Genomic DNA, 88,649 nt, shown 5'->3' on the forward strand with positions numbered 1-88,649 from the left:
ATTTTTTCAAAATTTGGTGAATCATGTGAGGACAATTGGCACCAAGTTATGAATGAAATGGCAAATAGCCGATCAGGTTTTGATGCTTGGGTATCAAAACGGGAAATACCAGTCGATCAAAAATAATGAAAAAACTTCTGTTTTTATCGTTTGAAAAAGAACAAATTTTATCCATACATTTGGCAACTATCGTTTGGTCATAGAGTGAATGGATAAAAAGATACATTACTAGATACTTTATACGTGTACGCAATGGAACAATAAAATTCACATTTCCGAAAGGGGAATTATAATGATAAAACTTGTACTTATTCGTCACGGACAAAGTTTATGGAATCTTGAAAATCGCTTTACTGGATGGACAGATGTTGATTTATCAGAGAACGGATTAAGTGAAGCGAGAGAAGCAGGAGCAATATTAAAGAAAAACGGATATACTTTTGATGTGGCTTATACATCTGTATTAAAACGCGCAATTCGGACGTTATGGATTGTACTTCATGAGATGGATCTTACTTGGGTCCCAATACATAAATCTTGGAAGCTAAATGAAAGGCATTATGGTGCATTGCAAGGGTTGAATAAAGATGAAACTGCTCAAAAATATGGTGAGGAGCAAGTTCATCTTTGGAGAAGAAGTGTTGATGTAAGACCACCGGCTCTTACTGAAGACGATTCTCGATATGAAGCGACCGATCCAAGATATAAAACACTCAAAAAAGGTGAATTTCCGTTAACTGAATGTTTAGAGGATACGGAGAAGAGAGTACTTGCTTATTGGCATTCAGAAATTGCGCCGACATTAAAAAGTGGTAATAAAGTAATTATTTCATCACACGGTAACACAATTCGCTCGCTAGTAAAATACTTAGATAACCTTTCAAGTGATGGTGTAGTTTCATTAAATATTCCAACTAGCATTCCGCTTGTTTATGAATTAGATGAAGATTTACGTCCGATTCGTCATTATTATTTAAGTATGGATGGAGAAGTACCTGAAGGGGAAATTCCGAAACATATTTCTTTTTAATACGAAAATTTGAAATGGATGCTTGTCTACATATACAATGTAGACTCATGGTAAAGTAAAACTTTAATCAGTGGGGGTCTTATTGCCCACAAATAGCAGGATAAAAGACGTGGTACCTTCTAATATATATGCGATGTAGCTAATTTTAGAAGCTTGTCCACGTCTTTTGTCATAAAGAGAGCGACTTGCGCATGTAATGATATCGTGAGTAGTTTTTGAATGGAGGGTGATGTGATTAATGATCTCTAACATTCGAATTGGCTTATTTGTTTTAGCGATTGTCTTTGTAGTCCTTGTTTTCTTTTTTTGGAAAAATGAGGAGTTGTACGAGGAGAAAAAGCAACGTATTAGAAAGACTTGGTATGGTTTGTTTATCATATCTGTCACTGTGTATTTCATGATAAAAGGAATCGATTTAACCCTCTGGAAAAATCTTTTGATGTTTACTGCGATGGTTATTTTTGTTGATATTGCGTTCATTTTAACACCTAATATTTCAGAAATATGGGGTGCGAAATTTAGTGATATTGGCAAGACAGTTCAATCAATAAAACGATCATTAATTGCATCTAAAGCGAGAGGAGAAATATACACGACAATTATTCAAAATGTTAATCCATCAGTATTCGGTACGATGGAATGGCATACGGAAGAGGAATATACAAAGAGCTTAAATGCATTTTTAGATTCATATGGGGAAAAGATTGGTGCGAAAATTGTTGTTTTTGAAGCCGCGAAGGAATTAAATACAAACTTTCGTGGTATTCGCTCGCAATTTAGTATTATCGTTCCGTTAGAACATATCGAGCAATTGAATGAGCAGAAAGCGGTGCAAGTAGAAAATGTCGGGATTATACCAGCAAAAATAGTAAGTGACGTTTTCATTGTTATTGATGGAAAGAAAAATAACCTGCAAGATCGGGATTTTGAAAATGTATATAATTTAACAATACATCATAGTTATTTTAGTAAATAAGGACAGAATCTTTTTCTGTCCTTTTCTTCTATACATAAATTAAAAACAAAATCCGACAAAGTTGAATAAAATTGGACAATCATTCCTACACTAGCATGTAGAGGTGATTGTAGTGGTAAAAGATTATGACAATGATTTTTTTAAAGAAGATAACGAAGATACAACAGATTTCTCTTTAATAAAAGGGGATACGTTGCAGCAAGTAGAAGAATTAGAAGAAGAATTAAAAAGAAAATCATAAGTGTACACTCTTTCTATATTTGTTATATAATATAAATAAAAGGTTGTATCTTTTTGAAAAGGGGGAGAAGAGATGGCTGAAGTCAATGTACAAAAGTCTTCGTTTTTTAAAGAAAAAAAAGAAGAATCCAATACAGATTTCTCTCTTGTGAAAGGTGCATTAACGGAGAATATAAATCGGTTAGAGAAACTGATGAATAATAGTAGTTCAAAATATATACAGGTGAAAAGAACAAAAGAAAATGCATAGAGCATTTTCTTTTGTTTTTTTATTTAATAGTAAACTTATCTTTTACTTTTTTAGGTAAATCTGTTTTCTGAATCTCTTCATAGGACTTTACTTCAATTGATGATATTTCATTTTTGCTATTATCATCTTGATCTACATAAAGGCGTAAAAACGCGTCTTCATTTAATTTATGATTGTTTTCTTTTTTTGTACTTCTAAATGTAATTTGTTTTTTGACGCCATCTTCATCATATGCGGGCAGCGTATAGTTTCGTAAGTTTCTACCATCTACTTTTTCGATAGTTCCTTCGCATTTTATCTGCATGTAATATACATCTTTACCAATTCTATTTAGTGACGCTCTCTCACAGCCAATAGTAAAACTCGAAAGTAATAAACATAGTGTAATAATTGCTAAAAACTTTTTCATTTTCTTTATCTCCTTTAATGTGCTTCTTTAAAAAGTATACGGCTATTATTAAATGAGAAAAATCGATATAGATTACAACGCCCTTACAATGGTGTAAGAGTGTTGTACATAAAATGAACAATAAAAGTAAAAAGAAAGGTAAAATAATGAATCATGGTATAATGATATGAGACTTACATATTATTTTGTTATTTGGAGAGGAGCTTGAAAAATGTATTCTACTTTAGAACAATTAACAGAGCACCCTGTATTTTATCATTTTGCAGAAATTTCAAAGATTCCTAGAGGATCAGGTAATGAAAAGGAAATTAGTGATTATTTAGTGGGCTTTGCAAAAGAGCGTAACTTAGAAGTCATTCAAGATGAAGCATTAAATGTCATTATTAAAAAAGAAGCAACAGCTGGTTATGAAAATGTACCAGCTATTATTATTCAAGGTCATATGGATATGGTTTGCGAAAAAAATCAAGCAACAGTACATGATTTTGAAAAAGATCCAATTGAATTACGAATCATTGGGGACATGTTATATGCAAATCAAACAACTTTAGGTGCTGATAATGGTATTGCAGTTGCGTATGCATTAGCTTTATTAGATTCGAAAGAAATTCCGCATCCAGCACTTGAAGTCGTTATCACTACTGAAGAAGAAACGACAATGGGTGGGGCTTTTGCTATTGATCCAAATCATTTTGAAGGAAAGATATTTATAAATATTGATTCTGAAGAAGATCATAAATTACTTGTAAGTAGTGCAGGTGGTGCGAAAGCTGTTGAAACAATTCCCGTAATTTGGGATGAAGCGCCAGCGAATATGGATGCATACCGTCTATATGTTGGTGGTCTAAAAGGCGGACATTCTGGTATGGAAATTGATAAACAACGTGGTAATGCGAACAAAGTATTAGGACGAGTATTACGTGATTTATCAGCACATACGGAGCTTTACATAAGTGAAGTTCATGGCGGATTAAAAACGAATGCAATTCCGCGTGAAAGTGTAGCTACAATTTTAATTCGTATAGAAGATGTAGGACAAGTAGAAGAAAAACTAGAATCATGGACACGTGTATTACAAGAAGAAATGCGTGCTGTTGATCCAGATGTTCATGTTACACTGACAAAATTGGATGAAACAGTTGAAAAAGTATTTGCTAAAGAGACACAAAAGCAGCTTATTTCATCATTATTCTTAATTCCGAATGGCATTCAAAGTATGAGCATGGATATTAAAGGTCTTGTAGAAAGCTCAACAAATTTAGGCGTTATTGAAACGTTACAAGATGAAATTAAATTACGTAACGAAGTGCGAAGTTCTGTAAGTAGTTTAAAACAACATGTTGCAGAAGAAATCAAATATATTGCTGAATTAGTTGGTGCTACATTTGAAATAGAGTCAGAGTATCCAGAATGGCCATACAATCCAAACTCACAAATTCGTAATTTATTTGAAAAAGTGCATGAAGAAAAATACAATAAAGAAATTGAAATCTTCGCTGTGCATGCGGGGATTGAGTGTAGCGCATTTGTTCAAAAAATGCCTGAATTAGATGCAATTTCATTCGGACCAGACATTTTTAACGTCCACACTCCAGATGAACATATCAGTATCTCTTCTGTAGTGAATAACTGGGGATTCTTCATTGATGTAATGAAGGGTACAAAAGAATTAGCTAAGTAATAACGACGAAATAAAAAGGAGCCTATAAAAATTTATAGGCTCCTTTTTTGTATTGGAATTTATCCCGCTATTTGCAGAGCAGCCCGATTGGTTTAACTAACAATCAGTGGGGGATGAATAAAACCACTACTGATCAAAGTTTCACTTTATGAGAAGTCATTTTTCGTTAGTATGTAATATTAAGCTTGAACAATTAATAAGGATGAATTGTTGATGTTTTTTAGTACTGATGAAGGGGTGGAGAAATGAAGGGAAGAAAGCATTTTATTGTTTGTATGTTTTTATTGTTCTTCACATTTAGTTTTATTGGTGTTCAGAAAATAATAGCAGAAGAAGTTGAATTTACAGGAACAACAGCTCCATTGAATGTAAATGTTAGAGAGGCAAAAAGTTTGAATGCAAATATTGTAGATGTGATTCCCGGAAATACAACAGTATCTTTTAAAGGATGGGAGTATGGTGAAGCGGTTAAAGATTACTGGACAGGAAATTTAGATAATCGTTGGTTTTATTATTTTAAAGATGGAAAAAAAGTATATGTAACGTCAGCGTATATTAATGGAAATCCTCCAAATACATCAATAGATCGTAAATTATCTGTACCTAACATATTACAAGAAAGATCAAATTGGTGTTGGGCAGGCACTTCGGTTTCAGTTTTAAATTATTTTGGGAAAACTCCTTCACAAGATCAGTACGTTAGGTATGTTAAGGGTGGATCATATAATAATCCTGCAACTTCACGTGAAATACAATATGGATTATCGGGATATGGGGTTAGCTCAGCTATAAGTTCGGGAGCAAAATCGTATGATTGGTTCAAAAGTCAAATTAATAGTAATCAGCCGATGATTGCACTCATTATGTGGCAAAATGGAGCTAACATCGGACACTTTCTAGTACTTGATGGGTTTTATAAAGGGACAAATGGAACAGATTATATAACATACATGGACCCTTGGTATGGTGATCATTATAATCATAATTTCAGTACGTTCCATAACAATAATAATTTTTGGTGGAGTGAAACTGTCTATAATATCCATGTAAACTAATAATATTAAAAGCGGAGGTTCGTAAATGGGAAAACTACTTAAGCTTGTGATACCGTGCATGTGTTTAATGACCGTTATTATTTTCGCTAGTAAAATTAGTTATGCATCAAAAAATAAAAGTGAATCAGTACAATCGATCGCATTAAAAGATTATCAATATAGTAAGGGAAGTTCTTCTGAAAATTTAAGTTTTGAAAAAATAACAACATCTCCATTTTCGTTACCAATCTATGAAACAATTCCAGCACAGCAAATTTTAAATAGCTCTGAATTTAAGAATTTACTATTACCAACAAATGAAAAGCTGTGGTTTATTATGAAGGGTGAGCAGCCAGAAGGACTAATTGTTGCGAATGATACTGAACCGATTCGAACGGGCGGAGAAAATAGAAGTAAAGATTTATATGGATTATATAAAGCAATAAAAAATAATACAAATGAAACAAAAGATATTAGTTATTTCGAATTTGAAGGGCAAGGAATATTGGTAGTAAATCAAAATAATAATCAAGAAATATACCTTAGTAAAGGTGCCGCTGCCATATTAAAACTTCCTGCTGGTCAAAAAGTATTGAGCAGTGAAGTATTACAGAAAATGAAAGAGAGAATTGTAATTGCTTTTAAATAGTTAAATATAAACTGAATAAATATATATATGTATTTAATATGAAATTTCATGTACTGTATTATTTTCGAAAATAATACAGTACATGGTATAAAAAGGATAACAAAAAAAGAGTGTAAGATATTATGAAAAAATGATGATTATAGTAGGAATAGTTGATTCTTACTTGTTTTGTATAGGGTTCGATTCAAATTGCACTTCACATTTAAAATATTTAAATAATTCAAACGGAAAAGCTTGACCTTCACACTATGTAAAGGTTTACAGTAAGACAGAAAAGGAGGTTAAGAAATGAAAAAAATAACGAATTTGTGTATGAGTGCTATACTAACCACATCTATTTTCAGTGGTTATGCTCTAGGGAAAGGGATTGAGAAAGTTCAGGCGATGGAAATTGAAAAAACGCAAAGAAAAGATATGAAGAAAGTAGAGGTACGAAAACAAGTAGGAAAGTATACAATGCCAGATGAAAAAAGCAAACATGAAGGAACATGGCTACAATGGTCTCATGAATTTACATATGGGCAAAAATATCAGCAAGAAGTAGAGCCAATTTGGATTCAAATGACAAATGCTTTAAGCAAAGGCGAAAAAGTTCATATTGTTGCATATGATCAAGAAGAAAAAGAAAGAATTACTGAAGTTTTAATAGATCACGGGGTAAATATGGGGAAAATTGATTTCTTTATCGCACCTACTGACGATGTATGGACAAGAGATACTGGACCAATTTTTGTTTATAATAATGACAAAAATCTAAAGATATTAGACCCAGGATTTAACGGATGGGGAAAGAAAACACCATATAAGAAAGATGCTCGTCTTCGTGAGAATCTTAGTAAACAGTTAGGAATTGAAAGAATTGATTGGAATAAATTTGTTCTTGAAGGTGGCGCATTTGAATTAGATGGTAATGGAACTGCTTTACTAACTAGAAGTGCTGTGACGAATAAAAATAGAAATGCAAAATTGTCAGAAAAAGATATTGAGAAATATATTAGTGACCTTGGGGTAACAAATTTTATTTGGTTAGATGGAGTACCTAACTTAGATATTACTGATTTTCATATTGATGGATTTGCAAAATTCTACGATAAATCTACTATTATAACGTTAAACAAAAAAGATTTAGCTGAATGGGGAACGTCTGATAAAGATATTAACAAGTTGTTGCAAGCAAAAGATGCTGAGGGTAATAAGTACAAGTATGTATATCTGCCGTTAAGCAAGAATAATGTTACATTAGAAAACGGAAAGCAACTTGATTATAAAGGTTCATATATTAATTATTATATAGCGAATCAAGTTATCTTAGTTCCTAACTATAATGACCCTAATGATAAAATAGCAAATGAGACGATTCAAAAACTTTATCCTGATCGTAAAGTGGTGGGGGTTGATGTAAGAGAGCTTTATAAAAATGGTGGTATGATCCATTGTATTACTCAACAACAACCAATTAATTTAAAATAATATATTTATAGTGTTTAGGGAAGTTTTCTATTTCTTATGAGAACCTGTTTATCCATAGGATAGGTAAAGATGCGATGGCATGTTTACCTATTTTATTGTATTTTTTATCCTGCATTAACGGGCAGCTCGAATGATTAAAGTTTCACTTTATAAGTTAAGTATACCTTTCCTATAAACTGAAGAAACCCACCCTTTTTCAAAAAAGCTTAATCAAAATGGATGGATTTTCTACATTAAAAGCTATACTTGCTGTTTCTGGTACAATCATTCTTACTAAAATATCTAAATACAATCTATATTTTTTCTTTTAGCAATCCATACATGCCCATCACCTTCAGAATTACCTTAAATAATAAAAGTTCAGCGACTTTTCTGTTTTTATTTGTAAATGAACACATTATACTTGGCCAATTATTGTGCAACCTTTTCGAATAAATGATTTTCTTTATTTGAAAATAAGGGTGCATCTATAAAACCATAATGATAAACTAAAATACCTAATTCCACTCTAGAATTAATATGCCATTTTTCTTTAATATGATTAATTATCGTTGAAATTCTTCGAGGGGTAACATATATTTTTTTTGAAATTTCTACATCTGTAAATCCTTTTGCTACATAAATAGCCACTTCTAACTCTCTTTCGGTCAACATTCTTTTCATAAAATACGCTCCTTCGAAATTATTTATATAAAAATCAAAAGAAACTATTAAAAGAAATAAAGGTGAAAAATCATATTTATTTTAATCTGGCTATTTGCGGGTAGTAAGACTCCCACCTCAAAATTTAGATGTGGCAAAGAAGTCGGACTCCCTGAAAAAGCCTGCCTGGAGTGGACTAATAATCAGTGGGGATGAATAAAACTCCCATTGATTATTAGTGAACCATATTTTAATAATTTCTCGTATTGTGATACAAGTTTGTAAAAGAAACTATAAATCCATATAATTAGTAATTGTAACTATGTTAATTTTACATTACATTAAAAGTTGGAAAATATTCTTATACTCATAAAGTGTTACATTTGAGGGAGGAAAGATGGAATTCTACAATCTAGGTATTATTATTAAAGAACTTAGAAAGAAAAAAACATGTCACAATCTGAATTATGTCATGGAATATGTTCACAAAGTCAAATTAGTAAGATAGAAAAAGGTTTTATTTATCCATCTAGCATATTGTTGTATCAATTATCTGAAAGACTTGGTATTGATCCAAATTATATATTTGCACTAACCAAAAACAAAAAAATAAAATATATTGAAAACGTAAAATATGTAATGAGAGATTGTGTGAAACAAAAACAATATAATGAGCTTTACGAAATAGTGAAAAAAGAGAAAAACGAAAATAATTTCCAATCAAAAGAAGATAAACAATTTCTATTATGGCATGAAGCGATTGCTATATATTATGTAAATGGAGCAACAATTAATGCTTTTGACATTTTAAATAGAGCACTAAAACAAACCTTAAGTAGTAGTAACTTTTTATCAGAAAAAGAAATAAGCATAATGAATTCAATTGCTATAATACATGCAGAAAATAAAGAGTATGAGAAAAGTATAAATATATTAAAACAAAGTTTAATTAATTTTAATAAGATAGAATTTCCTAGAGAAAAAGAAATCAAATTAAGACTCATTCATACGTTAACAAAATGTTTACACCTTGCAAATCAATATGAAGAAGCAATAAAGTATAGTGAAATAGGTATAAAATTAGCCATTAATATGAATACTTTATACTTATTAGGTGAATTATTCTTTGAAAAAGGTGCAATTTTATTAAAATTTCAGCACTCTAATGAAGTTGGTTTAACATACATAAAAAAGGCATTATTTATATTTGAATTAACAGAAAGAAAACAATATATAAAAATGATCAAGGATAAATATATTAAAAATCAAGAATAAACAAGAAATAATTCTAACATAAGTTATCCCTAATTGGTATTTATTCCTAAAAAAAGTGCTGTAATACGAACTATTCCTAATTGTTGTTTATTGCTAAAATAAGTACCGTAATATTAGATAAAAATAAAGGGTGGCATTTTATGAAAACAAGAGGGATTACTCGTAAAGCAGATAGCATGGGGCGTATTGTTATTCCAATGGAAATAAGAAGGAGTTTAGGAATTGTAGAAAAAGATTCTCTTGAAATGTTTATAGAAGAGGATCAGATTATTTTACGAAAATATCAATCTCCAAGAGCTTGTGCACTTACAGGTGATATTTCAGACAGCAATATCTCGTTAGCGAGTGGGAAGATTGTTGTAAGTCCAAATGGGATGGAACTGTTAATAAAGAAGTTACAGCAATATCTTTTAAAATAAAAGGTAAGTAAGAACTTTAAAATAGAATATACTTGAAAAAAAGTCCTCTATCACCATTTAGGGGACCTTTTTATTGTTATCAATAAAATTGAGAGGCCGTAGTTGGCTCAATGAAATACGAATTACCTTATAAATAGTCTGACTATTTTTTATAAAAAAACTATTGATTTACATTTTTTGGTTTCGTGTTATATTTTTAGTGTCAACATATTAATATTGAAAATTCTGATTTTAAACTCAGAAAAACTTTAGAAAATGAAATACTCTTACTTGAATAGAAAATCATATAAACATAGTTTGAAAGTAAAGTATGAAAATGAATCAGATTTTTAAATTAAATTTGCCAATTCAACGGAGATTCGTGGGGAAAATGTGACTAAGAAGAAATCTCTTATACTCCACGTTTTTTATCTGTAAATTGGTAGTTCTAATAGCTTTGAAGAAAAGCAAAGGAGCAAAAAAGAAGTAGGTAGTTCATTTAATAGAAGATATGGTGTGAAAAAATAAAACAACGGAGGTTTTATAATGAATAAAGGAATACTGCAGATTACAGAAATTGAAGAAATTAGCATTCCTAATGTATTGAAGGATAAAATGAAGAATCTGATAGAAGATGAATTGAAAACTCATAATCCTTATACTTGTGATCAAGAAATAGCAGCATATTTTTCAAAAGAGTGGCTTAATTGTTTGATTGACTATTCAAAGAAAAATCCGAATTCAGATATGAAAAACCTACTACATATGATAAAAATAGCGAATTGTGGCGGGAACGTACCACCTACTCTTATTAAAAATACTCCATGTGATCCTATGGAAACACTATTACCTGGGGAAAATCGCAGAGGTTTTAATTATGGCGAAGACGAACGCGATAGAATGAAAAAATATTTTTATGCAGAATGGGTCACATGGCTTTTTGCCACACTTTTTAATTATGATGCTTTAATTCACCCATCCGAACATGCAGGGAAAAATAGATTTCACCTCATTTCACCTTTAAACAACGATGAAGTTTTGCGAAATGTCGGTGCAAGCACCGGTGGGGGAAACTTTTATCAACATAACGATGCCACAGTGTATACAGATATGAAAGACCAATCAGATATTGAAGCAAGATTGAAAACATTCAATACGAATTTAGAAATTGTATCAAATAGACTTAATAAATCCGTAGAACGAATAGTGTCTGAAATTACTTGTGGAAAATTTACTAGAGTTGATGCTCTTTTATTAAAAGGAGTGTTAAATTTAAAAACTCAAACTCATATTGGAACGCCAAAATTACTTCAAAAGCATCTTGAAGAAAATCACTTCAGTAAAGATGACATATTGGCGATAAGTAAAATGCCTATTGCTCATATCGCTGGAATGGCGGATGGTGAAATATCTGGATTTGTAGGGGAAATAAACCAAATCATATTTTTGGATGATAATGGCGATATTATTGCAACTTGTTTGAATGGAGCAGAAAATAGATTGATTTATGTGGGAGAAAGTGAAGAAGAAAAATTGAAATTTGACATGTTTTTAGAACTCTTACGAACAACGCCTACTTATAAGGTTCCACTTACATCTGAAGATTTATTAATTATCCCAAATTCATACTATGGTAAACAAACAAATGTAACTCATGGTAGGGAAAGGTTATCTGAGGAAGAATATAAAATCCCGATTGGAGATAATAAGTACGGAAGAAGAATTGTTTGCAGGCAGTACGTTTCCAGCCGATTACGTGATCAGAAAGAAAGTTACTTTACAGATATCATTAACTAGTTTAAAGAGAGGAGGGGCGATGGGGAGGTTTGAGTTATAATAGCTCAAGCCTGCCCCTATTCTTTGTATGGATTTTACTATTGAATTACTTATACTACTATTTTTAGTAGCTGTATTAGCAGGATGGATAGATACAATTGCTGGGGGCGGTGGTATGATAACTATCCCGATAATGTTATTAGTAGGTATGTCTCCTTCTGTAGCGATAGCAACTAATAAACTACAAGGGAGTAGCGGAACCCTCATGGCAACAATGATTTTTATTAAGAAGAAAGAAATTAATCTCAAAGATATGCGTTTGTCCATCTTAATGACCTTTTTTGGATCAGTTTTGGGTGGATGGCTTGTTTTACAGATACGGGCAGAATATCTAATAATGATATTACCTTTTTTACTTATTATTATTGGTCTTTATTTTCTATTATCTCCAAATATAGCAAACGAAGATCGACCGAGAAAAATAAGTATGTTGTTGTTTGCGTTAACAGTGGCTCCATTCCTTGGATTTTATGATGGTTTCTTCGGTCCAGGAACAGGTAGTTTAATTGCTTTAGCATTCATTCTCTTATGTGGATATAGTGCTACACGGGCAACTGCAAATGCTAAGATTTTGAATTTTACAAGTAATTTCGCTGCTTTGTTGTATTTTATTATTTTTGGCCAAATCGATTGGACAATTGGATTGATTATGATGCTTGGTCAAATTATAGGATCATATATTGGGGCGAAGATGGTGCTTACAAAAGGGACGGCATTAATACGACCAATAGTGGTTATTGTTTGCTTTGTCATGGCAATTAAAATTTTTTTGCAAAATATAAACTAAATGTAATCAATATATTATTTGTATCAAATTTAGAGTGTTTTCATGTTCTTATTGCAGTATTACGCTGTTTAAGATGTGTTCAAAATTACACAATTTGACTAGTGTAATGTATTGCGTTATGCTTTTTTTAGTATAAAAGAAAGGCTTGAAGATAATGATTCGTCGTTTGAGAAAGCTAAAAAATGTTGCTGTCGTAGTAAGCTTCTAAGTAAATAGCAAAATATATAATACTTAGAAGCGAGGAATAAAGTTATGAAGTATCCATTATTTAATCATTGGTCAGAAACAAAGTATATAAAAGATATAGTAACAAATCCACTCATTGAAGTGGGAGAGTACTCCTATTATTCAGGCTATTATAGTCATCAAAATTTTGAAGATGGCTGTGTAAGGTATTTGTGGGGGGATGCTAAGTCTCAAGCACTTTTCAATCCAATTGAACAGATGGGATGGCATCTTGATAAACTCATTATTGGGAATTATGTTTGCATTGCAAGTGGAGTAGTCATTTTAATGGGTGGTAACCATAATCATCACTCAGAATGGATTACAGTATATCCATTCGCTGAGCAAATTGAACAATCATATGAACCTAAGGGTGATACAGTCATAAAAAGTGATGCTTGGATTGGAATGAATGCTATAATAATGCCTGGTGTTACTATTGGTGAAGGGGCAATTGTTGCTGCAGGATCTGTCGTAAGTAAAGATGTTCCGCCGTATACAATAGTTGGTGGAAATCCTGCTAAGGAAATAAAGAAACGATTCACTGATACAGAAATAAACATGTTAATGGAAATGCGTTGGTTTGATTGGGATAGGAAATTGATTGAGAAGGCAATTCCGCTGTTATCTAGTCCATCCATCGAACCATTATTTGCTTTTTATAAAAATGAAGTGAAAAATAAATAAATCAGTTAGAAAAACTACATCCAGTATAGGGTGTAGTTTTTTTATTACAAAAAACTAATAGTTTAGACTAAAGAAAATTCATCTCTAATATAAGTCTAGCAAATAGCTGAATTGAGTAATTAAAATCCTTGATAGCTAATAAAGCATTAACGGGCAGTAAGACCCCAACTGATTAAAGTTTCACTTTATTTTTTGTAAATGTGGAACAAATGTATTATTTAGATTGTCTATTAATTGTAATCCTAAAAAATATGAAAGTGCGAATCATTTTGAAAAATATAAGGGGATTAAAAATAGTGATATGTGTGGGAATACAAAGTAGTAGGGCACCTAAAAGTGTCGGATGAGATGGTCTATATGAAAGCGATTCTAATGTCTTATATGTATATACAATTTGAGAACACTGTCTGTTTTTTTGAGATTATGTTAGAATAACGCTTTTTTTGAGTATAAAAATATTGGAGGTAACAGAAGTGAAAGGTATGTTTTGCAAGAGATTTATTGCAATAGTAACAGTGCTTACACTATTTTGTAGCATGTTCGTTACATTTGGAAGAGCAGCAGCGGAAACAGTTTCTGCTATAGAGGTTGAAGCAGGATCAGCAATTTTAATAGAAGCAAATTCCGGGAAAATTTTATATGAAAAAAATGCAGATGAATCATTGGCAATTGCTAGTATGACAAAAATGATGAGCGAATACTTAGTTCATGAAGCGGTGGATAAAGGAAAACTTAAATGGGATCAAAAAGTTAAAATCTCTGAATATGCACATAAGATTTCGCAAGATCGTTCATTATCAAACGTTCCATTAGAAAATGGTGGCTCTTATACGGTAAAAGAGTTATATGAGGCAATGGCAATTTACTCTGCAAACGGTGCAACAATTGCTTTAGTTGAAGAGATTGCTGGTAAAGAAGTCAACTTTGTAAAAATGATGAACGATAAGTCGAAAGAGTTTGGAATGAAAGATTATAAATTTGTAAACTCTACAGGCTTAACAAATCACGATTTAAAAGGATATCATCCAGAAGGGACAACTCTAGACGAGAAAAATAAAATGTCTGCAAGGGATTGTGCAATTTTAGCACAACGTCTTATTCAAGATTTCCCCCAAATATTAAATACAGCAAAAATTCCTAAAAAAACATTCCAAGAGGGTGGTAAATATCCAATTGATATGGCGAACTTTAACTGGATGTTAAAAGGTTTAATTAAGCAATATGAAGGTGTAGATGGTTTGAAAACAGGAACGACTCCAGAAGCGGGAGATTGTTTCACTGGTACAGTAGAAAGAAATGGTATGCGCCTAATTTCTGTAGTGATAAAAGCAAAATCTCATACGGCACGTTTTGATGAAACAAAGAAATTATACGATTATGGATTTGCGAATTTTGAAGTGAAGAATGTCTACAGAAAAGATTCAGTAGTAAAAGGGCATGAAACAGTGCGAGTAGCAAATGCAAAAGACAAAGATGTAGTAGTTCAAACGAAGCAAGCTGTTTCACTTCCAATGCCGAGGGGCAATAAAGACATTTATAAAAAAGAATTTAAAGTATTGAATAAAAAACAAGAAGTGCCTATTAAAAAAGGTGTAACAATTAGTAAAATGATTATCTCGCCTAAAGATAATACAGATCCTGGGTTCTTATCAGGTAAATCATTACAAATAGACCTTGTAACAAAATCTGATGTGGAACAAGCAAATTGGTTTACACGTTTTATACGTAAAACAGGATCTTTTTTTAGTGGTATGTGGGATAGTGCGATTGATATAGTAAAAAGCTAATTTTATAGGATACAACTAAATGTGTCACTTTATAAAAATTTAATAAAATCTTTTCTTTGTATTAAATATTTTGTTTTAAATTATGTATATAAAGAAATGGAGGTCAAATTAACTTTGTACTGCTTATATTAGGAATTTAAAGAAACAATATGTACAATTCTCCCACTACATTCTTATAGTGGCCTTTATGAACAGCAAAATTTACAATTTACAAGGAGAACATTTTATGAGTAAGAGAATAAAAGAATTAGATTCCATACGAGGGTTAGCGGCACTTACTGTGGTATTTGGACATTTTTGTTTAATGCTACCATCGTTGCCTAATTCTATTAAATTTTCCCCGCTTAGGTTTTTATGGGCGGGTGGGGAAGCTGTTATCGTTTTTTATGTACTAAGTGGTTTTGTGTTATCTATGGCACTTTATCATTCGAAAACAAATTATTGGGGATATTTAATTAAGAGATTTGTAAGAATCTATATTCCTTATTATTTTTGGATAATCGTTACCTTTGTTTTATTTATTTTATTTTCGTCGTATGAAGTGTTAGGACTACGGGATTGGTTCTATGATAGGTGGCAAGGGTCTATAACAAAATTAGATATTCTAAACCACTTTGTGCTTCTTAATAACTTTTTTACGGAAAATTATAATCCAGTTATTTGGTCATTGGCTCAAGAAATGCGTATATCTATTGTGTTTCCTTTGTTATTCCTCCTTTTTTATAAACTGAATTGGAAGAAAACGATACTATTAGCTCTGAGTTTTTCTTTAATTAGTGTTGTTCTTAATATGTTGCATATTGGGAAAGCTGAAGGATTTTATAATGGTTATGCTGATACATTGCATTTTATATCTATGTTTATTGTTGGAATGTTACTTTTTAAGTATCAGGAAAAACTTAGCTACTCATATAGGAATATGAAAAAATTTAAAAAAGGATTTCTTATTGCATTAGGGGTTATTCTATATTTATATTCCATTTTAATTTATGGTTTTTCCCGTAATGATACAACTTTCTTATTAAAAGATTGGGGTGTCGTAATGGGGGTTAGTATATTTATTATAATGGCTATGAGTAACCTAAAAGTAAAAGCATTTTTAAATAAGAGTGTATTTGTATATTTGGGAGAAATTTCATACAGTATCTATTTATGTCATTTTCCAATCATGATGGTACTATTTAAACTTTTGTATACAAAGATACCTATCTTTTTCCTTCTTACTTTGTGCATTGCAATGACACTACTTTTTTCTATAGTTTCATATCATTTAATCGAAAAGAAATGTATCAACTGGGCAAAACAAAGAACAACAAATTTTTTGAAAAAAGTATAATTCCTAGATAGATTTTATTTCTTTAGTAAATATATGAATATGACCGATTCCTAAGTATACTTAGGAATCGGTCAATTTTAGATTCTAAATGTAAATATAGTAAAGTGGAATATAATTGAAATCGAAAACCACTTAGAAATAACAATTACGGTGTGAGCTATTGTATAGTATAGATATGGTTAATAATAAAGGGGGAATACATATGTGGAAGCGATTTGTAGCAATTGGCGATAGTTTTACAGAGGGGATAGGGGATGAAGTTGAGGGAATTGCATTAAAAAGCTGGGTAGATCATTTTGTTCAACTGTGTGAAAACGATATAGAATATGCCAATTTTGCAAAGCGTGGGTTAGTAACTAAAGAAATTCGCTCGCAGCAATTGGAAAAGGCGTTAACTTTTAATCCAGATTTGGTTAGTCTCATTGCAGGGGCAAACGATGTTTTAAAAGGACGTTGGAATCATGATGCATATAAGAACGATATGGAATTTATGATAGATACATTAAGTAAAGCAGGGGCTGATATTATTATAGCAGACCTTCCAGATTTTACAGTTAGGCTTCCTCTTGCTTCTGAAAAAAAACAAGTAATAAAAGAACAATTATTAGAGGCAAATGAAGTTATACGTTCATTGAGCAGAGAGTATAAGTTTCATCATGTTGATTTTTGGAATCATCATTTAGTTAATGAAAATACGCTTTGGTCTAAGGATTTAATTCATCCAAACTCAAAAGGATATGTAAAAGTTGCTGAATTAATTTTTAGTAGTTTGCCTGTACAGAAGACAAAATAATAGTTTGCAATTTAACGAATATGATATTAAGTGTATGAAGCTATGTTTTTTAGTAAATGGAAAGAACTAAACATTTAGCAAACAAAGCGTATCTACGATATATTTCTACAGTAGTTCATAAATGTAGAATCACAAAGAAAGATCACTTATGGAAATAGGTGGTCTTTAAACGTTTTTATAACTAAATTAAAATATATACTGTATTACTAACAATTTCGTACTACATAAAAATTAAGTTCTCTTATAGAAAAACTGATATTATATTAAAATATAATAACATATTCAAATCATATTTTGGGTATGTATCCTAATTGTGAATAATGTGTAATTTTTTTGAAGTATAAATATCCAATAAATAAAATAGATAGTAGGTGCAGAAGTATTAATGCTATATTATTCAATTCTTGTTATGAGTGCATTAGTAATTGTTAGTATTATATTTTTATTATCAACTTTAGTTATTGGAATTAATTTGAATAGAAAATATGTAGGATAGGGAAAGGTACATATACTTTAATGTATATGTACCTTTTTATTTAGTAGGATTTATAGTCTCTATAAACTATTATGTTAATAAAATTAAAAAACTTAATTCTTGATATCCTTATGGCTAAAGCCATCTATAAAATGACAATATAACTAAATACTTGTTTGATATGATTTGTGGATTTAGTTTTTTATCCGAATTTTCTGATTCAAATATTTCAACTTTATGAATATAGTAGGTGAAATATTTGTGTGATAGTATTTGAGATAGAAAAAAGCCAACTTTAAAAAGGATGTGAATTGAATGTGTAAACGACTGTAAAGAGTTATATTAAGGCAACGTTTAGCTGTTATTAGTGCAAGGTAAAGGTCTATTTTGTAACAGTTGATATAAAAATGAAGAAACAGGTGCACTTGAATTTATCTGACTATTTTAAAAATACAAAACCTTGAGGTTAGTCTAGATTTTAACAAGGTTAAATTCTAGCTGAAATATTTATAATGATTAATTAAGTTTAATAAAGGGGTACCTTATACGCAAAAGCGTTTATATTAGTAACTTAAGGAGCTTGCTTTTATGAAAACTACCGATTCAAAAGGCCTATTAGGAAATAGGGTTTATTTACAAGTTTTCTCTGCCTATTCATTGCTTATGCTTGGTGTTTTTATTGATATGTTAGCGATTATGACTATAGTTGGGTTTGAATGGGAAGTAGATCCTACTATGATTGGATTGATCCCTGTTGCATATGCACTTCCTGGAATTATTTTTGGCTCATGGGCAGGTGTTATTGCGGATCGTTTTAGAAAAATTCCAATTATGATGTTCTGTAATCTAATGGTTGGTCTAATAACAATTGCTCTTTTATTTGTACAAGATATCCACTGGCTCTTAGTGGCATTAATGATTCGTTCCATTTTTATTGTTTTCTATTATCCTGCACAGCAAACACTAACAAGACAGATTGTATCCCCGGACTTGCTTACTAAAGCAGTAAGTATCAACGGAATAGTAGAGCAGGGTACAAAGATAGTAGGCCCACTTATAGGGGGCATGTTGCTGAGCTGGTTTCAACCAGAGTTCTGCCTCATTATAAGAGCTATAAGTTGTTTATTAGCTACCTTAGTTCTGATACCCACAATAAAATTTAAAGAAACTATATCGAAAGAATTTGTTGAAAAGCAAAAACAAAGTACTTGGACCGCTTGGGTACAAGGGTGGGGTTATGTGTTATCTAATCGGATAATATTATCAACCATGATTTTCGTTACAATAGCCATGGCAGTATTACAATTAGTAGACTCACAATTCCCAACTTTATTTAAGAGCTTATTCCCACATGATAAAAGTAAAATGGGATATATCATTTCTATTATTGGTCTTGGCGGAATACTTGGTGCATTACTAACTCAGAAATTAAAACAATTTCAATATGGCTGGGTAGTATGTGGAGGTATGGTTTTAATGGGAATTGGTTTTGGGGGGATTGGTTTGATAACGCCCGGTACGGTCTTCGTTTTAGCCTATTTAATTAGTTTTATCGCTGGTATCGGAAGTGGGCTGATGCTTGTATCTAATCAAGTCATTTTACAAATAGAATCCAATCAAGATCAAGTAGGAAGAGTATTTGGTATACAAAGCAGTTTAACAAACGCAGTTCTAATTATTTCTCCTGCTATGAGTGGTCCATTAGTGCATTTGTTTGGAGTAACTCAACTCTATGTTTATGGAGGGATTGGGCTTGTTATTATTGGAGTAATTGGAGTTTCACTGCAGAAATATTTATGGGCTAAACATAAACACGAACCTATAAGAGCAAATAATTTTTGAAGGGAAGATTTTTATGACCAATGAGGAATGCTATCCACTAAGCCATCCGCAGCGAAGAATATGGTATACAGAAGTCGTTCATTCTGATAAAGGAATATGTAATTTAAGATTTTTATTTAAACTTCATCGAAAAATGAATTATTCAAAATTAAACCAAGTTGTGAATCGCGTTATCAGTGAAAATGACGGTCTGTGCATTAGGTTAAAAGAAAATGGGCATCAGGAACCGAAACAATATTTTACTAAACATGAAGAACAAGAATTTGAGTTTTTTGATTTCAGTAATGTGGAGAATACAAATTTGCTTGAGGAATGGATTGAGCAGAAAACAAAAGAAACGTTTACATTATTTAATTCAAATTTATACAATTTCGCTTTAATAAAATTAAACGATAATGAATGTGCAGTCTTTGGAAATGTTCATCATATTATTATGGATGGTTTATCAATTCAAATATTTACTGAGCAGATTGCAAAATATTATTATGACATGCATAACGAGAATGAGGAAGGCGAAATTAAAAATTCATATGTTCAATTTCTGACCAACGAACAAACATACTTGAATAGTAGTCGCTTTCAAAAAGATCAAAAATTTTGGTTAGAGGAATTTAAAACACTGCCATCTGTGACTGGATTGAAGCCTTATAATACGTACCAAGTTAGTACCAAAGCATCACGTGAGACGTTTATATTAACGGAACATTTGAAGAGAAAGATAGAGAAATTTTCTGAAGATTACAAAATTAGTTTATATACTCTTTTTGTTGCTGCTTTCTCGTTGTCCATGTATCGGTGGACCTCATCGCTTGATATTGGTTTAGGAATGGCTTACGGCAACCGTATGACTAAAATGGAACGAAAATTGATTGGAATGATGGTGAGTACAGTTCCTTTAAGAATGGATATTGATCCAGAAGAAGAAGTACTTTCATTTATTAGTAGAGTGTCCAGAAAACAAAGTAAATCATTAAGACACCAGAAATATCCATTTGATTTGTTATTAAAGCAGATTAATAAAGAGAATAACAGTAATGTGAGACTTTTCGGAACTACGATTGATTATAGGGATCGTGATGAAAGTGGTGACTCACTATGGATTCCAAACCGTGAAGAAGTACAAGATTTTGCAGTGCATATTGAAAATCTAATTGATATAGACTCTTTACATGTACATATTGATTATCGTGAGGAGCTATTTTCTAAGGAAGAGATAAAACGCTTTTTTAACGTTATGTTAGCGATAATGGAAAACACTTTTGAAAACCCAAAGCAGAAGGTAGCTGAAATCGAAATTATTTCTGATGAAGATAAAAGAAAAAGTTTAGCTGAGTTCAACAATCCTAAGCTGGATTTCCCACCTCGGGAAACTCTTCATGAATTGTTCGAACGACAAGCAATGATTTATCCAAACGCTATTGCAGTTACGTATGAAAAAGAAAAAGTTACTTATAAGGAGCTTAATGAACGTGCAAATCAGTTAGCTCATTATCTGCAGAAAAAGGGAATAGGACCTGATACTTTAGTTGGACTGTGTGTTGAACGTTCTCTCGAAATGATTGTAGGTATTTTAGGGATTTTGAAGGCTGGTGGGGCTTATGTTCCACTTGATCCAACATATCCAGAGCAGCGACTTCAATATATTTTAGAGGATGCAAGCATTCAGTTATTCGTAACGCAAGAAAGTTTAAAAGAATTGAAATGGTTACCAGAAAATGTTGAATCGATTTGCCTGGATCGTGATCAAGAAGAGATGGGGAAAGAAAGTAAGACTTTGCCGGTTTCTAATGTGAATTCCCAAAATCTAGCTTACGTAATCTATACTTCGGGATCAACAGGGAATCCAAAGGGCGTTATGATAGAGCATCACAATGTCATTCGGTTATTTAAATCGACGGATTGTTGGTATCAATTTAATGAAAAAGATACTTGGACGCTTTTTCATTCTTATGCATTTGATTTCTCAGTATGGGAAATTTGGGGAGCATTATTATATGGTGGAAAATTAGTTGTTGTTCCGTACTGGAGTAGTCGATCGCCAAAAGACTTTTATCAATTATTGGTGGAGGAAGAAGTCACAGTTCTAAATCAGACACCTTCCGCATTTCGACAATTAATACGAGTGTGTGAACACGAAGATAAGAATAAAAACTTGCAGCTGCGTTATGTGATATTTGGCGGAGAAGCGTTAGAACCCATTAGCTTGTTACCGTGGTTTCAAAGATATGGGGATAAAGAACCACAGCTAATTAACATGTATGGAATTACAGAAACTACAGTTCATGTTACGTATTATCCAATTACTCTAGATGATGTGCATCATGCTTCGAGAAGTAATATCGGAAAACGGATTCCAGATTTAGAAGTGTATATATTAGATGCTTATCAACAACCTGTTCCTATAGGTGTAGATGGTGAGCTTTATATTGGCGGGGCAGGGCTTGCACGTGGGTATTTAAATAGACCTGAATTAACAGCAGAGCGCTTTATATCTCATCCATTTAGTAGTGATCCGAAATCAAGATTATACCGGACAGGAGACTTAGCGAGGTATTTGCCAGATGGGAATCTGGATTATCGTGGAAGAATTGATCATCAGGTTAAAATACGTGGTTTCCGAATTGAGATTGGGGAGATTGAGTCTACTTTAAATGCATATGCATCTATAAAAGAGGCAGTTGTAATTGTAAGAGAGGATCAACCGGGTGATAAACGATTAGTAGCTTATGTTGTAGGAGATGGAAATGTAGGTGCGTGGAGAGAGTATCTTAAAGCGAAACTACCGAGCTATATGGTACCTTCGGGATATGTGACGATGGAAGCTATTCCACTTACAGCTAACGGCAAAGTTGATCGTGAGGCCTTACCTATGCCAGAGGAAAAGCAGATTAATAGTGAATGTATTGGCCCTCGGAATAGTAATGAACAGATACTGGCTACTATTTGGAAGCAAGTATTAGGTATTAAAAAGGTGGGAATCTATGATAATTTCTTTGAAATTGGTGGCGACTCGATTCTCAGTATTCAAATCATATCTCAAGCAAGTCAAGTAGGGTTAAAACTTACTCCAAAGCAAATGTTTGAATGCCCAACTATTGCCGAGCTGGCACAAGTGGCTATAGAAACGCAGGGAGTACAAGCGGAGCAGGGGATTGTGACAGGAGATGTGCTCCTTACTCCAATTCAGTACTGGTTCTTCGAGCAAGAACATCCACATCCAGAGCATTGGAATCAATCAATGCTTTTAAGAGTAAAAGAGAGATTGGATGTGAAGTTACTAGAGGGAGCAATATTAAATTTAATCAAACATCATGATGCTTTACGTTTTCGGTACGAGCAGTTACCAAACGGAACATGGAGGCAGAGAAATGAAGGAACTGATGAGCTGTCAGTACTCCATGTTGTAAAACGTAATCAAGTTAATGAAAAAGAGTGGAATAAAATAATACAAGAAGAGATGAACATTAATCAAGCTAGTTTCAATTTAGTTACTGGTCCGTTAATGAGAGTAGTGTACTTTGAAGATAACTTGACTGGAAATGATCGAATATTCTGGGTGATTCATCATTTAGTAGTAGATGGAGTGTCATGGAGGATTCTATTGGAAGATTTACAGGTGGTATATAACCAGATGAAACAAGGTCAAGAAGTTCGCTTACCTGCGAAAAGTACATCTTTTAAAGAGTGGTCTGAACGACTCCAGACATACAGTGATTCGGGTATTTCAAAAGAAGTACAAAATTATTGGAATGAACAAGTAGAAAAAGAAACGATGAAAATTCCAATGGACTATCCAATACAAGAAACAACAGAAGAATCGATTGATCAAGTGACGAGGACTTTAGGAATAGAAGAAACACAAACATTGTTACACGAAGTTCTAGTCACTCATAAGACAAGGATTGATGAGGTACTATTAACGGCATTAGGACAAGCTATCGTTGATTGTATAAATCAGCAAACCGTTTCTATTCATCTAGAAGGACACGGAAGAGAAGAGATGATTGAAGGCATTGATTTATCAAGGACAGTGGGCTGGTTCACGAGTATTTATCCCGTTCATCTCAATTTTCAAGGAACTCAGACACCTATTGAAGGGTTAAAGGCTGTCAAAGAACAATTACGTCGAATTCCAAATCGCGGAGTTGACTATGGTATTTTACGTTACTTGAATAAAGGATTACTTCCGTTTTATCAGCAAAAGCCTTCAATAAGCTTTAACTATTTGGGCCAATTTGATCAGGTGTTTTCAAGGGACTCTTTGTTTATGCAAGAGACAGGATTTACATTTTTAGATCATGCTCCAGATTCCAAACCATCTCATCTAATTGAAGTTATCGGAATGGTGAAAGATGAAAAGTTACATTTTATTTGGATGTATAGTAGGGAACAGTTTTCTAAATTAAAAATTCAAGTAATAGCAGATGGTATGTTAAGGCATCTCCGTCAACTTATAAATAAACCAACAACAGAGTCTGCTTTTACGGTATCAGATTTTGCTGATGCAGAGGATCTTACGGAAGAAAGCTTAAGCAAAGTATTACTTAAATTAACAAAGAAGAGGGTGTAAAAATGGGAGACGTTATTGATATATATGGTTTATCACCTTTGCAAAAAGGAATACTGTTTCATACTTTATACGATCAAGATGATGAACATTCTTTTTCCTATATTGTACAAGTAGGTTTCTTGCTCGGGGGGCAATTGGATGTTGCTACTTTTGAAAAAGCTTGGGAATATGTTATTCAACGACATGAGGTTCTGCGCTCAGTATTTGTTTGGGAGGAAGTAGAAAAACCTCTACAAGCAGTTTACGAACGTCTTCCTTTTACTATTCATCAAGAGGATTGGAGTACCTATTCGCATGAGGAGAAGGAGAAGAAATTACAACAGTTTTTGACTGCAGATCGTAGGAAAGGATTTTTATTGGATGAAGCACCATTGATGAGAGTCACTGCGATTAAAGAAGCAAAAGAGGAAACGAGAATTATCTGGACACATCATCATATTTTGCTAGATGGATGGAGTGTGTCATTGGTCTTTAGTGAAGTGATGGAAGTTTATCTCAAGATGATAAAGGGAGAATTGTTGAATCTTCCTAAATCTCTTCCTTATAAAAAATATATTCAATGGATAAATAAACAAGATCAAAGTCAAGCAGAGGAATTTTGGAAAGAAGAATTAAAAGGGTTCTATGCACCTACTCCATTAGCAATGGAAAGAAAGGATCAAGGACAAGAGAAGGGTTATGGAGAGTGTGCTTATCAAGTATCTGAGGAACTTACTGAGAGTTTACAAAAGTGGGTACGAAATAGTCGATTAACGTTGAATACGTTAGTACAAGGTGCATGGGCTTATTTGATGAGTAGGTATAGCGGTGACAGTGACGTCGTATTTGGCGTAACTAGCGCTGGACGTCCTACTGATTTAATAGGAGCAGAGAATATGGTGGGGCTATTTATTAACACATTACCTACCAGAATTCGATTAACGGATAATACATCAGTAGTAGATTGGCTTCGTAAAATACAAATGAAAGAAATGGAACGAAGACAGTATGAGTATAATTCGTTGATAGATATTCAAGGCTGGAGTGAGGTTCCGCGAAATAGCTCCTTATTTCATACCTTGTATGTGTTTGAAAATTATCCAATTCAAGGTGAGAGAAATGATGATTTAAGATTACTAGATGTTAAAAGCACGGAACAAACAAATTATCCTTTAACACTCATTGTAATGCCCGGTAAGAAAATTACTTTAAAGTTGATGTATGATCGAAGCTATTTTAATGAAGAAACAATAAATCGGATTCAGAATCACTTATTGCAAATATTAATTCAGATGACGAAAAGCCTAGATTCAAAACTATTTGAAATTACTCATTTAACAGAAGAAGAACAAATACAGTTACTAGAGGAATGGAATCATACTCAAGTTAATTATTCGGCTGAAGGCATGATTCATACGATGTTTGAGGAGCAAGTTAAAAAAACACCGGAAGCAATCGCGGCTAGTTACGAAAACGAACAAATTACCTATAGAGAGTTGGAGAAGCGTGCAAATCAGCTAGCTCATTATTTACAAAAGCATGGTGTAGGCCCAGAGTCTCTAGTTGGGGTATATATGGAACGTTCATTACAAATGATGATAGCGTTATTAGGTATTCTAAAATCAGGAGCAGCGTATGTTCCACTTGACCCTACTTATCCAGAGAGTCGGCTTCGATATATATTAGAGGATGCTGGAATCGAAGTACTAGTGACGGAAGAGAATTCTAAAAATTTATTTGTATCTGAAAATACAGAAACAATTTGTATGAATAAAGATTACACTGCAATTGAAAAAGAAGAATCAACCCCATGTATAAGTGGTGTAACAGGAGGAAATTTAGCGTATGTTATGTATACTTCAGGATCTACAGGGAATCCAAAGGGAGTAATGATTGAGCATCATTCAGTAATTAATTATCTAGAATGGATGCAACATAAATATCCGCTTTCTGAAAAGGATGTGGTCTTGCAGAAAACGCCATTCTCATTTGATGTCTCTGTTTGGGAATTGTTTTGGGGTATTCACGTTGGTGCAAGTGTATCTTTCCTACCTCCAGGTGGAGAAAAAGATCCTTCTATTATAGCTGAAGTGATTAAACAACATCAGATTACCATAGTTCAATTTGTACCTTCGATGTTATCTGTTTTCTTAGATCACTTCAATCATATTGAATTGAACATGAATTGTTCGTCCGTGCGCCATGTATTTTCTGGTGGGGAAGAACTAAGCTCAGGGTTAGTTAGACGATTTCAGCAGAAATGGAATTATAGTGGACAAGTGAAATTAACCAACTTTTATGGCCCAACTGAAGCCACTATTTATGTCAATGCATTTGATATTCAGCCTAATCAAGAATTTGTTTCTATTGGGCAGCCAATACAGAACACGCAATTATATGTATTAGACCAAAATCAACGCTTGCAATCAATAGGAATTGAGGGTGAGTTATATATTGGTGGTGCTGGTTTAGCACGTGGATACTTAAATCGTCCGAATCTTACAGCTGAAAAATTCGTTTCGCACCCATTTCGATTGGGGGAACGACTATATCGAACAGGAGATTCAGTAAGATATCTAACTGATGGAAATATAGAATTTATAGGTAGAATGGATCATCAAGTCAAAATGCGTGGTTTTAGGATTGAATTAGGTGAAATTGAAGCCACTTTAGAAAAATGTTCGTTTATTAAAGAGGCTGTCGTATTAGTTAGAGAAGATCGTCCAGATGATCAACGATTGGTTGCATATGTAATAAGCGATGGAAATACCCAAGAGTGGAGAGAGTATTTACAAAACCAATTACCGAATCATATGATTCCAGCGCACTTTATAGAGTTAGAACATTTCCCGCTTACTCCAAATGGGAAAATTGACCGAAAGGCCTTGCCAGCACCTGATGAGCAAGCTATTGAAGATTTAAATGTGCTACCCCGGACGCCATCGGAAGAGCTTATTGCCTCGGTTTGGAGTCAAGTGTTAGGAACAGAAAATATTGGTATTCAGGATTCCTTCTTTGAACGTGGTGGGCACTCACTACTTGCTACTCAAATCGTCTCTCGATTGCAAGAACTGTTCCAAATTAAAATTCCATTACGTGAACTTTTCAAGCACGATACAGTGGAAGCATTGGCGAAACGAGTGGATCAGTTACGAAAAGAAGATAAAAAACGAGAGGTTGCTCCTCTTGTACCTATGAAACGAGAAGAAGTTATCCCACTTTCCTATGCGCAGAAACGTCTATGGTTTATTGATCAATTAATGCCAAATAGTGCTATGTACAATATTCATGCAGCGTGTCGCTTAACAGGTAAATGGTCAATTGAAGCATTGGAGGTCGGATGGAATCAATTGTTGGAGCGTCATGAATCATTAAGGACGACAATTCTAGAACAAGAGGGTGAACCTTTTCAACAGGTTCAATCTCATGTGTTCAGACATATTCCTCAAACGAATCTAACAGATCTTTCTTTGGAAGATAGGGAAAAAGAAATGAAACGGCTCATTCAAAACGAGGCGGAGGAACCATTTCATTTTGGACAAGATCCTCTGATTCGAACACGAATATTGAAAGTGGACAGGGAAGAATGGGTTCTCATTTGTACGATGCATCATATTATTTCAGATGGATGGTCAATGGGAATCTTACTTGAAGAATGGATGGCTTTTTATGAAGGAGCACTAACCGGAAAACCAGTGGAATTGAAGGAGTTATCTATCCAATATGCAGATTTTGTCATGTGGCAGAAGGAATGGCAAAAAGAGGAGAATTTGAATCAGCACCTTCAATATTGGAAGGAAGAATTATCTGGGGAACTACCGGTTTTACAATTACCGATGGATCGTCCTCGACCTGCAGTTCAAACCCATCGTGGTGCAAGTCAGTCCTTAATAGTGGCGAATTCCCTACAGGAAAAGCTCAAAGATTTAAGTCTGCAAGAAGGATGCACTTTATTTATGACATTGATGGCAGCGTATCAAAGCTTCCTTTCTCGTTATACAGGACAGGACGACATTATAGTTGGAAGCCCAATCGCTAATCGAAATGTGAAAGAGATTGAGGGATTAATTGGATTCTTTGCAAATACGTTGGTTTATCGAGCTGATTTCAGTGAAAATCCGACGTTCCAAGAACTTTTGTCGCAGGTAAGAAAAAAAGCGTTAAAAGCATACGAGTATCAGGACATCCCATTTGAGAAAGTGGTAGAATCCGTAAAACCTGAACGGAATACAAGTCATTCACCAATATTCCAAACTATGTTTACTTTACAGAATACGAAACAAGAGTTTCTTCAGCTATCTGAAAGACAAATGGAACTCATGGAAAGCCATGCTTCTGTTGCCAAATTTGATTTGAGTTTATTTGCTTCTGAGACGGAAGAAGGATTATCACTAACCTTTGAATATAATACTGATTTGTTTAATGATACAACCATTGAACGTATGGCAAGTCATTTTAAACATTGGTTAAATCAAATTGTCTCTCATCCAAAATGTGTACTATCAGAACTGAATATGTTATCGAAAGTAGAATATAAGCAACTACTAGAGGAATGGAATAAATCGCGTGTTATAGATATGGAAGAAAGTACGATTCATAAAATGTTTGAAGAACAGGTGAAAAAAACACCAGAAGCAATTGCAGTAGTGTGCGAAGATGAAGAACTAACATATCGAGAGTTGGACGAACGCTCGAATCAGTTGGCACATTATTTACAAAAAAATGGTGTAACATGCGAATCATTAGTTGGCATTTGCGTTACACGTTCATCCGAGATGATTGTCGGTCTCTTAGGAATTATAAAGGCGGGAGGAGCATATGTCCCAATTGATCCAGCGTATCCGGAAAGTCGACTGCAGTACATTTTAGAAGATGCTCAAATAAAGGTACTGGTGACACAGGAAAAGTTACAACAAAAAATGTTTATACCTAAATTCGTCAACGTGATTTGTATTGATCGTAATCGAGCAGAAATAGAACAAGAAGTAACTACGGTATGTACGAGTGAAGTGACGGGCGATAACTTAGCCTATATTATTTATACTTCAGGTTCCACTGGAAATCCAAAGGGAGTAATGATTGAGCACAGGAATACAGTAACAATGATTCATTGGGCGCATCACACGTATTCCCGAAAGGAATTAGCGGGAGTGTTAGCTTCAACTTCGCTATCTTTTGATTTATCCGTTTTTGAGGTATTTGTTCCCTTAACGATGGGTGGTAAGGTGATTGTCACTGAAAATGCTCTACATCTGGAGAAGTTGTCTTCCAAAGGTGTAACTTTGGTTAATACTGTGCCATCGGCAGCAAAGGAACTGGTTCGAGCAAAAACAATCCCTTCTTCGGTAAAGGTGATGAATTTGGCTGGAGAACCATTGCCATATTCGCTTGTTCAAGATTTATACGAGAGAAGTACGATTGAAAAGGTGTACAACCTATATGGACCGTCCGAAGATACTACGTATTCCACGTATATGGAATTAGAAAATGGTGTCATGCATAGGGTCCCACCAATTGGTAAACCAATATTCAATACAGAAGTATATGTACTAAGTGCTGAACAAAAAATGGTTCCAATTGGTGTAGTTGGTGAGCTATACATTGGTGGATCAGGATTAGCACGTGGATATTTAAAGCGACCTGACTTAACGAAAAATCGTTTTATACCGCATCCGTTTAAAGAAGGAGAGCGAGTATACCGGACGGGAGATCTAGTAAGGTATTTGCCGGATGGAAATTTGGAGTATGTTGGACGAATCGATCATCAAGTAAAAATTCGTGGGTTCCGGATTGAACTAGGAGAAATTGAAGCGACATTACAAAGGCATACATTAGTTAACGAATCTATTGTGATGGTGCGGGAAGATTATCCTGGCGATCTGCGTTTGATCGCCTATGTTGTAGGAGGCGGGGATGCTCAAAAGTGGCGTGATTATCTCAAGGATCAACTACCAAATTATATGATCCCAGCCTATTTTGTTGGATTAAATGCATTTCCACTCACTCCTAATGGGAAAATTGATAGGAAGGCCTTACCAGCACCAGAGAAACAGGAGATAGCAAGTGGTTATATTGCTCCTCGTACGTCTACGGAAAAAACAATCGTTTCGATATGGCATGAAGTTTTAGGTATGGAAAACATCGGAATTCAAGATTCGTTTTTTGAAATTGGTGGCCATTCACTACTCGCTACGCAAGCTGTTTCCAATCTTAAAGAGGCTTTTGGAATCGAGATACCATTGCATGATTTATTTATGTTTCATACGGTGCAGCAATTGGCAGAACAGATTGATCAATTGCTCGATAACAAAAATCAAGAAATGCAGAATGATAGTAAGGAGAATGTAAGTCTTCAAGACTATGTTCAAAAAGAAGCAGAAGTGAGTAATGATGAAGAATTACTGGAACTACTTAAGCAATTAGAGGAGCTATCAGAGGAAGAAGCACAAGGGATATTCGAGAGTAATTTGATTGAGGAAGGGGTAAAAAAATGAGAAGTGATTTACTTGCAAAGCTGAGTTCACTTTCTCCTGAGAAGAGAGCATGGCTTCAGAAGCAAATGCAAAAAAAGGAGAATAAAGAAGCACTCCCGTTGTCTTATGCACAACAACGTTTGTGGTTTATGGACAGATTTAACCCAAACAGTTCTTTATATAATATTCCAACAGTATGGCATCTAAAAGGAAATTGGATACCTGAAGCATTAGAAAAGGGATTCAATCGACTCATTGAACGCCATGAATCATTACGAACTGTTTTTAAAGAAGTAGGAGAACAACCTGTGCAACAAATTGTCGAATTCCTTCCTAGAGCATTACCTGTAAGAGATTACTCTCAACTTCCTCTAGAAGTAAAAGAAAAAGAGGTAGATAGTTTAATTGCGAGAGAAGCGCAAGAACCATTTGATTTAATGAATGGTCCTTTAATTCGTAATCAGCTTGTTCAATTAGAGAAGGATGAATGGTTATTACTGTGTACGATGCATCATATTATTTCTGATGCTTGGTCCATTGGTATATTCATGAATGAATTCCTTGCTTTCTATGAAGAAGAAACGGGCGGAAATCCTGCTAAATTAAGTTCACTATCCATTCAATATGCAGACTTTGCGAAGTGGCAAAAGGAGTGGTTGCAAGGTGATGTGCTAAATCGTCAGCTTACGTATTGGCAGGAAGAATTGTCTGGTGAACTTCCTATCTTACAACTGCCAGTGGATCGACCTCGACCGGTTAAGCAGACTTACTCTGGGGCTACGCATCATGTAATTTTTCCTTATAAATTGCTCAGTCAATTGAAGGATATAGGTCGACAAGAAGGATCTACTTTATTTATGACTTTAATGGCCGCATACCAGAGCTTTCTTGCTCGTTATACGGGACAAAAAGATATTCTAGTTGGTAGCCCGATTGCAAATCGGAACCATAAGGGAGTAGAAGGATTAATTGGTTTCTTTGTTAATACGTTGGTCTATCGATCAGATTTGAGTGGCACCCCTACTTTTCGAGAGGTTTTGAACCAAACAAAGAAAAAGGCGTTAAAAGCATACGAATATCAAGATATCCCATTTGAAAAAGTGGTAGAAGCTGTGCAACCTGAACGAAGTATGAGTCATTCCCCTATATTTCAGACCATGTTTACGCTACAGAATATAAAACAAGAACGACTTGATTTGCCTGATAGAAGTATTGAAATGGTAGAAAGTAATATGTCTATTGCTAAATTTGATTTGAGCTTAACTGCCTATGAAGTGGAAGAAGGTCTATTCGTCTCATTTGAATACAACACGGATTTATTTGATAGTAGTACCATTGCGCGTATGGCAGTACATTTTGAGAACTGGCTAAATGAAATCACGTATCATCCAGATGAATCATATACAAAGCTGTCAATGTTATCGGATACTGAGCAAAAACAACTCCTAGAAGAATGGAATGATACGGACGTAGTTTATGGTCATGATTGTATGATTCATGAGCTATTTGAGCAGCAAGTTGCACGTACACCTAATGCAGTGGCGGTAGTTTATGAGGGTGGAAAGCTAACGTATCAAGAACTGAATGAAAAATCGAATCAATTGGCACATTTTCTACAAAAACGAGGTATCGGACCTGAATCATTGGTTGGTATATGTATTGAACGTTCTCCTGATATGATTATTGGTCTCTTTGGGATTTTGAAGGCAGGTGGGGCTTATGTCCCACTGGACCCAAGTTATCCCGAAAACCGCCTAAGATATATTTTGGAGAATTCACAAATTCAAGTGCTGTTAACAAAAGAAACACTACAGGACTGGTTACCTAAAGATATTCAAGCAATTTGTTTAGACCGGGATCAAGTGATGATTTCTAAAGAGAGTAATTTAGCTCCGGTAAGTGGAGTAACAGCAAATAACTTAGCTTATATTATATACACTTCGGGTTCGACGGGAAATCCAAAGGGGGTAATGATTGAACATCATTCCGTTATCAATCGCCTACAGTGGATGCAGAAAAAATATCCATTGTCCGAGGAGGATACAATCCTACAAAAGACACCGTTTTCGTTCGATGTTTCTGTCTGGGAATTATTTTGGTGGTCATTTGTAGGAGCACGTGTTTGTTTACTTCCACCAGGAGGGGAGAAAGATCCTGCGGTGATTGAGGAGTATATTGAACGATACCGTGTATCCACCATGCACTTTGTTCCGTCGATGTTATCTACTTTCTTAGATTATATGGAACTATATAATTCGAAAAGGGATGTCTCGTCTTTAATTCAAGTTTTTACTAGTGGAGAAGCGTTAAACACTGAGCAGGTTCGCCGGTTTAAGGGAATCTTTTACAATGCTCAGCAAACAAAGTTAATTAACTTATATGGTCCTACTGAAGCAACTGTGGATGTGACTTATTACGATTGTGATTTAGAAAAAGAACCAATGCTTATTCCAATTGGTCGTCCGATTGATAATACAGAGTTGTATGTGTTAGATCAATATCAACAAGTGGTCCCGATTGGTGTGGCAGGGGAACTTTACCTTGGAGGAGTAGGATTAGCACGTGGCTACTTCAATCGACCGGATTTAACTACTGAACGTTTTATTCCGCATCCCTTTAAGGACGGGGAACGATTATATCGAACGGGTGACTTGGTGAGATATATGAATGATCGTAACTTAGAATATATTGGAAGAATAGATAACCAAGTTAAAATTAGAGGATTCCGAATTGAATTGGGAGAAATTGAAGCAGCTTTACATGATCACTCATCTGTAAAAGAGGCAGTCGTGTTGGTGAAGGAAGATCGACCAGGAGATAAGCAGTTAATAGCTTATGTAGTGGGTGAAGGCGATACTGGGGAGTGGCGTGAATATCTCAAGAAGCAACTGCCACATTATATGGTTCCGGCATACTTTTTCAAAATTGAAGGTATGCCACTCACTCCAAATGGTAAGGTGAATCGGAAAGCCTTACTGGAATTAGAAGAACAGTTCATAAGTGAAGATATTACTTCATCACGAACACCAGTGGAGGAGCTTATCGTTTCCGTTTGGAGCCAAGTGTTAGGAATAAAAAATATTAATGTTCAGGATTCCTTTTTTGAAATCGGTGGTCATTCACTACTAGCTACTCAAGTAGTTTCACGTTTACAGGGAATTTTTCAAATCGAATTACCAGTACGTGAACTATTTGAATATACAACGGTGGAGTCACTGGCAAAGCGATTAGAACAGTTACGTAAAGGAGATAAAAAACGAGAGATTCCGCCGCTAATACCAATGAAACGAGGAGAAGCTATCCCACTATCTTATGCCCAACAACGCTTATGGTTCATTGATCAATTTACACCTAATAGTGCCCTTTACAATATGCCAATGGTATGCCGCCTTACAGGAAATTGGCTACTTGAAGCATTGGAAACGGGATGGAACCAACTAATAGAACGTCATGAATCACTGCGGACGGTCTTTCACGAAGTGAACGGTCAACCCGTACAGCAAATTGAACCGTATGCTTTTCAATCAATTCCGAAAACGGATTTAACTATGCTTTCTTCTGAAGATCAAGAAGAAGAAGTTAAACGTTTAATTCAACAAGAAACAGAAGTGCCATTTGATTTAACAGAGGGTCCATTAATCAGGACAAGTATTTTGCGCGTGGGAGAGGAAGAATGGATACTCCTTTGTACTCTACATCATATCATTTCAGATGGATGGTCAATGGGAATCCTACTTGAAGAATGGATGGCATTTTATGAGAAAGCAACGGATGGAAAGGTAGCGGAACTTGAACCATTACCGGTTCAATATGCCGACTTTGCTCAGTGGCAAAAAGGATGGCTAAAGGAGGAGGTGCTTAATCAACAACTCCAATATTGGAGGGAAGAATTGTCTGGGGAGCTTCCTGTACTCCAACTTCCTATGGATCGCCCGCGTCCCGCAATACAAACTCATCACGGGTCGACATACACTCTGGTTCTGTCAAGCACGCTACATGATAAATTGAATGAACTTAGTCGAAAAGAAGGGGCTACACTCTTCATGACGCTTTTAGCTGCATATCAAAGTTTTCTATCTCGTTATACGGGACAAGAAGATATCCTGGTCGGAAGCCCAATTGCGAATCGGAATTATAGAGAAATTGAAGGACTAATTGGTTTCTTCGTTAACACGCTGGTTTATCGAGCTAATTTGAGTGGTAGACCGACATTTCAAGATGTACTATATCAGGTTCGTCAAAAGGCATTGAAGGCGTATGAATATCAAGATATTCCATTTGAAAAAATTGTAGAAGTTGTGCAACCGGAACGAAGTACAAGTCATTCGCCAATCTTCCAGACTATGTTCATCTTGCAAAATATGAAACAAGAGTTTCCGATGTTATCTAGTAGAAGTATTGAAATGATAGAAAGCCATAGTCCAATTGCAAAGTTTGATTTAAGTGTAATGGCAGCTGAGATGGAAGAGGGATTACTTTTTACTTTTGAGTATAATAAGGATTTATTCAATGCTACTACTATTGAACGGATGGCAGGACACTTTGAGAAATGGCTACATGAAGTTTCTTATCGCCCACAAAATCCGTTGCATGACCTAAGCATGCTATCAGAACCCGAGCGTACTTTGTTATTAGAAACATGGAATGACACTGTAATGGAAATGTCTCATCAGGGTCTTATTTGCGACAGATTTGAGGAGCAAGTAGCAAGGCGTCCGGATGCGATTGCGGTAGTTGATCAAACAAAACAGTGGACTTATGGTGAACTGGATACACAAGCAAATCAGTTGGCAAATGTTTTACGGCGAAAGGGAGTAGCCCCAGAGTCAGTGGTAGGAGTTTATCTTCCGAGGTCAGCTGAGCTAATGGCAAGTTTACTAGGCATTTTAAAAGCTGGTGGAGCTTATGTTGTTTTAGATCCGTTGTATCCAAAATCAAGGTTAGAATACATGATTGAAGATGCAGGAATTCAATTTGTAGTGACGGCGGAAGGACAAGAAGGACATTTCGCACACGTCGAAATGGTGAGGTTAGAAGAACTAACAGTGGAAAGCGTAATCGCACCTACACGTCAAATAAATCCAGAGAACTTAGCCTATATTGTTTATACCTCTGGTTCTACAGGAAAACCGAAGGGTGTCATGGTTGAAAATCGCTCATTAATGAATATGGTTTCTTGGCATCAAGAAGTTTATCATATTTCAGCAGAGGATCGTGCGACTCAGATTGCAGGGGTTGCTTTTGATTCGGCTGTCCAGGAGATTTGGCCGTATCTAACTGCTGGTGCAGCACTCTACTTGTCAACAGAGGAACTGAGAATTAATCCAGAAGCACTAAGGGACTGGCTCATTGATTCACGAATAACAGCTAGTTTTGCACCTACACCTATTCTGGAAAGACTCTTGAAATTATCTTGGCCAGATAAAACGGATCTTCGTTTTATCATTACTGGTGGGGATCAATTAACGCAGTATCCATCTAGCGATATTCCTTTTGCGGTAATTAATCAGTATGGTCCATCGGAAAATACCGTTGTTACCACAGATTGTTACGTACCTGTAGGGGTGACAACAGGTACGCCATCGATTGGTCGACCGATTGCGAATACAGAAGTTTATGTGTTAGATTCTCATCTTCAGCTAGTACCAATTGGTGTAATTGGGGATCTCTATATTGGAGGGAAGAGTCTTGCACGTGGATATGCTAATCGTCCGGATCTTACAAAGGAAAAATTTATTCCACATCCTTTCAAGTCAGGAGAACGTCTCTATTATACAGGAGACAAAGCAAGTTATCTTTCTGATGGTAATCTCCAGTTCCATGGACGTATAGATGACCAAGTGAAAATTCGTGGTTTCCGGATTGAATTGGGAGAAATAGAAGCTGTTTTGCAGGCGCATTCTTCTGTGAAAGAAGCTGTTGTATTGGCGCGAGAGGATAATCAAGGTGATAAGAGATTAGTAGCTTATGTAGTTGGTGAAGGAAGTGTCCATGAATGGCGAGAACATCTACAAACACATTTACCTAATTACATGGTTCCGACAAACTTTATTGAGATGGAATTTTTACCACTTACACCGAATGGAAAGCTTGATTTGAAGGCATTGCCTATACTTAGTGAACAATCCGCTGAAAATACTGTATACCCAAGAACTCCGCTGGAAGAACTTATTGCTTCAGTGTGGAGTCAAGTGCTAGGAATAAGAGACATTGATGTTCAGGATTCATTCTTTGAGCTCGGTGGTCACTCTCTACTTGCTACACAAGTGGTCTCACGCTTACAGGAAGTCTTTCAAATCAAATTGCCAGTACGTGAACTGTTCGAATATTCAACGGTCGAGGCATTATCGAAACGAATAGATCAGTTACGTAAGGGGAGCGAAAAACGAGAAATTCCACCATTGATGCCGATGGAACGAGGGGGAAATATTCCACTGTCTTATGCCCAACAGCGCTTATGGTTTATTGATCAATTTGCACCTAATAGTGCACTTTATAATATGCCAATGGCATGCCGTCTTACAGGGAATTGGTTACCTGAGGCATTGGAGTTGGGATGGAATCAGTTGATAGAGCGTCATGAATCTTTGCGGACTGTATTTTATGAAGAGGATGGCCATCCTATGCAGCAGATTCAACCGTACGTTTTCCGTCCGCTTCTGCAAATGGACTTAACTAAGCTTTCATTAGAGGAGCGAGAAAGAAAGTTGGAGCAATGGATTCAAACTGAAGTCGAATCTCCATTTGATTTAGAAAAAGGGCCATTGTTCCGTGGGAAACTCATAAGAATTTCAGAAGAAGAATGGGTTCTTCTGTGTAATATGCATCATATTATCTCAGATGGATGGTCGATGGAAATCTTGCTTCAAGAATGGATGGCATTTTATGAGAATGCGATTGGTGAAAAACAAGCAGAGCTGGAACCACTACCAGTTCAATATGCCGATTTTGCTCAGTGGCAAAGAGAATGGTTGAAAGATGAAGTACTATATCAACAACTTGCGTATTGGAAGGAAGAATTATCCGGTGAGTTACCAGTCTTAATGTTGCCAATGGATCGTCCGCGTCCGCCAGTGCAAACCCACCATGGATTAACTCATAATGTTTTGTTATCGCGCTCATTACTGGATAAATTAAACGAACTAAGTCGTCAAGAAGGGGCCACACTTTTCATGACCTTATTGGCATCGTATCAAAGTTTCCTTGCTCGTTATACGGGACAAACGGATATTATTGTTGGCAGCCCAATTGCAAATCGAAATTATCGAGAAATTGAAGGGCTGATTGGTTTCTTTGTCAATACATTGGTTTATCGAGCTGATTTAAGTAATGCACCGGCATTTCAAGAGTTGTTGTCTCAAGTGCGGATAAAAGCATTGAAGGCGTATGAGTATCAAGATGTTCCGTTTGAGAAAATTGTAGAGGTTATCCAACCTGAACGAAATACAAGCCATTCTCCGATTTTCCAAACCATGTTTACTTTGCAAAATACGGGACAGAAGCTACCAGAACTACATGGAAGAAATATAGAAGTAATGGAAAGTAATGCTCCTATCGCTAAGTTTGATCTAAGTTTAACTGCTGCAGAAGTGGAAGAGGGTTTATTACTTACTTTTGTTTATAGAACTGATTTATTTGACAGCTTAACTATTGAATCCATGGCTGAACATTTTGGGAACTGGTTGAATGTAATCGTGGAGAATCCTGATAAATCATTAGCTAAGTTGCCTATATTGTCAGGATTACAGCAAAAACAGTTGGAGGAGTGGAATAATGATGCTGTAGCATATCCACAGGAAAGTACGATTCATCAGCTGTTTGAAGAGCAAGTAAATCGTACACCTGATACGGTAGCAGTGGTAGATGAAAAACAGCAGTTAACGTATCGAGAGCTGAATGAAAAAGCTAATCAATTGGCCCACTATCTTCAGCAATGCGGAATTGGGAATGAATCATTGGTTGGACTTTGCTTTGAGCGTTCAGTTGAGATGATTGTTAGTATTATGGGGATTTGGAAGGCTGGAGCAGCCTATGTTCCATTAGACCCATCATATCCAGAAAGTCGCCTACGATATATTTTGGGGGACACTGGAATTCAAGTATTAGTTACGAACGAGTCATTGGAAGACTGGATACCTAAAGAAATCAAGATAGTTTGTCTAGATAGGGATCAAGCAATGATTTCAAAAGAAAGCATTTTTTCACCAAAATGTGAAGTAACAGGAGAAAACTTAGCGTATGTTATCTATACTTCGGGATCAACGGGGAATCCAAAGGGTGTCTTGATACAGCATCATTCTGTACTAAACTTGTCGCATGGTTTACAAAAAGAGGTTTTCGAACATGAGATACCATCTAACATGCATGTCGGTTTAAATGCGTCAATTGCCTTTGATGCATCTATCCAGCAATTACAAATGCTGCTTTATGGTTCAAGTTTGTATATTATTCCGAATGAAGTACGAAGTGATCCGGAGCAGTTTGTAGCTTATATTAGGGAAAACAAGTTAGAAATCTTTGATATAACACCTTCATTGCTTCAATTACTTATAGATGTCGGATTGTTAGAAACGTGCGATGGAGTTCATGTTCCAAGTAAGGTACTGGTTGGTGGTGAAGCGATTATGCCGTCATTATGGGAACAGCTAGTAGAGACTGATAAAATACAGTTTTATAATGTATATGGTCCTACAGAATGTACGGTTGATGCAACATGCTATCATATCAAAAAAGATAGTAAGAGAGTAACAATTGGGTGTCCATTGCCTAACGTCCAAACTTATGTATTAGATAGAAATAGGTTGTCAGTTCCAGTTGGTGTGATGGGCGAACTTTATATCGGAGGAGCAGGTCTAGCAAGGGGGTACTTGAATCGTCCAGAGTTAACATCCGAACGATTTATTTCTCATCCATTCAAAGAAGGCGAGAGGTTATATAGAACAGGCGATCTTGTGAGATATCTTCCTGATGGTAATATAGACTACTTAGGAAGAATGGATAATCAAGTGAAGATTAGAGGATTTCGAATCGAACTTGGGGAGATTGAGTCGACTTTACAAGAGCATGACTTGGTAAAAGAGGTAGTTGTAATAGTTAGGGAAAATCAGTCGGGAGATAAGAGGTTAGTAGCTTATGTAGTGGGCGAAGGTAGTGTAGAAGAATGGCGAGAGTATCTTAAAACAAAACTGCCAATCCATATGATACCTTCCTACTTTGTCGAAATGAAAGAATTACCGCTAACCATAAATGGAAAGGTTGATCGGAAATCGTTACCTATACCAGATTATCAAGGAACACAAGAAGGCTACGCGGCCCCAAGAAATGAACGTGAACATAAGCTTTCTATGATTTGGGAACGTGTGCTAGGTTCAAAACGTATTGGTATTTATGATAACTTTTTTGAAATTGGTGGAGATTCAATTCTTAGCATTCAGATTGTCTCTCGCGCAAAGCAAGCTGGTTTACAGTTGACACCAAAACAACTATTTGAACACCAAACGATTGCTGAGTTGGCGCAAGTAGTCAAAGAAGAACAAGGTGTACAAGCTGAACAAGGAATTATAACTGGAGAGACGATACTTACACCTATTCAGCAAAGGTTTTTTGCACAAAATCATCCTAATCCACATCATTGGAATCAATCCATGTTCTTTAGAACGAAAGAAAAATTGGACATAGGATCACTGGAAAAGGCAGCGCGTAACCTTCTACTTCATCATGATGCCCTGCGTTTAAGATATGAACGTTTACCTAATGGGACTTGGGAACAGTGGAATGAAGGAATTGAAGAACAATTGATGCTGACTGTCATTTCATTAGACGAAGTGCCGGAAGCGGATTGGCATGAAGTTATTCAAAAAGAGATTAATGTTGCACAAGAAAGATTGAATTTACATGATGGTCCTTTAATGAGAATGGTGTATTTTGATGAAGGTGAGAAGACTGGCCGATTATTTTGGACAATTCATCACTTAGCCGTGGATGGTGTTTCTTGGCGAATTTTATTGGAAGATTTGCAAAGAGCATATACGCAAGCAGTCCAAGGGCAAAAAATTCAATTACCTATGAAGAGTACATCTTTTAAAGAATGGTCGGAGAAATTACAACATTACGCTCAAACTGGAATATCAAAAGAAGTGCTACATTACTGGGAGCAGCAGGTTGAACAAGACGTAGTTATACTGCCAGTAGATGGTACTATAAGTAATCCAGTAAGCGCAGTAACTGAGGAAATTACTGTGGTGTTAAACGAGAATGAGACCCGTATGTTATTGCAAGAGACTTTAAGCACTCACCGTGTCCAAATCAATGAAGTATTATTAGCAGCATTGGTACAAGCTACAGCAGCATGTACGGGGCAGCCGATATTAAGCGTAGATTTAGAGGGACATGGTCGAGAAGAGATTATTGAAGATGTTGATTTATCGAGAACCGTGGGATGGTTTACAAGTATTTACCCAGTTCATTTAAATATTACTAATGCTAATACGCCAATTGCAGCATTAAAAGCAGTTAAAGAACAAGTTCGCAAAATTCCTAATAAGGGTGTTGATTATGGGGTGTTGCGTTACATGAACACAACAATGTGTGAGCCATTAAGCTCCCAATATACACCGTCTATTAGTTTTAACTATCTTGGACAATTTGACCAAATGTTTTCTAGCGATGCAATGTTTATTCCAGAGAACGAATTTAAGCGTTTAGATCATGCTGCCGGTTCCAAGCGATCGCATGTAATTGATGTAATTGGGGTTGTAACGGATGGAAAACTTCAGTTCACTTGGGTATACAATGTTGGACAATTTGCCAAATCAACGATTCAAAGTATTGCACAGAATATGCTATATCAACTGAGTAGATTGATTCAATCTTCAGATAGAGAATCTGCACTGACCATTTCGGATTTTGCAATGGCTAATCTTAGCCAAGAAGGTTTGACAAATGTACTAAACAAAATGCATCGTGGAAAGAACAATCAGATTACTGATTTATATCCACTATCACCTTTGCAAGAAGGTATGATTTTCCACACATTGCATGATCAAGGGGATGAACATGTTGCACCGTATATAGTGCAATTGAGTTTTATGATTCAAGGAGAAATGGATATTCCTACTTTTGAGCAGGCGTGGAAATCTGTAATTCAGCGGCATGAAATTTTTCGTACAGCATTTGTATGGGACGAAATTGAAGAACCTGTACAAGTGGTGTATGAAAATATCCCATTTAAAGTGAACAAAGAAGACTGGTGTACAATGACAAGTGAAGAGATAGAAGAAAAAAGAAAAGTCTTTTTGGCATTAGATCGAAAACAAGCCTTCCAATTTGATAAAGCACCATTGATGCGGGTAACAGTCATTCAAGAAGGTGAGGAAGAATATCGGATTGTTTGGACACATCACCATATTTTACTGGATGGATGGAGTTTACCATTGGTCTTTAATGAATTACTTACAGTCTATCAGAAGAGAATGAATGGAGAAGCTGTAAAGTTACCTAAATCCTCACCATATAAGAAATATATCCAATGGCTCAGAGAACAAGATAAGGAGCAGGCGGAACAATTCTGGAGAGAGAAGCTAAAAGGTTTTACTGCACCAACTTTACTGGGCTTAGAAAGTAAAGAGGAAGAAAAAGGTTACACAGAGAAGGTTACGTATTTATCAGAAGAGCAGACTCAAGAGTTACAAGGATGGGCGAAACGAAATAAACTTACTTTGAGTACAGTAATTCAAGGTGCATGGGCATATCTCATGAGCCGATATAGTGGAGAAAATGACATTGTCTTTGGTGTAACAAGCTCAGGGCGTTCTACGGAGATTATTGGTATTGAAAACATCGTAGGTCCTTTCATTACAACGTCACCGACGCGAATTCAATTGATGGATGATATAAAAGTAATAGATTGGTTGCAGAAGTTACAAGAGGAAGAGATAGAAAGAAGACAATATGAGTATGCTTCTTTGACAGAGATTCAGGGGTGGAGTGAGGTTCCTAGAGGTACACCGCTGTTCAATTGTTTATATGTGTTTGAAAATTATCCAGTGAAAGAAGAATCTTCAGAAAATCTGGAAATTGGTGAATTGAAAGGGGTAGAACAAACTCACTATCCATTAGGATTGGCTGTAGTTCCAGGAATTCAGTTATCGTTAAAGTTAATGTATGACCGTAGTAAGTTTAATAGAGTAACCATTGAACGAATGCTGGGTCATTTACACAAAGTGTTAATGCAAATGCTCAAAAACATTAATCAAAATCTATCGGAGCTAGTATATATTACGGAGGCTGAACAAAGAAAGCTATTGGAAGAATGGAATAATAATGCTATATCCTATCCACGTGAGAATGTAATTCATCAACTATTCGAAGAGCAAGTAAATCGTACACCTGACGCGGTGGCAGTGGTAGATGAAAAACAGCAACTAACGTATCGAGAGCTGAATGAAAGAGCTAATCAATTAGCCCATCATTTACAGAAATGTGGAATTGGGACAGAGTCATTAGTTGGCCTCTGCTTTGATCGATCAGTTGAGATGATTGTTGGTCTCATGGGAATTTGGAAGGCTGGAGCAGCCTATGTTCCATTGGATCCATCGAATCCAGAAAGCCGCCTGCAATATATTTTACAAGACACGGGAATTAAAGTGTTAGTTACAAATGAGGTATTACTAGGATGGATACCTAAAGACATCAAGACAGTTTGCCTAGATAGGGACCAAGCAATGCTTTCTCAAGAAAGCAAACTTTCACCAATATGTGAGGTAACAGGGGAAAACTTAGCGTATGTTATCTATACTTCTGGTTCGACAGGGAATCCAAAGGGGGCTTTAGTACAGCACCATTCTGTAATAAACCTATCCTATGGTTTACAAAAAGAAGTTTTCTTACATGACATACCTAGTAATATGCGTGTCGGTTTGAATGCGTCAATTGCCTTTGATGTATCTATTCAGCAATTACAAATGTTGCTTTATGGCTCAAGTTTATATATTATCCCAAGTGAAGTTCGCACTAATCCGGAACAATTTGTGTCTTATATTAGGGAGAATAAATTGGAAATGTTTGATATGACACCTTCATTACTTCAATTACTTATAGATGGAGGATTGCTAGAAATAAGTGGTGATGTTCATGTACCAAGTAAGATATTAGTCGGTGGTGAAGCAATCATGCCGTCATTATGGGAACAGCTAGTAGAGACCGAAAAAATTGATTTTTATAACGTATACGGTCCTACAGAATGTACGGTTGATGCAACGTGTTATCATATTCAAACAGATAGTAAGAGAGTTACAATTGGACGTCCGTTGCCGAACGTTCAAACTTATGTATTGGATGAAAATTTGTTACCTGTTCCAGTTGGTGTAACAGGTGAGCTATATATCGGTGGTGCAGGTATAGCGAGAGGATACTTGAATCGTCCAGAATTAACAGCAGAGCGATTTATCCGTCATCCATTTAATGAAGAAGAGCGTTTATATCGTACGGGAGATTTGGTTCGTTATTTACCTGATGGTAATTTAGATTACCTGAGAAGAATTGATAATCAAGTGAAAATTAGGGGCTTTCGTATTGAACTTGAAGAGATTGAAGCGAATCTAGAGAGGCATCCATTGGTAAAAGAAGCAGTAGTTTTGGTAACAGAGGATAAATTAGGAGAGCAGAGATTGGTTGCTTATGTAGTTGGAGATGGAAGTATGCATGATTGGCGTGAATATCTCAAGAGACAAGTACCGAATTATATGGTTCCTGCACACTTTATTAAGGTAGACGAGATTCCTCTTACAACGAATGGAAAAGTTGATCGAAAGGCATTGAACAATTTAACTATTCAAAGAGAAAATAACTTCTCTACACCAATCATTCCAAGGGATGAAATTGAATATCAGTTGATTAAAATCTGGCAGGATGTGTTACAGATAGAAGATGTCTATGTAAATGATGATTTCTTTAATAGAGGGGGACACTCTCTCCTTGTAATTAAACTAGTTTCAAAAATTAGGGAGAAGTTTGGAAAAGAGATTAAGGTGTCTACATTGGTTAAGAATCCAACAGTGGAAGGAATCGCATGCCTTATTCGTGATAAGTATGATATGACGAAATCAGTATCAGCGCTGGTTCCACTGCAAGAATCAGAAAAAAGACCTTTCTTCTGCGTTCATCCGTTTATGGGGAATGTATTCTGTTACATTCAACTAGCAAGATTACTTAAGAACCATTGTTCATTTTATGGTTTACAGAATCCTCTTATAGAAAAGAAAGAAATTGACGAGTTGACCTTGCCGGAAGTAATTCAATTTTACATCGAAGAAATAAAAAGTGTTCAGCCAGAAGGTCCATATCGTCTTGGAGGATGGTCTTTAGGCGGTGCAATTGCTTATAAAGTCGCAACTGTACTAAGGAGTCAAGGTGAGGAAGTTGAGTTGTTGGTACTAATGGATACAAAAGTACCATCAGAGCAGGATTATAAAACAAGAGAAGAAATGCTCTCATATATATATGAGCATTTCATTCCTAGAGATTTTACTGAGCAGGAAGAAGGCCTCATCCATAAACAAGATATGCTTGTAGAGCGATTAATTATGGAGGGAGTACTCCCGCCTGATGCAGATCTTATGAATTTGAAGCAAGTTATCAATGCTCATAGGAAATGCCTGAATATAATGGCAGAGCATGATTTAATACCATACTCTGGAGAAGTTCTCTACTTTAGTGCTGAGGAAGGAAAAGAGTTGTTTACAGAATGGGGACCTTTATTAAAAGGAAGAGTAAATATGTATTCTGTTCCTGGATCACATGAAGAAATAGTGGATTCACCTGCAGTTGAAAAAATAGCTATGTATGTACTAAATGAATTTGAAGGAATAAAAGAAACATCCCTTTCATTAACGGAAAAGTAGAGAGCACAAAAGATGTAACGCTTATGAATGAAAAGGGCAGCCCAATAACTGCAAACAAGTGTAGGCAATGATGAATATATCAAGAGCATTATTTTTTAAGGGGATAGTGCAAAAATTACTTGATAGATACATATAAACCTATATGAGTTGCTCAAAGTATGATGTAAATGCTCTGAATTCTTTGTAATAGAAGAGAATACCTTGATGATATAACTGAGGAAAGGTGTATATTTTCATTGATATGTAAATATGCACCTTTCCTATTGTATATGAAAGTTAATAAAGTTAATTTGAATTTCTGTAACGTACATATATGAAGCCATTCTTTAAAAAAGGACGTGATTTATCATACAAATTCACGCTGTGAAAATACCAAAGAATATTGAAAGTCATTTGTTTAAGAAACTTAGTAACTTGGTTTCAAATGGGAAGAAAGAGCGAATGAAGCGATTATTAAATTCATGCGACATTAATAGGACCCTGATAGGGGATTTACTAATCCGATCTCTAATCTGCCAAAAGTATAAAATTAATAATGAAGAAATTAGATTTATATATAATGAGTATGGAAAACCTTTTGTTGAAAACTTTTCTGACTTTCATTTTAATGTGTCACATTCAGGAGAATGGGTGGTTTGTACTACTGCTAATTTTAATGTGGGTATTGATATAGAAAAAGTTTCAGAAATAGAGGCTTTTAAATTAGCAAAAGAATTTTTTTCAGCGAAAGAATTTTATGATATATCTAATATGAATTCTGATGAACAAATTAATTATTTTTATGATTTATGGACATTAAAAGAAAGTTATATCAAAACGATTGGAAAAGGGCTTTATATCCCGTTAAATTCATTCTCTATAAAAAAAGAATCACGAACTTCAATTTCATACAAGCATATACCTAAAAACTTTTACTTTAAACAATATAACATTGATCCAAATTATAAGTTATCTGCTTGTGCAACAAGAGATGAATTTCCGCAAGAGATAATAATTAAAGACATTTATACAATTTGCCAAACTATATACAAATTTGAAAGTAAGGAGAAAATCAATGCAGAAGACTAAACTTTTTTGCTTTCCACATGCTGGGGGATCTGCGTTTAACTACGCAAAATGGAAAAATTACTTTAATCCATATATTGAAGTAGTCCCGATAGAATTAGCTGGTAGAGGATATAGAATTGAAGAAAGCTTGTACCAAGGTATGGAAGAGGCCGTAAATGATGCCTACACTAGTATAGTTAAGCAAATAGATGCTTCGCCGTACATTCTATTCGGGCATAGCATGGGGAGTTTGATTGCCTATGAAGTAGCCAGGAAAATACAGGATTCTAATAACGAATTACCTGAATTTCTTGTTTTGTCCGGTAGAAACCATCCAAATAGTAAAATAAAAAATATCCGATATAATCTTCCTAATGAACAATTTAAAAGAGAAGTTATTGCAATGGGAGGTACACCATCTGGGGTACTTCAATCAGAAGAATTAATGGAGATTTTTCTCCCTATTTTAAGAGCAGATTTTAAGATTGTCGAGACATACATTCATGATAATAATATACAACCATGTGATATTGATTTTCTTATATTTAATGGGAAAAATGATGAATTTACTACATATAATCAAGTAATAAAATGGAAGCAATATACAAGTAAAACGTGTACTTTTCATTCTTTTGAAGGTAGTCATTTCTTTCTAAATGAAAATATTGAAGAAATAGCAAAGAGTATTATAGGAAAGTTAAATTCTAAAAGATTATCAACTAGTTTTTAGAGGTTTTCTTTCATCATCAGACAGTCGTTGGATAACTGGTGAGTCAATTGATGCAATTTGTGAATCTTGCTTATAATGCTAATTGTAAGTATTATGTACTTTAAAACCAAAACTTTCTCAATTTAATGTTGAGAAAGTTTTGGTTTTTATTATTCTAGTAGTAATCACTTTTTAAAGTTATAGAAATTTAAAAATAAAGTATTGTATACATGTAAGTATGATTAAAAATGAAAAGTTGTAAATGCTAAATTTAATTAAATACGCCTTACTCTCTTTAACATTGGCCTGAATGAATAGTTTATAGGAGATTACACTGGCTAAAGATGCGATAATTGTTCCAAGCCCTCCAATATTTACTCCTAGTAATAAAGCTTTCCAATCAGAAGTAAAGTTTGATAGAAGAATTGAAGTAGGAAAATTGCTAATCAATTGACTCAAAATATGGAACTAAAGAAGACTGAAGTATCTCCTCTTAAATTAGCGCGAGCAAATGTCTCCAGCGCATCCGAATGGGAAATGTTTCCGATAAAAATAAAAAAACCGACAAAGGTTATTAGAAGAAAGTAATCGATCTTAAAAAGTAAGTTTCTATCTAACGTAAATGCAGCTATCAATGTGACTATTAGCGCAATGTAATAATCAATGACACCAAAAATAGATGCAATGATAGTGATAAGTATCAAAATCCAGACGGTAGCTTTTTTTCGATTTTTCACGGTAATTACAGGTAGTTCTATTTTCAAATCTGTTTTTTGAAGTTTTTGAGTAAATATAAATAACAAACTGATTCCAAGTACAGCTAAAAGCAGGATTGAACCTAAAAATGGGATGAGCTTAATTCCATAGTAAGAATATAGATATAAATTTTGTGGGTTTCCCATAGGCATCAAGCTACTGCCGATGTTTGCCGCAATTGTCTGCAGGATGATTGTATCCATCATGTTCATTTTTGTTTTTTTACTAATGACAAGTGTTATTGGTACAAAAGTGAGGAGGGCGACATCATTTGTTACAACCATAGAGCAAATAAAGCATAACAAAATTAGAATAATAGATATTGACCTGCTGTTATTGCATTTATTTAAAATCGCAACGGCAAGTTTGTCTAATATCTTTAGCTGTTCCAAGGCCTTAATGGCCACCATTAGATTAAATAAGCTAATTAACACTTCAAAGTTAATATATTCAATCTTTGGTGAATGTATTAAGCAGCTTACAATTGCTAGTATCAGTGAAATGGTAAGCACTAAATCCTTTTTTAAAAATTCGAATTTCATAAGGAGTCTTTTTTTATTTTGAACGAATACTATTTCTTTCACAATACACCACCTGTAATCTATGTTAGTAAATATACGTTTTTTGGGATAACTCGATATTGCTAGAAAAGAGGATGTCATAAGGTCCTAAATAAGAGTTTTGTAATGTTTCATCCCTTCAACAAAATCCTTTTTTTCTTAGTGTCTTTCATGTTGTAAATATGTGCAATATAGACGAATCCAACTAGGGGGATTAATTGAGAAAACAAATGTTTTTTGTATGATACCATAAATAAATTAAATGCTTTATTTTTTTAAATATTCTTATAATATTCTATTGATTCTTGATTTCAAATCCTTTATATGAACTTCTAAAAGAGAAAAGTATGCATGTTTTTATGAAGAAAATAGAGGCTTGTCAAAGGTTAGGTAGAACAAAATCTGCGACGTTTGGATACTGTATAAAATTCACAAAATCTCAGTGTTTTTTAGATGAAAAAAACTTAAAATATTTTTTGTTTTTATAAAAATCTGTACTTTTTCGTAACATTTTGTACTTTTAATTATAAATTAAAGACAAGCTTCTCTTAGTTAAAGATTGAAAGCGCTTTATAGGTTTTTCGTGAAATTTTTACCTAGCCTATTTTTGAGATTAGTAGTAAGAAAGGAGATATTTCCATGTTCTTAAGAAAATTAACAAAAAACCAGTTAATCACTATTGATTATTATGATTTAAATGTAAATCACCGGTAAACGAAACAAACATAATAGTACAACAACATTAGTGGATAAGAATATTAGTTTTGCAGAAGGGGATAGAGCATCGTGTGTATAAATGATAAGTTTTTAGAAAATTCAGTTTTGTAGTTGCGTATTGCGATGTTTGTTTAAACAGGCCAATTCTATTCATATAGAAAATTTTTATCCTTGTTTTATTTGAATATGAATGAGGTATTTATGCCAAGGAATATAGGTGATTTTATATAGATTATGATAGATAAATTTTTGGTATGGAGTGATAATATGGAAAGATTTTTTGTAGAGTTAGTCGGATCAACAAATGATTTTTTATGGTCTAAATTGTTAATTATTATGCTTGTTATTTGCGGAATTTATTTTACATTTAAATTGAATTTTGTACAGTTTCGAATGTTAAAAGAGATGATCCGTGTATTAATGGAGGGGAAAAGTGGTTCTAAAGATCAAATCTCTCCTTTTCAAGCGTTTTGTATTGGTATGGCAGCCCGCGTTGGAACAGGGAATATCACAGGAATTGCGATTGCAATTGCATTAGGTGGTCCTGGAGCTGTATTTTGGATGTGGATTATTTCTATTATTAGCTCGGCCTCCAGTTTTGTCGAAAGCACATTAGCACAGATATATAAAGTAAAAGATAAAACTGGTTTCCGTGGTGGTCCATCCTATTATATGGAAAAAGGGTTGAATAAACGTTGGATGGGAGTATTATTCTCTATTTTAATCACAATTACTTTTGGTCTTGTATTCAATTCAGTACAATCAAATACAGTTACAATTGCTTTTCAAAACTCATTTGGTACAGATCGTCTAACAGTTGGGATAATCATGGCCATTGCTTTCGCTGCGATTATTTTTGGTGGTGTACAACGTATTGCAAAAATGGCTGAATACAAGGTGGTATTTTTAGCGGTATTATACATTGGAGTTGCATTATTTGTTGTAGTTACCAACATATCAAAAATGCCGGAAGTTCTTTCTCTTATTGTTCAAAACGCATTTGGTTTTAAACAAATAGCAGGCGGTTCAATTGGTGCAGCACTTATGAATGGAGTTAAACGTGGTTTATTTTCAAATGAAGCTGGTATGGGAAGTGCACCAAACGTTGCCGCAACAGCAACAACAAGTCATCCGGTGAAACAAGGACTGATTCAAGCATTTGGTGTATTAACGGATACACTAATCATTTGTACTAGCACAGCTTTTATTATTTTGCTGTCTGATGCATATAAACAACCGGGGTTAAATGGTATTGCACTTACACAAGCAGCATTAAGTGAACACATCGGTTCTTGGGCATCGGGTTGTCTTGCTATCTTTGTTTTTTTATTTGGATTTGGTGCGTTAATTGGCAACTATTATTATGGTGAAACAAATATTCGCTTCTTACATACAAGTAAAGTGTGGCTAATGATATACAGAATAAGTGTGTTGGCTATGATTATATTTGGTTCTGTTGCAAAGATTCAAATTGTATGGGATTTAGCGGACTTATTTATGGGCTTTATGGTTATTATTAATTTAATTGCTATTACCTTACTTTCAAAAGTAGCATTTGCGGCGTTACAAGATTATATAAACCAGAAAAAAGCTGGTAAAGATCCTATTTTTTATAAAGAAAACATTAAAGGGCTTAAAAATATTGAATGTTGGGATAGTTATGAGAAAACTTCAAAAAAGAAAAGTGTGTAATAAGAAGGATATTCAGACTGCAATATGTCTGAATATTTTTCTTGGTTCTAGTGCAAATATTATTGATTATAGTAAAGAAAAAATCATTCTATATAAAGTTAATAGTACGGGGGAATATGATTAAATGATAAAGGATTCTAGCGTTCAAGTTGAGGGTCAAGAAAAAGTTTGCTTAGATCAATGGGTAGCTCATTATCGAGCGTATGCAGCTAAGGGACGAAGCGCCAGTTATATTCCCGCTCTGGGGGAAATAAATGTATCGCAGTTAGGTATTTGTATAGTAAAGCCAGATGGAACAATGATAAAATCAGGAGATTGGGAGATACCTTTCACATTACAAAGTATATCAAAAGTAATCGGTTTTATAGCCGCTTGTTTAAGTCGCAGTATTTCTTATGTATTAGAACGAGTTGACGTAGAGCCAACTGGAGATGCCTTTAATTCAATTATTCGTTTAGAGATACATAAACCAGGAAAACCTTTTAATCCTATGATCAATGCTGGAGCGATTACGATAGCTTCACTTTTGCCAGGGACATCGGTGCAAGAAAAATTAGAATCTCTATACGTATTAATTGAAAAAATGATAGAGAAGCGTCCCGCTATTAATGAAATAGTATTTCAATCAGAATGGGAAACGGCTCATCGTAATAGAGCATTAGCATACTATTTAAAGGAGAATGGTTTTCTAGAATCAGATGTGGAGGAGACACTAGAGGTTTACCTAAAACAATGTTCGATTGAAATAAATACAGAAGATATTGCCTTAATAGGGCTTATACTAGCACATGATGGATATCATCCTATTCGCAAAGAACAAGTGCTCCCTAAAGAAGTAGCTAGGTTAACAAAAGCTTTAATGCTAACTTGTGGAATGTACAATGCTTCTGGAAAATTTGCTGCTTTCATTGGATTACCAGCTAAGAGTGGGGTATCCGGCGGAATTATGACACTTGTTCCCTCAAAATCTAGGAAGGATTTATCGTTCCAAGATGGATGTGGTATTGGTATTTACGGACCAGCCATTGATGAATATGGGAATAGTTTACCAGGAATTATGTTGTTAGAACATATTGCAAAAGAATGGGATTTAAGTATATTTTAAAAAGGAGCACAGATATTTTGGTGTTAGAGCGAGTCCAAAAGTGTTCAGACCTTATATTGTGTCTGAACATTTTTGAGTTATAAAGTATCTTTCTAAAGTAAAAGGGTGTAATGAATACTCACAATCTATAATGCTTTCGTTTATATCTTATTTATCAGTTTTTGAAAAAAATAGAGTAAGTATTGTATTAATGCAAATAGGTTTGTATACTGACTGTTAGGCGAAAGTGAGAAGTGATTATTTTGAATGTTAGTAATTTAGTAAAAAAAGACATCTATATTCTCGTTTTAATGATACTTACAGTACCCTTAGTAGGTGAAATAAAGTCATTTCCCTTAAATGAAACATTTAGAATGAGCTTTGGTGCACCAACATTTTTCTTTTTTTTGTTATTATTTCGACGAGTTCCAGCATTTTTACCGGGTTTTTTAACAGCAATAGTCGTTGTAGTATTTCGTATCTCAATGGATGTCATTATAAAGGGAAATATGGATTGGTTAGCCGCTTTTCATACTCACTATCCTAGTTTTTTCTTTTATTTTACGTATTCGTATCTCTTTCATTTAGCAAAAATCAAACGTTTTTATCATCAACCACTAATGATTGGATTTATCGGTTGCATGATTGAAATACTGTCAGACTGTGTGGAATTAATGATTCAATATTTCGTATTAAAAACATCGATCACATCCGAGGCAATAAATGAGATCATTGTTATCGCATGTTCCCATAGTTTTATAGTTCTAAGCTTTTTCAATATGATGAAATTGTATGAAGCGCAATCAAGGGAGAGACATATAAAGAAGCAAAATGAACATATGCTCATGCTTATCTCTAATTTATATGAAGATGCTGTTCATTTAAAGAAAACATTACAAGATGCTGAGAATATAACAAAAAAATCCTATGATTTATATAAAACCTTAGACTCTTTTGAGCACAAACAGATGGATTTTCAGTTTGAGGATTTAAGGCAACAGGCATTACAAATTGCTGGTGAGGTCCATGACGTTAAAAAGGATAACCAACGTATTTTTGCGGGACTTTCAAAACTAATTTCTGATGAAAGTTTTACAGATTATATGTCTGTACATGAACTAGTAAATATCATTATACGGGCAAATACGAAATATGCACGCTTGCTAGAGAAAGACATCCAATTTGTGTATAAAATTGATGGTGTGCATCCTCATTATCATATTTACACAATCTTATCTATTATAAATAATATCGTTACAAACGCTGTAGAAGCTATCCAAGGTATGGGAACCATCACAATTGACATTAATAAAGACCACCATTTTGTTGAATTTCAAATAGGCGATAATGGTCCTGGTATTTCTTCAAAATATAAAGATTCAATTTTTGAGCCTGGGTTTACTTCTAAATATGATGATTTAGGCAACCCATCGACAGGTATCGGATTATCGTATGTTAAAGAAATGGTCGAACAACTTGAAGGTGATGTTACGCTTGAGGACAGAACCGAAGGAAAAGGATCAATTTTTATAATTAGATTAGGGATTGATCATATAATTTCGAAAGGGTGATTCTATGTATTTTTATATAGTAGATGATGAAAAAGCGGTTCGCTCAATGTTGGCTCAAATTATCGAGGATGAAGATCTTGGGGAGGTTATAGGAGAAGCTGAGGATGGTTTATCTTTAGAGCAACAAATGCTAATCCTTAAAAATATAGACATTTTATTTATCGATTTGTTAATGCCGATTCAAGATGGAATAAAAACAATTCGTCAAATAAAACCTTCGTTTAAAGGGAAAATCATCATGATCTCTCAAGTAGAATCAAAAGAATTAATTGCTGAAGCTTATTCGCTTGGTGTTGAATACTATATTATTAAGCCAATTAACCGGATTGAAGTATTAACAGTTGTTCGGAAAGTCATGGAACGAATTCGTTTGGAAAAATCAATAAAAAACATTCAAGAATCGCTTAATATGGTACTAAAATTGGATAGTAATTCAAGTGCGCAAGAAAAATACCGTAATGAAAAACATTTAAATACTTTCAATCATTTTCAAAATTCCATTCATTTTCTTTTGTCTGAATTAGGAATAGCCAGTGAAAGTGGAAGTAAAGATTTAATGGATATGCTAGATTATTTATATAAATATGAACAAGATAACACGTTGGAACAAGGCTTTCCCTCACTAAAAGAGATTTTTATGAATTTGGCTCAAAAAAAACTTGGGGATTCAGCTGAAGATGCCGAATTAAAAAGGTTCATAGAAGCTTCCAAACAACGGATTCGGAGAGCAATTTATCAATCATTAAACCATTTAGCATCCCTTGGACTTACTGATTTTTTAAACCCGAAGTTCGAAAATTATGCTTCTAGATTTTTTGATTTTACTACCGTAAGGAGAAAGATGACAGAATTGAATAATGAACCAACATTACCTGCTCGTATTGATACGAAAAAATTTATTCAAGTTCTTTATTTTGAAGCAAAACGAATACACTTGGAGTTAAGATGATAAACTCTTGCTAAGTATTATTTTCAATTGATAGATTGATAATAATTTTTCTTTTTATTCTCCTTTATTTCATATTAGTTTTAAAATCAGAAAATTCCGTATCGATTCGGTAGAAGTGTATGAACTTAGAACAAAAGAATATGTATTTTTTATTTTTTTAAATATTAATATTCATAAAAAAAAAACGAGTATTTTCACAATAAAATATAAATACATAGTAAGTTGAATTTAAAAAAAGATGCTATCTTCTAGCATCTTTTTTTCTTTAAGAGGAAATATCATTGATCCTTATATTATTTGAAATTCAAATGCGGGCATATAAATAAGGGAAAAGGAGATAATATCTAACAAATTATAATTGGAAATGGTATTTTAGGTCAGAAATGTTTTTATACTAATTAGGTTATTGGTACTAAATAAGCATAATGTCTCGCTTTTCTGCTCTTTAATCTTATAGTTATTTTTTATTAAGTACATATCGTTCTTTAGAAATCTCAATCCTAGCAGAGTATATAAATTGGGTGATAAACATGTGGAACATAATTACTTCTTATCTTCCAGATTGGAAAGTCTTTGTACAAGCTTTTATCTTGTTTTTAATTCCATATACTATCTCAAGATTTTTTCATTGGGTTCGTATGTCAGAGAAAGAGTGGGAAGAATGAGTTGGTGGAAGTCAAGAGACAAACAAGTGAAGAAAAATAATATTCAAAGTAAAACGAAACAAGAGTATAAACCTTCTCAAAATGCAACCGTTCATTTCACAAACGATTTTGCCTCTAACTTAGAACTTATAAAGCAACAAATCGGACATAATTCTGATGTTCGATTTCGGAAGTTTAATATTGGACGCACAGATATTCAGGCTGGGATCGTTTTTGTTGACGGTCTATCAGATAAAGAGATAATTGACAAACATATTATGAAATTACTAATGGATGATTTTTCTGATGAATATAAAAATGAATCTTCTTATGTGGAGGGGACTGTTTCAAAAGAATATATTAAAAATAAAGTTCTTACAATTAGTGAAGTAGCAGAAGTCCATTACATAAAAGATTTAATACCCAAAGTATTGATAGGTTCAACAGCTCTTTTAATTGATGGTTTAGCAGATGTGTTTATTCTTGGTACAACAAAAGCAAATAAACGAAACATTGAGGAACCGGTATCGGAGGCATTAGTCAGAGGTCCACGGGTCGGATTTACTGAAGTATTAAGTGATAATACCTCACTTTTGCGACGGCATTGTGCAGATGATAATTTATCATTAGTAAAGCTACCAGTAGGAGAACGTGCAAAGAAAGAGTTAGTTGTCGCATTTATTAAAGATCTTGCTAGTACGGAATTGGTGGAAGAAATAAAAAATAGAATTCAGAAAATTGACATAGACAGTGTACTCGAATCTGGTTATATAGAGCAACTCATTGAAGATAATTATCTCAGTCCTTTTCCGCAGATTCAAAATACAGAACGACCTGATCGTGTTATTAGTGCTTTGATGGAAGGGCGAGTAGCTATTTTGTTAGATGGAACACCATTTGTTTTAATTGCTCCAGTTACATTTAGTATGCTGCTGCAATCACCAGAAGATTATTATGAAAGGTGGCTTCCTGGTACGCTTCTTCGCTTATTACGCTTCATGACAGCTTTTGTTTCATTATTTGCTCCAGCACTGTATATTTCTTTTATTTCATTTCATCCAGGATTAATTCCCACTAAGCTCGCTATTTCTATTATCGGATCGCGAGAAGGAGTTCCTTTTCCCGCTTTAATAGAAGCGTTAATTATGGAAGTAGCTATCGAAGTTTTACGAGAAGCAGGTTTACGTCTGCCTAAACCGATTGGACCTGCAATGGGAATTGTGGGCGGTTTAATAATTGGTCAGGCTGCCGTAGAAGCAGGAATTGTTAGTCCAATAATGGTTATCGTTGTTGCGGTAACAGCTATTTCTTCTTTTACTATTCCGCAATATAGTGTGGGAATTACGTTACGCATTCTTCGTTTTGTAGCTATGTTTTGTGCTGCGATATTTGGCTTGTATGGTGTTATTCTCTTCTTTCTTTTACTTTGCAGTCATTTAGTGAAACTGAAAAGTTTTGGCGTTCCTTATACTAGCCCTGCTGTTCCGTATCGATTTAGTGACTGGAAAGATTTTATGGTTCGCATGCCATTAAAAATAATGAGACGTCGACCGAAAATAATGCATACAAAAAAAACTATCCGCAAAAGGTAGCTGATGACGAAAGGAAGTGGCCTTCAGTGATTACGAAACCTAAAGACCGAATAACAACTTCACAAGCAGTTGTTATTATTGTAAATTACATACTTGGGACAGGAATTCTCACTTTGCCTAGAGCATCTGTGGAAAAAGTGAAAACACCAGATGTATGGCTAAGTGTTATATTAGGTGGGATACTCGCAATGGTTTCAGGAGTAATTATGGTCAAATTAAGTCAGCAGTTTCCAAATAAAACATTTTATCAATACAGTCAAGATATTGTAGGGAAATGGATAGGCAGGTTGCTTAGTTTTCTTATTATAGGGTATTTTCTTACAACTTCAGCATTTCAAATTCGTTCAATGGCAGAAGTAATAAGCTTTTTTTTGCTAGAAGGAACCCCCACATGGGCTATTGTTATGCCTTTTATGTGGATAGGTCTCTATTTGATTATGAGTGGTATTAACTCGATTGCACGGATGTTTGAAATAATATTTCCTATTACTTTTTTTATTTTTTTACTCATTTCCTTTATGAGTATCGGAATATTCGAGATAGATAATCTCCGTCCTGTATTAGGTTTGGGAATTAAACCAGTGTTAGATGGGATAAAAACAACGTCTCTCGCATATACAGGTCCTGAAATTATGTTGATTCTTTTGGTGTTTATGGAACAACGAAAGAAAGCAGTAAAAGCTATTTTAGTTGGAATTTCAATTCCGTTAATCTTTTATGTAATAACTGTTGTAATGGTCATTGGTGCATTATCAATTGATGGGGTTGTAACAAGAACATGGCCGACAATTGACCTTATGCGCAGTTTTGAAATTTCTGGATTGATATTTGAACGTTTTGAATCTTTACTGCTTGTAATATGGATTATGCAAATATTTGCTACATATACGATTAGTTATTATGCAGCTGCATTAGGATTAGCGCAACTCTTTAAAAAGAGTATTCATCCGTTTATTTTTGCTTTGATTCCAATCATTTACATCATTGCTATGACTTCGAAAAATATAAATGACTTGCTTAAATTGGGGGATATGCTCGGTAATGCTGCTTTATTTTTATTTGGTTTACTGCCACTGCTTCTTCTCATTATTACGCGATTAAAAGGAGGAGTAGTGTGAAACATAAATTTAATTATATGCGGTTCTATTTGGCTTTGTTAGGGACGCTTTTGCTTCTATTTTTAACAGGATGTTGGAGCAGTAAAGAAGTAGAAGAGTTGAGTTTAACTGCAGGTATAGCACTAGATAAAGGGAAGGATTCAACAATCGAGAAAGAGGATGAGGAAGGAGGTTATCCTAAAAGAAATCTTATAACAGCTACTTATCAAATTGTTAGTTCGCAAGCACAAAGTAAAGGAAACGGACAGCAAAAACGTTATATAAATGTTTCTGAGACCGGTGATTCCATTCATCAAATTGTTCGTGAGTTTTCATTGAAAAGAGAGAGCACAATGTTCAGCCCACATTTAAAAAACATTGTTATCAGTGATAGTCTTGTACGTACATACAGTTTAGAACAATTACTTGAACAGTATCTCCGTGACAATGAAGTTCGGCTTAGCTGTATGCTCTTAATTAGCAAGGGTCTAGCGAAGGAGGTACTGGAATCAAACAAAAAAGGAGAAATCCCAGCATTTCGTTTGTCTGGAATTGCAGATAATAGAAATAGAACAACAAGGATTTTACCTCCTGTATCGCTCGCTAAATTGGAAGGAAAGATGCGGTCAGGGTCCAGTTTTCTTTTGCAAAATGTAATCTCGATAAATGGGGAAACAAAATTTGCAGGAGCTGCTGTAATTAAAGGGAAGACAAAAAAGTTGATGGGCTTTTTAAATGAACAGGAATTGGAAGGAGTAGTATGGATAAACGGAAAAAGGAATGGTGGTGTGGTAAAAACTTTTGATAAAGAATCAAAGAAACTCATTATATACGAAATAAAGTCAATAAAAAGCAAAATCATACCACATGTTAACGGAAATAATATTTCCTTTGATGTAAACATTGAATCAGAAGGGCGTTTGTCTGAAAATTGGATGCAATCAGGAAAAGATTTTGAAAATGAATTTTTAAAAAAGGAAGAAAAAGCTATTGAAAAAGAAGTAAAGCACTTAGTACATCATGTTACAAAAAAAATACAAAAAGAATACCAAGTCGATATTGCGGGTTTTGGCAACCAATTAAGAATTAAACACCCGAGAACATGGGAGAAAGTCAAAAAAAATTGGGATCAAACATTTAGTAAGGTACCGATTAAATATCATATAAATGTAACTATACAAGATTATGGAGCGTCAAGTTTAAAACGGTGAGATACCTTAATTGAAATTATATTTGCATCAAAACAAAAAGTTACAAAAATTTTAATTTAAAAATTTTTGTAACTTTTTGTTTTTTTATGTCCTTCTTATTATAGATTAAAGAAATGATTTTATCCGGCTATTTGCCGGGCAGTAAGACCCCCACCTCAAAATTCAGCGAAAGCAAAGAAGTTATTAGAGGTATATGTAAGCTCTATATAGGAAGGAGAATTTTGAAATTCTATTGATAAACCAAGTAATTGTAATAGCCCTTATTTAGAATAATAATTTCAAAATCAATAAAATTTAGAGTAGAAGGAGCAAGAGCAAATTATTATGAATAAACAAATAGGATTCATCGGATGTGGAAACATGGGTATTGCTATGATAGGTGGGATGATTAAAAAAAATATAGTTTCTCCGGATCAAATAATTTGTTCAGATTTAAACGTCATTAATTTAAAAAATGCTAGTAATGAATATGGCATAACTATAACTACTAACAACAATGAAGTCGCTAATAGTGCTGATATTTTAATTTTATCAATCAAACCAGATTTATACTCATCGGTAATTAACCAAATAAAAGATCAAATAAAAAATGATGTAATCGTTGTAACTATTGCTGCAGGAAAAAGTATTAAGAGCACTGAGAATGAATTTGGTAGAAAGTTAAAGGTTGTTAGAGTAATGCCTAATACACCGGCACTTGTTGGAGAAGGAATGTCTGCGTTATGTTTTAATGAAATGGTTACAGAAAAAGATATAAAAGAGGTACTTAACATATTTAATATTTTCGGCCAGACGGAGGTCGTAAATGAAAAACTAATGGATGTTGTTACATCTATTAGTGGTTCTTCTCCAGCATATGTGTATATGTTTATAGAAGCCATGGCAGATGCTGCTGTACTTGGCGGTATGCCGAGAAAACAAGCTTATAAATTTGCGGCTCAGGCTGTATTAGGTTCTGCAAAAATGGTATTGGAAACAGGAATACATCCAGGTGAATTGAAGGATATGGTTTGTTCTCCAGGTGGAACGACGATAGAAGCTGTAGTAACGCTAGAAGAAAAAGGTTTAAGAACAGCTATCATTTCAGCTATGAAACGTTGTACGCAAAAATCTATGGAAATGTCTAGTTTAACTAGTAAGTGAGAAGCGAATTTATATAATATTTCAAATCTATTTAATGTAAAAGAAATATTATGAGGCTAGTTAATAACTAAGTAAATTTATATACAACACTAAAGAGAAAAACAAACCTTATTTTAAAGGGGATACAGAAAATATGAGTAATTTACTAAAAAAGAAATCCGTTACACAATTGTTAGAGCATAATCAAAGCAAGACTTTAACGAAAACATTAGGAGCATTTGATTTAATTATGTTAGGGATAGGCTCGATAGTTGGAACAGGGGTTCTTGTGTTAACTGGATTAGTAGCAGCAAGAGATGCTGGTCCAGCAGTTATTTTTTCATTTGTACTTGCAGCAATTATATGTGGATTTATAGCATTATGTTACGCAGAAATTGCTTCCACACTCCCGGCATCTGGTAGTGTATATACGTACTCATATGCAACAATTGGTGAGTTTGTTGCTCATCTAGTAGGTTGGTCATTGCTGTTAATATATATTGTGGCAACAGCGGCTGTCGCTGCTGGATGGACAGGCTATTTCCACAATTTAATAAAGGGGTTTGGATTAGAGATACCTAAAGCTCTAGTAACGATTCCTTCGCATGGTGGTATTGTGAATCTACCAGCAGTAATCATTACATTGATATTAGCATGGATGTTATCCCGTGGTACAAGGGAAAGCAAACGAATCAATAATATAATGGTATTGATTAAAATTGGAATGATTTTGTTGTTTATTACGGTTGGTATATTCTATGTAAAACCAATGAACTGGATACCAATTGCACCATACGGTTTAAGTGGAGTTTTTACGGGTGGAGCAGCTATTTTATTCGCTTTTACGGGTTTTGATATATTAGCAACTTCAGCAGAAGAAGTAAAAGATCCGAAACGTAATCTTCCGATCGGTATTATTGCATCATTAATCATATGTACAATTATTTATGTTATGGTATGCCTTGTTATGACAGGAATGGTTTCCTATAAAGAATTAAATGTTCCTGAGGCGATGGCTTATGTAATGGAAGTTGTAGGACAAGGAAAAGTCGCTGGTGCAATTGCTGCAGGTGCTGTAATTGGCCTTATGGCTGTTATTTTTTCCAATATGTATGCGGCAACACGAGTATTCTTTGCAATGAGTCGTGATGGATTGTTACCGAAATCATTTGCGAAAGTTAATAAGAAAACTGGAGCACCCACTTTTATAACTGGATTGGCAGGAATAGGGAGCTCTTTAATAGCTGGGTTTATTGACTTGAAAGAGTTAGTTAATTTAGTTAATATCGGTAGTTTGGTGACGTTTGCGTTAGTTTGTCTATCAGTTATTATCCTACGTAAATCACACCCCAATTTAAAACGTGGATTTATGGTACCTTTTGTACCTGTATTACCATGCATTGCAATTGTATGCTGTGTGTTTTTAATACTAAATTTACCGTTAAGGACATGGGTGTACTTTAGTATTTGGATTATTATTGGGGTAGTAGTATATTTCCTTTATTCGATAAAACATAGTAATTTAAATGAGGAAACGATCTCGAAATTACATGATAAAATTGCGAGATAATAACGATAGAAAATTGTATTAATAATCATATTGATAGTTGAGTAAAATAGAAACAGTTTTTTGATATTTAGCAAGAACTAAAATGAAAAATCCTAGGACAGCAGAGTGCCTTTTTTAGAAACCTTGCCTGTTTTTCATGATTTAAAACTAATAAGGAGAGGAAAGTATGAGTGAATTGCATTTTATGAGTCTAGAAGAACTGGATAATGAATTAGAAAAAGATGACAGTGGTATTTATTTCATTAAAGATTATAATGACAATATTATTTATATAGGCAAGGCTTTTAGTATAAAAAGTAGAGTATTAGCTCATTTTAATAGTTATTCCAATATTAAGGAATATGTACATTTATTTAATAAAGTAGCGTATCTCATTGAAGATAGTTTGTTAAAACGCTCATTGTTACAAGTTACTTATATGATTAAATATAAACCAGTATTAAACAAAGAAGTCCAAAAAGAATTCCCAGAGTTATATACTCAATACATTAAGCAAACAAATAAAAAATCCATGTTGTTAGAAATGGATGAAGCTAAAGAAAAAAGGGATGAGTTAAAGAATAGATTAGTAAAATTAGTGGGTGGAAAAACTATGTTTTATGACATAATTTCTCTGTTAAACAATGGATATAACTATCATGTTCTTGCAAAAGTATTGAGCATAGAAATTCAAACTTTAATTATAATGAAAGAACACCGAAACAAATTCCCGATACCACATAATTATAAGAGGACAATCAAGCATCAAGATATAATGTATGCTTTATCTGGAAAAAAGAATTTAAGTACATCAAGGTTAAGCACTTAACTTTAAAGTAGTAAATTCGTTGCTTTTGTAGCTTTTGTTGTTATATTGAAATGCAATGTACATTTGTGTTTCAAATTTAATTGGTGGAATATGGGGAGGAAAAGGGTTCCTATAAAAATGCTGGAATAAATTAGATTGCTCATGCATAAATAGCATAATTAGGCACATGTTATTTATAAATATTCAAAGATACGAAAGTAATACAAATGAAATTCTTATTTCTGCTACTACAAGTACTATTGAGCAAATGAAGTATGAAATTGCTTTTGAACTAGGAGTCACACTGGGACCTGATACATCACATCATCTGCAAATGGTTCGAATCGGTGGAGAGATTACAAAACGCTTAGTTCGAATGGCTGAAAAACAGTTAACAGGTCAATACAGATTACACTAAGAAAATAATCCGTATATATACGGATTATTTTTCCTTTAATTTACAAAAAAATAAATTTCGAAATCGAAAAGACCTCTCAGATTCCTTTGTAATAATCTTTTTTAGTTACGTTAATGACATAGGTATCGGAAGATAATTAATTCGATATGAACGGTGTATAGGCCTTTAAAAGAGTTTTGTTGTTATTTGCAATTTTAATTCCATAATACTTAAGCCGATATAATAAAATGTTTTATGTCTAAATCGATATAAAGGAATAGTTTTTAAGTGATATTTCTTTTTTATAGAATAAGCAAAACCTGATATTGTAGTAATTATTGTTTTGAGGTCAATTTACTGTGCACCTTGGTTATTGAAGTTTTTTGTTGATTAACAACTATTGTATTTGGAAATTAATAATAAGTTTATGTGATGCGGTAATAAAACTATCTAGTTTGCTATTTTTAGTATTTGTAAAGTCTATATATATTTTCCTCTTTTGTGGAAAGTAAAACTAATGTTGCGACCAGTAATATAGTGTCATTTTTTCGAATATTCCATTCGTTTTTTTATGTTTAGTTGAGTACTTGAATTTCCTCCACCTTGTACTTTTCAAAGCATAGTGCTTCAAAAATAACCGTATCGCTTTCATCTGTTTCCAATTTCACAACTTCTTTATTATCTTTTTTTAAAATTTGGAGCAAAATAGTTTTTCAGTTTCATATTTAAATTAGCAGTATTTATTTTTTTGAATTCAATTTGTATAAGTGATTGAATTGGAACTTTGACTGTTGTTTCTTGCGGTGGTACAGTATCTCCTGTTACTTTCGCTTTATTTTAAATCTTTTTCCAGCTTGGTCCTCGCATTGACTACCACTGTATTTTGTAGTACTTCACTGTTTTCTCAAGTTCAATAATTATATCTTGTAGAATTAAGAAAAGAACTTAACTTATTTCATTTACTTATCTACTCTGATGTTTAGATGCTAACTACAATTAAATAATATATGATTTTTATAAAAAAGATATAGTAATATTTTGTTGTGAATTGTACTAATTTGATATTTTATAGTATTATTTGTCGTGAATTATATATAACAGAATATATTTTATGGATCTATAAAGGAGAATGTAATGAATACTTCTATCGATATACAACACTTGTGTGATCTTGCACATAAAGCATTTAATGCCCCTGTGCATATTTTATCTGCAGACAGAAAAATTTTATATCATTCTACATCTGATAATGTTTGTAGTCCTTTTTATTCTTCAAAAGAAGAACATCTTACTGATATTTATCAAGAAAACGATCCCTTTAACTTGCCACTTTTCCGAAGTAACAACTATCTTGAAAATTTTGTTCTAATTCATATAGAAAATCATGATGATATTAAAGGGACTATTATAATCGGTCCTACTATACATCCAAAAGATTCAGATGATATGATCATAAAATTTCAGAAAGAATTTAAATCAAATGATAACATTCAAGAAAGACTTGCCTATTATCAGTGTTTATCTGAGATTAAAAAAACTACATTAATTGATATGGGAATTTTATTACATTACATGATTTTCAATGAAAAGTTAGATGTAGATATTGTCTTGGAAAAAAATAAAGTACTAGAGGAAATTCCTAATAAAAATGTGAAACCTGATTTATATATTTTAAAACGCCGACAAAACAAACCTAAAACGCACAATATGGCATTAGTAAATGATTTCTTTTCGACTATTAAAGAAGGCAATAAAAAAAAGTTAATACAGTATATGTATGCGGTTTCGCAAGAAGATGTTGAACTTATGCTAATAGAGGATCCGCTCAGGAATCAAAAAACCCTTGGAATTATTGCGATTACCTTAGCCACTCGATATGCAATAGAAGGAAACCTGCCACCAGATATTGCTTTTGCTCATAGTATTTTATATATACAAACCCTGGAACAATTAGATAATGTAGAATCTGTAAAGCGATTGTCAGGGGATGCTTTACGTACTTTTGCAGATCGTGTGAAAGAATACAATGCAAAAAAGTATTCTTACGCGGTTACTACATGTATAAAACATATTAATAAAAATGTTTACGATGGAATATCTCTGAATGAACTTGCTAATCATTTAGAAATTACGCCTACTTATCTGTCTAAACTATTTAAAAAAGAAATGGGAATTACTTTAAGCGAATATATTCAAAGGGAACGAGTGGAAGAAGCAAAGAAATTATTAACACTCACTACTTATTCGTTATCAGATATCTGTGCTTGGCTTAACTTTAATGACCAAAGTTATTTTATAAGAGTTTTCAAAAAAATCACTAGCATGACTCCTAGGCAGTACCGTGAAAAATATACAATAATATAAGCTTGTTATTTGCTGTCTCCAATGTAAAGACTTAAACATGGGTGTAAGTATCCCAAAAAATGAAAATATTGAACTTATTACGCTAGAAAGAGTTTGTGATTTGTCTAGAAAAAGAACTTGTATTCAAATAGACGTATGAGATTAACCTGATATTATCTTGTTAGCGGAACAGTTTCAATTTTTATAACAATCATGTGCTGAATTTATAGGTATAGTTTTATTTTAGATAAACACTAGTCTGACGTCAGCTCAAACAAATAGCTCTTGAAGATTTGATAAACACATATGTGAGCAAAAGCTCAATGGAAATGTTTGTACCGTATAGTTAACTTGAAAAATACACTAACCGTTATTTTGCTAAAGAAAAAAAAGACAGAAGGCTGCAAAGTGTTCCAAGGAAGCTTTGCAGCTTTTTTGTAATTTAAAACCTATGTTTATAACGAAGATAAGTTTATAGACTAATATCTTCATATTGTAAATTTGTTAATAATGATATTAAGATGTTTGTGAAAAAATCAACAATATAACATATATTACTAAATATATCTACATTTTATGCAATTATACATAACTAAATAAAGGTAAAAAAGTATAAAAAGACCTATTATATTATTCTATAAGTATTTTTTCTAAAATAAAATTTCTCGGTTGAGCTAAAATAGTTATTTTTAACCGTATACACATTAATTTGTAATCATTACAATTACAGAAATGAAATTTACGAATAATTATATTTATATAATTTTGTTGGTTCATATTTTTATTTAACAGTAAATTATCGAGCGTAATCGACAAAATTTTTCTATTTACGCATTAAAAATTTAATGTTTTAATGAACAACATAACTGGTATGACCAGACAGAAAGGAGAAGGTTACGCTAATAGGAATTATAGTGAAGTTATAAGTAACATTATGTCTTTGAAAATTTCTGAATAGTCAATTTATTCACAAGAGGTCAAGAATCAAATTGGTAATAAACGTGTTCTAAGTTTCTGCATAACAAAAGTGAAGTTATTCCGCAATAAAAGTATAAGCAATGTACAGTATAATTTCATCTTTTGTTGTCTAGTAAGGAGTTTGCTGACAAAACTAAGAGGGATATTATCAAATTGAAATTAAACAATGTTATGACAAGATTAACTGTAAGCATTGGTTTATTGATCCTCACGATTCTGTAAGTTAAACCGCAACTTTAGGAAAGAATTAAGAATTTACTACTCATAAGGTGCCTGATTCAAATATAGTTAATAAATTTTTGTTATTTATATTTAAAAAAATAGAGTATCGAAATGAGAGATAAATAAAATCCTTACATCCTATTAGAAGTAAAAAACAACGATATTAACGTATCTGAAAGATTTCTCCTTCTTATCCAGTTTACAAAGAGAGCGGTCGTACAAGTTATATGAATTAAGTTATAAAAACAATGGTAAAGGAGTGTACGGAATGAAAACTAAAATAATGACAGGATTATTAGTCACATCCATTGTAACTGGAGCAACTATTCCTATCAATACTCTCGCAACACCAATCGTTCAAGCGGAAACTCAACAGGAAGGCATGGATATTTCCTCTTCATTACGAAAATTAGGTGCGCAATCTAAATTAATCCAAACGTATATTGATCAATCTTTAATGAGTCCTAATGTACAGCTAGAGGAAGTCCCAGCTTTAAATACCAATCAATTCCTAATCAAACAAGATATGAAGGAATGGTCATCGGAACTCTATCCACAGTTAATTCTATTAAATTCAAAAAGTAAAGGATTTGTAACAAAATTTAATAGTTATTACCCGACATTAAAATCGTTTGTAGACAATAAAGAAGATAGAGAAGGGTTTTCGGATAGACTTGAAGTACTTCAAGAAATGGCTATGACGAATCAAGAAAATGCGCAACGACAAATCAATGAATTAACAGATCTTAAATTACAGCTTGATAAAAAATTAAAAGATTTTGATACTAATGTGGCAACTGCGCAAGGCATACTAAGTACAGATGGAACAGGAAAAATAGATCAGTTAAAAAATGAAATATTAAATACCAAAAAAGCAATTCAAAATGATTTACAGCAAATTGCATTAATACCAGGGGCTTTAAATGAACAGGGATTTGCTATATTCAAAGAAGTTTATAGTCTTTCAAAAGAAATTATTGAACCAGCTGCTCAAGCAGGGGTGGCAGCGTATAACAAAGGAAAAGAAATTAACAACTCTATTCTAGAAGCGGAGAAAAAAGCGGCGCAAGAAGCGACAGAACAAGGTAAAACTGCTCTAGAGATTGAATCAGCAAAAAAAGCAGCTCGTGAAGCAATTGAGAAAAGCAAACAAGGTGAAATAGCAGCCGCAGCCGCAGCAAAAACACAAGAGTATGACCTGATGAAGGTCATTGATACCGAAAAGATTAAGAAAACATTTGGCGTTTTTGCTGAAGTAAATAAATTAACAGCAGAACAGCGAGCATATTTAGATGATTTAGAGAAACAAAATCAAAAAATATATGATTTAACAACGAAATTATCAATAGCTGATTTACAAAAATCAATGCTTCTTCTTACACAAAATGATTTGCATACGTTTGCAAATCAAGTAGATGTAGAACTGGATCTACTAAAGCGCTATAAAGAAGATTTAAATCTAATAAAAAATAGCATTACAAAATTATCTACTAATGCTGATACAACTAACGAGCAGTCTCAAAAAGATACATTAAGACAATTAAAAAATGTAATAAGTTACCTTGAAGAACAAGTATATAAATTTTAATATTGCGTTTTTGGGGAATTCATAAAGATTATAAGCATTTAGCGAAAGAAGGAGAATAGTCATGAAAAAATTTCCATTCAAAGTACTAACTTTAGCTACATTAGCAACAGTTATAACTGCTACTACCGGTAACACTATTCATGCATTTGCACAAGAAACGACCGCTCAAGAACAAAAAGTAGGCAATTATGCATTAGGCCCCGAAGGACTGAAGAAAGCATTAGCTGAAACAGGGTCTCATATTCTAGTAATGGATTTATACGCAAAAACAATGATTAAGCAACCAAATGTAAATTTATCTAATATCGATTTAGGCTCAGAGGGGGGAGAGTTGCTCAAAAATATTCACCTTAATCAAGAGCTGTCACGAATCAATGCGAATTACTGGTTAGATACAGCGAAGCCACAGATTCAAAAAACTGCTCGTAATATTGTAAATTACGATGAACAATTTCAAAATTATTACGACACATTAGTAGAAACTGTACAAAAGAAAGATAAGGCAGGTCTAAAAGAGGGTATAAATGATTTAATTACTACAATCAATACAAATTCAAAAGAAGTTACAGATGTGATTAAGATGCTACAAAACTTCAAAGGGAAACTATATCAAAATTCTACAGATTTTAAAAATAATGTTGGTGGTCCAGATGGGAAAGGTGGATTAACTGCAATATTAGCAGGTCAACAGGCAACGATTCCACAACTTCAAGCTGAAATTGAGCAACTTCGTTCTACTCAGAAAAAACATTTTGATGATGTATTAGCATGGTCAATTGGTGGTGGATTGGGAGCAGCTATTTTAGTTATTGCAGCTATTGGAGGAGCGGTAGTTATTGTTGTAACTGGCGGTACAGCAACACCGGCTGTTGTTGGTGGACTCTCGGCTCTTGGCGCAGCTGGTATCGGTCTAGGAACTGCGGCTGGTGTCACAGCATCTAAGCATATGGATTCCTATAATGAAATTTCTAACAAAATCGGAGAATTAAGTATGAAAGCAGATCGTGCTAATCAAGCAGTTCTTTCGCTTACTAACGCGAAAGAAACATTGGCATATTTATACCAGACTGTAGATCAAGCGATATTGTCTCTAACAAATATTCAAAAGCAATGGAATACAATGGGCGCAAATTATACAGATTTATTGGATAATATCGATTCTATGCAAGACCACAAATTCTCTTTAATACCAGATGATTTAAAAGCCGCTAAAGAAAGTTGGAATGATATTCATAAAGATGCAGAATTCATTTCAAAAGATATTGCTTTTAAACAGGAGTAGAACTGAAATTTAAAACCTAAATTGGAGGAAAATGAAATGATAAAAAAAATCCCTTACAAATTACTCGCTGTATCGACGCTATTAACTATTACAACTGCTAATGTAGTTTCACCAGTAACAACTTTTGCAAGTGAAATTGAACAAACGAACAATGGAGATACGGCTCTTTCTGCAAATGAAGCGAGAATGAAAGAGACTTTGCAAAAGGCTGGATTATTTGCAAAATCTATGAATGCCTATTCTTATATGTTAATTAAGAATCCTGATGTGAATTTTGAGGGAATTACCATTAATGGATATGTAGATTTACCTGGTAGAATCGTACAAGATCAAAAGAATGCAAGGGCACATGCTGTTACTTGGGATACGAAAGTAAAAAAACAGCTTTTAGATACATTGAATGGTATTGTTGAATACGATACAACATTTGACAATTATTATGAAACAATGGTAGAAGCGATTAATACAGGGGATGGAGAAACTTTAAAAGAAGGGATTACAGATTTGCGAGGTGAAATTCAACAAAATCAAAAGTATGCACAACAACTAATAGAAGAATTAACTAAATTAAGAGACTCTATTGGACATGATGTTAGAGCTTTTGGAAGTAATAAAGAGCTCTTGCAGTCAATTTTAAAAAATCAAGGTGCAGATGTTGATGCCGATCAAAAGCGTCTAGAAGAAGTATTAGGATCAGTAAACTATTATAAACAATTAGAATCTGATGGGTTTAATGTAATGAAGGGTGCTATTTTGGGTCTACCAATAATTGGCGGTATTATAGTGGGAGTAGCAAGGGATAATTTAGGTAAGTTAGAGCCTTTATTAGCAGAATTACGTCAGACCGTGGATTATAAAGTAACCTTAAATCGTGTAGTTGGAGTTGCTTACAGTAATATTAATGAAATGCACAAGGCGCTTGATGATGCTATTAACGCTCTTACTTATATGTCCACGCAGTGGCATGATTTAGATTCTCAATATTCGGGCGTTCTAGGGCATATTGAGAATGCAGCTGAAAAAGCCGATAAAAATAAATTTAAATTCTTAAAACCTAATTTAAATGCAGCGAAAGACAGTTGGAAAACATTACGAACAGATGCTGTTACATTAAAAGAAGGAATAAAGGAATTAAAAGTGGAAACTGTTACTCCACAAAAATAGGGAAATATTAATTCTGCGTAAAGTGAACTAAAACATAGAAAGTCTATGATTACACTGTTAAACAGAAAAGTAATAATTAATAAATCCTTATATAACAGAAAGGCGGAGTCTCATTAAAGACTTCGCCTTTTAATTATATATAAGTATGATTCGAATAAAAAATAACCTTGTAGTTTAATTGCTTTTTTAAAATTTGCAACAGAATCGGTTAATTTGAAGCAGATTATATACATTTTCTTTAATACTTAATGATTTGAAGGCTGCTAAAGAAAGTTCAAACGATACTGATAAAAGATGTAGAACTCATTTTGAAAGACATCGCTTTTTAATAAGATTAGAACTTGAAACCATACCTTATATAGGAGGAATACGAAATGATGAAAAAAATCCCTAATAAACTACTCGCTGTATCAGCGTTTTTAACTATAACAACTACTTATGCAGTCATACCACTAGAAACTTTTGCGATTGAAATTGAACAAACGAACAATGAAAATATATCTCTTTCAGCAAATGAAGAACAGATGAAAAAAGCTTTGCAAGATGCTGGTTTATTTGCAAAAGCTATGAATGAATATTCTTATTTGCTAATTCATAATCCAGATGTGAGTTTTGAAGGAATAACTATTAATGGAAATGCAGATTTACCTAGTAAAATTGTACAAGATCAAAAGAATGCAAGAGCACATGCTGTTACATGGAATACACAAGTAAAAAAACAGCTTTTTGATACATTGACAGGCATTATAGAATACGATACAAAATTTGAAAATTATTATGAAACATTAGTAGAGGCGATTAATAATGGAAATGGAGATACTTTAAAAAAAGGGATTACAGATTTACAGGGAGGAATTCAACAAAATCAAAAGTCTGCAAAAGCATTAATAGAAGAATTAATTCAATTAAAAAATGCTATTGGAGAAGATGTTAGAACATTTGGAAGTCATAAAGAGACATTGCAATCGATTTTAAAAAACCAAGGTGCTGATGTGGAGGCTGACCAAAAGCGTCTAGAGGACCTTTTAGGACAAGTAAAATATCAGAAAGACATAGAATCTAAGGGGTTAGACATGGTGAAAATCCCCTTTATTCCAACCTTGATTGCTGGTGGCATAATGATAGGTGATGCAAGAGGTAAGTTAGGTTGGCTAGAACCTGAATTAGCAAAATTGCGTCAGACTGTAGATTATAAAATAACATTGAATCGTGTAGTTGGAGTTGCATTTCATAATATTAGTGATATGCATAGTATGCTTGATAGTGCTATCACTGCTCTTACTTATATGTCTACGCAATGGGAGGATTTAGATTCTCAATATTCGGGTGTACTGGGACATATTGATAAAGCTGATCAAAAAGCTGATCAAAATAAATATAAATTCTTAACCCCCAGCTTGAATGCAGCGAAAAACAGTTGGAAAACATTAAAAACAGATGTTGTCACTTTGCAAGAAGGGATAAAAATTGCAGAGAAAAAAGAACAGGATTTTTTGAATCAGCTTCGTCCATCAAACGTTTTCTACTTTTATAAAAAAATTCATAACGCATACACTTTTGAAATAAAGACTGGAACAAATGCGCCAAATGCGTCTTATAAAGTTATGAATTTAACTAAAAACACTGTTCATAATATGTGGAGTGGAGGGGCTAATACTAACATGTGGGCTGATTGGCTTTCATTCAATCCAAATGATGAATTTGCGGTAGTAGCAGTAGTGGATGGTAAAGAATATGTTGTGTATAAAGACAAAGTACAAAATATAATGAACTGAATCTGAAAGTAACGAAGTAATTGGAGCTGGAGAATAAACTAGACACCAAGTTAATTGAAAAATCTCCTTATATCCTAGAATATTTTGCTCAAGAAAAAGAATTTGTTCAGCGAAAAAGTAAATATTGAACCAAGGAGTTAGTTGTATTATGTGTATGGTTTTACCGAAAGGTTTCAAGTACATTACTCATACAATTATGTAGTTATCCTGAAGCATCTACAGGTGTTCTTGTTCTTATCGACCTTGAAGAACTACTTAGCTTCCTAAGTGGAGTGACTTTATGCAAAATTAAATGAACGTTTTTGTACATAGATTAGTTGACATTTATATAGATTTTTTTCATTTTCAAAGATAGTTTTGTTTTTTATGTTATTTTTCAAAAATTACTGTTGAAGTTTCTATATTCATGACTCAGCATATAATCATTGTTTGATGAAATGACATACCACGTCCCTTAGAGTTTCATACGTATTACGATAACTTAAAGAAAAAAGATAATAGTAGTCAACGGTTACTATTATCTTTTTTGAACTATTTTTCATTAAAATATCTCATCTGCTGTGCTCCTTATTTACTTTTCTAGATTTAATCCTAGTTTAAAATTTATGCATTTGAACTGTTTATACAATTTGTAGGATTTTTAGCTTTTTTGTCGAATACACTTAATGCAAGGAGGGACATTACATGATTATTAAAGATTATTTCATCAACCTTTCTATTTTTTCTTTATTAGTTAGCGCAGCAATATTTATTCAAGTGTTTACAATTAATTCTAGTCGATATTTTGAAAAGCTCTATGGAGGGATTATTGCAGTTACGTTAATGTTCTTTTCTTTTCCATACATGGGATTTTCCTACGATCTTCGAGTTGTTCCTCTTATTCTATCTTTTATTTACTTTGGTCGTATTGCTGGTTGGATTACGTTAATTAGCATAATTGTAATGCGTATCTTTTACACAGGAGGGTACTGGGAACCTCCTGTGATTGCTTATTTAGGTATGGGGATTCTATTTTCTACCTTTAAAACTTATTTTAAAAAACTACATCCTTTTAAAAGTGCATCGTTATATTTTTCTGTTTTTATTGGAATAAAGTGGTTAGTTGGCGTATTATTTAATACTACATTACTTTACACAGGAGGCTTATTATATATAGCGTTAGGACTTTTAATTGGGCTATTTCTTATGGAAGCCTACCAGAGATTGTATTATTTAACACAGGACTTATCTAAAATGAATCGAGAATTAAAAAAATCGAAGCAAGAACTTGCAGATACCGTACATGAGCTTCAAGGAGGAATTTTTAAATTTAAAAAAGTGGGTAAGCACTTTATACACACTTTATGTGATGGACAGTTTTATTATCAAAACGGATTTTATTCTGAACAGGTGGTAGGAAAAAGCTTACGTACTATTGATGCTTCTATTGTTCCTCCACATTTAGTTCCACAATTGATGAAGTACTATCTTCAGGCATGGGAAGGAAAAGAAATTATATTTGAATTACCTTGGCCAAATGATAAAACTATTATTCTTATTGCGCTTAGGCCGATTAAACGAAATGGACAAGTTATTGAAGTTGTTGGTTCTACAGTTGATATAACCGAAAGGAAAAAGGTAGAATCAGAATTAAGCGCTACCAAAGAATTATTGGAATCATTTATAAAGCACAATCTAGATGCTATTACCATTTCTGATCGAGAAGGGCATATTTTACAAGCCAATAAAGCTTATGAAAAGATATTTGGGTGGTCATCACAAGAAATCATAGGTAAGAGATTACCTTGTGTACCAGATTTTTTAATGGAAGAATCGCTCGAAAATATCCAGAAAATTCTAACAGGTGAATCTGTGGTTACTAGATTAGAAACTGTTAGACAAAGGAGCGATGGGAGTCTTCTTGATGTTAGTCTGACAGTTTCTCCTATACTAGATGTAAGAGGAAATGTGATAGCTTTATCAGCAATATGTAGAGACATCTCTGAAAGAAAACAAGCAGAAAGAGAACGACATCGATTACACCGGCAATTAAGAGATAGTGAAATGAAGTACCGTGCACTAATCGAACAAGCAACTGATGCGGTATATGTAGTAGAGTTGAATGAAGAGAATGCTCCAAGTCGATTTATTGAGGTAAACCCTGTTGGGTGTAGAAGGTTTGGATATAGTAGAGAAGAGTTGCTCTCATTATCATTTTCAAATATAGTACCACAAGATTCTCAAATGATCGTAAGGTTATTAGAAAAAATTAAAAAGGGACAAACTTCCTTCACTTTGCAAGATGAATATGTTTTTCCAACAGGAAAAGTAATAACAACTGAGTTTAGTGTTCGTGTTTTTAACTTAAATGGTAAAAAAGTTTTCCTAAGTATTTCTCGTGATATCACTGAACGGCTAAAAACAGAAGAATTATTACGAAAATCTGAAAAACTTGCTGTTGTAGGACAATTAGCGACTGTAATGGCTCATGAGATTAATAATCCATTAACTGCAATGAAAGGGTTCATGCAATTACTAAAATCAACGGAAAGTGAGAATAATCAGGGTTATATTAATATAGTATCATCAGAGATTGAGCGTATAGAGAGCATTACAACTGAATTTATGGCGGTAGCCAAACCACAGGTAGTAAAAATGCAACCTAATGACATTAGTGTGCTAATGGATCAAGTTTTAATGCTACTACAACCTCAAGCAATGATGAATAATATAAAATTTAGAATCGATCTTAACCCTGGTATTCCATTGATTTCATGTGAAGGAAATCAATTAAAACAAGTATTTGTTAATATATTAAAAAATGCAATTGAATCTATGCCGATGGGAGGGGAAATTCTGATTCAATTAAATATACTTGATAATAATCAAGTAAGCATTCGTTTTATCGATCAAGGGTGTGGGATTCCAAAAGAACGTATACCATACCTCGGAGAACCTTTTTATAGTATTAAAGAAGAGGGGATTGGCTTAGGGTTAATGATCTGTTATAAAATCATTGAAACACATCAGGGAAAGATATTTATTGAGAGTGAAATGAATAAGGGGACTATAGTTGAAGTCACTCTCCCTATTTGTACACTTCAAAATTAAGATATTCTCTTACTGAAATTTTTTAAGAAACCATATAGAATGTAATGCTAATGTTACTTAATGAAATAATAAAGAGAAGAACACTGGTAAATGTACCCTATAGAATAGACACTTGAAAAATCCTGTTATAAAAACAACCTTTCTTTAGTACCAATACCAAAAGAAAGGTTGTTTTTAATATCGTAATTCTACTTAAAACATTTCTAATTTTTACTTGTAATACATTTTTTAACTAATTTTGGTTAAGTCATTTTCAAAGGCTTTATTATTAATTCAATAAGTATATTTATATATCACCATCCCTAATTTTAAAAATAGCAATTTCCTGAAAACTGTATATAGTTTCTTTCTGAAAGGAAGGGTATTATCAATTGAAACCACATGAAAGAATATCTGTTTACTCTATAGAATCTTTGCAGGATTTAATGAAATTACTAAAAAATCTAAAGATTTTATAACGTTGGAAATTGCTTCTAATAATTCCGCTATAGTCATTTCATATTTTAGAACATTAATCGATGTAAATATATTTCATGAAGAGGTTTTGACTTATATAAAAGAGAAGAGCTTCGATTCGTTACAAGATATTCAGTCTGTATTACCCTTTGAGAATTCAAAAATAACAAATCAAATGGAAGATATTCAGGATAGTATTTTAAATGGCTATATACTTATTCAGTTCGATACAGATAAATTAAATTGTTTGTTAGTAAATGTGTCAAAGAAAGAAAAAAGAGATATTACAAAAGCTGAAATTGAATACAATATTGTGGGTCCGCAAATCGCATTTGTCCAAGATTTAGATGTAAATTTAAATTTAGTACGTAGAAAGCTTCCAACACCTTATTTACAAATGAAGGAATTGAAAGTAGGATTTCTCTCTAACACAACTGTTGCGATTGTATATGTAACGCGAATTTCATGAATCATTATTTGTAGTCGAACTGGTCCTTAGGGCAATTTAGAGTAGACTTGAAACAGCATAGATTCTCTTAAGCTGAATATCTTATTGTAGAGGCAATCTTTATTACATGGGGGAGTCTGCATGGGATACTTAATACCTGTTGAATCTGATGTAAGAATTTTTGTAGAAGATATAAATCCGAAAGGTAAGAAAACAATACTTTTTATACATGGGTGGCCATTAAATCATAAGCAATTCGAATATCAGTACAATGTACTTCCAGCAATGGGATATCGATGTATAGGCATTGATTGGAGGGGGTACGGCAATTCAGACAAACCATACAGTGGATACAATTTTGATAGATTGGCAGATGATATAGCAGTAGTAATTAAAGCGTTACAGCTTAAAGATGTCACACTAGCAGGGCACTCTACAGGTGGTGCAATTTCAATTCGTTATATGGCTCGTTATCAAGGGTTTGGAGTATCCAAATTAGTCCTAATTGGTGCTGCATCTCCAACTAGTGTGGAAAAAGGGATTGCGAATAAGTTCATTACAGACACACTGAATGATCGCCCTAATATGTTGCAGGGTGTAACAAATCAATTTTTCTTTCAGAAAATCACTGGACCATTTTCCGAGTGGTTTCTACAGTTAGGATTGGAAGCGGCTAGTTGGTCGACAGCTGCGATTATGAGAACATTGAGAGATGAAAATGTGTATAGCGATCTTGGTAAAATAAATGTACAGACGCTAATTATTCACGGTATTCACGATAAAATTGTTCCATTTACTAAAGGAGAAGAGACGCAAAAATTATTGGGAAATGCACAACTTGTACCTTTTCAATTCAGTGGTCACGGCACATTCTGGGAAGAGCGTGAAAAGTTTAACCAGGTTTTAATCCAATTTATTGGATAAAAAATACACTATGTAATATGTACGTAGGCTAAATAGTAAGTAATAAAAGGAACGCACTTGATTAAAAACTCTATTCTGAGAGTTCCTTTTATTTTCAGCTATTCACTTCATCCAAAGTTGTATGAGAAGGAGATAAGCCTTACCAATACAAAATTACTAAAGGTATAAAGGAACAATAAAGGATAAGTATGGTATAAGAAGGGGAAAGTTGTTCTGCTTTATCCGCGAATGGCTCTAGTTTTGAACCAAATAGTGAGGCGTTAAGATGATGGGATTGATTATAGTATCTCGATATATTGAAGAACAGACACGTAAAGAATTAGCAGGTACAATGGCGTACGATAAAATTGAGTATGAACTATCCAAACAGTATCAACGGTTTACTAAGGATTATGAACAGTATAGATTACAAAACCCCTGTATTAAGGGGATTTTGTTTTTTTACATGACGAAATGCTTAAAAACATAATATAAAATAAACATGTTTGATTTTCATTCATGTTTAATCTTTATAAACATCCATTACTTTAAACGTTTGACAAACGAGCGTTAAGTCTGGAGTAAAAGTAAGTCCATACCGACTTAATTCCCAAGTGAAAAATTTAACGTGCTCACTATACCAATAATCATAGCTTAAATCGCCTTCACCCTCAGATCTTGCAAAATTACTTGTTACTTCATTCATTTTTAGTAAATCAATCTTTGTATATTTTATAATTGCTAATGGATTATTGTCTCCATCCAATACAATATCGTACTGACCAACTTTTTGAATTTCTTCCCCTTCAAGCTCATAAACACAATGTGCAGCGCATGTTCCTGTTTTGATTCCTTTAACTACTAATCTTCCTAATTCATCTCCCATTTCTTTGGAACCATCTCCAAACATCCATGCATCTGGAACTCTCATGTTTAACTCATTTTCTTTAGCGTACATATACCAATATTCTTCTATCTTATTAACTGACATCTGTCACTCATCTCCTTAATATTTAAATATTTTGAATTTAACACACGGCATATTATCTGTCAATATTTTAGAAGAACTTGCAATACAACTACATCGATAAATTTTTTTGTAAAATAAAACTCTTCATAATCATATTTCACATTCTGTAAACTCATGCAAATAAAGAAAACTTGTACTGTTATTATGCTGAAATTGTAATGGGAAAGTAAAATGGTTGAAAAGTACACGTTATAAATGGATTTATTTACTAATAATATTTTCTTTGTTTCGTAGCATATTAAACGTACAGGAGGTGATATGTGATGGCAAACAATCGTAACAACTCTTTAGTGATTGCAGGTGCAGAAAGCGCACTGGATCAAATGAAATATGAAATTGCACAAGAATTCGACGTACAATTAGGTGCGGATTCAACTGCAAGAGCGAACGGCTCTGTAGGTGGAGAAATCACAAAACGTCTCGTTGCTATGGCAGAACAGCAACTTGGTGGATATAACAAATAATGCTAGGTATAAAGTAGAAAAAGGAGAGATTATTTCTCTCCTTTTTTGTTTTGTATTCGATTATAAATAGTATATTTGTTATCTTTCTTGTCTCTCATTATTTGTTTCTTCCAGCCACTTAGAAACGGATTCTTGCATACGAGATTCTAATGATTGTATTATTTTATTTGATATAGCAAGTGCTTGATCCGCATACTTATTCGGGAACATGTTGCGCAAAGTAGGTTCATTTTCAGCACCATCTCCTGGTTCACGGTAATCTTCAATGATGTAATCATCCCCATTTTTTGTGACTGTCACACGGACTGGAAGTAAATGTCCTGCTTGAGGAACTGTCTGTGTTTCGCGGCTATATCCTTGCATGAGGGAATGGAGGTAGACATACATTTTTTCATCCTTCATCTCAGTTCCATAGATTACATGCGTCTCAAATTGTTTTTCTGTATGATTTAATTTGTCTTGATTCCAGGCAATGATACTTTCTGAAATAAGGGAATCTAGTTTGCTGTTAAGCGGAATGTCCGTTACATCCTTTGCCTCATTTTGGACAGAATCACACCCTGTTGCAATGAAAACGAGTATGACAATGCTTACGGTAATCATTATCTTTCTCAAAATCTTATTTTCATATGTTAATGCAAAACGTCTGCTCATCAATTCACTCCATTTCTCTTCGTGCTAATCATCCACTGACATAAATATTTTATATAACAATAGTAAAATCGTCTTCAAACTAGAAACTTATTCTATCCAAGGGAATATATTGCATTATATAATACATACTATACCATTCTTACACATAACGGGAGAGACTCTATGAGAAAAGTTATAATGTATTGTGGGATCTTTATTATGATTCTTTTAAGCGGTTGTATCCGATTCGGACAAGACACTACAGATACCATTTATCTCATTCCAGAAGCATACGAAGGAGACCTATTGGTACTATATAATGTTCCAGGAGCTGAGTTGTTGCCAGAAGAAGATGGATTTCGTGTCGTCACTTTTTCTGCAGACGGGACTGCAGTTACATCTACAGCCGATATGAAATATGGGGAAGTCAATGACACGTATTACACGGTTAACAAGGAAGGTAAGCGCACCAAACTTGATGAAAGCTGTATACGCGTTGGTTCAAATGGAAGCACTACTGAAAACATTGGTAAAGAAAATGAACATACATTCTCATACGCGAAATTGGAAGTTACAACTAGTGCTTGCTCACAAAGCTTTTCATCCTATGGCAGAGAAGTATCTGAAAATCAAGAACATCCTGTAGAGAAGAAATTGAGGGAATTATTGGTGCTCGTAAAAGAGCAGTATATGAAAGTGAAATACTAAATTTTCAAAAGGGTGAATGGATGGATGATGTTAGGGATAGGGTTGATTGTAGTAGGCGTTTTACTTGTCAGCGTTGTATCTTACCGAGAAATAAAGAAAGCAGGGGGCGTAACCTGGATTGAAATTCTAGTCTACCCCTTTTTATTATTAATATGCGCGCTACTCGAGCATATTGATTTGCCAGGGTTTTTAATATTTTTAGGTTTGGTATGTATTGTTTTTGGTAGCTGTATGGTCATGGGCGTCAATATTCTATAACATTAAGAGCAAAGCATCTAGTTCAGATGCTTTTTTATTTTATTTTGTAATTTTTATTTTTAATGTCTATCACACTAGTTACCCAGACATACAGGGTTCCAAGTGCTGGTAAAAAACTTAGCAAGTTGAATGTATTCTCTATAATATAGAATGAAATAAAAATGGAGGAAAAATAAATAGACAATGGAAGAAAAATGTATACGTCACGTTTTAAAGATTTTAAACTTTGCACTTTATTCACCTCAGCTTTTCTGGCATTATGTTTTAAATAAGAACCCGTAAATTTGCAGATTCTCCTGGTGATGATTTTAAAATATGTAACTCAGTTTTAATCATAGAATGTATTGAGTCACTATAAAAATCAAATATTAATTTTCTAAAGAAGCCTATACAAACCTTATTGCGTTAGAAATACAGACCTAATTATAACCGTTGTAAATGGATCCAATTAGATTTCGGCCATCCCAGTATCCGCATCATAACTAGTAACACTTCCTGTCATCCCTTTTAAAATACCAACACGGACTGTTGCATTCGCACTAACTGTTACAATTTTCATCACATTCAGCCCCGTTTCGATAATATGCTTTGACTTCCCGCGTGATCATTTATTCGTTAGATAACAAAAACGCACCGTAACCCAGTGCGTTTCAGACAAATATACCTATATGTTTTACTTTGTAATTTGGAAGGAGCCACCATAATAATATGAAGTGTCTATCTTCAGTACTGCTACATATGTACCTGGTGTGTAAACCGTTGTAATTGGTGTTGTGAACCTAGAATAGTAGTGGTGTCCAGCCTCACCTGCAGAAATGGTTTTGTAGCGCTGTAATTCACCATCTCCGTTCAATCGATAAATCTTTACAACACCCACATCTTTTCCACCTATATACACCGTCGTATCAAACGTACCACCTTGTTTTAACGTACCAGGGGCTAATTCTTGTAGATAGTCCGCATTGTGATGCAATAAGAAATACGTTTGCCATGGCCAATCATCCACAACAGCTGAAGCTTGCTTAATCGTATTTACTTCAGCGCGCGCTTTATCAGGTAGCGTACTGTCTAAAACGATAAAACCGGAAAAGGTTAAGGCACAAATTAAAGCAAATGAACATAATTTTTTCATATTAAATTCCTCCCGTTTATCTGACATTGTCACAGTCCACTTACAGGTATTAGGTTGTCATCCATTAATTGGATTATCATTCTAAAATCAATATATCATTTTCTTTAAATTTAATCAAATTAGAATTTTCTAACTAATAATGAGGATAGATAAAATTCTACCTTTCTCCGTTTTTTCTATCATACAGAAGAAAGAACAGAGGTGATAAAGAATTTTTATTCCTCTCTCTTTTCAAACTAACAACATTTCCCGTTTGTACGGTACGAGACTATATTAAACATAAAATAGACACGAAAGGTGACTTAAATTAGCGAATATTTACATATAATCTAGGAGATGCAAGCTTAACATTTCATAACGGATCGATGGTGCCGTTTCAAGATGGACAATGCGCTACAACAAGTGGCATGTTGTATTTTTACCATGATGTTTTCCTCCAAGTACGACAGGAAACACCCAGTATTTTTATTCGTAATCATCCAACAAAGAAAGAGGGATACTTGTTAGAACACACAAGAAGTATCCCTGATTATTTCCATAAATTCTGGTATCATCAAACAGAAATTGCAGATCTATTCTAGAAAGATATGTTTGTTCGTCTGGAAAAATATTAGTTTGAAGTGAAGAAGTCCTACGAAGAAATAGTAACAGAAACGACATAAAATCATCATCGGTTCCATTTCAACAGACTCCGAATCCGATAGTAATTTTGTTCTGTTTACTCATGAGGTAACGGAAGAGAATTTAGAAGAACTTGCTACAATTGCTCATCAGTATAAAGAGGATACCATCCATTGTTACAATTACGGCAGTGTAGAAAAAGTAGGATAAAAGAAGAAAACATACCGCTCCAAATTAATATTCCGTGTGTTTTTTTGAACATACATTCCTTACTTTTAATGTATATATTGAATATATGGATATATCGTGTTATGATATGGATTAGAAACTCGCGTGTTTCAAATACAACATTTTTATCTTCTTGATGACCTCTTATCTTTCCGTAAGAGGTCTTTTTTTATCCCTCCTTATTTGCATAGCCGTTAAAATACTATGAAAAGATACTAGGAGACTACTACACTGTGATATTCTCTAGTATTTTTCTTTATCCATATTATCTATTGTTGGATAATTGATGAATTGTTAATTTTTGTATAATTCTTACAAAATAACTTTGAACCATTATTTATTTCAATATAAAATAATAAAGGGGTATATATGAATAGGTATGTCCTTTTTATGTAATGATAATGCGAATTGAAGCGTAATACTGAAACGGTAAACGAGAAGAATCAGGGCCGAAACAGATAGTAAGGAAAGTAAAACAGTAACAGCAGACAATACTTATAATGAAAACGTTCATAATGGACTGTCTATGGATGGAGAAAAAAATACGAAAAGATAAAAGGGGCAAATGAATATGAACAGAGCCTTTAAAGGTATCGTATTAGCAGGGCTAAGTGTGAGTTTCTTGCTAGCGGGTTGTACAATAGAAACATATGTCCTAACGCAGTCCAGAATATAAGCATGTAGATAAAGTATTCTAAGCTGATAAAATGGTAGAAGACAAGAAGACTATAGCGATGAAGAAATTGAAAGAGAACTAAGAGTTTTAGCATCCTGACTTTCTAAATAACATGAGTGTTTCTATAGAATGAATCCTTAGGAGGGCTATTGTGAAACCTTTAATCAATGGTATTTTATACTTTGTATTTTTTTTTGGAGCACTGTTTCTTATACTGGGTACTGCATTGGTTTTATTTATCGTGGCTGCATTACCAATAATCTGGAAGGGGAATCTATCATTTCTAATGATTAGTTTAGGTATAAATATACTTGTCATTCCATTGTCTTTTTTTATTGGCGGGATGGCAACAGATTCCCCTGGTAGTACGATGCACGATTTTTGGAAAGTATTTTTCTTTATTCAGGTAATTCCGTTCCCTCTAGTACTGCTATCTTTAGTTTGGTGGCTTATTCGTCGAAAAAAAGCAAAAGTTCATGTGTAGCGTTTTTAATGCAAATAAGCTGTCCGTTTTGGGAGCTTATTGTATTTATTACTAAACGTGATTATTTCCAAAATGAATGCAATAACACTATACAGTTAAATAGAAGGTGAAACATATTGAAATCTTATCAAACGTTAGCCCACTTGTATGCATTAGGACTAGGCTGCGGGCTTTGGGATAGAGAGGAGGTAATTTCATGGTGCGATAGGTTGATTGAAGCAAATGATCACCCGCCATATGAAATTATGGAGATATCTTTAATGTCTAAAGCAAAGCTGATATATATATAATCGGCTTTACTGTCATATAGCCGCATAGTTGATGAAAAATACTCGGTAAATATCCTTCTTTCTGTCTTAAATGAAAAGTTAGTAGCTCAGAAATGTAATGTGAAACAAGCTCTTACTTGCTCCACTCGTTTACTAGTAAACAGAGGCGTATATTGGGAAGAGGAATATTTTGATTTATACAGCCTTGATGATAGCTATGATATAGCACAGGAAGGGATCCATTTTAATAAAGAAGATGTGATTACTGCTTATATCGATACATTAGGTGCTTTTCGCGTCCATTTTAATGAGTTTGAAGATCTATATTTGCAAGTCATGAAACAGAAATGGCAAGGGTAGAAGGCAGGAAAAGGAATCATTGAATCGTAAGAGTTACTTCCTGTATTTATCACCAAATTTATCTAGCCAAGACGAATCTGTCTTCGTGTTGATGAATTTTTGTCTCTTAATAACTTAATGCTATCATCTTTAATTTTTCCGACAGCAAGCAAAGCTAGCATTTTTAATGCATAATCAGACGCTTGTAAAGGAGCATCACTATTTAAATTTTTACCAGAGAGTAATTTATTTAATTAGTAGAAAAAGGAAGGGACCTATTTGGCTCCTTCCTTTTTCTCATACATACATAACGCTTGTTGACAACTTATGAAATAATAGCATTCATCGCTATTAAAATATAGCACTAAAAGCGATTTAATGGATATGCAATTATACATATCCGTTTAATTGCATGAATGGGAACAAAATGATTTAACTCTTCCGGTATGGAAACAAATAGATTCAGGTATATTTAGGGTAAGAAGACCTGATTATTGATTGCTGGTTAAATCATATTTCTACGTATCTGAAACAAATTATTTCACTGGATTGTATGTTATAGATGGTGAGGGATTTATGAAATGTAGATTGTTTCTTGGTTTTTTGCTCGTGATTTTACTTTGAGGATACATCGGAAAAGAAGTTACGTTATATACGATTCAAAAAGGGGTATTAGTCAGTGCATACAAAGACACGCTCCGTTTCCTGTTTCCTATCCTACTAAATTACCATTCCAAGCAGATTCCTTCTCTTTCAAACAATTCATCCATTGAATAAAGATAATTCCGTCATATGTATCGGAGGGCATGAAGCTTTCTTAATACCATTTGGAATATATTTCAATATACTTCCGATACTATAACAGATCGAAAATTTCTCTATTGGAGGTATATAATGGCATATCCATTTCGTAACTTAGTATTTGAAGGTGGCGGGGTAAAGGGAAGCGCTTATATTGGTGCCATCCGTGCACTAAATGAAGAAGGGATTTTACCAGAAATACAACGATTTGGGGGGACTTCAGCAGGAGCGATTACTGCATTACTTTTAGGTCTTTCCATTCCATTCGCAGATCTTGTAAAAATCCACAAAGACATGAATTTCAAAGCGTTTAAAGATGATGATTTTTCGATTGTACAAGATAATATTCGTTTATTTTTTGATGGTTTTGGTATCTATAAAGGGGATTTCTTCACTGAGTGGTTAGGAAAGATCGTTGAAAAGTGGACAGGGAGTAAGGACACAACCTTTCAGCAGTTATATGACAAAACAGGAAAAGACGTGTTTTTCCAAGGAACGAACATTTCTACACACCAGCTTCGTACGTTTTCTCGCGAAACGACACCTGATGTCCCGTTAGTAGTTGCTGTGCGGATTTCGATGTCCATCCCATTCTTTTTTAAATCTGTGGAATGGGATAAAGATTATTATGTAGACGGAGGTGTACTCGATAACTACCCAATTCGTTTATTTGATCGGAAAAGTTTTGTGAATAAAGAAGAACACTTCACGACCACAGATACGATTGACGAGGTTAATAAACTGGTAAGCAATACGGAGGATCATTCTACACTAAGAAGCTTACACACGAAATACAATGCATCTTTCTTTGATCCTGCAGATGAAATTGTCTACAACAAAGAAACACTGGGTTTCCGTTTAGAATCTCAGGCCGAGATTGCCATGTTAAAACATATCGCAACTTCAACAGAACATCATATTGGCCATTCTCTTATTCATTTTGCATGGAATTTGTCTCAAACGATGATCAAAGGTCATGAGAGCGGAAAAACAACCAAAGAAGATGCTGCCCGCACTGTATTTATCAATACATTCTTTACGCCGTCGTTTAATTTCGATATCACAGAAGAAGAAAAGAAAACACTCATGAATTCAGGCTATACTTCTACTAAAGACTATCTACATCAGTTTAATACGTCTGAAGTAAAATTGTTTAATCGACCATAAAGCCGAGTGCAATGCACTTGGCTTTTTTTAATCGTCCTGTAAATTTTTTTAGTAGCTAATAAAAATTCGGATAGATTATGCATAGAACAAGAGAGAGGAGATAACAGAAAGTAATAAATATAAGTTTTGATGACTTCTTATTTTGTAAAACTAGGGTGTAGAAAGGGTGAAACAGGTGGAAGGAAAACGAATTATGATTTATAAAATTTTTCGGCTAACACAGTACAAAAGAGAACCCTAAAACCGTGGATAGGAATGTATCAAAAAATGAATAGAGTAAAAAGGCGGATTTCTTGTGAAAATAGGGATTTACTTTTTCTTTCTACTGATAATAAAGCGTTATGTAGACTGGGAATGTATAAGGTATTCATTGCTATTCCCTCAAAATGCTGATGTTACATCATATTAAAATAACCCCTAATTTAAGTATTGAAATTCTCTAAATCTCGATGTATTATATTCTTGGATTTTCTCACTTTGCGAAGCCGAGAAACATCATCACTTCTGAACGAACCCGAACTCCAGCGGGTTCCTTGGATTTACTTGAACTTATTTTTGAATCATTGTATTATATTTTCGAGTCTTACTTATATAAATCATTATCAGGAGAATCTGCAGATTTGCAGGTTCTTTTTTTATTTTATCGAAAGTAAACTTTTAGCCAGTAGTTTATTTTCAAACTATTGATTTTTATACTTGTTTAGTAAAAAATCAATGAGTTGCAAAAACATCTCTATTTTTATTCCATAACTTTCTAAATTTTGTTCGCGATAGTTTGATATTGTAAAAAAAGAAAATATGTGGAACGACATCACTTTGTTTTTTATACAGCTTTGTAATTAAACTATAATATTGTATTTTTTCTTCATTATTGAAATTAGTAATAATAAAATATATTATTGAAAAGCACAATTTATAATTCAAGTAATCAAGCATATGTACCTATAATAATTTGAACATTCGGAAATTATAATATCGTCTAAAAACGAGGTGAGATTCATAGAAACAGTACATATTAAGTGGTATGGCATGTATAGTATAAATGATTTTTATAATAGGGAAGAAGCTTTTAAGAAGGGGCTATTTGCAATCTCTAGAGTATATGCTAAGAATGTAACATTGCTCTATATAGGACAAACCAAAAGAAGCTTTATACAAAAGATAAGAGAACTTAATAAAGAGTGGACTTTTGATGAGAGCGAATTAAAGATTACATTAGGAATAATAGAATTTCCTAGTGGTGAAATTTACTCTGAAAAGAAGGTAAAAGAGATAAAATCTCTTTTGATTTTACGACATACCCCATTAGAAAACGAAACATCTTTATTATACTATAGAGGGAAATTTAATTTAAAAATTATAAATAAGGGAAGAAGAGGCTTAATTGTTAAAAAGCTTTCTACAGGAGATCTAATGTGGACGTAATTGGAATCACCTTTGAATAAAATTGAAGGTTTCTTAAGTGCAGAAGCTTATCAATTTTTAATGTATTAAACTATTTTGAATAACATATGTCAGATACTTGAAAAAACACAAATTATATTATGATATGAAATCCTGTATGGAAAGTGTAGTTTATTTCTATTGTTTAATAAAAATATTAAGAATTTTAGGGATAATACATAAAGAGTAGAGGAGAAAGTAAAAACGGAGGTTTGAAGAATGGGACAAGTAAGCAGATTTCAAGAAAAACAACAGAATCGTCGTCAAAAGGCAATTTTTAATATTGCATTTACTTTGGTATTAGTGACAGTTGGTATAGTGACATACCAGTTGTTTACCCCTTCTAATACATCAAAGAAAGCAATTGCTCAAGAAAAGAAAGTAACAAAGATAGAAGAGAAGAAAACTAAAGATAAAGAAACAGCAAAGATAGAAGAGAAGAAAACTGAAGATAAAGAAACAGCAAAGATAGAAGAGAAGAAAACTGAAGATAAAGAAATAGCAAAGATAGAAGAGAAGAAAACTGAAGATAAAGAAGCAGCACAGTTAGAAGGGAAACAAAAAGTAGAAAAATCGGTAAAAACGAACGGAACTGAAAATAAAGAGGAAGAAAAAACGGTATCTCAAGAAAAGGATCCTCAAACTAATCCTTCATGGAAGCCAATTGGTACAGAGCAAGGAGCAAAACCTGATATGAAATTTAAAGAAGGAACAGTAGATTGGAGTGAGATGAAAAAAGCAATCTCTTATGCTGTTGATGTTCCAGAGAGCCAATTGATTTTCGATTTTATTGGAAATAATGGTAATAATAAAGCCTACGGTAATGTACGAGATAAACAAAGTAATAAAAAATATAAGGTTAATATTGATTGGGTAGAGAATCAGGGGTGGAAACCAG

The 88,649-nt window shown here is 33.8% G+C and carries 55 protein-coding genes and 5 pseudogenes (1 of these 60 only partly in view); 53 read left to right on the forward strand and 7 right to left on the reverse strand.

The genetic code is table 11. From position 1 onward, the window contains the following. The 5 genes from ACTJJY_RS15585 to spoIISB form a co-directional block, all read left to right on the forward strand. Nucleotides 1-126, forward strand: partial view of a MarR family winged helix-turn-helix transcriptional regulator gene (locus ACTJJY_RS15585; protein ID WP_440605913.1) — the final stretch only. Its footprint begins 357 nt before the window's first position; 126 of the gene's 483 nt are visible here — the last part of the coding sequence; its start codon lies beyond the left edge, outside the window; the stop codon is at nucleotides 124-126. A gap of 166 nt (nucleotides 127-292) precedes the next feature. After that, complete coding sequence (gene gpmA, locus ACTJJY_RS15590) at nucleotides 293-1,030, forward strand: 2,3-diphosphoglycerate-dependent phosphoglycerate mutase (protein WP_440605914.1); 738 nt, start codon at nucleotides 293-295, stop codon at nucleotides 1,028-1,030. 238 nt (nucleotides 1,031-1,268) lie between these two features. Beyond that, nucleotides 1,269-2,006 carry a type II toxin-antitoxin system SpoIISA family toxin gene (locus ACTJJY_RS15595; RefSeq protein ID WP_053564491.1) on the forward strand — a complete coding sequence of 246 codons (738 nt, stop codon included), beginning with the start codon at nucleotides 1,269-1,271 and terminating at the stop codon, nucleotides 2,004-2,006. A gap of 112 nt (nucleotides 2,007-2,118) precedes the next feature. Continuing rightward, the gene (locus tag ACTJJY_RS15600) at nucleotides 2,119-2,247 is read left to right on the forward strand and encodes a hypothetical protein (protein WP_000237818.1); all 129 of its coding nucleotides are present in this window, start codon (nucleotides 2,119-2,121) and stop codon (nucleotides 2,245-2,247) included. 72 nt (nucleotides 2,248-2,319) lie between these two features. After that, nucleotides 2,320-2,496, forward strand: a complete 177-nt coding sequence (gene spoIISB, locus ACTJJY_RS15605) for a stage II sporulation protein SB (RefSeq protein ID WP_000852629.1) — start codon at nucleotides 2,320-2,322, stop codon at nucleotides 2,494-2,496. A 19-nt stretch (nucleotides 2,497-2,515) separates the two neighbouring features. Here the strand turns inward: spoIISB and ACTJJY_RS15610 are convergent, their stop codons facing one another. Further along, entirely contained in the window at nucleotides 2,516-2,905 is a 390-nt protein-coding gene (locus ACTJJY_RS15610; protein ID WP_440605915.1) for a YxeA family protein, read from the reverse strand. A 211-nt stretch (nucleotides 2,906-3,116) separates the two neighbouring features. On the opposite strand from ACTJJY_RS15610, the gene pepD reads away from it, so the two are divergent. The 4 genes from pepD to ACTJJY_RS15630 all read left to right on the forward strand — a co-directional run bounded on the left by pepD (nucleotide 3,117) and on the right by ACTJJY_RS15630 (nucleotide 7,739). Continuing rightward, nucleotides 3,117-4,586: a beta-Ala-His dipeptidase gene (pepD, locus tag ACTJJY_RS15615; protein ID WP_440605916.1), complete on the forward strand. Its 1,470-nt coding sequence runs from the start codon at nucleotides 3,117-3,119 to the stop codon at nucleotides 4,584-4,586. 245 nt (nucleotides 4,587-4,831) lie between these two features. Then, the gene (locus tag ACTJJY_RS15620; RefSeq protein ID WP_440605917.1) at nucleotides 4,832-5,641 is read left to right on the forward strand and encodes a papain-like cysteine protease family protein; all 810 of its coding nucleotides are present in this window, start codon (nucleotides 4,832-4,834) and stop codon (nucleotides 5,639-5,641) included. A gap of 25 nt (nucleotides 5,642-5,666) precedes the next feature. Further along, complete coding sequence (locus ACTJJY_RS15625; protein ID WP_440605918.1) at nucleotides 5,667-6,269, forward strand: hypothetical protein; 603 nt, start codon at nucleotides 5,667-5,669, stop codon at nucleotides 6,267-6,269. Nucleotides 6,270-6,557: 288 nt separating this feature from the next. Next, nucleotides 6,558-7,739, forward strand: coding sequence for an agmatine deiminase family protein (locus ACTJJY_RS15630; RefSeq protein WP_440605919.1), 1,182 nt, complete (start codon nucleotides 6,558-6,560; stop codon nucleotides 7,737-7,739). A 411-nt stretch (nucleotides 7,740-8,150) separates the two neighbouring features. Here the strand turns inward: ACTJJY_RS15630 and ACTJJY_RS15635 are convergent, their stop codons facing one another. Next, a complete protein-coding gene (locus ACTJJY_RS15635; RefSeq protein ID WP_000827555.1) occupies nucleotides 8,151-8,402 on the reverse strand; it encodes a response regulator transcription factor in 252 nt (83 codons plus the stop codon). A gap of 376 nt (nucleotides 8,403-8,778) precedes the next feature. Here ACTJJY_RS15635 and ACTJJY_RS15640 point away from each other — a divergent pair. From ACTJJY_RS15640 to ACTJJY_RS15705, 14 genes and pseudogenes are all read left to right on the forward strand, one after another. Then, a pseudogene (locus ACTJJY_RS15640) lies at nucleotides 8,779-9,656 on the forward strand (helix-turn-helix domain-containing protein). A 140-nt stretch (nucleotides 9,657-9,796) separates the two neighbouring features. After that, nucleotides 9,797-10,075, forward strand: coding sequence for an AbrB/MazE/SpoVT family DNA-binding domain-containing protein (locus tag ACTJJY_RS15645; protein ID WP_088021275.1), 279 nt, complete (start codon nucleotides 9,797-9,799; stop codon nucleotides 10,073-10,075). Between the two features lie 525 nt (nucleotides 10,076-10,600). Then, on the forward strand, nucleotides 10,601-11,851 hold the full coding sequence (locus tag ACTJJY_RS15650) for a hypothetical protein (protein WP_440605920.1): 1,251 nt from the start codon (nucleotides 10,601-10,603) through the stop codon (nucleotides 11,849-11,851). A 67-nt stretch (nucleotides 11,852-11,918) separates the two neighbouring features. Then, nucleotides 11,919-12,677 carry a TSUP family transporter gene (locus ACTJJY_RS15655; RefSeq protein WP_086404176.1) on the forward strand — a complete coding sequence of 253 codons (759 nt, stop codon included), beginning with the start codon at nucleotides 11,919-11,921 and terminating at the stop codon, nucleotides 12,675-12,677. A gap of 252 nt (nucleotides 12,678-12,929) precedes the next feature. Then, the gene (locus tag ACTJJY_RS15660; RefSeq protein ID WP_000876934.1) at nucleotides 12,930-13,589 is read left to right on the forward strand and encodes a CatB-related O-acetyltransferase; all 660 of its coding nucleotides are present in this window, start codon (nucleotides 12,930-12,932) and stop codon (nucleotides 13,587-13,589) included. A 473-nt stretch (nucleotides 13,590-14,062) separates the two neighbouring features. Next, nucleotides 14,063-15,376, forward strand: a complete 1,314-nt coding sequence (locus ACTJJY_RS15665) for a D-alanyl-D-alanine carboxypeptidase family protein (RefSeq protein ID WP_440605921.1) — start codon at nucleotides 14,063-14,065, stop codon at nucleotides 15,374-15,376. Nucleotides 15,377-15,563: 187 nt separating this feature from the next. Continuing rightward, nucleotides 15,564-16,712, forward strand: coding sequence for an acyltransferase family protein (locus tag ACTJJY_RS15670; RefSeq protein WP_440605922.1), 1,149 nt, complete (start codon nucleotides 15,564-15,566; stop codon nucleotides 16,710-16,712). A 202-nt stretch (nucleotides 16,713-16,914) separates the two neighbouring features. Beyond that, complete coding sequence (locus ACTJJY_RS15675) at nucleotides 16,915-17,505, forward strand: SGNH/GDSL hydrolase family protein (RefSeq protein ID WP_440605923.1); 591 nt, start codon at nucleotides 16,915-16,917, stop codon at nucleotides 17,503-17,505. 1,063 nt (nucleotides 17,506-18,568) lie between these two features. Then, nucleotides 18,569-19,822: an MFS transporter gene (locus ACTJJY_RS15680; protein ID WP_440605924.1), complete on the forward strand. Its 1,254-nt coding sequence runs from the start codon at nucleotides 18,569-18,571 to the stop codon at nucleotides 19,820-19,822. Between the two features lie 13 nt (nucleotides 19,823-19,835). After that, a complete protein-coding gene (locus ACTJJY_RS15685) occupies nucleotides 19,836-24,392 on the forward strand; it encodes an amino acid adenylation domain-containing protein (protein WP_440605925.1) in 4,557 nt (1,518 codons plus the stop codon). A 2-nt stretch (nucleotides 24,393-24,394) separates the two neighbouring features. Next, nucleotides 24,395-30,865, forward strand: coding sequence for an amino acid adenylation domain-containing protein (locus tag ACTJJY_RS15690; RefSeq protein WP_440605926.1), 6,471 nt, complete (start codon nucleotides 24,395-24,397; stop codon nucleotides 30,863-30,865). Next, complete coding sequence (locus tag ACTJJY_RS15695; protein ID WP_440605927.1) at nucleotides 30,862-45,744, forward strand: non-ribosomal peptide synthase/polyketide synthase; 14,883 nt, start codon at nucleotides 30,862-30,864, stop codon at nucleotides 45,742-45,744. Before ACTJJY_RS15690 ends, ACTJJY_RS15695 begins: the two co-directional genes overlap by 4 nt. Nucleotides 45,745-46,107: 363 nt before the next feature. Continuing rightward, entirely contained in the window at nucleotides 46,108-46,812 is a 705-nt protein-coding gene (locus ACTJJY_RS15700; protein WP_088091445.1) for a 4'-phosphopantetheinyl transferase family protein, read from the forward strand. Beyond that, nucleotides 46,799-47,521, forward strand: coding sequence for a thioesterase II family protein (locus ACTJJY_RS15705; protein WP_440605928.1), 723 nt, complete (start codon nucleotides 46,799-46,801; stop codon nucleotides 47,519-47,521). The genes ACTJJY_RS15700 and ACTJJY_RS15705 overlap by 14 nt, the downstream gene beginning before the upstream one ends. Nucleotides 47,522-47,698: 177 nt before the next feature. Here ACTJJY_RS15705 and ACTJJY_RS15710 read toward each other — a convergent pair. Then, nucleotides 47,699-48,840 (reverse strand): annotated as a pseudogene (locus ACTJJY_RS15710) (anion transporter). Between the two features lie 960 nt (nucleotides 48,841-49,800). Between ACTJJY_RS15710 and ACTJJY_RS15715 the strand changes: the two are divergent. The 11 genes from ACTJJY_RS15715 to ACTJJY_RS15765 all read left to right on the forward strand — a co-directional run bounded on the left by ACTJJY_RS15715 (nucleotide 49,801) and on the right by ACTJJY_RS15765 (nucleotide 63,270). Then, the gene (locus ACTJJY_RS15715) at nucleotides 49,801-51,225 is read left to right on the forward strand and encodes an alanine/glycine:cation symporter family protein (RefSeq protein WP_440605929.1); all 1,425 of its coding nucleotides are present in this window, start codon (nucleotides 49,801-49,803) and stop codon (nucleotides 51,223-51,225) included. A 124-nt stretch (nucleotides 51,226-51,349) separates the two neighbouring features. Then, nucleotides 51,350-52,330: a glutaminase GlsA gene (gene glsA / locus ACTJJY_RS15720; protein WP_440605930.1), complete on the forward strand. Its 981-nt coding sequence runs from the start codon at nucleotides 51,350-51,352 to the stop codon at nucleotides 52,328-52,330. 233 nt (nucleotides 52,331-52,563) lie between these two features. Beyond that, nucleotides 52,564-53,880, forward strand: coding sequence for a sensor histidine kinase (locus ACTJJY_RS15725; RefSeq protein ID WP_440605931.1), 1,317 nt, complete (start codon nucleotides 52,564-52,566; stop codon nucleotides 53,878-53,880). Between the two features lie 4 nt (nucleotides 53,881-53,884). Then, complete coding sequence (locus ACTJJY_RS15730; protein ID WP_440605932.1) at nucleotides 53,885-54,829, forward strand: response regulator; 945 nt, start codon at nucleotides 53,885-53,887, stop codon at nucleotides 54,827-54,829. Between the two features lie 661 nt (nucleotides 54,830-55,490). Further along, a complete protein-coding gene (locus ACTJJY_RS15735) occupies nucleotides 55,491-57,065 on the forward strand; it encodes a spore germination protein (RefSeq protein WP_440605933.1) in 1,575 nt (524 codons plus the stop codon). Nucleotides 57,066-57,091: 26 nt separating this feature from the next. Beyond that, the gene (locus ACTJJY_RS15740; protein ID WP_097961771.1) at nucleotides 57,092-58,183 is read left to right on the forward strand and encodes a spore germination protein; all 1,092 of its coding nucleotides are present in this window, start codon (nucleotides 57,092-57,094) and stop codon (nucleotides 58,181-58,183) included. Next, nucleotides 58,180-59,373 (forward strand): Ger(x)C family spore germination protein, encoded by a 1,194-nt coding sequence (locus ACTJJY_RS15745; protein WP_088091451.1) that lies wholly within the window; start codon nucleotides 58,180-58,182, stop codon nucleotides 59,371-59,373. Before ACTJJY_RS15740 ends, ACTJJY_RS15745 begins: the two co-directional genes overlap by 4 nt. 324 nt (nucleotides 59,374-59,697) lie before the next feature. Continuing rightward, the gene (gene proC, locus ACTJJY_RS15750) at nucleotides 59,698-60,516 is read left to right on the forward strand and encodes a pyrroline-5-carboxylate reductase (protein ID WP_001041296.1); all 819 of its coding nucleotides are present in this window, start codon (nucleotides 59,698-59,700) and stop codon (nucleotides 60,514-60,516) included. Nucleotides 60,517-60,649: 133 nt separating this feature from the next. Then, on the forward strand, nucleotides 60,650-62,065 hold the full coding sequence (locus ACTJJY_RS15755) for an amino acid permease (RefSeq protein WP_440605934.1): 1,416 nt from the start codon (nucleotides 60,650-60,652) through the stop codon (nucleotides 62,063-62,065). Nucleotides 62,066-62,231: 166 nt separating this feature from the next. Beyond that, nucleotides 62,232-62,873, forward strand: coding sequence for a nucleotide excision repair endonuclease (locus ACTJJY_RS15760; protein WP_440605935.1), 642 nt, complete (start codon nucleotides 62,232-62,234; stop codon nucleotides 62,871-62,873). A 166-nt stretch (nucleotides 62,874-63,039) separates the two neighbouring features. Continuing rightward, a complete protein-coding gene (locus ACTJJY_RS15765; RefSeq protein ID WP_000897403.1) occupies nucleotides 63,040-63,270 on the forward strand; it encodes an alpha/beta-type small acid-soluble spore protein in 231 nt (76 codons plus the stop codon). Nucleotides 63,271-63,824: 554 nt separating this feature from the next. On the opposite strand, the gene ACTJJY_RS15770 is transcribed toward ACTJJY_RS15765, so the two are convergent. Beyond that, complete coding sequence (locus ACTJJY_RS15770) at nucleotides 63,825-63,953, reverse strand: hypothetical protein (protein WP_003270913.1); 129 nt, start codon at nucleotides 63,951-63,953, stop codon at nucleotides 63,825-63,827. A gap of 430 nt (nucleotides 63,954-64,383) precedes the next feature. Between ACTJJY_RS15770 and ACTJJY_RS15775 the strand changes: the two genes are divergently transcribed. The 10 genes and pseudogenes from ACTJJY_RS15775 to ACTJJY_RS15820 all read left to right on the forward strand — a co-directional run bounded on the left by ACTJJY_RS15775 (nucleotide 64,384) and on the right by ACTJJY_RS15820 (nucleotide 77,988). Continuing rightward, the gene (locus ACTJJY_RS15775; protein ID WP_440605936.1) at nucleotides 64,384-65,613 is read left to right on the forward strand and encodes a helix-turn-helix domain-containing protein; all 1,230 of its coding nucleotides are present in this window, start codon (nucleotides 64,384-64,386) and stop codon (nucleotides 65,611-65,613) included. A gap of 1,447 nt (nucleotides 65,614-67,060) precedes the next feature. After that, nucleotides 67,061-68,380 carry a hemolytic enterotoxin HBL lytic component L2 gene (gene hblC / locus ACTJJY_RS15780; RefSeq protein WP_440605937.1) on the forward strand — a complete coding sequence of 440 codons (1,320 nt, stop codon included), beginning with the start codon at nucleotides 67,061-67,063 and terminating at the stop codon, nucleotides 68,378-68,380. Between the two features lie 61 nt (nucleotides 68,381-68,441). Continuing rightward, complete coding sequence (hblD, locus tag ACTJJY_RS15785) at nucleotides 68,442-69,662, forward strand: hemolytic enterotoxin HBL lytic component L1 (protein WP_426965730.1); 1,221 nt, start codon at nucleotides 68,442-68,444, stop codon at nucleotides 69,660-69,662. Nucleotides 69,663-69,698: 36 nt separating this feature from the next. Then, nucleotides 69,699-70,826, forward strand: coding sequence for a hemolysin BL binding component B (gene hblA, locus ACTJJY_RS15790; RefSeq protein WP_440605938.1), 1,128 nt, complete (start codon nucleotides 69,699-69,701; stop codon nucleotides 70,824-70,826). A gap of 374 nt (nucleotides 70,827-71,200) precedes the next feature. Then, the gene (hblB, locus tag ACTJJY_RS15795; RefSeq protein WP_440605939.1) at nucleotides 71,201-72,601 is read left to right on the forward strand and encodes a hemolysin BL regulatory component HblB; all 1,401 of its coding nucleotides are present in this window, start codon (nucleotides 71,201-71,203) and stop codon (nucleotides 72,599-72,601) included. 20 nt (nucleotides 72,602-72,621) lie between these two features. Further along, a pseudogene (locus ACTJJY_RS15800) lies at nucleotides 72,622-72,834 on the forward strand (hypothetical protein); the annotation flags it as partial. A 451-nt stretch (nucleotides 72,835-73,285) separates the two neighbouring features. Then, nucleotides 73,286-75,691: a PAS domain S-box protein gene (locus ACTJJY_RS15805; RefSeq protein WP_440605940.1), complete on the forward strand. Its 2,406-nt coding sequence runs from the start codon at nucleotides 73,286-73,288 to the stop codon at nucleotides 75,689-75,691. Between the two features lie 371 nt (nucleotides 75,692-76,062). After that, nucleotides 76,063-76,610: pseudogene (locus ACTJJY_RS15810) on the forward strand (spore germination protein); the annotation flags it as partial. Nucleotides 76,611-76,736: 126 nt separating this feature from the next. Continuing rightward, complete coding sequence (locus ACTJJY_RS15815; protein WP_440605941.1) at nucleotides 76,737-77,519, forward strand: alpha/beta fold hydrolase; 783 nt, start codon at nucleotides 76,737-76,739, stop codon at nucleotides 77,517-77,519. Nucleotides 77,520-77,787: 268 nt separating this feature from the next. Continuing rightward, nucleotides 77,788-77,988, forward strand: a complete 201-nt coding sequence (locus ACTJJY_RS15820; protein WP_429786852.1) for a hypothetical protein — start codon at nucleotides 77,788-77,790, stop codon at nucleotides 77,986-77,988. Between the two features lie 33 nt (nucleotides 77,989-78,021). On the opposite strand, the gene ACTJJY_RS15825 is transcribed toward ACTJJY_RS15820, so the two are convergent. Next, nucleotides 78,022-78,489, reverse strand: coding sequence for an ASCH domain-containing protein (locus ACTJJY_RS15825; protein ID WP_088091459.1), 468 nt, complete (start codon nucleotides 78,487-78,489; stop codon nucleotides 78,022-78,024). A gap of 302 nt (nucleotides 78,490-78,791) precedes the next feature. Here ACTJJY_RS15825 and ACTJJY_RS15830 point away from each other — a divergent pair, with 302 nt between their 5' ends. Continuing rightward, nucleotides 78,792-78,992, forward strand: coding sequence for a small, acid-soluble spore protein, alpha/beta type (locus tag ACTJJY_RS15830; protein WP_440605942.1), 201 nt, complete (start codon nucleotides 78,792-78,794; stop codon nucleotides 78,990-78,992). A gap of 78 nt (nucleotides 78,993-79,070) precedes the next feature. Here ACTJJY_RS15830 and ACTJJY_RS15835 read toward each other — a convergent pair whose 3' ends face one another. Next, nucleotides 79,071-79,646 carry a peptidase M56 gene (locus ACTJJY_RS15835; protein ID WP_088091461.1) on the reverse strand — a complete coding sequence of 192 codons (576 nt, stop codon included), beginning with the start codon at nucleotides 79,644-79,646 and terminating at the stop codon, nucleotides 79,071-79,073. Between the two features lie 162 nt (nucleotides 79,647-79,808). Here ACTJJY_RS15835 and ACTJJY_RS15840 point away from each other — a divergent pair, with 162 nt between their 5' ends. Together ACTJJY_RS15840 and ACTJJY_RS15845 are read left to right on the forward strand one after the other, a co-directional pair. Then, on the forward strand, nucleotides 79,809-80,333 hold the full coding sequence (locus tag ACTJJY_RS15840) for a DUF6843 domain-containing protein (protein WP_016081589.1): 525 nt from the start codon (nucleotides 79,809-79,811) through the stop codon (nucleotides 80,331-80,333). A 24-nt stretch (nucleotides 80,334-80,357) separates the two neighbouring features. Next, nucleotides 80,358-80,591: a hypothetical protein gene (locus ACTJJY_RS15845; RefSeq protein WP_088091462.1), complete on the forward strand. Its 234-nt coding sequence runs from the start codon at nucleotides 80,358-80,360 to the stop codon at nucleotides 80,589-80,591. Nucleotides 80,592-81,264: 673 nt separating this feature from the next. Here ACTJJY_RS15845 and ACTJJY_RS15850 read toward each other — a convergent pair. Continuing rightward, nucleotides 81,265-81,723 carry a DUF5065 family protein gene (locus tag ACTJJY_RS15850; protein ID WP_440605943.1) on the reverse strand — a complete coding sequence of 153 codons (459 nt, stop codon included), beginning with the start codon at nucleotides 81,721-81,723 and terminating at the stop codon, nucleotides 81,265-81,267. A gap of 365 nt (nucleotides 81,724-82,088) precedes the next feature. On the opposite strand from ACTJJY_RS15850, the gene ACTJJY_RS15855 reads away from it, so the two are divergent. The 6 genes and pseudogenes from ACTJJY_RS15855 to ACTJJY_RS15880 form a co-directional block, all read left to right on the forward strand. Then, nucleotides 82,089-82,304: a hypothetical protein gene (locus tag ACTJJY_RS15855; RefSeq protein ID WP_440605944.1), complete on the forward strand. Its 216-nt coding sequence runs from the start codon at nucleotides 82,089-82,091 to the stop codon at nucleotides 82,302-82,304. A gap of 1,095 nt (nucleotides 82,305-83,399) precedes the next feature. Next, nucleotides 83,400-83,732 (forward strand): hypothetical protein, encoded by a 333-nt coding sequence (locus tag ACTJJY_RS15860; protein WP_440605945.1) that lies wholly within the window; start codon nucleotides 83,400-83,402, stop codon nucleotides 83,730-83,732. A gap of 116 nt (nucleotides 83,733-83,848) precedes the next feature. Then, a pseudogene (locus ACTJJY_RS15865) lies at nucleotides 83,849-84,361 on the forward strand (protein kinase). Between the two features lie 873 nt (nucleotides 84,362-85,234). After that, nucleotides 85,235-86,308, forward strand: a complete 1,074-nt coding sequence (locus ACTJJY_RS15870) for a patatin-like phospholipase family protein (RefSeq protein WP_440605946.1) — start codon at nucleotides 85,235-85,237, stop codon at nucleotides 86,306-86,308. A gap of 990 nt (nucleotides 86,309-87,298) precedes the next feature. After that, nucleotides 87,299-87,733: a sodium:proton symporter gene (locus tag ACTJJY_RS15875; protein WP_440605947.1), complete on the forward strand. Its 435-nt coding sequence runs from the start codon at nucleotides 87,299-87,301 to the stop codon at nucleotides 87,731-87,733. A 237-nt stretch (nucleotides 87,734-87,970) separates the two neighbouring features. Next, a partial coding sequence (locus ACTJJY_RS15880) for a DUF1510 family protein (protein ID WP_440605948.1) occupies nucleotides 87,971-88,649 on the forward strand: 679 nt, incomplete at its 3' end.

Source organism: Bacillus sp. 22475 (genome assembly GCF_052044835.1).
Lineage (GTDB): Bacteria > Bacillota > Bacilli > Bacillales > Bacillaceae_G > Bacillus_A > Bacillus_A cereus.

Excerpts from the sequence above, each read along its gene's own strand:
- ACTJJY_RS15680 (WP_440605924.1), top strand. The coding sequence starts at position 18,569 with ATGAAAACTACCGATTCAAAAGGCCTATTAGGAAATAGGGTTTATTTA.
- spoIISB (WP_000852629.1), top strand. The coding sequence starts at position 2,320 with ATGGCTGAAGTCAATGTACAAAAGTCTTCGTTTTTTAAAGAAAAAAAA.
- ACTJJY_RS15755 (WP_440605934.1), top strand. The coding sequence starts at position 60,650 with ATGAGTAATTTACTAAAAAAGAAATCCGTTACACAATTGTTAGAGCAT.
- ACTJJY_RS15730 (WP_440605932.1), top strand. The coding sequence starts at position 53,885 with ATGTATTTTTATATAGTAGATGATGAAAAAGCGGTTCGCTCAATGTTG.
- ACTJJY_RS15775 (WP_440605936.1), top strand. The coding sequence starts at position 64,384 with ATGAATACTTCTATCGATATACAACACTTGTGTGATCTTGCACATAAA.
- hblB (WP_440605939.1), top strand. The coding sequence starts at position 71,201 with ATGATGAAAAAAATCCCTAATAAACTACTCGCTGTATCAGCGTTTTTA.
- hblC (WP_440605937.1), top strand. The coding sequence starts at position 67,061 with ATGAAAACTAAAATAATGACAGGATTATTAGTCACATCCATTGTAACT.
- ACTJJY_RS15840 (WP_016081589.1), top strand. The coding sequence starts at position 79,809 with ATGAGAAAAGTTATAATGTATTGTGGGATCTTTATTATGATTCTTTTA.
- ACTJJY_RS15850 (WP_440605943.1), bottom strand. The coding sequence starts at position 81,723 with ATGAAAAAATTATGTTCATTTGCTTTAATTTGTGCCTTAACCTTTTCC.
- ACTJJY_RS15715 (WP_440605929.1), top strand. The coding sequence starts at position 49,801 with ATGGAAAGATTTTTTGTAGAGTTAGTCGGATCAACAAATGATTTTTTA.
- ACTJJY_RS15735 (WP_440605933.1), top strand. The coding sequence starts at position 55,491 with ATGAGTTGGTGGAAGTCAAGAGACAAACAAGTGAAGAAAAATAATATT.
- ACTJJY_RS15625 (WP_440605918.1), top strand. The coding sequence starts at position 5,667 with ATGGGAAAACTACTTAAGCTTGTGATACCGTGCATGTGTTTAATGACC.
- gpmA (WP_440605914.1), top strand. The coding sequence starts at position 293 with ATGATAAAACTTGTACTTATTCGTCACGGACAAAGTTTATGGAATCTT.
- ACTJJY_RS15650 (WP_440605920.1), top strand. The coding sequence starts at position 10,601 with ATGAATAAAGGAATACTGCAGATTACAGAAATTGAAGAAATTAGCATT.
- ACTJJY_RS15705 (WP_440605928.1), top strand. The coding sequence starts at position 46,799 with ATGCAGAAGACTAAACTTTTTTGCTTTCCACATGCTGGGGGATCTGCG.
- ACTJJY_RS15805 (WP_440605940.1), top strand. The coding sequence starts at position 73,286 with ATGATTATTAAAGATTATTTCATCAACCTTTCTATTTTTTCTTTATTA.
- ACTJJY_RS15835 (WP_088091461.1), bottom strand. The coding sequence starts at position 79,646 with ATGAGCAGACGTTTTGCATTAACATATGAAAATAAGATTTTGAGAAAG.
- ACTJJY_RS15815 (WP_440605941.1), top strand. The coding sequence starts at position 76,737 with ATGGGATACTTAATACCTGTTGAATCTGATGTAAGAATTTTTGTAGAA.
- ACTJJY_RS15765 (WP_000897403.1), top strand. The coding sequence starts at position 63,040 with ATGTTATTTATAAATATTCAAAGATACGAAAGTAATACAAATGAAATT.
- ACTJJY_RS15630 (WP_440605919.1), top strand. The coding sequence starts at position 6,558 with ATGAAAAAAATAACGAATTTGTGTATGAGTGCTATACTAACCACATCT.
- ACTJJY_RS15695 (WP_440605927.1), top strand. The coding sequence starts at position 30,862 with ATGAGAAGTGATTTACTTGCAAAGCTGAGTTCACTTTCTCCTGAGAAG.
- ACTJJY_RS15595 (WP_053564491.1), top strand. The coding sequence starts at position 1,269 with ATGATCTCTAACATTCGAATTGGCTTATTTGTTTTAGCGATTGTCTTT.
- ACTJJY_RS15690 (WP_440605926.1), top strand. The coding sequence starts at position 24,395 with ATGGGAGACGTTATTGATATATATGGTTTATCACCTTTGCAAAAAGGA.
- ACTJJY_RS15655 (WP_086404176.1), top strand. The coding sequence starts at position 11,919 with ATGGATTTTACTATTGAATTACTTATACTACTATTTTTAGTAGCTGTA.
- ACTJJY_RS15635 (WP_000827555.1), bottom strand. The coding sequence starts at position 8,402 with ATGAAAAGAATGTTGACCGAAAGAGAGTTAGAAGTGGCTATTTATGTA.
- ACTJJY_RS15760 (WP_440605935.1), top strand. The coding sequence starts at position 62,232 with ATGAGTGAATTGCATTTTATGAGTCTAGAAGAACTGGATAATGAATTA.
- ACTJJY_RS15825 (WP_088091459.1), bottom strand. The coding sequence starts at position 78,489 with ATGTCAGTTAATAAGATAGAAGAATATTGGTATATGTACGCTAAAGAA.
- ACTJJY_RS15645 (WP_088021275.1), top strand. The coding sequence starts at position 9,797 with ATGAAAACAAGAGGGATTACTCGTAAAGCAGATAGCATGGGGCGTATT.
- proC (WP_001041296.1), top strand. The coding sequence starts at position 59,698 with ATGAATAAACAAATAGGATTCATCGGATGTGGAAACATGGGTATTGCT.
- ACTJJY_RS15685 (WP_440605925.1), top strand. The coding sequence starts at position 19,836 with ATGACCAATGAGGAATGCTATCCACTAAGCCATCCGCAGCGAAGAATA.
- ACTJJY_RS15845 (WP_088091462.1), top strand. The coding sequence starts at position 80,358 with ATGATGTTAGGGATAGGGTTGATTGTAGTAGGCGTTTTACTTGTCAGC.
- ACTJJY_RS15660 (WP_000876934.1), top strand. The coding sequence starts at position 12,930 with ATGAAGTATCCATTATTTAATCATTGGTCAGAAACAAAGTATATAAAA.
- ACTJJY_RS15855 (WP_440605944.1), top strand. The coding sequence starts at position 82,089 with ATGGTGCCGTTTCAAGATGGACAATGCGCTACAACAAGTGGCATGTTG.
- ACTJJY_RS15675 (WP_440605923.1), top strand. The coding sequence starts at position 16,915 with ATGTGGAAGCGATTTGTAGCAATTGGCGATAGTTTTACAGAGGGGATA.
- pepD (WP_440605916.1), top strand. The coding sequence starts at position 3,117 with ATGTATTCTACTTTAGAACAATTAACAGAGCACCCTGTATTTTATCAT.
- hblD (WP_426965730.1), top strand. The coding sequence starts at position 68,442 with ATGAAAAAATTTCCATTCAAAGTACTAACTTTAGCTACATTAGCAACA.
- ACTJJY_RS15820 (WP_429786852.1), top strand. The coding sequence starts at position 77,788 with ATGGGATTGATTATAGTATCTCGATATATTGAAGAACAGACACGTAAA.
- ACTJJY_RS15610 (WP_440605915.1), bottom strand. The coding sequence starts at position 2,905 with ATGAAAAAGTTTTTAGCAATTATTACACTATGTTTATTACTTTCGAGT.
- glsA (WP_440605930.1), top strand. The coding sequence starts at position 51,350 with ATGATAAAGGATTCTAGCGTTCAAGTTGAGGGTCAAGAAAAAGTTTGC.
- ACTJJY_RS15670 (WP_440605922.1), top strand. The coding sequence starts at position 15,564 with ATGAACAGCAAAATTTACAATTTACAAGGAGAACATTTTATGAGTAAG.
- hblA (WP_440605938.1), top strand. The coding sequence starts at position 69,699 with ATGATAAAAAAAATCCCTTACAAATTACTCGCTGTATCGACGCTATTA.
- ACTJJY_RS15620 (WP_440605917.1), top strand. The coding sequence starts at position 4,832 with ATGAAGGGAAGAAAGCATTTTATTGTTTGTATGTTTTTATTGTTCTTC.
- ACTJJY_RS15870 (WP_440605946.1), top strand. The coding sequence starts at position 85,235 with ATGGCATATCCATTTCGTAACTTAGTATTTGAAGGTGGCGGGGTAAAG.
- ACTJJY_RS15830 (WP_440605942.1), top strand. The coding sequence starts at position 78,792 with ATGGCAAACAATCGTAACAACTCTTTAGTGATTGCAGGTGCAGAAAGC.